The following is a 110997-nucleotide window of genomic DNA, read 5'->3' as shown; positions in this document are numbered from 1 at the left end:
AATCAGGCCTTCGTTGAGCAGGCGGTCGCGGCCGACGGTCAGCATGGAGGAGTTGATGTCGGTCAGCCAAACTTCGCCCTCTTTGCCCACACGCTTGGCCCAGCCGCGAGACAAATCGCCCGTACCGCCCGCGATGTCCAACACTTTGTCGCCTTTTTTCAGGCGCGCGGTGTTGATGGTGAAATGTTTCCAAACGCGGTGCAGGCCGCCGGACATCACGTCGTTCATGATATCGTAGTTTTTCGCTACCGAATGGAACACTTCGGCTACTTTGCCGGCTTTTTCGTTCTCATCCACGGTGCTGAAACCGAAATGGGTTTTATGGTCGCTCATGTTGTCTGCCTTGTAAAAATAATGCGGATTCAAATATCGAATACGTCGAAATCGCCAACCACTTTCGACGCGGGAAATATGTTTTGCGCCTGCCGCTCCAGCATCAGCCGTTGCTCCTCATTGGCATAACGCGCGCTGATGTGGGTCAGGTAGAGTTGTTTCACCCCGGCTTCGGCGGCCAGGTTTGCGGCATCGGACACGGTGGAATGGAAAACTTTTTCCGCCATTGCTTCGTCTCCGGCGGCAAAAGTCGCTTCGTGCACCAAGACATCCGCCCCTTCGGCCGCCGCCGGTGCGGACGAACAGGGTTTGGTGTCGCCGAAAACGGCGATTATCCGCCCTTTTCGCGGCGGCGAAAGGTATTCTTTGCCGTCAATCAGCCGCCCGTCGTCCAAGGTTACGGTTTCGCCGTTTTTCAGACGGCCTAACAACGGGCCGGACGGGATGCCGAGTTCGCGCAGACGGTCCATTTGCAAGCCGCCCGCGCGTTCTTTTTCTTCGATGCGGTAGGCGAAGGACGGCAGGCTGTGCGCCAGTGCGAAAGCACGGACGGTAAATTCCCCGTCGTCCAATATGAGGCCGTCTGAAACGAATTCATGGAAGTTTATTGGATAGCTCAACTGCGTTTGCGAAACTTCCAGCGCGCTTTCGACAAAACGGCGGATACCGGCGGGGCCGTACAGGGACAGCGGTTCGTCCGCCCCGCCCAAAAACGAGCGGCTGCTGAGCAGGCCGGGCAGGCCGAAGATGTGGTCGCCGTGCAGGTGCGTGATGAAAATCTGCCTGATTTTGCCCGGCCGGATGTTGGTACGCAGAATTTGGTGCTGCGTGGCCTCGCCGCAGTCAAACAGCCAGACTTCGTTACTTTTCCCGCCTGTTTTCAGGGCGGTGCAGGTAACGTTGCGCGCTTTCGACGGCGAACCCGCGCCGGTGCCTAAAAATTGCAGTTCCATGTTTTCAGACGGCCTCTTCCTCAATGCCGCCCGCCGCAACCGCCGCTGCCGCAGGCATGGCCGGATTTCTGTCCGGCTTGCGAATCGTCGGCAGACGGAAGGCGCGACGCGCCCGCCAATTCGATGCGGCGCAGGTAATCCGCCCACAGTGCGTCGTAATCGTGTGCCAGTGTATGCAAATAGTCCCAATCGTACAAGCCGCTGTCGTGGCCGTCTGAAAACACAATTTTCAAGGCATATTGCCCGACAGGTTCGATATCGTTGATCAGCACGTCTTTTTTACCGGTTTGCAACACTTCCTGTCCGGGGCCGTGGCCGCGCACTTGCGCACTGGGCGAATAGACGCGCAAAAACTCAGCCGGCAGGTCGAAGGTTTCGCCGCCGTATACCAACCCCAAAGCGGCTCGGCCTGAACGGACGCGGATTTCTTCGGGCAGCGGGTGTTTCATGTCGGTTTCCTTCTTTCTTTCGATGTGCGTTCAGCGGCCGAACAGCAAAACCAGCGAAATGCTGGCAAACGACAATACCGTGGTCAGCAGCATAATCGCCGCGCCGCGCTGTTCGTGGCCGTATTGGGCATGGATGATGGCCACCATGCTGGCCATGGGCACGCAAGCCAGCAATGCGCCCGCAAAAAGCATGTCGCGCGGTGCGCCGAACAACAACAGCAGGCCGACGACCAGTAGCGGGAACAACAGCAGCTTGCCCGCCGTCAGCAGGAAAACATCGGCCAACCTGCCGCCCAAACTCAGGCCGACCAAGCTGCCGCCAATCACGAACAAGGCCACCGGCCCCGAACCGGCAGACAGTACCCCGGCGGTTTTCAGCAGCGCGGCCGGCAGGGGCAGCCAGCCGAAGGCGAACGGCACGGCGGCAAACTGTGCGAGGATAATCGGGTTTTTCAGCAGGTTCTTCAATACTGCCGCGAGGTTTTTCAGACGGCCTCCATCGCCGTCCGCCGAATCCGCCAAGATGAAAAACAGCGGAATCAGCAGCATGTTTTCCACCAACACGTTCATGGCGAAATAGCCGCCCGCCGCATCGCCGATGACCATAGACAGCAGCGGATAGCCGATGAAGCCGGTATTGGAAAACGACATGGAAAAGCCGCTCAGTGCCGCCAGCCGAGCATCGCCGCCACGCAGTCTGCCGAACAGCCGGCCGATAAAGAAAGCCGCCAGTGTCGCCACCGCATAGCCTGCCAGGTAAACCGCATTGAATACTTCGTTTACCGGTTTGGCGGCAATGGCAAAAAATACCAATGCGGGCAGGCCGACCTTCATCACGAATTTCGCCGTGCCGCGCAGTTCTTCAAACCGGAATACGCCAAACCGGACCGCGCCGTAACCCAAGCCGATGATGAGGAAAATCGGCGCGGTAATGTTGAAGATTTGCAGCATGGCGGGTTGGCTCCAATCGGCGGACGGCAGGGGCGGATTTTAGCAGATGCGGTGGAGGCCGTCTGAAAAGGCGGTCGCTATTCCAAATCGGTTTTGTCTTCCGGCGTTGCCGTTACGATTCCTTCGATAAAGTCCGGTTGCGGAAGGAGGCTGTCGAGATAGAGGCCAGATTTGTCCAGCGTCGGATAGCCGCTGAAGGTGACGGTGTAGCCGCCGTTGCCGTTGCCGCGGACTTTGGCCTGCGCGCCCAACGGGAAGGTGGTTTTGTTGCTGATGTGGCCGAACGGGAAGCCGGTCAGCACCGGAATCCGCGCCGCGCGGCTGATGGCGGCGGAAACGGCCGACAAATCGTAGCTGCTGTCGTATACGTCGCGGATGTTACCCATGCGGAAATCGCCGAGGATGACGGCCTGCTGTTTTTGCAGGATGCCGGCCAGCAGCAGGGTTTGCAGCATGCGTTCGATGCGGTAGGGCTGTTCGCCCACGTCTTCCAAAAACAGAATGCCGCCGGAGATGTCGGGCATATAGGGGCTGCCGGCCAATGCCGCCAAAACGCTGAGGTTGCCTCCCCAAAGGATGCCCTCCAAGTTCACGTCGCGGCTTTGGAAGGCGGGCACGCTGACGCTGTAACTGCCGGAGGTGGTGCATTGGATGAACGAATCCATGGTGTAGACGCTCGGTACGGGTTTGCCGAACTCGCTGTACACCATGGGGCCGGCGAAACTGAGCCAGTTGCCCCGCGCCAGCAAGGCCAGTTGTAGGGCGCAAACATCGCTGAAGCCGAAAAACAGTGTGCCGTGTTCGCGCATCCGCGCGCCCAACGAGGCAAAATCGATGTGCTGCAACAGCCGGTGCGCGCCATAGCCGCCGCGCATCCCCATCAGCACTTTCGGCGTGGGCACGCGGCCGGAAGCTACGTCTTGAACGTCGGCAATCCGCTCGGCATCGCTGCCGGCAAAACGCTGGTAACGGCGGAACACCGCCTGTTCGTTGCTTACGGTGAATCCGGCCGCCTGAAGGCGGGAAATACCGGCCTGCGCCCGTGCGGTATCGGGGGCGAACCCTGAAGAAGCGATAATGCGTAACACGTTGTTTCCTGATGTTTGTTTGCGGTGCGGCTGCGACGGTGCGGCCTGTGTGGTCGGTTTGACGGGGACGGTCTGCGTTCCGCTACAAGCCTGGAGTATGCCTGCGCCCGCCACGGCGGCGGAGGTGCGGAACAGGTTGCGTCGGGATGTGAGCCAAGTCATCTTTGTATATCCTTTCAGACGGCATGGTATGAATACATGGCGGATAAGGGAAAGCTTCCCTGCCGCTTCAATGGGATTGGCCGTAAAACGGGAGGTGCCGTGTTTTCAGACGGCCTCTTTCTGCAATACCGCCCTTACCTGCTGCGGCCAATCGGCAGGCAGTACGGTTGCGGACGGCCTTTGCGCCGCCGCCCAAATCGGGGCGGGGAAATTGGCATCGTCGGCAAAGCGGGCGATAACGTGCCAGTGCAGGTGCGGTACGACGTTGCCCAAGCTGGCCAGATTGATTTTGGCGGGCTTGAACACCTGCCGCATCGCGCTTTCCACACGATAAACGGTTTCCATCAGTTCGGCGCGCTCGGCCACATCCAAATCGGTCATTTCCGCCACGTGGTTTTGCCAAATGACGCGGCAGAAGGCCGGCGCGTTGGCTTCGTTGTGCACGGCGATAACCCGCAGCTTGTCGTTCCGCCACAGGATTTCTTCGTTGTCGGCAGTGCAGATGGGGCAGTTCATGAAGCATCTCCAAACGGAAAGCCGCCATTGTACCGTAAAACAATCGGAAGACGCAGGAGGCAGGCCTTACGATAGGGCTGTTCAAACTTTTCAGACGGCCTGTTTGAAAACCGAGGCCGTCTGAAAAACCGTTTGTCGGCATAAAAAGGCCGTCTGAAAACCAACTGCGGCAATTTCAGACGGCCTTTCCCGTTTAACATATACCGTTTATTGGCGTTGCGCGTCCACAGCGGCCAGGGCAATCATGTTTACGATGCGGCGGACGGTGGAAATCGGCGTAACAATCTGCACCGGTTTGTTCAAGCCCATCAGGATGGGGCCGACGGTAATGCCGTTGGTGGCGTTCACGCGCAGCAGGTTGTAGCTGATGTTGGCCGCTTCCACATTCGGCATCACCAGCAGGTTGGCCGCGCCGCTCAATGTGGTTTCGGGGAAGATGCTCTTGCGCATGGTTTCGTCCAAAGCCACATCGGCCTGCATTTCACCGTCGATTTCCAAAGTCGGATCAAGTTCGCGGATGATTTCCAGTGCACGCTGCATTTTACGGGCATCGGGGCTGCAATGGCTGCCGTAGTTGGAATTGGACACCAGCGCAACTTTCGGCTTCAGGCCGATGCGTTTCATTTCGGCGGCGCACATTAACGTACCGTTGGCCAATTGTTCGGCGGTCGGGTTTTCGTTGATGTAGGTGTCGGCGATGAAGAAATTGCCCTTGTTGGAAATCAACGCGTTCATGGCGAAGGCTTCTTTTTCGGGATTGTTATAGCCTATTACTTCTTCCATCACGGCAAAGTGGTCGTGGAAACGCCCCATCGTGCCGCACACCAAGCCGTCCGCATGGCCGAGGCGAACCAGAAGCGCGCCCACCAGCGTGGTATTCGCTTTCAAGCGGCGGCGGGCCATTTCTTCGGTTACGCCGCACCGTTTGCGCAGGTTGTAATATTCCTTCCAGCTTGCTTCGTAATAGGGGCTGTTTTTGATGTCGATTAGTTCGAAATCTTTGCCCGGCTGGATGGTCAGGCCTTGGCTGTGCAGGCGTTCTTCGATGAGCTTGGCATCGCCCACCAAAATCGGGAAGGCCAGTTTCTGCGACACGACTTGTTGCGCGGCATGCAATACGCGTTCGTCTTCGCCTTCGGTCAGCACGATGCGCTTGATGTCTTTGCGCGCCTGGTTGAACACCGGACGCATGAACAGGCTGGTTTTGTAAACAAACTCGGTCAGTTTTTCCGCATAGGCTTCCAAGTCGGCAATCGGACGGGTGGCTACGCCGGAATCCATCGCGGCTTTGGCGACCGCCGGGGCGATGCGGGCAATCAGGCGCGGGTCGAACGGTTTGGGAATCAGGTATTCCGGACCGAAAGTCAATTCCGCATCGCCGTATGCGCCGGCCACCTCCGCGCTGGATTCGGCCATCGCCAAATCGGCAATCGCGCGTACGCAGGCCAGTTTCATTTCTTCGTTGATGGTGGTCGCACCCACATCCAGCGCGCCGCGGAAGATGAACGGGAAGCACAGGACGTTGTTTACCTGATTTGGGAAGTCTGAACGGCCGGTGCCGATAATTACGTCGGGGCGGGCTTCTTTGGCTTCAGGCGGCCAGATTTCGGGCTGCGGGTTGGCCAGTGCCAATACGATGGGGCTGGCGGCCATGGTTTTCAGCATTTCGGGACTTAATACGTTGGGGCCGGAGAGTCCCAAGAAGATGTCTTTGCCGTTTACCGCGTCGGCCAATACGCGCTGGCCGTTGTCGGCGATGGCGTAGCGCACTTTGCTCTCGTCCATGCGCCCGCGGTCTTCGCGGGTTTGGTAAATCACGCCTTTGGAGTCGCAAACGGTGATGTTTTCACGCTTCATGCCCAAAGCAACCAGCAAGTCCAGGCAGGCGATGGCGGCCGCACCCGCGCCGGAGCAGACGAGTTTGACTTGGCCGATATCCTTGCCCACCACGCGCAGGGCGTTCAATACGGCGGCGGCGGTGATGATGGCCGTACCGTGTTGGTCGTCGTGGAAAACGGGGATGTTGCAGCGTTCGCGCAATTTTTTCTCAATATAAAAACACTCGGGTGCTTTGATGTCTTCGAGATTGATGCCGCCGAAAGTGGGTTCCAACGATGCGATGATTTCAACCAGTTTGTCGGGGTCGGTTTCATTGACTTCGATGTCGAAAACGTCGATGTTGGCGAATTTTTTGAACAATACGCCCTTACCTTCCATCACGGGTTTGCCCGCCAGCGCGCCGATATTGCCCAACCCCAAAACCGCCGTGCCGTTTGAAATGACGGCCACCAGATTGCCTTTGGCGGTGTATTTGTAGGCGTTCAGCGGTTCGGCGTGGATTTCCATGCACGGCGCGGCCACGCCCGGCGAATAAGCCAGCGATAAGTCGTATTGCGTGCCCAGCGGCTTGGTGGGCGCGACTTGGATTTTGCCGGGATTGGGGTATTCGTGAAAGCGCAGTGCGGCTTCTTTGATTAAATCATCCATGCTGTTTTCTCCTGAAGGGTTTGGGATGCAGGCCGTCTGAAAACGCTACCGGTTCAGACGGCCTGCGAAGATTTGCAAATGCACGATTCTAACATGGCGTGCATACGGGAAAAAGGCCGTCTGAAATGCCTGCATCGGCGTTTTCAGACGGCCTCCGTGTAGTGTCAGACAACTTGGGTTTGGTGTTCGTCGCCGCTGCGTTCGCGGATAACGCCCAAACGGTAAACGGTTTCGCCTTGTTCGGTTAAGAATGCCTGCACCGCGTCGGCATCTTCTTCGGCAATCACGACCACCATGCCGATGCCGCAGTTGAAGGTGCGGTACATTTCTTGCGTTTCCACATTGCCTGCCTGTTGCAGCCATCGGAACAGCTTGGGCAATTCCCATGCTTTGGCGTCGATTTGGGCGACGGTGTTTTCCGGCAGGATGCGCGGTACGTTTTCGGTAATGCCGCCGCCGGTAATGTGCGCCATGCCTTTGACGGTGAATTTTTCCAAAGCGGCGAGGATGGGTTTTACATACAGGCGGGTCGGGGCAATGATGGTTTCGCGCAGGGTTTTGCCGTTGTCGAACTCGGCGTCCAAATCGGGATTGTCGCGGGCGATGATTTTGCGGACGAGGGAGTAGCCGTTGGAATGGGCGCCGTTGGAAGCCAAGCCCAACACGATGTCGCCCGCTTTGATGCTGCGGCCGTTGATGACGCGCTCTTTTTCGACCACGCCGACGGCGAAGCCCGCCAAGTCGTATTCGCCTTCGGGATACATACCGGGCATTTCGGCGGTTTCGCCGCCGATAAGGGCGCAGCCGGATTCTTCGCAGCCTTGGGCTATGCCTTTAATCACGTCGGTAGCGCGGGCGACGTCGAGTTTGCCGCAGGCGAAATAGTCGAGGAAGAACAAAGGCTCAGCACCTTGAACCAAAATATCGTTGACGCTCATGGCGACGAGGTCGATACCGACGGTGTCGTGTTTGTCCCAGTCGAAGGCGAGCTTGAGCTTGGTGCCCACGCCGTCGGTGCCGCTGACGAGGACGGGATTTTTGTATTTTTTGCTGATTTCGACCAATGCGCCGAAGCCGCCCAAATCACCCAACACTTCGGGACGCATGGTGCGTTTGGCAAAAGGTTTGATGTTTTCGACCAGTTGATCGCCTGCGTCAATGTCAACGCCTGCGTCGCGGTAGCTTAAGGATTCGCTCATTTTGTCGGCTTTCTCGGTTTTGTAAACAAGGTTGGGAAAAATCGGCGGCATTTTACCCTATTCCGCCCGTTTTGTCGGGCTTGGCAGCGGTTTTATACGACGTAAAAAGTTTTCAGACGGCCTGAAGGATGCAGCCCGTGCTTCTCCGTGTTATGCTTCGCCACTTTATTTCCCCTTTAGGGCAATCCATTATGTATACGAAGAAAAAACGCGGTCTGTCCCCCTGGCTGCCCTGCGCGGTATTTTTTATCGTTGCAAGCTGGCTGGTGCTGGCATTGCGCGATATTCTGACCCCGTTTATCGTCGCCGCCGTTTTGGCCTATATCCTCAATCCGCTGGTGGAAAAGCTGCGCGACAAAGGCGTATCGCGTGCTCCCGCATCGATGCTGGTGATGATGTTCGCCCTACTCATACTGTTGGCATTGCTGCTGATTCTGATACCGATGCTGCTGACACAATTTCAAAACCTGACCAACCGTCTGCCGCAGCTGATTGACTTCGTTCAAAACAAAGCATTGCCTTGGTTTAACCACCATTTCGGCACACATATCCCGCTGAATAAGGAAACCCTGCTGAACTGGCTGCAAAGCCACACCGGCACGCTGCAAAACACCGCGTCGAAAATCGCCCCAACTCTGATGGAACAAGGCGGCGCGCTGGCTTCCGGCTTGAGCAACCTCGCCCTCCTGCCGCTGCTTCTGTATTACTTCCTATACGACTGGCAGCGTTGGTCGCACGGCATCCGCGCCCTGATGCCGCGCCGCTTTATCGATGCCTACACCCGTATCGGCAGCGAAATCGACGAAGTATTGGGCGAATTTTTGCGCGGGCAGCTAATGGTGATGCTGATTATGGGCGTGGTATACGGCGTCGGCCTGATGCTGACCGGCCTCGATTCGGGCTTCGCCATCGGCATGATTGCCGGCCTTTTGGTCTTCATCCCCTATTTGGGCGCGTTTACCGGCCTGCTGCTGGCCACCATTGCCGCCCTGCTCCAATTCGGCTCATGGCATGGGTTGGTCTGGGTATGGCTGGTATTTGCCGCCGGACAACTTTTGGAGAGCTTCGTCGTTACGCCGAAAATCGTCGGCGACCGCATCGGCCTGTCGCCGTTTTGGGTGATTTTCTCTTTAATGGCGTTCGGCCAACTGATGGGCTTTGTCGGCATGCTGATCGGCCTGCCGCTGGCCGCCATCTGTCTGGTGCTGCTGCGCGAAGGTTCGCAGGTCTATTTCGCCAGCCATTTTTACCAACACAAATGACCTTCCGCATGAACCCTTCCGCCCCGCTTTGGCAAACCCGCCTGCCCTCCACCCTCAGGCCGTCTGAAAAACTGGCCGGCCTGTTGCAAAGCCCGTCGCTGACCGCCGCCTTGCGCGCCCTGCCCTGTGAATTCTCCGTCCGCCTGCTGCATCTGGGCCTGGCGGACGGCAGCCTCCTTCTCGACGGCGGCGGACCGGGCAAATCATACTTCTGCCGCGACGTCGAACTCTGCCTCAATGGCGAACCCGTCGTCTGGGCACGCAGCCAATGCCTGCCGTCGTCCGACTACTGGCGGCAGATGCTCGACTGCGGCAGCCGCCCGTTGGGCGAACGCCTGTTTGCCGAAAGTGCGGACTGGCAGCGTTCGCTGCTGGAATTTGCCGCCCTCGAAGGCATCCCGCTCCCATCGGTGCAAAATGCGCAATTGGCCCGCCGTTCGTTTTTCCAAAGGCAAAACGAAACACTGGGCTTGGTGGAATGTTTCCTGCCCGCCCTGGTCGGTTATTTGTAAAACCGATTATTAAGATAATGCGTCATACCGCCAACCGTCATTCCCGCGCAGGCGGGAATCCGGAAGTTTGGATTTACAGTAATCTTTAAATATTTCTGAAATATAGAGGTCTGGATTCCCGCCTGCGCGGGAATGACGGCGGTTGGTTCGGTCTTCATACGCAAAAGAACATATAAAGGTCGTCTGAAAACGAATATAGCAGAATCCGCTAAATCGTTTTCAGACGACCTTTTCTTTAAAGCCGAATCAAATCAGCCTGCCGGTTAACCCAAAGCCTTCCTTGCTCCGGCGAAGAGGCGGTACCAGCCGGACAGTTCTGTCCAGTCTTCCGGTTTCCAGCTCATTTGCGCGGCGCGGTACACGCGTTCGGGGTGGGGCATCATGATGGTAACGCGGCCGTCGGCGTTGGTGACGCCAGCGATGCCTTGCGGCGAGCCGTTCGGGTTGAGCGGGTAGGTTTGGGTAACTTGGTTTTGTCCGTCGACGTATTGCAGCGCGATGCCGAGGCCGTCTGAAATTTTGCCACCGTGAAGCGCGAAGTCGGCGCGGCCTTCGCCGTGGCTGACGACGACGGGCAGGCTGGAGCCTTGCATTTCGTTCAGGATCAGGGAGGCTGATTTGGGGACGTGAACCATGCTCAGGCGTGCTTCAAACTGTTCGCTCAGGTTGCGTTTGAACTTCGGCCAGCCTGCCGTGCCGGGGATGATTTCGGCGAGGTTGCTGACCATTTGGCAGCCGTTGCACACGCCCAATGTCAGCGTGTTCGGGTCGGCGAAGAAGGCGGCGAACTGATCGCGCAAGGCGGGGTGGAACAGGATGGATTTCGCCCAGCCTTCGCCCGCACCGAGTACGTCGCCGTAGCTGAAGCCGCCGCACGCCGCCAGCATTTTGAAGTCGGCAAGGTGGACGCGGCCTGTCATCAGGTCGGACATATGCACGTCGTAGGCATCGAATCCGGCGCGGGTGAACGCGGCGGCCATTTCGATTTGCCCGTTCACGCCCTGTTCGCGCAGGATGGCGATTTTGGGTTTCGCGCCGCTGTTGACGAAAGGCGCGGCGATGTCTTCGTTCACGTCAAATTTCACGTCGGCAAACAATGCGCTGCGGTCGTTGTCGCCAATCAGGGCGAACTCGCTGTCGGTGCAGGCAGGGTTGTCGCGCAGGCGTTGGATGGCGTGGCTCGTTTCCTGCCATGTGCGTTGCAGGTCGGCGCGGGTTTGTTCCAACACGATGCCTGCCTGATTGCGGATAACGATTTTTTCGTCAGAACCGATGGTGGCAACGGTATGCAAGGGCAGTGCCGCTGCTTTGAACAAGGCTTCTGCTGCCGCAATATCTTGTTTGGCAATTTGAATCACTGCGCCCAGTTCTTCATTGAACAATGCGCGGATGCTGGCTTCGTTGACGTCGGCTTGGTTGGCAACCAGTGAAGTCAAATCCACATTCAACCCACAACGCCCCGCAAACGCCATCTCCGCCAGCGTGGCAAACAAGCCGCCGTCGCTGCGGTCGTGATACGCCAAAAGTTTGTCTTCGGCGACAAGCTGCTGAATCACGCCGTAGAAGTCTTTCAGACGACCTGTATCGTCCAAATCGGGCGCTTCGCCGCTCATGTTGTTATAGACCTGACCGAACGCCGAGCCACCCATACGCGCTTTGCCGAAGCCCAAATCGACAAACAGCAATACGCTGTCTTCGACGTTTTTCAACTCGGGCGTAACGGTTTTGCGCACGTCTTTTACCGGCGCGAACGCGGAGATAATCAGGCTCAACGGTGAAACGACGGATTTTTTCTCTTCGCCGTCCTGCCACACGGTTTTCATCGACAGGCTGTCTTTGCCCACGGGAATGCTCAAGTCCAATGCCTGACAGGCTTTAGAAACCGCTTCGACGGTGCGGTAGAGTTTTTCGTCTTCGCCTTCGTTGCCGCACGCCGCCATCCAGTTGGCGGAAAGCTTGATGTTGCCGATGTCGCCGATGTTGACCGCCGCGATGTTGGTGATGGCTTCGCCGACACACATTCTGCCTGAAGCAGGTGCGTCAAACAGGGCGACGGTCGGTTTTTCGCCCATAGACATCGCTTCGCCGCGATAGGTGTTGAAGCCCATCATGGTAACGGCGCAGTCGGCTACGGGCGTTTGGTATTTGCCGACCATTTGGTCGCGGTGGGTCATGCCGCCGACACTGCGGTCGCCGATGGTAATCAGGAAGTTTTTGGCGGCTACGGTGGGCAGGCGCAGAACGCGGTAGGCGGCTTCGGTAATGTCGATATTGCCCGCGTTAAACGGTTTTTTAGACGACCTCACGGTTTGGTCGCTGCGCGTGGTTTTGGGCGGTTTGCCGAGCAAGACGTTCAGCGGCAAATCGACAGGGTTGTTGGAGAACAAGTCGTCGCGCACTTTCAAATGGCCGTCGTCGGTCGCCGTGCCGACTACGGCAAATGGGCAGCGTTCGCGTTCGCAGATGGCGCGGAAGGTGTCCAAATCTTTTTCCAAAATCGACAACACATAACGCTCTTGCGATTCGTTGCACCAGATTTGCAGCGGGTTGAGGCCGTGTTCTTCCAGCGGCACGTCGCGCAGTTTGAATACCGCGCCGCGTCCGGCATCGTTGACGAGTTCGGGGAAGGCGTTGGACAGGCCGCCCGCACCGACGTCGTGGATGGAGATAATCGGGTTTTGGTCGCCGAGCTGCCAGCAGCGGTCGATGACTTCCTGCGCGCGGCGTTCGATTTCGGGGTTGCCGCGTTGCACGGAGTTGAAGTCCAAAGATGCGTCATTTGTACCGGTATTCATCGAAGAAGCCGCGCCGCCGCCCAAGCCGATAAGCATGCCCGGGCCGCCCAGTTGGATCAGCAACGCGCCTTCGGGGATTTCGTCTTTATGCGTCTGCTGCGCCTGAATGCTGCCCAAGCCGCCGGCAATCATAATCGGTTTGTGGTAGCCGCGAACCTGACCGTCAAATTTCTCTTCAAAAGTGCGGAAGTAGCCCAAGAGGTTCGGGCGGCCGAATTCGTTGTTGAACGCCGCGCCGCCGATGGGGCCTTCAATCATGATGTCCAACGGCGAGGAAATGTGTTCCGGCTTGCCGTAATCTTGTTCCCATGGCTGTTTGAGGTCGGGAATGTTGAGGTTGGATACGGTAAAGCCGGTTAAGCCCGCTTTCGGACGCGAACCTTTGCCCGTCGCGCCTTCGTCGCGGATTTCGCCGCCCGCCCCCGTCGCCGCACCCGCAAACGGCGCGATGGCGGTCGGATGGTTGTGCGTTTCCACTTTCATGATGATATGCGTGTCTTCCTCGTGGAAACGGTAGCCTTGGTTTTCCGCCGCATTCGGATAGAAACGCTCGATTTTCGCGCCTTCGATCACGGACGAATTGTCTTTATAGGCAACGACCGTGCCTTCGGGATGCGCGTTGTGCGTGTCGCGTATCATACCGAAGAGCGATTTCGGCTGTTTTTCGCCGTTGAGGATGAAATCGGCGTTGAAGATTTTGTGGCGGCAGTGTTCGCTGTTTGCCTGCGCGAACATCATCAGCTCCACATCGGACGGATTGCGCTGCAAAGCCTGATAGTTTTCAACCAGATAATCGATTTCGTCGGCTGAAAGCGCCAAGCCCATTTCGGTATTGGCTTTGACCAAAGCCTCTTTACCGCCGCCCAAAACATCGACGCTGGAGAAGGTTTCGGATTCGAGATGGTGGAATAATTTGGAGGCCGTCTGAAAATCGGGTAGCACGGATTCGGTCATGCGGTCGTGTAGCAACGCCGCCCATTGCTGTTTCTGTTCATCATTCAGACGACCTTCCAGCCACACCGCCATGCCGCGTTCGATGCGCTCTATTCCTTCCAAACCGCAGTTTTCCGCGATATTGGTCGCTTTGGAAGCCCACGGCGAAATCGTACCCAAACGGGGCGTTACCAAAAATAAATGCAAGCCCTCGCGCGTTTCGGGCGTTTCTTTAACGCTTTGCGCCGCCAACAAGGCTTGCAGTTTTTCAACAGTCGCGGCATCCAGTGCTTTCTCGCTGCCGACAAAATACCAAAATTCGCTTTTCAGTTTCACTTCGGGCAGGCCGAGTGCGGCCGCTTTTTGCAAGAGTTTTTCAACACGGAAATCGGAAAGGGCGGTAACGCCGCGCAAGGGCAAAACAACAGACATGATTCAGCTCTCAAATGCGGTTGGGAAAGATGGCAGATTATACGCCGAAGCCGCGCATCCGTCCGCCTTTTTCAGACGGCCGCCCGCCCTGCCCGATTGAGTGTTGCGGCGGATTGTGATAATTTCCCGCCCTGCCAAATCAAGCACACAGGAGCCAAGCCGTGAAAAAAATCGAAGCCATCATCAAACCCTTCAAACTTGACGACGTGCGCGAAGCACTCACCGACATCGGCATCACCGGCATGACGGTTACCGAAGTCAAAGGTTTCGGCCGACAGAAAGGCCACACCGAAGTCTACCGCGGCGCGGAATACGCCGTCGATTTCCTGCCGAAAATCAAAATGGAGCTGGTTTTGCGCGACGACCAAGTCGATCAGGTGGTGGACGTCATCATCGAAACCGCCCGTTCCGGCAAAATCGGCGACGGCAAAATCTTTATCTTCCCGGTGGAAGAAGCCATCCGCATCCGTACCGGAGAGCGTTCCGATTCCGCCGTTTAAGCCTGATGGCACACAGGCCGTCTGAAACGCAGAATGCCCCTTTTCAGACGGCCGGCAAACACCGCCCCGCCAATAATTCAAGGAAAACCAATCATGCCTGTTTCACATCCTTATTTTGAAACCTTATCGGCAGGAAGCCCGGAAAACGGACCGGACGTTTGCTGGGAACGTGAGCTGCTCGTCAACGGCGATACCGTCGAAGTCTGTTTGTGGACTGGCGGCGACGACGAACTGAATGTCGAAAAATTAGACGCATTCGCCGCGTTTTTAGCGCGTTTGGACGAAGCGGACAAAATGGCCCGCGCCGCCATTGCCGAATATTTAACCGAAGACGGCGAATATTTGAATCTCCACATCACCGAAATAGAAGGTGCGGACTACCCCGACAACCCCGAAGAATTTGCCCGCGCCATGCGCTTGGAAAGCATCTCTTTATGGACGGTGGAGCTGCCAGACTACGACCCGATTGTGATGGACTACATGATAGACAGCGAAAAAAGCGACGAAATATTGGCCGTCAAACTGTTTGCCGACGGCGGCATATGCGGCATCGACTGGGAAAGTTAGCCCCTTTTCAGACGGCCTTCCGCACCACCCAAGCCGCCCCGTTTCCCACCCCATACCCAAAACAGCCGAGGATTCCCCATGCACACTTCCGCCCTGCCCTTTTTCGGCCTGATCCGCGTCAGCGGCGAAGACCGCGCTTCCTTCCTGCACGGCCAACTGTCCAACCACATCGAAGGACTGGCCGAAGGAGAAGCCTGCTATGCCACCTACAACACGCCCAAAGGCCGCGTCATCGCCAACATGCTGGTGTTCAACCGCGGCGAAGACCTGCTGCTGCTGACGGCGGCAGACCTCGTCGAAGCCCTGTGCAAACGCCTGCGGATGTTCGTCCTGCGCGCAAAAGTCGTCTTCGAACCCCTGCTCGGCTACGGCGCGGCAGGCCGTCTGAACGAAGGCGCAACCGCCCTGCCCGCCGCCGAACCGCACCTTTCCTTCCCGTTTGCCGTTTCAGACGGCCTCATCGAATGCACCCTGCCCCACGGTGGCATCCTGCTGGCAGGCGAAAAAGACAAACTGCCCGCCTACGATGCCGAAGCGGAAAACGCCTGGCAGCTGCATGAAATCCGCAGCGGCTACCCGTGGATTTCAGAGGCGACCAAAGAAAGCTGCGTCGCCCAAATGCTCAACCAGCACACCATAGGCGGCGTGCACTTCAAAAAAGGCTGCTACCCCGGCCAGGAAATCATCGCCCGCGCCCAGTATCGCGGACAAGTCAAACGCAGCTTGGCCGTATTGTCGGGCAGCAGCCTAGAAGCCGCAGGCATCGCCGTCCTGCAAGACGGCGCGGAAGCGGGCATCATCATCAACACCGCCTGCACCGCCGAAGGCAGCCTGAGCCTGGCCGTCATCAAACACAGCGCGGCCACCGCCCCGCTTACCGATGCCGACGGCAACCCGCTGCAACAGCAGCAACTCTTCTTCGATACGTCGGAAGCGGAATAAAGCACGCCGCCGCAGATGAGGCCGTCTGAAGATACCGCACCGCTTTTTTCAGACGGCCGCCGATTCATATAGCGCAGTGGATTAAATTTAAATCAGGACAAGGCGGCGAAGCCGCAGACAGTACAGACAGTACGGCAATGCGAGACCACGCCGTACCGGTTTAAATTTAATCCGCCATACAACCCACCGAGAAAAGAAAACACCTTATGTTTACAGGCATAGTACAAGGCATGGGGCGTGTCGTTTCCGTCGAACAGCCCGCCGCCGATTTCCGCACCCACACGGTCGAACTGCCCGAGGACATGGCCGGCGGCCTGCAAACCGGCGCGTCCGTCGCCCACAACGGCTGCTGCCTCACCGTAACGGAAACGGACGGCCGCATCGCCCGTTTCGACCTGATGGCCGAAACGCTGGACAAAACCAACTTAGGCCGTCTGAAAGCGGGCGACTTGGTCAATCTCGAACGCGCCGCCCGCTTCGGCGACGAAATCGGCGGCCACCTGATGAGCGGCCACATCACCGCCACCACCGAAATCCTCCGCATCGAACGCACCGAGCACAACACCACGATGCACTTCGCCCTGCCCGCCGCGCTCAAACCCTACATCCTGCCCAAAGGCTTCGTCGGCCTCGACGGATGCAGCCTGACTATCGGCAGCGTCGGCGAAGACTCGTTCTGCGTCCACCTGATTCCCGAAACCCTGCGCCGCACCCTGTTCGGCACACGGCAGGCGGGCAACACGGTCAATCTGGAAATCGACCCGCAAACACAGGCCGTCGTCGATACCGTCGGCCGGATATTGGCCGCCAAAGGCTGACGTCTTTCAGCCGAATCAAGTCTGAACAAAGCCTGCGCGGCGGACAAAACCGGCCTATCCATTCCTTTGCGGATGCGCAACAGCTTTGCCCGACATCCATTCGGAAAAACAAACAGGCCGTCTGAAAAACAAATTTTCAGACGGCCTTCATCATCCATTCGCAAACGGTTTGGCAGATTCAACGTTCCGTACAAGCCGTCAGCCGTCAGGCCGTCTGAAAACACCTGCTTTCAGACGGCCTGCACGATAACGAAACCGTTCCCTGTTATTCCGTTTCCCGCCACACCGGCAGCGCGCCGAAAGCCTGCGCCGTCGGCATAATTTCAATCGCGTTCACATTGACATGCTTCGGCCTCTGATACAGCCACAGCACCGTATCCGCAATATCCTGCGGCGTAACCGGCTGCACGTTCTCATACACCTTCGCCGCCCTGCCGTCGTCGCCCTTGAAGCGTACGTTGGAAAACTCAGTTCCGCCGCACAAGCCCGGCTCCACATTGCTCACCCGCACCCCCGTGCCCTGCAAATCCGCCCGCAGATTGAGCGAAAACTGGCGGACGAACGCCTTGGTCGCGCCGTAGACATTGCCGCCCGGATAAGGGTAAGTACCCGCGATCGAACCGATATTGATGATGTAGCCGTCGCGCCGCGCCGTCATCTGGGGCAGCACCAGACGGGTCAGGTACGCCAATCCGAGCACGTTGGTTTCAATCATCGTTTCCCAATCGGCGAAATCGGCACGGTCGGCCGCATCCAATCCCAAAGCCAGGCCACCGTTGTTAATCAGGCAGTCGATTTCGCCAAACGGCGGCGGCAGGCTTGCCAACGCCGCCGCAACGGACGGCCTGTCGGTCAAATCCAATTCGAGGGGATAAAACGACCCGCCCAGTTCGTCGCGTAGGCCCTGTAGTTTATCCATACGCCGTGCCGCGCCGACCACGCGGAAGCCGGCCCGTACAAAAGTCCTGCACATCGCTTCGCCGAAGCCCGCCGATGCGCCGGTAATCAAAACCGTCATTTTTTTCTCCTTAGCGATGGACGGCAAACCTTTTGCCGCCCTGTTTTCAGGTATGATGCGCGCTTCAAAAACCATACCGAAAGAGGAACACATGAATCTCCGTACCGTTTTTGCCGCAGCGGCCGCCACTGTAACACTGGCGGCCTGCGGCGGACAAGGCGGCCCTGCCGCAGACAAAGGCCCGATTTCCGCCGAACGCACCGCCGCCTTCAAGCGTATGATGCCCGAATTCGCCGTTATGGGGAAAATGGTCAAAGGCGACGAAGCATTCAGCCAAGGCAAATTCAAAGAACTGACGGCCGTTTTCACCCAAAATGCGAAAAAACCGTTCGACCACTTCCAAAACGACCCGCAGGGCAACGGCGACGCGCTGCCCGCCGTATGGGTGCAACCGGATGATTTTAAACGTAAACAAAGCGAATTTTTCGCAGCGGTGGACGAGCTGAACGCCCAATCGCAAAACGGTCGGCTCGAAGGCATCACCGCTGCCTACAACAACGTCAGCGCAAGCTGCAAATCCTGCCACGACGTATACCGCAGGCCGAAATAAAGGCCGTCTGAAAGCCGCAAAACCTCAAAGCGAAAAAAAGGCCGTCTGAAAACGAAGTTTCTGCGAAGCTAAAACGAAGTTTCTGCGAAGCTAAAACAAAGTTTCAGACGGCCTCAAACATCGGCACGTCAAGTATCGGCAAAATCCGCCCGGCGGACGAGCAAAAAGCACAACGGCAACGCCACCGCCGCCAAAGCCGCGCCAGCGAAGCCGACGTGTTCCAAACCGAACTGCTGCACGGCATAACGTCCGAACAACGCGCCGCCGCCTATCCCCACGTTGTACAACGAAGAATAAATCGACGTCGCCACATCCGTCGCATCGTCGGCAAACCGCAGCACGCGCGACACCATCGCCAAACTGAGCGCAGTGATGCCCACGCCCCAAAAGAAGCACAACACCGTCAAAACCCAAGGGGACGCTGCCGACGGCAGCAGCAAAACCATCACCGCCGTCATCAGTAGCGCGTAAGCGGCAAAAGACAAACGGCTTTTGCGGGCAAACCAACGTCCGAACAAGTACGACCCGGCAAAACCGGACGCGCCGTACACCAGCAGCAGCATCGTCGCCCGCTGCGGCGAAAAGGCAGCCGTCTGAAGCGCGAACGGCTCGATATAACTGTAAGCCGTGAAATGGGCGGTTATCATCAGCACGGTAAAGGCAAACAGCTGCAGCAGACTCTTGCGCCGCAACAAAAGCGGCAGGCTGGCCAGCGAACCGCTGTTGATACTCGGCAGCTTGGGCAGAGTTTTAACCAACACCGCCGCCGTCAAAGCCGCCGCAATCCCGATCAGCAGGAAACTCAGCCGCCAGCCGTACGCCTGACCCGCCATCCGCCCCAACGGAATACCCAACACCATCGCCAGCACCGTTCCCATACTCAGCAGGCTCAAAGCCTGATTCCCCTTGCCCTTGGGCGCAATCCGCACCGCCAAAGCCGCCGTAATCGACCAAAACAGCGCGTGTGTCAGCGCGACCACAGTACGGCTGACCAGCAAGACAGTAAAATTGCCGGCAAAAAACGACAACACATGGCCGCCTGCAAACACCGCCAGCAAAACCAACAGCAACACCTTGCGCTCCGTCGCCCGCGTCATCAGCATCAGCGGCAGCGACATCAAGGCCACCACCCACGCATACACCGTAATCATCACACCGGCCTCGGCGGGCAGCATGCCGAAACTGCGCCCGATATCGCTCAACAGCGCAATCGGGATAAATTCGGTGGTATTGAAGATAAAGGCCGCGCAGGCAAGCGCGAACACGCTCAGCCAGCGAGAAGATTCTGTCGCCATAGATTCACCATCCGTTCACAAAAAGGCCGTCTGAAAATTCAGACGGCCGGCGATTGTACTCCATTTGGCAAACAAATACCGCCCGACGGCTTTCAGACGGCCTTTCTTTTCATTCCCGCGGTTTAATCAAGCCAGCAGTTCGTCCAGATATTCTATCCAGTGCCGCACGGGAGTTCTGCCGCCGCCCAGGTGGGCGATGCAGCCGATGTTGGCCGAAAGGATGATGTCGGGTTGCAATTCGTTTAGGGCGGTAAGTTTTTCGGTTTTCAGACGGCCTGCGGTTTGGGGCTGGAGCAGTGCGTAAGTGCCCGCTGCGCCGCAGCATTGGCCGGAATTTGCGGGCAGGTAGAGCGGGATATCTAGTTGGGCAAACAGGTTTTCCACGCTGCCCGATAGTTTTTGGCCGTATTGCTGGGTGCAGGGCGGGTGGTAGGCGATTTTTTCAGACGGCCTTTTGTGCATCATGGCATTCAGGCGGTGGCTTTCGTTGCCCAGGATTTCGACGATGTCTTTGGATAATGCGCTGATGCGGGCGGCCCTTTCGGCGTATGCGGGATCGTTTCGCAGGTGGTAGGCGTAGTCTTTGACGGTTACGCCGCAGCCGGAGGCGGTGGTTACGACGGCTTCTATGCCGTCGGGCAGCCAGGGTATCCAGGCTTCGATGTTGCGGCGCATGTCGTCCAGGCCGTCTGCTTTTGCGCCGTTGTGCAGGTTTACGGCTCCGCAGCAGCCGGCAAAATGGGAATAGTGGGTTTGGATGCCGAGCCTGTCCAATATGCGGGCGGCGGCGCGGTTGATGTTGGGCGAGAGGGCGGGTTGGACGCAGCCTTCGAGCATGAGGATTTGGCGCGGGTGTTCGTTGTCGGGCATGAAGCCTGCTTCCCGCTGAGGCAGGATTTTGTTTTTGAGTGCGTCGGGCAGCAGGGGGCGGCTGTGTTGTCCGATGCGGTAAAGGGGGGTGAAGAGTTGCGGGGCGGTAATCAGCCGCCGCAGTATGCCGCGTTGGAGTTTCTGCCACAGCGGCCTTTTGATGCGGCGTTCGGCTTCGTCGCGGCCGATTTCGGCCAGTTTGCCGTATTCGACTTTGGCGGGGCAGACGCTTTCGCAGGCGCGGCAGGTGAGGCAGTGGTCGAGGTAGCGGTGCAGGTTGCCGGCGGCGGGTGCTTCGTTTTCCAATAGTTGTTTGATTTGGTAGATGCGGCCGCGGGGTCCGTCGGCTTCGTTGCCGCTGAGGCGGTAGGTGGGGCAGACGGCGTTGCAGATGCCGCAGTGGACGCAGCGGCGGATGATTTCGTCGGCCGTTTGGCCTTCTGGCGTGTGGCGGATGGGGTCGGCAAGGTTGGTTTGCATGGTCTGCTGAGTGGGAATCGCGTTTTGTGCGGCGGTGTGGAGACCGTCTGAAAGGATATGATCGGCAAGGGTGTTTTCAGACGGCCTGTTTCGGTGTTCAGATGCTTAGTCGGGCGCGGAACATGGCTTCTTTCATTTGGACGATGGCGGCGGGCAGGCCGAGGAAGAGTGCCTGGGCGATGAGGGCGTGTCCGATGTTGAGTTCGGCTATCGGCAGGATTTTGGCTATCGGGGCGACGTTGTGGATGTTGAGGCCGTGCCCGGCATTGACGATGAGGCCGCGTTCGGAGGCGAAATACGCGCCTTCTTCGATTTGTGCGAGGCGTTGGCGGCGTTCGGCGGCATCGGCGGCATCGGCATAGGCACCGGTATGCAGTTCGACGGCGGGTGCGCCGATGTCTGCGGCGGCTTGGATTTGCGCTTCGTCGGCGTCGATGAAGAGGGAGACGCGGATGCCGGCTTCGCTGAGGATGCGGGTGAAATCGGCTGTTTTTTGCTGTTGCCCCAGTACGTCCAAGCCGCCTTCGGTGGTAACTTCCTGCCGTTTTTCGGGCACGATGCAGACTTCTTTCGGCCGCACGCGCAGGGCGTGTTCGAGCATTTCTTCGGTCAGTGCCATTTCGAGGTTGATGTGGGTGCGGACGGCGCGGGCGATTTGTGCGACGTCGTCGTCTTTGATGTGGCGGCGGTCTTCGCGCAGGTGCAGGGTGATGTAGTCAGCGCCGTGGGTTTCGGCCAGCAGGGCGGCTTCGAGAGGGGACGGGTAGCTTGTGCCGCGCGCGTTGCGCAGGGTGGCGACGTGGTCGATATTGACTCCTAAGAGCATGGTTGTTTCCTTTCTCGGTTTTCAGACGGCCTTCCGATGGTTGGAGGCCGTCTGAAAGGTTGGACGATTCAGCGTACGGGTAGGACGGCGCAGTTGCACAAATCCGCACTTTCAAAAGTGGTCCGCTCTCCGGCCTGCAAACCCGGAACGGGAAATACGCGCACGGTGAGCGGCTTATTCAAGCGGAAGGCCATTGTACCCGTGTCGCGCATGATGGCGGCGATTTTCGCTGCAGGTGTGTCTCCGGGAATGGGGACGGTATCCAGGCCGATGCCGCATACGCTGCTGTAAGTCAGCAAATCGTGTAATCCGAAGCGGGCATGATGGGTTGCTTCGGCCAAACCCTGGTCTTCGGTTACCGCCAGCATGAGGCCTGAAAAACCGACTGCACGGACATTGTGCAGTGATTTGAACACCCGGGTCAGCAAAGCCGACGCTTCCACCGTACCTGCGGCACCGAAATGCGGCACGCGCAACAGGCGGTAGAGTTCGACCATCGAAGTGCAGTTTTTCGACGGGGCGGCGGAGGTATCCATGCCTGCATATTGCCAGCCTGCCGAGAGCGGGGTTTCGGTAATGTATTGCTGCACCGCATCGACATGATGTTGCAGTGCTTCGCGCATGGCATTTAAGGCCGTCTGAAAATAAGCGGTGTGTTCTTCGGGAAGGTTGTTTAGGCGGCGCAAGGCGGCAGCCAGCAGGTCGGGGGTTTCCAAACCGACCACCAGGCAGTTTCCCTGCTCCCCCCTATGATAGCTTGCCGGAAAATAAGGTATCAGCGGGGAGCAGTTGAAATTGACGGTAAAGTTGAAATTGCCTTCGCCGCGCGGTGTGATGCGGCCGATTGTTCCGACGGCATCCACGCAGCGGAGGATGGTTTCGTTGTCGGGCAGGCAGTTTGTATCGGCATGGACATTGACACAGGCGTTGCAGAGGTCGCCATAATCTTTGATCAGTTCGGGCAAAAGGGCGATTTCGGCCGCCGTGCATGCTTCGCCGATTGCAAACCGTATGCGCAAACTGCTGTTTTGATTGATGCGCGTCAGAATATTGCGAATCCGTTCCAAACCGGCTTTTGAGGCCGCTATGTCCGATGTGTCGAGGTATTCGCCGAACGGATTGGACACTATGCGGATGGATTGCACCTGATAGCCGCCTCGGGCCAATGAGGCGGCCAAACGGTCGCATTGGCTTTTGGCTTCGGAAAGGATGCCCTCCCAGCTTGCGGCATCAGCCGGCAATACTGTAAAGGCCGTAATGGCGCGGACGCGGCACAATTCGGGAGACTGAAGTTCGGTGTGCATATGATTCCTTTTGTTTCTGGTTATACCGGATAGAACAAACGGTATGTTTTCGGATTAAGTTGGAGGCCGTCTGAAAAATATGGTGCGATTAAAGAAGATCGGCCTCCCCTGCTTTCAGACGGCCTTCCCTTTGCGCTCGGCCTTGCGGCGTTCGCGTTCGGCTTTTTGTTCGGCTTCGCGTCGTTGGGCGGCTTTGAGCCATTGTTCCCATTGGTTCGGGGTTTCCAAGGTGATGCGGCCGATGTGGCCGTCGCGGAAGTCGGTCAGGGTGTTTTCGGCCGCTTTTTGGTAATTGATGCGTCCGCCGCCCAGTAATGCACCGCGCCTGCGCCCTATCCATTCCAACCATTGTTCGTCACGCCAATGGCTGCTTTCGTTTTTGTCGGCCTGATAGCGTTCCTGCAACTGCGGCAGGTAGTGGCGGCGCAGGTAATCGATGAGTTCGAGGGCTACGGTTTCTTCATCCAGTGCGTTGCGGCCGACCGCGCCGCCGGCAGCCAGGTTGTAACCGCCCTCTTCCACGATGATTTTCGGCCACAGCATGCCGGGGGTGTCGTAGAGCCAGAAATCGTCGGCAAGGAACAGGCGTTGTTCGGCTTTGGTAATGCCGGGTTCGTTGCCGGTTTTGGCCGATTTTTTGCCCAGCATACCGTTAATCAGGGTGGATTTGCCTACGTTGGGAATGCCGCAAATCATGACACGTAGGGGTTTGTCCACGCCTTTGCGGTTCGGCACGAGGGCGCGGCAGGCGGCAATCAGCTTTTGTGCCGCCTGACGGTCGGAAGCGTCCAACGCGATGGCGTTGGTGTTCGGGCGGGACTGGAATTCGGCCAGCCACAGCGCGGTGCGCTCGGGGTCGGCCAAATCCTGTTTGTTGAGGATTTTCAGTTTGGGTTTGTCCGACGAGAGTTTGCCCAGCAAGGGGTTTTCGCTGGATGCGGGCATGCGCGCGTCCAGCACTTCTATCACCATATCGACGCTTTTGAGCCGTTCGATAATCGCTTTTTTGGCCTTGTGCATGTGGCCGGGATACCATTGGATTGCCATGTTTTTCGGTTCTCTGTTCTGAATATGGGAAAGGCCGTCTGAAAATGCCGGACGGCCTGTTTCAGACGGCCTCTGCGGTCTAATTATCCGCTACGCCGGTTACGCACCTAGGTTGAGCTGGCGGTGCCGTACCAGCACCTGATAATCCGGCCTGAAATGTTCCGCCAGCCGTTCGCAAACATAAACGGAGCGGTGCTGGCCGCCAGTGCAGCCGATGCCGACGGTAACGTAGCTGCGGCTTTCTTCCTGCATCCGCGGCAGCCAGCGGCCGATAAAGCGTTTGATGTCGCCCACCATTTCCTGCACCAGAGGCTGGCCGTCGAGATACTGCCGAATAGGCTCTTCCGTACCGTTGAACGGCCGCAGGGCGGTGTCGTAATAAGGATTGGGCAGGCTGCGCATATCAAACAGGAAATCGATGTCGGTCGGCACGCCGTATTTAAAGCCGAAAGACTCAAACACCACCAACAGGCCTTCGCGCTCTACCTTCAGCCATTGCTGCACGGCATAACGAAGCTGCTGGGAATTCATCGACGAACTGTCGATGCAGTATGCCTTTTCGCGCAGCGGTACCAACATCTCCCGCTCTTGCCGCAGGCTCTCCTGCAGGGATTGCGTCAGTCCGGCCAGCGGATGGCTGCGGCGGGTTTCGGAAAACCGGCGCATCAATACGGCTTCGTCCGACTCCAAAAACAGCAGTTCCACACTGTGCCCCTGCCGGCGCAGATAGGCAAGCTGCTTGTCGATTTCGCTGATGCTCGGGCGGGAACGGATGTCCACGCTGACGGCCAAGTGCTCGACGTCTGCCCGCAAAATGTGATGCCGCACCAAATCGGGCATCATTTCCATAGGCATATTGTCGATGCAGTAGTAGCCGACATCTTCCAACAGGCGCAGTGCCACCGACTTGCCCGAACCGGACAGGCCGCTAATCAGGATGATTTTCATGCCTGACCTCTTGCTCTTTCATAATACTTTGATGCCGTTCTAAAAATTCCTTCATGCTGTCTTTTCCGCGCAGCTGGAGGATATAGTTCCGTACCGCCACTTCCACCAGAACCGCCAAGTTGCGGCCTGCAGCCACGGGGAGGGTAACGGAGCGGACATTGACGTTTAGGATGGATTCGGTTTCGCTGCGGATGCTCAAACGGTCGATTTGTTTCATGTAATCGTCGTCAGCCGCCACCAGATTGATGATGAGGTTGAGGGATTTCTTCGGACGGATGGACGTTTCACCGAAAATATGGCGGATATTGAGGATGCCCAAGCCGCGCACTTCGAGAAAGTCGCGCAGCATCGGCGGACAACGGCCTTCCAAAAGTTCCGGCGCGGTGCGGTGCAGTTCCACCGCATCATCGGCCACCAGGCTGTGCCCGCGCGAAATCAGCTCCAAAGCCAATTCGCTTTTACCCAAGCCCGACTGCCCAGTCAAAAGGACGCCGATTTCGAATACATCGAGGAATACGCCGTGCTTAACCGTAGAAACCGCCAAAGTGCGTTGCAGATAAATCCGCAGCACATCCATCAGATACGGGCTTTCCAGCTTGGAAGTCAGCAGCGGGACGCTGTGGGTATGGCAATAGTCGCGCAAACTCTTCGGCACGGGCAAGTCGTTTGCCACGATGGCCAGCGACATCGGCAACTCGAAAAGCTGGTCGAAACTGTAGGCCAAATCGCCGCTTTCCATACGGCTGAGATAATCGACTTCGGCCACACCCAAAACCTGAACCTGATTGGGGTGGATAAAATTCAAATGGCCGACCAAAGCCAAAACCGGCTTGTCGGCCTCTACTCCGATACGGTTGTCGGCACCCGCCGCGCCTGCCGCCCAAGCCAATTGGAGTTTGTGCTGATTGTCCTGATAGAGGCTGCGTACGGAGATGCTCGGCATTATTCCTCCGTCAGAATCCGTAGGATTCCGGCAGCATCGGCAGCCTGCATCAGCTGTTCGCGCACGCCTTTGTCTGAAAATTTTCCTGCGAGTTTGGATAAGACTTCCAAATGCGTGCCTGCGGCATTTTCGGGAACCAGCAATACCATAACCAGTGAAACGGGTTTGCCGTCGGGCGCATCAAAAGGAATCGGCTCTTTGCTGCGGATAAAGACACCGACCGCCTTTTTCAATGAAGCCAATCGGCCGTGCGGTACGGCCACACCGTGCCCCAAGCCGGTGGAACCGAGTTTTTCGCGGGCAAACAGGCAGTCGAAGACTTCGGAACGGGCAACACCCGCTTCGTTTTCCAACAACAGTCCGGCTTGCTCGAACAGGCGTTTTTTACTGCTGACTTCCAAATCCAGCAGGATGTGTGAAGACGGTAAAATTTCACCAATCAGACTCATAATATTTCTTTACAAAAATAAAACGCCGCCGATTGTACCGCCTGACGGCGGCAATCTCAATCGGAGGCGGGTGTTGTACACAACAGGCGGCAAAGCGATGCCCGGGCCGTCTGAAACATTTCCGAAACGCGCCTTAGCCAGGCACTATTTCCCCAACCATCGGCTAAACCAGCTTTTGCCTTTATTGTTTATATTTTCCGACACTTTATGCTCGAACGGCCCGGCGGCAAACACAGTTACGCCGTTGTAGTATTCGCGCAGCCACATATTGCTGAAATCTTCGCCGATACCGCGCACATAAAAGCGTATAAACGGAAATTGCCGCGCGATTTCGTCAAACAAGCCGATGACCGTTGCCGCATCCAAGCCGTTGAAAGCGAAAGAAAAAGGCTCATCTACTACAGTTTCGAGGTCCATCACGGCGTGACGGCTGGCATTTTTGTCCGCCAACCATACGGCGGCCACAGCCTGCACGGCAGTCATGTCGAGTTTTTTACGGCTTTGACTGTCGTCCCAATTGAATTCCAAGCGGGTCATGCTTACTGGCATTTGACTGTATTCCCTTAAAATATTTGTTAATGTGTCCGCAACTGCAGCATCTTTTTTGCCGCCGGCCGATACTTCGGGCAGGTAGCCGCAATGATGCAACAAAAAAATACTTGATTATTACGTTACTTTACAATGATTGCGCCAATTCGTCAAACGAACACACGGCCGTACCGAGTTTGCCCACCACCACGCCGGCGGCGGCGTTTGCCAGCTGCATGGCTTCGGGAAAATCCAATCCTGCCGCCATTGCCAACCCCATGCCGGCAATCACGGTATCGCCCGCGCCGGAAACATCGAACACTTCCCGCGCCTGTGTCGGCTGGTGGTGCGGTTCGCCGTCGCGGAACAAGGTCATGCCTTCTTCGCTGCGCGTCAGGAGCAGTGCCTGCAAATCCAAATTGCGCCGCAACGCGCGGGCTTTTTCCTGCAAATCGGCTTCGTTTTTCCAGCTGCCGGTAACTTGGCGCAGTTCGGCACGGTTGGGGGTAAGCAGGGTTGCGCCGGTATATTTGGCGTAGTCGTCCCCTTTCGGGTCGATTAAGACCGGTTTTCCCGCCTGCCGCGCCCATTCGATAAAGGAAACCACATGGGTCAGCCCGCCTTTGCCGTAATCCGACAGGATGACGACGTCGCATTCGGCCAACAGTTCGCGGAAGCGGTTTTTCACTCCGTTCAATACTTCGTGTGTCGGCGCGTCTTCAAAATCCAGCCTGATCAGCTGCTGGTTGCGTGCCACGACGCGCAGTTTGACGGTGGTAGCGATGTTTTGGTCGCGTATCAACACTGTTTCAACCCCATGCTCCGCCATCAGTTCATTCAGGCAGTCGCCCGCTTCGTCGTCTCCGATGACGGACAGCAATACGGCCTGCCCGCCCAGTGCGGCCACGTTGCGCGCCACATTGGCCGCTCCGCCCGCGCGGTGTTCGGTTTTTTCGATTTTGGCCACGGGGACGGGGGCTTCGGGCGAGATGCGCGATACGTCGCCGAACCAATAGCGGTCGAGCATCACGTCGCCGACAACCAGGACTTTGGCTTGCACGAAACGGGGCTTAAGGGTTTCTTGTTGGAACTTGGTGGGCATTTTGCGCACTCCAAAATTAAGTTATTTTTTGTGTGTGAAAACTTCAATGTATTCTCAAAGCACTCACCTAGCAGATTTACTGCTTAAAAATAAATCTGATTTTTTATTATTCTTCAAAATCTAAAGGAGACCAATCGGTAACAGGTGAAAAGCAATCCTCTCCTTCTTTTTTTTCAAAAACGCTACCTATATCCGCCCAAAACAGCTCCCCAACATCTGCTTGATAATGAGTGAGCCGTGTCAAACTATGAAAGGTAAAATTCTCAGGGTTATTCGAGTATTCATCATCTTCTGTTCCAGAAAATACTCGCCATCCGCTATCAAATGGTAAATCCCCTTGATGTTCCCGATACATAAATTTAATAGGAAGCCCCTCTTCGACAATTTTATGCGACACAATCGCATACCATCCAACAGGGGTATCCTTTACAAGCAAATCATCTTCCGGAAATGCATCATAATCAAAAATATTGCTCACATCTGAACCACGTTGAGACATCGAATAACTTCCTTTCTAAACTAAAATTTTTTGGCTATTTATCTATCGTATCAAAGTAAGGCAGTTTTCTTTGAACGGCATCAAAATTGTTAATGTTTAAGCATTCGCCACGCGGTTCACTTCGCGCAATACGGCTAGCGGATCGGCGGCTTGGGTTACAGGGCGGCCCATCACCAAATAAGTCGAACCTGCCGCCAAGGCTTCGGCGGGCGTCATGATGCGGCGTTGGTCGTCGCTGTTGCCTGCGGTATCCAAGCGGATGCCGGGCGTTACCAAGACAAAATCGGAGCCGAGCGCGCCGCGCAAGGGGGCGGCTTCGTGCGCGGAGCAGACCACGCCGTCCAAGCCCGAATCCTGTGCCAGCCGCGCCAGCCGCAACACTTGCTCCTCAATCGGCACATCCACGCCCGTTTCGGCCAAGTCGGCCTGCTCCATGCTGGTCAGCACGGTAACGCCGATTAAAAGCGGCTTGTCCGGACAGTTTGCCACCGCTTCCGCAGCAGCCTCCATCATGCGGCGGCCGCCCGACGCATGCATATCCACCATCCAAACGCCCATTTCCGCAGCGGCTTTGCAGGCCTTGGCCACAGTGTTGGGGATGTCGTGGTATTTCAGGTCGAGGAAAAGTTGGTAGCCCTGATGGATTAAATTTTCCACCAGCCTGCGGCCTGTGGCGGTAAACAGCTCTTTGCCGATTTTCAGACGGCACAGGGAGGGGTCAAGACGGCGGACGAATTGAATGGTCGATGCCTCATCGGCAAAATCCAGCGCGACAATCACCGGCTTGCGGCTGTCGGATAAGGCGGAATCGGTAATCAGGGGGTTCATGGGGTTTCCTTTGTCGGGCGGTTTTCAGACGGCCTCAATAAAAATCGTAATACAGCGACCATTCGCCGTTTTCGGGATTGCGGGAAAACATCAGGCTGCCGCTGTCGATAACGTTGAAACAAGCCTTGCTGTCGCTGGAAATCTGAAACATAAATTCAAAATGATCATGCATCAGCAGGCGGCCTTTGGCATTTTCGCAAATGCCCGACTGGCAGAAAGACGGATAACCGCCGAACTTATGGCGGTAGTCGTGTTCGGTGCCGATGTCGTCGTAATAGCTCAAGCAGTTTGCTTCGTCGTCATCGTCTTCAAAGTCGCAGATTTCATCTTCCAAATGTCCATCCAAGCCTCCGCCGTCCCAGATGGGGAAATCCCGTTCAAGGAAGACAGGTTTGAGCGGAAAGGGCTTTGGCGAACCGTTCGGATCGGCGGGATATTCATAACGGACGAGTTCGTCATCGGCGGTGTATTCCCGAATCAGCCAGCCCTTGCCGTGCCGTCCGATATGTTCCAAGAACACCATGTCCCCGCGTTTTAATTCGAATTCTTCCAATTTGGGGATTTCTTCGCCGATAAACACGGTCAGCCAGGTAATATGGCTCAGTTGTTCGGGCACATAGGGCAAATCGGGCAGGTAAAACTGCGCCAGCGGATAAAGCGGCCTGCCCTCACTATCAACAACCGGCCGCGCTTCTTCCGGTTTGCACAAAAACACACGGCCTATCCAGTTTTCTCGCTCATCTCCCGCCGGTCGGAAACCGCCTGTTTCAAACGCCGTGCAGGGGCGGGCGATTTTCTGCCGCAGCTCACTGATTTTCTCGGAAATAAAAGGGCTTTTTCCGCTCATTGTCCTATGCTCCCTGTCGGTATGGAAATACTTTTTCAGACGGCCTGTTTATCCTGCCCCTCCTGCTCGTGCCGTTCCTCCTTGGCGGCCTTTGCCGCCCAATAGGAAGCCAGCAGCGAACCGGAAATATTGTGCCACACGCTGAATATCGCGCCCGGCACGGCGGCAATCGGATCGAAATATTTCATCGCCAAACCGGCGGCCAGGCCGGAATTCTGCATCCCGACTTCGATGGCCAGCGTTTTTTGCGCGTCGTAAGGCAGTTTGATGAACTTGGCGGCGAAAAAGCCCAGCAGGTAGCCGATGCAGTTGTGCAGCATCACCACACCGAAAATCAGCCCGCCCGCCTCGGCGATTTTGGTGCGGTTCAAAGCCACCACCGCGCCGATAATCAGGGCAATCGACACGACGGACACCAGCGGCAATACGCCTTCCACCGCCTTGGTTTGCCGGTGCAGGAAAAGGTTGCACAGTACGCCCAGCACAATCGGCAGCATGACGATTTTCAAAATATCCATCAGCATGGCGGAAGCGGAAATGTCCAGCCACTGATGCGCCAGCAGATAAAAAATGGCGGGGGTCAGCACCGGCGCGAGCAGTGTGGAAACCGACGTTACCGCCACCGACAATGCGACGTTGCCCCGCGCGAGGAAGGTCATCACGTTCGAAGCCGTCCCGCCCGGGCATGCGCCGACCAAAATCACGCCGGCCGCAATCGCGGGCGGCAGTTGCAGCGTAACGGCCAAAACATAAGCCGTCAGCGGCATAATGACGAACTGCGCCACCACGCCCGCCAGCACGGATTTCGGATGCTGCCCCAAAATTTTGAAGTCCGACGGGCTGAGCGTCAGCCCCATGCCGAACATAATCACGCCCAGAAGCCAGGTGATATAAGGCTTGAGCCAAACAAAGGCTTCGGGCAGGGAATAGGCCGCCACGGCGGTCAGTGCCGCCCACAGGGCGAAGGTTTTACCGAAAAAATCGCTGATGGTTTTAAGTGCGTTCATATTTGTTGAGGAAGTGTCTGTGTGCGAAAGCACGCAAGGATACGTTAATTCATGTGTAAAGAAAAGGCCGGCTGAAAGTTGGCGGCGGGTGCTTTCGGCTATAATCGCGCTTTTGTTTTTTCAGACGGCCTATCCAGATGAATAAGGAACTGCTCGGACTGTTTTTCCTGCCTGCGGGCGTTTTTTCGATGTGCGGCGCGGCTTTGTGGCAGATGTATGTGGTGATGAACGAAAGCTATACCCTCAACCGCTTTAAAGACCGGCAATTGGTGTGGGCGGTTGCGGCGATGTTTTTCAGCTTCAGCCTCGCCGTTTACTGGCTGTGCCCGAACGCGCGTAAAAAAGGGATTGTGTTTGCCGTTTTGGGTTTCGGCGGACTGTTGATGTACGCGCTGGCCAAGATGTGGCTGCCCTGGAAACATTAAAGTCCCGATATTTTTTCAGACGGCCTCAAACCATGAAGAGGCCGTCTGAAAACGTTTCAGGCATCCGTCAAACCCAGCGCGGCCAGTTCGGCGCGCAGCCGGTCTGCCGTCCAGGCGTTGCCTGCCGCCAGCGTCAGCAGCACGCTTGCCGTTTCGAGGTTGCATTTGCCGCCGCCGACCACACCCGCCTGCCGCAGCGCGTCGCCTTGGGCGTAAACCGCCGCCGCGCACCCCTGCGGCACCTGGCTGATGTTGAGAAGCAGGCCGCCGCGCGAGGTGAAGCTGCGGACGGCATCGATAAAACCGTCGTCCGAAGGGGCGTTACCGTGGCCGTAGCTTTGCAGTATCGCGGCATCCTCCCCGCCCTGGCGCAAGGCGGCGGCGATGTGGCGGGCGGAACCGCCGGGAATCAGGGTGTGGCAGGACACGGACACGGCGGGGTTTATCCGCTCCGCGCGCAATCCGCCCGACGGCTTTTCAGACGGCCTCAAACCGTCCCGCAGGCTTATCCGCCCTTCCGCTTCCGACCATTGCGCCAACGCGCCGAAATGCGGGTTGGCAAAACCGTCGGCCGTTTCCGTGCTGACCTTGCTGCTGCCGACGGCGGGGAACAGTTTGCCGTCAAAGGCGATGACGCACTGCGGCAGGCCGAGGCGGAGGGCGGCGGCGGCCGTCGCCAGATTGCGCGGCGCGTCGCTGCCCGGCGCGCCGAACGGCCATTGCGAACCGGTCAGCACCAGCGGTTTGTCCAAACCGTGCAGCGCGAGGGCGAACAGATTGGCCGTGTAGGCCAGCGTATCCGTGCCGTGCAGCACCAGCACACCGTCGTATTGCGGGATTTTTTCCGCCAGCAGGGCCAGCCACTCGCGCCAGTTTTCCAGCGTTACGGCGGACGAATCAATCAGCGAAGCACAAATGTGCCAATCGAAAGAGAGGCCGTCTGAAAACGGCAGCAAGGCCTTTTCCGCCAATGCCGCATCCGGCCTCAAGCCCCGGCCGCTTTGAACCATGCCGATGGTGCCTCCCGTATAGAGGACGAAAATCCGCCGTTTTTCCTGACTCATCCCTGCCGCTCCTGTGCCGAAACCGTTATCAAAAACGGCGCGGATTGTAGCAGCAAAACAGGCCGTCTGAAATTCGGTTACAATGGCGGCCATGAAAAAAAACGCCCCGCTGCCGCTGATAGACGGCATCAAACCGAGCTACCTCCACCTGCCGTGCGACAAAAAACTGCACGGCACTTTGCTGCTCGACTTCCTCTGCCGCCGCTTCCCCTACATCGGCCGCGAAATCTGGGCGGGCAGGCTTTCAGACGGCCACATCTTCGACGAAGCCGGCACGCCGCTGGCCGCCGACGCCGCATTCCGCCCCGGCGGCACGGTTTACTACTACCGCGAAGCCATCGCCGCCGAAGAAGAACCCGTGCCGTTTCAAGAACACATCCTGCACATCGACGAACACCTGATTGTGGCCGACAAACCGCACTTCCTACCCGTCATCCCCGGCGGCCGCTTCCTGCGCGAAACCCTGCTCACCCGCCTGCGGCTGCGCCCCGAACTGCAACACCTGAATCCCGAAAACTTTACTCCGCTGCACAGGCTGGACAAAGACACGGCGGGCGTCATCCTGTTTGCCCACCGCCCCGAAAGCCGCCGCGCCTACCAAACCCTGTTCCAAAGCCGCGCGGTGGAAAAAACCTACGAAGCCCTCGCCCCCACCCGCACCGACCTTGCCTACCCGCTGCACGTCCGTTCGCGGCTCGAACGCGGCGAACCGTTCTACCTCACGCGGCAGGCCGAAGGCGAAGCGAACAGCCATACCATCATCGAACTGGCGGAAAACAGGGGCGGCCACAGCCTCTATCGCCTCCGGCCAGTCAGCGGCAAAAAACACCAGCTCCGCGTCCACATGGCCGCGCTCGACATGCCGCTGCTGAACGACCCGCTCTACTCCGACCCGCAGCCCGCAGACTGCACCGACTACGCCCGCCCGCTGAAACTCCTCGCCCGCGCGATAGAGTTTACCGACCCCTTCAGCGGCATCAAAAGGCGGTTTGAAAGCACAAGGGCGTTATGAGGCCGTCTGAAACCGCCGTTTGCCCCGTCCCTTTTTACTGCAAACCCTTTTTCAGACGGCCCGAACATCCATCCGAACCTCCGCCCGAGGCCGTCTGAAAACACACACCGACACATCATGCTCACCACCCCGCCCTTCGCCCCGTCCACCCTCCAAGCCCTGCACCGCCTCGGCATCCGCAGCCAGGAAGAACTGCGGCAAATGGGCGCGGTCAAAACCTTTCTGCTGTTGAAAGCATCGGGCCGCACACCGACCCGCAGCGTCCTGTGGCAGCTTGCCGCCGCCTGCCTCGGCTGCGACGTTATGCAACTGTCCGACACGGACAAAACCGCGCTGCTCGCCGCCGTCAAAAACCACCCGCCCGTCTCCCTGCCGCCGCCTGCCGGAGAGGCCGAACGCTTTATGCGGCTTGCCCTGCATCAGGCCGAAGCGGCGGCAGCGGCCGGCGAAGTGCCCGTCGGCGCGGTGGTGGTGCGCAACGGCGAAGTGTTATCGACGGCGCACAACCGCTGCGTCGCCGACTGCGACATCGGCGGCCATGCCGAACTGCGTGCCTTGGCCGAAGCGGGCCGGAAGACAGGCAGCTACCGCCTCGACAGCTGCGACGTTTACATCACCCTCGAACCCTGCGCCATGTGCGCCTCCGCCCTGATACAGGCACGGGTGGCGCGCGTGGTCTACGGTGCGGCCGAACCGAAAAGCGGTGCGGCGGGCAGCATCGTCGATCTGTTTTCAGACGGCCGTCTGAACAAACACACCGCCGTGTTCAGCGGCATTCTGGCCGAAGACTGCCAAGCGGTTTTACAGCATTTTTTCCGGCAACGCCGGAGCAGCAAACCCGAAAAGGAAAATCCATGAAACATCTCGCCCTTTTACTTTCAACCGCCGCCCTCGCCGCCTGTTCCGCCGACAAGGCCGGACAAGAAAGCCCGGCGGTCGGCACGGCCAACCCCGCCTCCGAATTCTGCATCAAACAGGGCGGAAAATCGAAAATCAAAACAGACAAAAACGGTGCCGAATACGGCGTCTGCCACCTGCCCGACGGCAGCGTGGTGGAAGAGTGGGCATATTTCCGCAGCCATCACGGACAGTAAAAACAAAAAAGCCGCCAAACCCAATCCGTTTGGCGGCTTTTTCAGACGGCCTCTAGGCCGTCTGAAGCCTTATTCGGCGGTTTCGGCGGCAGACCGCGCGTCCTTCGCCTCTTTCACCGCCAGAATCCGCACCTTGCCGTGTCTGTCGGATAAAGCCAGCTCCGCCCCGGCAGGCGTTTCGCGCAACCGATAACGGCGGACGGCGGACAGCGCGCCCGACAGTTTTTCTTCCGCCGTCATCACTTCCGGCTCGCAGGCTTTCAAGGTGGTAACGGCCTGGGAAATATTCAGACGGCCTTTCCTGACGCGGTATCCGGCCGACAACATATTGCATCCCGCATCGGCATGCAGGCGCGATGACGCGCGGTCGAAAACCAATGTGCCCGATGCAGATTTGCCGTCAACCCCCGTTATCCGCCAGCGGCCTTCCGGCACGCCGGACGGCGCGGCAAAAGACGGTGCGGACACGGCCAGCAAGGCGGCAGCCAATATTGCGCTATGCTTCATTTCAGAAACTCCTTTCACTCATTACACAGAAAAATTACGACACGGCGGCATCATCCCTTGCCCGAAGGGCAAAATGCGGCAGAAGCCAAAAAACCGACTCAAACAACGGCGATACATTGCCGCCGCGTTTGAACAAACCTACCGCCTTTTATCATGAATTTATTTTTCAATACAATTCCGTCCGATAGCCGAACTGTCCGATGACGTCGCAACTTTTCGCTTCGCTTCGGCATTTTTTTAACAGCGATTTAAATTCGGGCTGTTGTTGGGAAAACGGGGTGCTGTTGTCGCCGCGTGCGAGCCAATAAAGTGTGTACGTACTGTCTGTCAGCCTGCCGCGAATCACGGCAATCAGGTTTTCTTCCAGCCGTTCCCCTTCCTTCACGATTTTGCAATCGCTTTTTTTGCCGTATTTGCGGAGGGTTTTGTCCATTTCCTTGTGGGTAAAGCCGCCCAGTTTCAGATTGAGGGCTTTATCGATACAGGAAGCCAAAGCAAATTCTTTGGTGGAAGCCAGCATGGGGTTGGCATGTAGGTTTGGCTGCAACTGCGCCCACGATACCGCGGACACGCCTACAGCCCCTGTGGACGGACTGAAGGCCACGGCAATATCACTTTGACCGGCCAAATCCTGCCGCGCCCGGACAGTCGCTTTTTCAAACGCATACGGGTCATACTGCTGCTGCCGCTGCTGGCCGAGTGATTGCTCCTGCTGCATCCGGCCTTGAAATTGCTGCATTTCCATAGACTGCCGCTGTTGGTTGATACAGTTTTGGTAATTCGGCAGGTTGGGCGAACAGGCGAGTGTACTCATGCCTGACGACAACAGAATCAAACATAAGACGGTTTGGGTGGTTTTTTTCATATATCTCTCCGGTTATGCCGCTTTCAGACGGCCTGTATTCAGAAACAGCGGTTTGCGGGATCGAGGCTTTGCATGGCCAGCCTCATCCATTGCCAGGCCAATTCGTATTGTTCGCCGAAAGCGTTGTACAGCGCGTCTTCGCTCAAAACGCGGTATTCCCCCTCCGTGCGCTCGTCGAGTTCGAGGCCGTCTTCTACGGCCTGATTGAATGCCATGTATTCTTTGGCGTAAAAGGCATCCAGTTCGGCCATCAGCCCCGCCGCCTGCCGCCATTCCTCCTGTGCCGCTTCCAGCTTGGGCTGCAGCTCCAGCCAGCGTCGGTAGCAGCTTTGGATATGGTCGAGGCGGCTTTGCATTTGTTCTGCGGACAATTCCATCACAATCTCCCGAAATCAAAAAGAAGGATTTTACGCGTTTTTCACTTATTAGGCCGTCTGAAAGGCATTTCCCCCACAGCGGCTTCGTTTTGGCCCCGCAGAAACTCCGCCTCCCATCGTCGGCTCCGTTTTCAGGTATCATACGCCCTTTGCCCGACCGAACCTTTCCCATGCTGCACACCGACAACCTCACCGCCGCCAAACCGGAACGCATTATCAGCGCGCAATCCCTGTCATCCCAAGAAGAACAGCTCGAACGCGCGCTGCGCCCGAAGCTGCTTGCCGACTACATCGGCCAGCACAAGGCCAAAGAACAACTTGAAATCTTTATCCAAGCAGCCAAAAAACGCGGCGAAGCACTCGACCACACGCTGCTTTTCGGCCCGCCGGGCTTGGGCAAAACCACGTTGGCCAACATCATCGCCAAAGAATTGGGCGTAAACCTGCGCCAAACCAGCGGCCCGGTGCTGGAACGCGCGGGCGATTTGGCCGCGCTCCTGACCAACCTCGAACCGCACGACGTATTGTTCATCGACGAAATCCACCGCCTCAGCCCTGTGGTGGAAGAAATCCTGTATCCCGCTTTGGAAGACTACCAGCTCGACATCATGATAGGCGAAGGCCCGGCCGCCCGCTCGGTGAAAATCGACCTGCCACCGTTCACGCTGGTCGGCGCGACCACCCGCGCAGGTATGCTGACCAATCCGCTGCGCGACCGTTTCGGCATCGTCGCCCGTTTGGAGTTTTACAACCATGCCGATTTGGCCACCATCGTCCGCCGTTCGGCCCATCTTTTACAGCTGGACATGGACGAATCGGGCGCGATGGAAGTGGCCAAACGCAGCAGGGGCACGCCGCGCATCGCCAACCGCCTACTGCGCCGCGTGCGCGATTACGCCGAAGTGAAGGGCGACGGCAGCATCAGCGCGAAAACCGCCGATGCCGCGCTGTCGATGCTGGACGTGGACGCAGTCGGCCTGGACGTGATGGACAGGAAATTCCTCGAAGCGGTGCTGCACAAGTTCGGCGGCGGGCCGGTCGGCTTGGAAAACATCGCCGCCGCCATCGGCGAATCCACCGACACCATCGAAGACGTTATCGAACCCTACCTGATCCAGCAGGGTTTCCTGCAACGCACGCCGCGCGGCCGCATGGCCACCGAAATCAGCTACCTGCATTTCGGCCTGCCGGTAGAGAAGTAACCGCACGACCACGATAAGGAAATGCCATGAAATACCTATATTCCCTGATGGCCTGCGCCATACTGGCCGCCTGTTCTTTCGAAGCCGATGAAACCACCCGCACCGACAACAGCGCGGCCGTCAAATCAGCCGCCGACGCGCAGGCGAAACAGGCCGTCCATCCCGACAATCCGTCGCCCTACGGCCTGACCATGGGCAAAGCCACGGTGGCCGACGCGCTGAAAAAGCATCCGCAGCTTGCCAAGGCGGGTTCCAGCACCATAGGCTACGGCAACGGCACGCCCGTGCCGATGAACAATGCCTACTCGATGCCTGACGCGGACGGTTCGATTATCGTTTTCCAATTCGACGATACGCACGACACGTTGCAAAACATCATGCTGATACCGTCTAAAAAAACGTTCCCCCAAGCGAAAAAGGAATTCGACGCCCTCTATCCGCCCTACCCGCGCCTGAGCCGCGAAGAATTCGAAGCCCTCGCCCCGCAGGGCGCGGATTTCGAGCATCAGGAAAACTGGTTCGCGCAACACAAATCCGACATCGCCTTCTACAAACAGGGCGACACGCTGATTTTGGCCGCCGTCAGCGCGGCATCGCCGAAGGAAAGCGTCGTGATGTACCGCAACAGCAGCTACATCCCCGTATTGAAGGAAAAAGCGGCAGAAATCACCACCCGCAAACAGCCCTAATCGGCAACACGGAAAAACAATCGGTTATAATCCGCGCCAATCCGTAACAGGCCGTCTGAAAACCTTTCAGACGGCCTTCAAAGAAAGACCTACATGAAACCCACCATCATCGAAAAATTACAACAACTGTCCGACCGTTTGGAAGAAGTAACCGCCCTGCTCGGCTCGCCCGAAGCGACTTCCGACATGGACAACTACCGTAAGCTCACACGCGAACACGCCGAAATCACCCCCGTCGTCGAAACCTTCCACCAATACATGCAGGCACAAAACGACATGGCCGAAGCGCAGGAAATGCTGTCCGACCCCGAAATGAAAGACTTTGCCGCCGAAGAAATCGAAGCGGCAAAAGCCAAAATCGACACGCTCGATACCGAACTGCAAAAACTGCTGCTGCCCAAAGATGCCGACGACGACAAAAACATCTTCATCGAAGTGCGCGCCGGAACGGGCGGCGACGAAGCCGCACTGTTTGCAGGCGATTTACTGCGCATGTACAGCCGCTACGCCGAGCGCAACCGCTGGCAGGTCGAAATCGTTTCCGCCAACGAAAGCGAGTTGGGCGGCTATAAAGAAGTCATCGCTCGTATCGTCGGTTTGGGCGCGTACAGCCGTCTGAAATTCGAATCGGGCGGCCACCGCGTACAGCGCGTTCCCGCCACCGAAAGCCAAGGCCGTATCCATACTTCCGCCTGTACCGTTGCCGTCATGCCCGAAGCGGACGAACTCGAAGACATCGAGCTGAACCCCGCCGACCTTCGCATCGACACCTTCCGCGCATCCGGCGCGGGCGGTCAGCACATCAACAAAACCGACTCCGCCGTCCGCATCACCCACCTGCCCACCGGCATGGTGGTCGAATGCCAAGACGGCCGCAGCCAACACGCCAACAAGGCGCAGGCGATGAAAGTCCTCGCCGCCCGCCTGAACGACGCGCAAAAACGCGAAGCCCAAGCCAAAGAAGCCGCCGAACGCAAATCCCTCATCGGCAGCGGCGACCGCAGCGAGCGCATCCGCACCTACAACTACCCGCAAGGCCGCGTGACCGACCACCGCATCAACCTTACCCTGCACAAGCTGGATTTTGTGATGGACGGCGATTTGGAAGAAATCACCAACGCCCTGATTGCCGAACATCAGGCAGAGCTACTGGCGGCAATGGGCGATTGATGCCGAACGAATCGGTTTCCTTTCAGACGGCCTTGTATGGCGGACGGCCGAACGCCGAATGCCATCGTTGTGTCAGGAAGGCAGCCCAAGCCGGACGCTTTTGAAAAATGAAAAAAATCCTTCTGTTTTTCGCCCTTTTCAATGTCGCTGCGGGCTGGTATTTTCTGCGGCAGCCTGCCTCCCTGCCCCTGATGCGGGCAGCAGACGGCAGCCGGATATATCCGCAATCGGCGGGCAGCGGCGATTTGCACCTGCTCTCCTTTGCCTTCTTGGGGTTTTCGTTTGCCGCATTGATGCAGCTTTTCCCGCGCAATATTGCGGCGGCGGCATATGCCATCAATCTGGCGGTATTATGGGCGGCTTGCGCCCTGGTCTCGCTCGATACCGGCCTTTGGGCAGCCGCGGAATCCGGCTATCCGCAGCCCCTGCTGGCGGTCGTTGCGGCAAGCCTGCCCGCGCTGTTAGCCCTGTTTGCCATTTTGAAACGGACACCGGCTCAGCGTTGATGTCCGACACGCTCCTTTCCAATCGAAATCAGGCCGTCTGAAAGCACAGCGTGTGCTTTTCATTTTCAGACGGCCTCCATACGGAAAACCCGATGCCGATTTATCTGCCGTCCGCCTTTTGTGCGGGCGTTTTGCTATCGTTTGCCCTGCCTGGCGCACCGCCGTTTTGGCTGTTTGCGGTATGGGCGGCGTGTGCCGTGCCGATACTGCGCCGTTTTCCGCGCACGGCGGTTTTCGTGCTGCTGACGTGCGCGGGGACGGCATACGGCGTATGGCGGACGGAACAGGCTTTGGCCGCCCGCTGGCCGTTGGAACGGCAGGGCGAAACGGTGGAAATGACGGTGAGGGCGGCCGGTTTGGCGCAGGACGACGGGCGGCGGGTGCGCTTGGAAGCCGAAGCGGAAACGGCCGGCGGGCGGCGTTACCGCGTGCAGTTATCCGACTATCGACGGCGCGAATGGCCGGCCGGCAGCGTGTGGCGGCTGAAGCTGAAAATGCGCCCGCCTATCGGTGAGGAAAACATCGGTGGTTTCAGCCGCGAGGCGTGGGCTTTGGCCAACGGCATAGACGCATTAGCAACGGCCGGGGCGGAACGGCAGCTGCTGGCCGACAGGGAAAACGGTTTTTCAGACGGCCTCCTGCGCCTGCGCGGACACATCCGCTCAAGCTGGCAGCGGCTGCCGCCCGAAGTGGCCGACGGCGCGGCCTTGATGCGCGCGCTCTCCATCGGCGAGCAGGATGCGCTGTCGGGCGGCTGGTGGCAGGTGTTCCGCCCATTGGGGCTGAACCATTTGATCAGCGTGTCCGGCCTGCATGTCGGCATGGTGGCCCTGCTGGCCGCCTGGCTGATGAAACGCCTGCTGCTCGTTTTGCCCGCCGCGCCGGGGCGGCCGCGCGTTTGGATGCTGGCGGCGGGTGCGGCGGCGGCTTTGGTTTACAGCGGCTTGGCCGGATTTGCCGTCCCCACCCTGCGCTCGATGCTGATGATTGCCTCCGTTGCGGCAGCCTGGAGTCTGGGCGGCACGGCTTCGGCCTGGCGCGGCTGGTGGGCGGCGCTGGCCCTGATTTTGCTGCTCGACCCGTCGGCCGCATTGGCGGCAGGCAGCTGGCTGTCGTTCGGGCTGGTGGCCGCGCTCTTGTGGGCGGACTCCTGCCGCACGGGCGACGGCAAGGCATGGTGGGTTTCGGCCTTGCGCGGGCAATGGGCGGCCACATTGGCCTCCCTCCCGGCGGTGGGTTTTCTGTTTTCCGCCCTGCCGCCCGCCAGTCCGTTGGCCAATGCCGCGGCGATTCCGTGGTTTTCCTGGCTGCTGGTGCCGCTGGCACTGACGGCCTCCCTCTTTCCGTTCTACCCCCTTCAATACGCGGCGGCCTGGCTAGGACAGCATACTTTGCACGTTTTGGCCGCGATGGCGGAATTCGCGCCGGAATGGGGGTTGGCCGCCGCACCGTGGCCGCTGCTGCTGTCGGCACTGGCGGCGGTGGCCGTTTGGCTGCTGCCGCGCGGTGCGGCATTGCGCCCGTGGGCGGCCGTCGTTTTGGCCGGTTTCCTGTTATACCGCCCCGCCCCGCCAACGGAAGGCCGTCTGAAAATGGTTGTGCTGGATGTCGGGCAAGGCTTGGCGGTGTATTTTCAGACGGCCTCCCATCACCTGTTGTTCGATACCGGCACGGCGGGCGCGGCACAGATGCAAACCCTTCCCGCCCTGCGCGCGCACGGCGTGCGCCACCTCGATGCCCTGCTGCTGTCCCACCACGATACCGACCACGACGGCGGCGCACCGCTGATTGCCCGCGCGCTCAAGCCCCGCGAAATTCTGGTCGGACAACCCGAATTTTACGGCGGCTTAGGCATGATTCAGGTGCAAAACTGCCACACCGGCCGGCAATGGGAATGGGACGGCGTGCATTTTGAACTCCTCGCCGTCGAAGGCGAAGCCACAGACGACAACGCTCGAAGCTGCGTCCTGCGCGCCGTGGCGGGCGGCACGGCGTTTATCGTAACCGGCGACCTCGACATCAAAGGAGAACGCAAACTGCTGGAACGTTACGGCCAAAGCCTGTACAGTCAAGCCTTGGTGTTGGGGCACCACGGCAGCAGCGGCTCGTCGTCGGGCGCATTCCTCAACGCCGTCTCCCCCGACTTCGCCATCGCCTCCAGCGGCTTCGGCAACAGCTACCGCCACCCGACCGCCGAAGTGCAAAACCGCGTCCGCGCACACGGCATCCGCCTGCTCCGCACCGACCGCCAAGGCGCATGGCTGCTCGAATCCGACGGCCAAACCGTTACCGCGCGCCAGTGGCGGCCGAAACGGTTTTACTGGCAATGGAAACCGCTGGACGATTGAATGACACGGCAAAAGGCCGTCTGAAAAGCTGTTTCCGGCTTTTCAGACGGCCTTTTTACCGCCAACCTCCGATACCGGGCGGCACGGCTACGACTGTACAATCTTCCACGCCATCCGCAGCGCAATCAGCAACAGCAGGATGCCGAAACCCTTTTTCAGCTTATCGGCAGGCAGCTTGTGGGAAAGGCGCACGCCCAAAGGCGCGGACAGCAAAGTGGCTGCGGCCAGAATGCCCACCGCAGGCAGATAGACGAAACCCGCCGAACCTTCAGGCAGACCGCCCTGATTCCAGCCCGCCCAGGCATAACCCAACGTACCCGCCGCCGCAATCGGCCAGCCCAAAGCGGCCGAAGTGCCGACGGCGCGGTGAACCGGCACATTGCAGAAAGTCAAATAAGGCACGGTCAGCGAACCGCCGCCGATACCGATCCAGCTCGATAACAGGCCGAACAGCCCACCCATACCGAACAAGCCGCCCCTGCCGGGCAACTGCCGCTCAGGCGTAGGCTTGATGCCCAACAACGCACGCACGGCGAGAATGGCGATAAACAGCGTGAAAAAAACCTGCAGGCCCTTGTTCGGCAAATATTGCGCCACCAACGCCCCTGCCGCCACACCGCACAGCACCCCGGGCACCATCGCGCGCAGCACGTCCATATCCACCGCCTGCCGCTTATACTGCGCCCTCGCGCTGGCAAACGACGTGAACACCATCACGGCGAACGACGTGCCGATGGCGATATGCTGGGCGTATTGAAAGTTTTCCGCACCCTGCATCTGCAAAATCCACAGCACCAGCGGTACCAAAATCGTGCCGCCGCCGACGCCGAACATCCCCGCAATCACACCCGCCGCCGCCCCGACCGCCAGCATGGCGGCCACCATCTCAAACGACCACATATTCTTCCTTTACGCTTAGCCTTATTCTCAAAACAAAAAAGCAATTCGCCACGGTTGAAGCCGGGCAAGGGCACAAACCATCATGCCAAAATAGAAAACAGGCCGTCTGAAACTTTTCAGACGGCCTCCGTTTGCCGGATTACTTGGCGGCAACCAACTCCTGCAATTCACCGGCGTCATACATTTCCTGCAAAATGTCCGCGCCGCCGATAAATTCGCCGTTCACATAAAGCTGCGGGATGGTCGGCCAATCGCTGTATTCCTTAATGCCCTGGCGCACTTCGGCGTTTTCCAACACATTGACCGTAACATACTGCGCGCCCGCCGCGTTCAGCAGCTGCACCGCACGGGAAGAAAAACCGCACTGCGGAAACTGCTTCGTACCCTTCATAAACAACACGATGGGATGGGTGGTAACGACTTCTTTGATTTGCTCTTGGATGCTCATGGTGTTCCTAACGATTTGTCGGTTAAAAAACCGCGCCATTATACGCATCCTTTTGACGAATTTGAAATGCTTGTTTTAGAAACGGCGGCGAAACGGTAAAATGCCGCCTTTTTCCGCCTCCATCCGCCCAAGCTTCAAACATGATAGAAATCAAAAACCTCACCCTGCAACGCGGCCTAAAAGTGCTGCTCGACCAAGCCGCCCTCTCCCTCGCCCCCGGCCGCCGCGTCGGCCTGATCGGCAAAAACGGCAGCGGCAAATCCAGCCTCTTCGCCCTGCTCAAAGGCGAAATCACAGCAGACAAAGGCGATGTTTCCATTCCGAAACACTGGAAAACCGCCGCCGTTGCCCAGGAAACGCCCGCGCTGGACATATCCGCGCTGGATTATGTTTTGCAGGGCGACGGGGAATTGCAGCTTTTTCAGACGGCCTTACACGAAGCCGAAGCAAAAAACGACGGTATGAAACAGGCCAAATATCATGCCAAATTGGAAGAAATCGATGCTTACAGCGCGCCCGCCCGCGCTGCCAAACTGTTAAGCGGCTTGGGTTTTTCCCAAGAAGAACATGGCCGGCCGGTCAAATCCTTTTCCGGCGGCTGGCGGATGCGCCTCAATCTGGCGCAGGCGCTGATGTGCCGCGCCGATTTGCTGCTGCTGGACGAACCGACCAACCATCTCGATTTGGAAACTGTGTTATGGCTGGAAAACCATCTGTCCGGCTTGCCCTGCACCCAAATCATCATTTCGCACGACCGCGATTTTCTCAACGCCACCACGACGCAGACCGTCGAACTTTCCGATCAAAAGCTCACGCTTTACGGCGGCAATTACGATTTTTACCAGGCCGAACGCGCCCGCCGCTTGGCACAACAGCAGGCGGCCTACCTCAAACAGCAGGCGCAAATCAAACACCTGCAATCCTTTATCGACCGATTCAAAGCCAAGGCCACCAAAGCCGTGCAGGCGCAGAGCCGCATGAAGGCCTTGGACAAGCTCGAACGCATCGCGCCGGCACACTTCGACAGCGGGTTTTCGTTTGAATTCGACAGCCCCGCCCACCTGCCCAATCCGTTGCTGCAACTGGACAAAGCCGATTTGGGCTACGGCGGCGAACCCGTTTTGCACGGCATCGACCTGTCGCTGGAAAGCGGTGCGCGTTACGGCCTTTTGGGGGTAAACGGCAGCGGCAAATCGACCTTTATCAAAACGCTGGCGGGCGAACTGAATGTCTTGTCCGGCCGGATTGTCCGCTCGGACAAGCTCAATATCGGTTATTTCGCCCAACACCAGCTCGATACACTGCGTCCCGACCAAAGCCCGCTGTGGCACATCCAAAAACTCAGCCCCGATGTGCGCGAACAGGAAATCCGCAACTTCCTCGGCAGCTTCAACTTTGTCGGCGATGCCGCCCTGCAGAAAACCGAACCGTTTTCCGGCGGCGAAAAGGCGCGGCTGGCATTGGCGATGATTGTGTGGCAGAAGCCTAATTTGCTGCTGTTGGACGAACCGACCAACCATCTCGATTTGGACATGCGCCACGCACTCACGCTCGCATTGCAAAGTTTTCAAGGCGCGCTGATTGTCGTCTCGCACGACCGCAGCCTGCTCGAAGCCACCACCGACAGCTTCCTGCTGATAGAACAAGGCCGTCTGAAAACGTTTGACGGCGATTTGGAAGACTACCGCCGTTACCGTTTGGCACAAGAAAACGCCGCCGCCGCGCCCGCCGCTTCGGCGCAAAGCCGCAATCGCAAAGATGCCAAGCGCATCGAAGCGCAAATCCGCCAAGAAAAAGCCCGCCTCGGCAAACCCTTGCAGCAGAAAATCGACCAAGCCGAAAAAGAAATCGCCGCCCTTAGCGAAATTCAGACGGCCTGTGAAGCATTTTTGGCACAGGAAGACGCCTATTCCGATGCCAACAAAGCCAAATTGCAGCAGACCCTCGCACAATTGGCGGAAACTAAAGTAAAATTAGAAAAACAAGAGGAAAACTGGCTGGCATGGCAGGAAGAATTGGAACAGATAAACCATGCCGTTGAAACAGAATTCCGGGGATAAACTTATGAACAGCATCATCAAATACAGCATCATCGCCGCCATATCCGCCGCCTCGCTGCCGGCCGGAGCCAAAGTGTACGAATGCAACGTCGGCGGCGTAACCGTCTATACCTCGCGCCCTTCGGCCAACTGCCATACGCCCGACCTGCCGAGGATAGGCAGCTATACCAGCATCGCCCCGCGCGTTGCACCGCCGCCGCGCGAACCGGCCGCCCAGGCCTCTGCTGCTCCGGCATCGCCGAGGCGCGCCTCCATGAGTACGAACCGCGCCGCCAATGCGCCGATACGTACCGCGCCCCCGCTGCAAACCGCCGATGCGGGCCTGCCCAAGCCTTCGGGCAGCAGCGGCCGCCGCACCATTTTGGAACAAGAACTGGCCAACGAACAGCAGGCTTTGGCATCCGCGCAAAACGAACTGAGTGCCGCCCGCGCGCAGAAAAACCAAAACCGCGCCAGCCAGCTCACGGCCAATATCCAAGACCGCCGTCAAAATATCCAAGCCCTGCAGCGCGAATTGAGCCGGATGTAGGCTGCCCGAATACAGAAAATCCTGAAACCCGTTGCCGGTTTCAGGATTTTTCTTTTCATACTGTTTTTTCAGACGGCCTCCTGCGTGGATCAGGCCGTCTGAAAGACGCCATACCTCAAATTCCCGTTTCATGCGTTCTTGCTCTTGTTCGTTGAACAGGCAGATGCACAAAGCCAAACAATCATACGGTTCCCAGCCGTTTGGGGCGGCAAAATTAAAAAGGGCCTGCGACAAGCCGGCATTATCGTCAAACCGGGCTTGCAGCCTTTCGGCGGCAACCGGCTCGGGCGTGCCGACCGGCATCACGCCGCAACCGTCGGCCAAATCCAAAGGAAACGGCAAAGGAAGGGAGAAATAAATTTTGCCGTCCCAATCCTGCAAGGTCGGCTGCCCGCCGCGCACAATAAAAAAGCATCCGTGCCAAACAAGGCAAATATATTTTCATGTTCGCTTTCGACTTCGCTCCCGAAAACACCTGATGAAAATCCGCTAAAAAATTGTCTTTGCCGTTATCGAACAAAATCAGCGAATCGGGCGATGTTTGCAACAGATAAGGCTGCTTCATGGTTCAATCTTTCACGCTTCAGCCAAAATTCACATCACTTTAACGGTTTTTCCCTTCATCCTTCATTTTCAGACGGCCTTATATGCAGAGGCCGTCTGAAAGCCTTATCTTCCGGCATCGGGATGAAACGGAATGGGGTCGGGAATCTTGTTTAAATCATAAACATCAAAATCAATCACCTGTTCCTTTTCGTTCCATCTCAATTTGCGCGACGGCGAGGAATGTTCGGCCAAAACTTTATCCAGGGCGGCGCGGCGGCTTTCGGCGGGCAGGCGGTATAAGGCTAAGGCCGCGTTAAAGGCGCGCTGTTGCATGGCGGTGTCTTGCAGGCGGTAGACGTATCCGTCAAAAGAAGGCAGGGCGGCGTCGGTGGTCAGGCAGCCTATACTGTTGCCCAGGCATGCCCATTTTTGGGCAAACGTTTTTTCAGACGGCTGCGGCTGTCTCTGTATTTTTTGATCAGCCTTCAAAACGGCGGCGGCCTCAGGTTTGCAGTAAGAGGCATAATGCGGCGCGGTTTGCGCCATATTGTGCGTTGCATCAAAGCGCGGCAGGAACAATAATGCGAAGTCGGCTGCCCGGATTTGCGAGTCGTCGCCCAAAGCCATAAGTTCCCGCCATTCCGATACCTGCATCATCTGCACACCTTTGCCGTCCAATTTGCGGTACATATTACCCGTTTGGTGGAATTCGTCCTGCATGGCCAAACAAATGCTTTGTTCCTGTTCGTCCAATACATCGAACACGCCGCCGCATTCGGCAGGCAGGCGGTTTGCCCATTCGGGTTTTTCATGCAGCATTTGCGCCGCCAGTCCGGTGTTGCGGCGGATGACGGCGTTTCCGATCATGGGAAAAATCAGGCCCGGACGGCCGTGAAGCAGGCTACGGCCGGTTTTAATGTTGCGGCAGACACGCTGCCAGGCTTGGTCTTCCCCGCCCTGCGCCCAGTCCAGTGCGGCAAGGCCATGACTGCGGAGAAGCCATTCAAAGCGCGGAAAACCCACTTCTGTAAAATCTTCTTGATCGTTCGGCCAGTTGCGCGGGGCGAAAGTGTCGTAATCGGCCAGTTTGTCCACGTTGGCAAACAGTTCGGCATGTTTTTCCGCTTCGGCGCGGTATTTGGGCAGGTTGACACGGATTTGGGACAGATATTCCGCCGCCGTACCGATAAAGGTCAAAATATCGTCATCGGGCGGCGGCAGGTATCTGTCCGCCAATTCGTTATGGCGCGCAAAGGTATCAGGGTTGTATTTGATCACTTCGCCGAAACGGCGCATCAAATCGGCGCGTTCGGCATCGTCTTTTGTGCGGTATTGCAGCAGCCACAATGCGTCTATGCCGTTTTTCGCAGACGGCGGCGGCGCGGGCGGCGCGGCCAGCAAAGCCAAATCAGCTTCGGCGGCACGGATTTCGCGCTGTTTCAGCCATTCGGGAACGGCATACAGGACGGCGACGGCGGCCAATATCAGGACGGCGGTTGCACCAAGCAGGTATTTGAGCAGGCGTTTCATAACATTTCCCTAATCGTTAAGTGCTTTTTAAAACGGTGGTAATGGTATTTCAAACGGTGTTTTGGTTTTTCAGGCCGTCTGAAACGGCGTGTTCGGCCAATATTTCGCGCAATGCGTCCAAACCTTCGCCCGTTTTAACCGAAATATTGGCCGCCACCGCCCTACCTTGTATGTCGCGCAGGACGCCGAAACGGCGTTCTTCGGGCGGCAGCAGGTCGGTTTTGTTGTACAGCACGATTTGCGGTACGTCGCCCGCGCCGATTTCGCGCAATACTTCGTTCACATCGTCTATCTGCCGTTCGTGTTCCGGATGGGCGGCATCGACGACGTGCAGCAGTACATCGGCCAATGCGGTTTCTTCCAGCGTGGCGGAGAAGGCGGCCACCAGGCCGTGCGGCAGGTCGCGTACGAAGCCCACCGTATCGGTGAGTATGATGCTGGCCGACGGGTTGAGATACAGGCGGCGGGCGGTAGTGTCCAGTGTGGCGAAGAGTTGGTTTTTGGCCAAGATGTCGGCTTTGGTCAGGCGGTTGAACAGGCTGGATTTGCCGGTATTGGTGTAGCCGACCAGAGCGAAGGTGGGCAGGCTGCCGTGTTCGCGCGCCTTGCGGCGGGTGGCGCGTTGGCGGCGGACGGCTTCGAGCCGTTTTTTCAGGGCGGTGATTTTTTGGGCGATCAGGCGGCGGTCGGTTTCGAGTTGGGTTTCGCCCGGCCCTTTCAGGCCGATGCCGCCTTTTTGGCTTTGCAGGTGGCCGTAGCCGCGCACCAGGCGGCCGGATAGGTGGGTCAGTTGCGCCAGTTCGACCTGCAATCGGCCTTCCTGGCTTTGCGCCCTTTGGGCAAAAATGGCCAATATCAGGCCGACGCGGTCGAGTACGCGGCATTGCAGGGCTTTTTCGAGATTGCGCTCCTGGGTGGGGGTGAGTTCGTGGTTGAACACGGCCAGTTCGATTTGCCGTTCGCGAACGGTTTGCGCCAATTCTTCGGCCTTGCCGGTGCCGACAAACAGGGCGGGGTGGGCGCGGTCGCGTTTGGCGGTTTGACGGCAGACGAGTTCGCCCCCGGTGGCGCGGACGAGTTCTTCCGCTTCAGCCATTGCGGCGGCAAAGGCGCGTTCGCGGGTTTCGTGCGCGCCGGTGTAGTCGGCATCGAGCATCATGCCGACCAGCATGATGCGTTCGGGTTTGCTCAAGAATTTATCGGGCTGTTTGGACACTGGCTTTCCTCGGATTTCGGGTTTGCCCGCGATGATACGGCAAAGGCCGTCTGAACGGTGGAAAAGGTTTTTCAGACGGCCTTTTACTCTATCCCCGCCCATTTGTGCGTCTGCACGCTCAGCTGCCAATGCACGGGTGCGTCGGGGCGGCTGTTTAAAATACCGATTTGGCGGATGGTGTCGTAGATGTTCATCGCGCCGTTTTGTTCGCAGGGCGAAAGGTAGTAATGGCGCGCGCGTATTTTGCGTTCCATGTTTTGGCAGAACGCAACGACATCGCCGTCCGCAACAATCCGCACTTCGTCGGCTTTGGCGATGCAGTTTGTTTCATATTTTTCGGCGTAGCAGGCTTTGGGGCTGGTGGCGACATAGTCGATTTGCGACGGCGCGGGCTTGAGGCCGTTGGTTTCGATGCAGAGGAAATAGCCTTCGGCTTTGAGCGCGTCGAGCAGCGTATCGAGATGCGGCTGTATGGTCGGCTCGCCGCCGGTAATGATGACGTTACGCGCGGTGTAGGTTTTCAGACGGCCTAAGATGTCGGACAGGCTCATCATGCCGAATTTCAAATAATCGGTATCACACCAACCGCACGCCAGATTGCATTTGCCCAAACGGACGAAAACAGCAGGCATACCCGTGTTCCAGCCCTCGCCTTGCAGGCTCTCGAAAATTTCGACGATGCGGAATTGCGGATTTTCGGGGGCGACGCTGATTTTTTTCATACCGCCGACACCGCTGCCTTTTTGCTGGGAATCTGCGTCATTTCAAGCCAGGCGATGTAGAAATGTTCGATTGCGACGAGGAGGACTAGGAGGGTGGAAAGGAGTTTCATGGTGTTCCTTTTAATGGGTGCGTTGGTATAAAAGGCCGTCTGAAAAGCAGGGAATCCGTGCAGGAAAAAACCGCTTTACAGTAAATTCAAAGAAGAATGCCCACACCATCATTCCCGCGTAGGCGGGAATCCAGGGATTTGGAATTGCTGCAATTTTTAAATTCCTGAAAAACAAGGCCTGGATTCCCGCCTACGCGGGAATGACGGGGGTGGGCAGGCCTTATTTAAATTGACTATATCGATACGTCCGAGATATTCCCTACCCCTCCTCATACTCCGCACACGAGGTCGGCGTTTCCCACAGTTTGACATTAGACACATTCAAACCCGCATTTTTCAGACGGCCGTACATTTCAACCGCCATGTTTTCGGCGGTGGTGCGGAAGGGAAGGCGCAGGGTTTTCATGTTCCAACCCTCCAAAAGCACGGCGATTTGGCTTTCACGTTCATTGCCGCCGTGATAGATGAAGGAGTGGTCGAAAGGTTCGATGATGTGTTGCTTGACTGTGCGTTTCAGGTCGGAAAAATCCATCACCATGCCGTCTTTCGCGCCGCCTTCGATGGGGCTGCCCGAAACGGTGATTTCCAGTTTGTAAGTATGGCCGTGCAGATTTTGGCACTTGCCATCGTGGCCATCGAGCATATGCGAGGAATCGAAAGTAAAGATTTTGGTGATTTTCATTATTTTGTTTTTGAGCTGTTTTGACGATATGGAGGCCGTCTGAAAGCCGTTGCTGCGGTTTTCAGACGGCCTTTTGCCGTTGCCGGACGCGCTTAGGGATTCAAAACCCGGGCAATCAGGGCTTTTTCTTTGCCCTGCATATTCGGGATTTTGACTTGGATGCCGTTGCCCGGGGCGACTTCGACGGCTGTGCCTTTGCGGGTCATTTGTTCCAGCGTAATGGTTTGGTTGCCTTCGGGATGGATGATTTCCAAGATGTCGCCGACGGCAAAGCGGTTTTTGACTTCCACCGTTGCCCAGCCTTCGGCATCGATTTCGGTAACGTGTCCGACGTATTGGCTTTGTTTGGCGGTGGAATGGCCGCTGAGGTAGTTTTGGTAGTCTTGGGTTTGGTGGCGTTCGAGGAAGCCGCTGGTGTAGCCGCGGTTGGCGAGGCCTTCGAGTTCGCTCAGCAAACCGTAGTCGAACGGACGGCCTGCGACAGCATCGTCAATCGCTTTGCGGTAGGACTGGGCGACGCGGGCGACGTAGTAGAGCGACTTGGTGCGGCCTTCGACTTTGAGGCTGTCCACGCCGATTTTGGCGAGTTTCTCGACAACTTCGATACCGCGCAGGTCTTTGGAATTCATGATGTAGGTGCCGTGTTCGTCTTCCATAATCGGCATCATTTCGCCTGGGCGGTTGGACTCCTCAATCAGGAAGACTTTGTCGGCGTAGGGATGGCGTTTCTGACCGTTGATGCCTTCGAAGTTTTGGTTGGCTTCTTCTTGGGCTTTTTCAAAGTTGAAGCCTTGCAGAAGCTGGGCATCGCCCGCATCGCTTTCAGTGGCGTTGTGGACTTTGTAGTCCCAGCGGCAGGAATTGGTGCAGGTGCCTTGGTTGGGGTCGCGGTGGTTGAAATAGCCCGACAATAGGCAACGGCCTGAGTAGGCGATGCACAATGCGCCGTGGATGAAGACTTCGAGTTCGATGTCGGGGCATTCTTGGCGGATTTCGGCGATTTCTTCCATGCTCAATTCGCGCGACAGGATGATGCGTTCGACGCCGATGTTCTGCCAGAATTTCACGCCCCAGTAGTTGGTGGTGTTCGCCTGTACGGACAGGTGGATCGGCATCTCCGGCCATTTTTCGCGCACGGTCATAATCAAACCCGGATCCGCCATAATCAGCGCGTCGGGTTTCATGGCAATCAGCGGCTCCATGTCGGCAACGAAGGTTTTGAGTTTGGAATTGTGCGGCAGGGTGTTGACGGTCAAAAAGAATTTTTTGTTGCGCTCGTGCGCTTCTTTAATGCCTTGCTCGAGGACGTCGAGTTTGGCAAATTCGTTGTTTCGGGCGCGCAGGGAGTAACGCGGGCTGCCGGCATAAACGGCGTCTGCGCCGTAATCGTAGGCGGCGCGCATACGTTCGAGACCGCCGGCGGGAAGGAGGAGTTCGGGTGCTTTCATGTTTGAGCTTTATAAAAGGTTTCAGACGGCCTGAGTTTGGGCCGTCTGAAAAAGATGGGTAAACGGGCGGATTATCCGTGCTTTCGCCCGCCGGGTCAATTTACCACCACCAAGGCCCCCACGGACGCGGGCCGTACCACCAGTCGTCGTAATAGCGGTAGCGGCGCATGTCTTCCAATTCGACTTGGGCCGCATAGCTCTGCCAGGCCATTTTGTAGCAGGCTTGGAACATTTTGTCGTTTACCCTGTCGAGGTAGGCCAGCCGGAAAGCCTGCCTTTCCTTTTCGCCCGAACCGGTATCGCCGTCGAATTGGCGGCGCATCAGGCGGGCGGTTTCGGGGTCGCATTGGGCGGCCAGCCCAACTTGCAGGTTTTGGCGCGCCCGAATGCGGGCTGCCTCGCGTTCGGCCTGCTGTTCGGGTGTCAGGGCGCAGGCGGACAGCAAAACGACGGCGGCAAGTACGGCATATTTCACAGCATATTTCATCGCAACACTCCTTGATTGCAAAACGGTATCGGACGGCGGCGGCATGTGTTCGTTTTTTTTGGGGGCGGCATATAGATTTTCTGTTTTCAGACGGCCTGCCTTCATTATCGCGCTTTGCAGCGGCTAGTCCAAGCCTCCCTTGCCTTTTTTACCTTCCGCCTTACCTGACGCGATGTGTTCCAAAGCGGCTTGGGCGCAATACAGGCCGAAAGGTGCGGTTACCAACATGCTCGCGCCGTAACCCGCGCACGACAGTCCTTGCGGCGAGGAACCGGCGGCACAGGCTTCGGCCGTTTGCGGCGGCGTGATGTTTTCCAGCGAATACACGCAGGGTACGCGCATTTTTTCCTTGGCATCGCGCGGGAAGCCGTAGCGTTTCCGCAAGGTGTAGCGCAGGTTGGCCAGCAGCGGGTCGTGGGTAACGCGGCTCAGGTCGGCGGTTTGAATCAGGGCGGGATTTTTCTGCCCGCCCGCACCGCCGCTCAATATGAAAGGCTGCCCGTGACGGACGAAATAGGCGGCCATCGCCGCTTTGACGCGCATTTGGTCGATGGCGTCGATAACGAAGTCGAAAGGCCGTCTGAAAAGCACGGGCAGGTTGTCTTCGGTAACGAAATCCTCGATTTCGGTAACACGGCAGGCGGGGTTGATCTGCAGGATGCGTTCGTGCAGGGCGGTTACTTTGGCCTTGCCGAAATCGCAGGTCAGCGCATGCAGCTGGCGGTTTACATTAGACTCTGCCACATTGTCCAAATCAATCAGGGTCAACGCGCCGATGCCGGAACGCGCCAAAGCCTCGACCGCCCACGAACCCACGCCGCCCACGCCGACCACGCAGACATGCGCGGCAGCAAAGCGGTTTAAGGCGTCCGCACCGTAAAGGCGGGCGATTCCGCCGAAACGGCGTTCGGAAACGGCGGCAGAAAAATCGTTGTCGTTCATTGTTGCATATCAAAACAAAATAGAAAAATTGCACACTCGGGCGCGGGCTGCATTATACTTCAGCCCATACGGCGCGTCCGTAAACGAAATCTTAATAATTTCATAAAGGAGGGTTGTATGTATAAACATCTGGTGGTAGCGGTAGACGGCAGCGAAACTTCCGTCAATGCCTTGAGACATGCCTGCAGCGTGGCCGCCGCGGGCAAAGCGAAACTGACTTTGGTCCACGTGGCCAACCCCGCCGAATATATGGCTCTGGCTCCCGAATTCCTGCAACAGGCCAGTTATGAAGAAGCCGCCATTGCCAACGGCAACGAGGTGCTTTCCGAAGCCGTGGAAATTACCAACGACGCGGAACCGGGCATCTCCGGCGTCAATACCCACCTGCTGCTAGCCAACAAAGGCGCACGCGAAATGGCGCAGGAATTGGTGGATTATGCCAGCCAACAGGGCGCGGACCTGCTGGTGCTGGGCACCCACGGCCGCACCGGCCTGATGCACCTCTTGATGGGCAGCTTCGCCGAAACCGTGATGCGCCAAAGCCATCTGCCGCTGCTGATTATCCGCAGCGAACAGCCTGACGAAGCCTAAGCGTCATCATCTGCCCGTAGCAATCAAAATAGCAAAAGGCCGTCTGAAACATGATTTTCAGACGGCCTTATCTATCACCGGGCTACCTGCTTATTGCGCCTTTACCGCCGGCACTTTCGCGCCTTCGACAATCTTCATCCCTGCGGAAACCAGGCTGCCGATGTCGGCCACGTTTGCCGGCATAATCAGCGTATTGCTTTCTTTGGCCAGTTTGGCGAAGGCTTCGACGTATTGCTCGGCGACTTTCAGTTTCACCGCCTCATCGCCGCCCTCAGTGCGTATCGCTTCGGCCACGGTGCGGATGGCGTCGGCACTGGCCTGCGCAACCAGGCGGATGGCTTCCGCCTCACCCTGCGCCTGATTGATTTTCGCCACTTTTTCACCGTTAGACGCATTGATGGCCGCCTGCGCCTCACCCTCGGATTTTTGAATTTCCGCTTCGCGCTGACCGGAAGCTAGGTTGATTTGTTCGATTTTCAAACCTTCGGACTGGGCGATACGGGCGCGTTTTTCGCGTTCCGCCGTGGTCTGTGCCTGCATGGCGCGCAAAATTTCCTGCGGCGGCACCAGGTCTTTGATTTCGTAACGCAGCACTTTAACGCCCCAAGAGACGGCAGCCTCATCCAATGCCGCCACCACGGCGCGGTTGGTATCCTCGCGCTCTTCAAAGGTCTTATCCATTTCCATCCGCCCGATAACCGAGCGCAGCGTGGTTTGCGCCAGTTGCGTAATCGCCAGCACATAATTGCTGGAACCGTATGACGCAAGCTTCGGATCGGTTACTTGGAAATAAATGATGCCGTCCACGGTGAGCTGGATGTTGTCGCGCGTGATGCACACCTGGCTGGGCACATCCAGCGGGATTTCCTTCTGCGTGTGCTTGTAGGCCACACGGTCGAGGAAGGGAATCAGAAAGTTCAAACCCGGCTCCAATACGCTGTGGAACTTGCCCAAGCGTTCGACAACGTGCGCCTCCTGCTGCGGCACAATGCAGACGGCCTTAAAGCCGAATATGACAACCGCGGCCAGAATAATCAGCGGCAAACCCAAAAATTCCATAATATCTCCTTAGTTTAAGTGGACAAGCAATATATTGCCTTCTTTGCCGCCAATCACGGCGAAGGAAGGCTCGGCAGCGGCTCGGGCGTTCAGGGCGCGCGCCTGCCAGGTGGTGCCCCGGTAAGAAACTTCGTATTGCCCTTCGCTCACGCGGCGCAGGATTTTCACGGTTTGACCGATGTCCAAATCATTGCTGACTTCATCGGCCGGCGTGCGGCGGCGTTTGATAAAGCCGTGCAGCCAAAAAAGGCCGACGGCGGAAATGGCGGCCGCCGTCAATATCGGCACGGCCGAGCCGTCAAACAGAAGCGAGGCCGCACCCGCGCCGGCCAGGGCGGCACTGATGATGAGCAGGTACAGGGTGCCGACAAACATTTCAACCACTAAAACGGCAACGGCTGCGATAAACCAATACATAACTCCCTCCCGCGTGGCAACATTAACAAATAATGTTGAGAATATAATCTATTTCAGGCTGTCTGAAAACCGTATCCGACCTGCCGCGCCTGTTTTTCCGCCGTACAAACTGCGGTAGAATGCGCACCTGCCGCATCCCGCACACAAAGGCCGTCTGAAAACCGGTTTTCAGACGGCCTGTTACAGGAAATCCCCATGAACACCAAACTCTTCCCGCTTGCCGCCGCCATGTTGCTGACTGCCTGCGGCTTCCACCTGAAAGGCAGCCTGCCCTACGACCACCTGCCCTATAAAAACTGGCACATTCAGGGCGGAGAACTGCAAGTGCCGCTGGAAAACGCCCTGCGCCGTTCAGACGGCCTCCCCGTTTCCGCCACCCAAGCCCAGGCTTCCGTTACCGTGAACAGCGTCGAACAGCAAAAAGACGTACTTACCATCACGCGCGCCGCCATGATTAACGAATACCAGCTGGCCCTGCGCGTCCGCGCACAAGTTTCCCGCAACGGCGAACCCGTCGGCGAACCGATGCAGATCGAAGTACGCCGCACCCTGGAATATGCCGATTCCGAAATCTTGGGCAAACAGGAAGAAGAAGCCATGATATGGCAGGAAATGCGCCGCGATGCCGCACAGCAAATCGTCCGCCGCCTGCCGTTCGCCGTACACTGACCGCCTTTTCAGACGGCCTCCGTGCCATTACCCCAACCACAACACAGCAAATACAACCATGTTCCATCCCGCAGACCACCCGCACCGCCGCTACAACCCCCTTGCCGACCAATGGATACTCGTCTCCCCCCACCGCGCCAAACGCCCGTGGCAGGGACAACAGGAAGCGGCCGACACCGCCGCCAAACCCGCGCACGACCCGTCGTGCTACCTTTGCCCGAGCAACAAACGCATCACCGGCGAGCAAAACCCCGATTACACCGAACCCTTCGTCTTCACCAACGACTTTTCCGCCCTGCTGCCCGACACCCCCGCCTATTCCGACAGCAGCCATCCGCTGTTCCAAAGCCAAAGCGTGCGCGGGGTCAGCCGCGTCATCTGCTTCTCGCCCGACCACGGCAAAACCCTGCCCGAACTGCCGCCCGAACAAATCGAAGCCGTCATCCGCGTTTGGCAGCAACAGGCAGAAGAACTGGGGCAGGCCTACCGCTGGGTGCAGATATTTGAAAACAAAGGCGCAGTCATGGGCTGCTCCAACCCCCACCCCCACGGCCAAATCTGGGCGGGCGACTTCCTGCCCGACCTGCCCGCCAAAGCCGATGCCGCCCAAAGCCGCTATTTCGCCGAAAACGGCCGCGCCCTGCTGCAAGACTACGCCGAAGAAGAAGCCGCCCGCCGCGAGCGCATCGTGGCCGAAAACGACGACTGGCTGGCCGTCGTCCCCTACTGGGCCGCATGGCCGTTTGAAACCCTGCTGCTGCCCAAAGGCGACATCCGCCGCATCACCGACCTGAACGACGGCCAACGCCGCACGCTGGCGCAGATACTCAAACAGCTCACCACCCGCTACGACAACCTGTTCCAAACCAGCTTCCCCTATTCAATGGGCTGGCACGGCGCACCCTTCGACGGCGGCGAACACCCCGAATGGCGGCTGCACGCCCACTTCTACCCGCCGCTCCTGCGTTCCGCCACGGTTCGTAAATTCATGGTCGGCTACGAAATGCTGGCCGAAGCCCAACGCGACCTGACCCCCGAACAAGCCGCCGAACGGCTTGCCGCCCTGTCAGACGTCCATTACAAACAGGCCGTCTGAAAAACATGCAGCTTCCCCGCCCGATAAGCATCGACATGCTCGATTTCCTGCGCGACGGCCGTTTCGACTGCATCGAACCCGGCCAAACGAAAGAATGGATACTCAACAATTTTCCCGATCCCGATGGAAAATGCCGCATCGCCGACGATATCTGGCTCTACGGCAACATCGAATTCCACTTCGGCGACGGGGAACTCGTCCGCATCTATTCCGACCATTTCCCACATGAGAAACTGCATGGCGGGCGGCACATCGCGCTCAAACGCCGCCTGCTGTCGCGCGTAAAAAAACTCAGCCTGCCACGCGTCATCCGCTGGCTGAACCGACGCGGCATCGACTTCGTCAAACAAAGCGACAAGTTAGGCATCCGCCTATATCTGCAAAGCGGCGTGGAACTCTACTTTGAAAACGACAGCGGCCGTCCCGACCGGCCGCGCCGTTTCAAAATGACCGCATTCTGCCGCACAAACGGCGGCGCAAACCGCTATCCCGTCATCCGGCGGCTGACAGGCGGCGAATGACACAGCCTCCGACTATGCCCGACATCCGCATCCTGACCCGCAGCATTTCCGAAGAATGGGAAGACCTATTGCTTGGCGCGTACACCGACCCCGAACGGGTAGAAACCGACCGCCTGCGCTATCTGGCCACCGTCGGCGTACAAGACCCTTGGCAGGAATGACGCGATGACGGCGACTTGGAAAACGCAGTCAAAATCACCGCCGTCCCCTATCACGGCGATGCCCCCGCCGAAACGCTGCACATCGTCATGCTTTACGAAGAATGCTTCGGCCAGACGGTAAAAACCATACTCGCCGCCTTTCCTTCCGAACAACAGGCGGAGCAATACGGCAATCGGATTGAAGCGGACAACGAAAAATCATTGTGGCCGGCCTATTGCGCCATTGCCGCCGTTACTCCAAACCGCTTGAGCGGGCTGCCCGAAGGCTGGCGCGACAACGGACGGCAGCCCGATTACCCCTATTTCGAACACAGCGGACAAGCCGTCTGAACGTATGTTTTTTACCTTTCTGTTTTTTCAGACGGCCTCTGAGGCCGTCTGAAAGATTCAGGCTATTTCCGACGGTTTCATCACCGACCTCCATAACCGGACGATGTACACCGCCCCGTCAGTACCCGCCGTCTGGTTTCAAACTGCCTGAAATACCGAAGCAAACAAGCAAATGCCTGATTCCGTTTGTACTGCGGTGGCGGTTTGCGTATGGTATGCGCCGTTACCGTCCCGCCGCCATGCCCCGCACCGTCGCCACAGAAAGGAAAACCATGCCGAACACCCGCTCGCCGACCGGTTGGTATTACTGCTCCTACCTCTTGCGACTGACCCTTGCCGGCAGCCCGTCCGCGCAAGACCCGGAAGCGCGTTTCTTATCGTATGAAAACACCGTGCTTATCCGCGCCGACAGCAGTTTGGAAGCCTACGACAAGACCCTGCGCATCGCACGGGAAAACGAAACGTCCTACACCAACGAACATCAGCAGGATGTGCAATGGAAACTGGTCGGCATCACCGACATCCTGCCGATTTACGAAGTACTCGGAGACGGGGCGGAAATCGCGTTTACCTCGCGGCCGCCGCGCAAACTCAAAAACCTGCAAAAATGGGTATTGCCGCGCGAACGGTTTGCCGAAAACTGAAGCCCTCCGCCCTTATTTTTTCAGACGGCCCCAATCCATGCAGGCCGTCTGAAAAAATTGATACAATACGCGCCCCGTAAAAAGCCTGTCCATTGGGCTTTTTCCTTATTCGGGCATCGTCCGCCCGGTGATGGAAGTGTATCCGCACGCATGGCTGTTTTTCGTCCCGTTCATCCTGGTTTCCGCCTTTGTGATGCTCAACCTGTTCGTCGCCGTGATTGTGGACACCATGGCAAACTTGGGCGCGGACGGCGAAGAAACGGACAAACAGGCCGGGCCGGAAACCAAAGACGGCGAACTGCCCGTCAGCAAAGACGAAATCGAACGCCTTCATCGGGAACTCGCCGAAATCAAAGCCATGCTGCGCGAACAATCACCGCGATAGTTTTCAGACGGCCTGACCCGCAAACCGAACAACATCCCGACAAACACCAACCGAAAGAACCTTATGAACCTCTCACAAATCTTTGAAAGCCAATTCGGCCGCCGGCCGGAATTTACCGTCCGCGCACCCGGCCGCGTCAATCTGATCGGCGAACATACCGACTACAACGACGGCTTCGTCCTGCCCTGCGCCATCGATTTCGCCACCTGCGCCGCCGCCGCCAAAAACGGCACGGATACCGTGCGCGTATATGCCGCCGATTACGGCGAAAGCGACGAATTTTCCCTCACCCAAGCTATCGAATCCTCCGGCAAACAATGGGCGGACTACATACGCGGCGTGATTTGGGCATTGCGCGAACACGGTTTCTCCTTTTCAGACGGCCTCGACATCGCCGTCAGCGGCAACGTACCGCAGGGCGCGGGTTTGAGTTCGTCCGCCGCATTGGAAGTCGCCGTCGCCCAAGTGTTTCAGACGGCCTTCGACCTGCCCGCCGACAAACCCATGCTGTCCAAAATCGGCCAATACGCCGAAAACCGCTTCGTCGGCTGCCAGTGCGGCATCATGGACCAACTCGCCAGCGCGTGCGGCCAACGCGGCCACGCCCTGCTCATCGACTGCCGCAGCCTGCACACCGCGCCCATCCCCGTCCCCGACACGCTCAGCGTCATGATTATCCATTCCCATGTCCGCCGTGGCTTGGTCGGCAGCGAATACAACACCCGCCGCCGCCAGTGCGAAACCACCGCCGCCCACTTCGGCGTCAAAGCCCTGCGCGACTTGACCTTGGAACAATTCGAGGCCGGCAAAACAGGTTTGGATGAAACCGCCGCCCGCCGCGCCCGCTACGTCATCGAAGAAAACCGCCGCACGCTGGATGCCGCCGAAGCACTCCGCCGCAACGACGTCCCCGCCCTCTCCCGCCTGATGGCCGAAAGCCACGCGGGTATGCGCGATGGCTTCGAAATCACCCACCCCGCCGTCGATACGCTGGTGGAACTGGTACACGAAATCATCGGCGAACAAGGCGGTGTGCGCATGACCGGCGGCGGCTTCGGCGGCTGCATCGTCGCCCTGCTGCCGCACCACCTGGTCGAACCCGTCAAACAGCATCTGGCGGCAAACTATCAGGCACGCACGGGGCTGAAAGAAGAAGTCTTCGTCTGCACCGCGCATGAAGGTGTCAGCGTAGCGAAAGAGGCCGTCTGAAAACGGATCGGGGATTCAGACGGCCTTGCGCAGCAACGGCCGTTCCATCCGTCTCCTCATCCGTTGAAAAGGTGTTGAGGGCAAGGCGGCCGGATGTGCGGCGCATGACCGGCCTGTCCGCCACACTACGCATCTAAATCGAAAGCAAAAAGGGAATTCTAAACGGCAGCTCGCCTGCACATGGAGTAAGGGAATACAAACCCGACGGCAGTTCCTCCATTCATAGCGGAGGAGCAAAAGCGTCATTTAAGACACAAATGGGCGGCCGCATAATGTTTGAATGGGACTTTTGGAACGGGGGGCAAAAAACATGAATGCAAACTTAAATGACAAAGACAAAGCTATGGATACCGCAATCAGGTTTCAGAAAAGGATGAGGATTCCGAAATTTTTCTTTTTAATTTTCGGAACCACAATCATTTTGGCATTTATCCAAGACGTGATAACGGGTTCTAACTTTCTGCAAACAACAATTATGCAAATAATATTTGCGATATATTTAGGCTTTGGAGGCATCATAATTTTATTCTACATAATCATCGCAGGAATTTGTCCTTATTGCCACGAGTTCCAAAAGATGAATTATGGCACCTCCGTCGGCATCGGGTCGGATAGCTTTACTTTTTTTAAAGGCATTTCCCCTGTTCCGAAAATCGATTACTGCAGCAAATGCGGCAAGCCCCTGTCTCCCGAAGCCGTAAATAAGGTAATGAATGATGAAACCAATGAAGAAAAAACTGATATTTGATGTAAATTGATGCGCGACAAGCAGCCGCAAGCCGGATTCTTAAATTTGACACACAAACAAAGGCCGTCTGAAAACCGGTTTTCCCGTTTTCAGACGGCCTTTGTTATGCACGACGCAGCCGTTATCCTTGATGCAGGCTGTTCACATAATCCACTTCTTCGCGGCTGCCCAAAACCACGGCGACGCGCTGATGCAGGCCTTCCGGGCGGATGCTCAAAATATCTTGAACGGCATTGCTGGCCGCCCCGCCCGCCTGCCGCATAATCAGAGCCATCGGATTGGCTTCGTACATCAGGCGCAGCTTGCCCGGTTTGGACGGATCGCGCTTATCCTGCGGATACATAAACACCCCGCCGCGCATCAGGATGCGGTGCACTTCGGCCACCATGCTGGCCACCCAGCGCATATTGTAATTCTTGCCGCGCACGCCGGTTTCGCCTGCCAACAACTCGGCGATATACTGCTGGACGGGCGGCAGCCAATGGCGTTGGTTGGATGCGTTGATGGCGAATTCTTTGGTTTGCACCGGAACCTGCGGCTCTTGTTGCGTTAAGACGAAATCGCCGCCTTCGTTCAAAGTGAAAACATACACGCCGTGCTTGAAGGTAATCACCAACTGGGTTTGCGGGCCGTACAGCACATAACCCGCCGCCGCCTGGTTTTCGCCGCTTTGCAGGAAGGATGCGGTATCCAGCCTGCCTTCAGGCTTGGACAGGATGGAAAAAATCGTGCCGACGGAAATATTGACATCGATATTGGACGAACCGTCCAAAGGATCGAACAGCACCAGATAGCGGCCGTCTTCATGGCAGGCGACGAAGCTGTCTTCTTCCTCGCTGGCCAACCCTGCTACCTGCGGGTTCTGGCGCAACGCGCCTATCAGCAAATCATTGGCCAGCACGTCAAGCTTTTTCTGCTCTTCGCCCTGCACGTTGCCGCTGCCCGCCGTACCGAGCACGCCCGCAAGCGCGCCCAACCGCACCAGCCGGCCGATCTGCACGCAGGCGGAAACGACGGTTACCGCCGTTTCGCCCAGTTCGGGCGGCAGATTATGCCGGCGCAGGTGTTCGGGTAAAAATTGTGAGAAGGTGGTATTCATGGCTGCTCCCTATAGGTTCGGCATTCAGGCCGTCTGAAACAATCGAAGCCGCCGTTTATACCCTTTTCAGACGGCCTGAACAAGCCACAGCCGCCCTCATCCGCGCCTTTTTTCCGATTTTGCCGCGGCAAAAGGCGAAATTTCTTGGAAAAAATCCCGTCGGCCTTTAAAATACCCCGTTTCCTGCGGCATACAGCATGCCGCCGCCATTTCTCAAACCAAGGATAGAAACCATGATTGGACTAACTTATGCCGCAGATGCCGCACAACCCGGCGGATTGATGTCGTTTGCCCCGTTGGCACTGATTTTAGTGGCATTTTATTTTCTGATCCTGCGTCCGCAGCAGAAAAAATTTAAAGCCCACCAAGCCATGCTGGCCGAACTGAAAACCGGCGACAAAGTGATTCTGGCTTCCGGCTTTACCGGCAAAATCACCAAAGTCGGCGAAAAATTCTTCACTGTCGAAATCGCGCGCAACGTCGAAGTCGAAGTGGAACGCCATGCCGTGGCGGCTAAAAGGACCGATGCATAAGCCGTCAGAAGATTGATTCCGAACAGGCCGTCTGAAACCGGATTTTCAGACGGCCTCATCCCGAAGGTTTGATTATGAACCGTTATCCCTTGTGGAAATACCTGCTGGTTCTCGCCATACTCGGCCTGGGCCTGCTCTACACCCTGCCGAACTTCTTCGGCGACACCCTGGCGGTGCAGATTTCGACCAACCGCCAATCCCTCGCCATCAACAGCCAAACCGAAGCGCGCGTCAGCGAAGCCCTGCGTATGGCCAATATTCCCGATGACGGCATGTTCATCGCCAACGGCTCGTTGAAAGTGCGTTTCAAAGATTCGCAAACCCAAATGAAGGCGCGTTCGGTGATTGAAAGCACCTTGGGCGAAGGCTACATCACCGCCCTCAACCAAATCGCCAACACGCCCGAGTGGATGGCGAAAATCCGTGCCAACCCGATGTTCCTCGGCCTCGACCTGCGCGGCGGCGTGCATTTCACCATGCAGGTGGACATGAAGGCCGCGATGCAGAAAACCTTCGACCGCTACGCCGGCGACATCCGCCGCGAGTTGCGCCGCGAAAAAATCCGCGTCGGCACCATCGTGCAGAACGACAACAGCCTGGCCGTCCCCTTCCAAGACGAAGCCGACCTGAACAAAATCCTGCCGACGCTCAAAAATATGTTCCCCGAAGCCACGCTCACCAGCGACGGCAGCCGCCTGATTCTCACCCTTTCGGAACAGGCCGTGGACAATATCCGCAAACAGGCCGTGGCGCAGAACATCAATACCCTGCACAACCGTGTGAACGAATTAGGCGTAGCCGAACCGATTATCCAGCAGGCGGGTGTGGACCGCATCGTCGTGCAACTGCCCGGCGTGCAAGACACGGCCAAAGCCAAAGACATTATCGGCCGTACCGCCACGCTGGAAGTCCGCATGGTGAGCGACGACACCAACGCCCTTCAGGCGGCCTTGGACGGCAACGTACCCGAGGGCTACGAATTGCTGAACACTTCCGGCGATATGCCCCACCCCCTGCTGATTAGCAAACAAGTCGAGCTGACCGGGGAAGACATCGACGACGCACAGCCCGACCGCAACGAAACAGGCAAACCCGGCGTGAGCGTCAGCTTTAACAACTCCGGTGCCGCCATCTTCGCCGACCTGACGCGCAACAACGTCGGCAAACACATGGCGATGGTCCTAATCGACCAAGGTAAATCCGAAGTCATCACCGCACCGCAAATTAACGAACCGATTCCGGGCGGCAAAACGATTATCTCCGGCAGCATGTCGTTCGCCGAAGCGGAAGATATTTCCCTGCTGCTGCGTGCCGGTTCGCTGGCCGCGCCGATGGAAATCGTTGAAGAGCGCACCATCGGTGCCTCCCTCGGTGCGGAAAACATCAAAAAAGGCGTGGATTCCACGCTGTGGGGTTTTGCTGCAGTCGCCCTGTTCATGGTGGTTTACTACCGCCTGATGGGTGTCTTTTCCGTGATTGCGCTGGTCGCCAACATCCTGCTGCTGGTTGCCGCACTGTCTTTCCTCGGCGCCACCCTGACCCTGCCGGGCATCGCCGCCATGGCATTGACGCTGGGTATGGCAATCGACTCCAACGTGTTGATTAACGAACGTATCCGCGAAGAACTGCGCGACGGTGCCAAACCGCAGGCCGCAATCTTTGAGGGCTACAAACACGCTTGGGACACCATTGTCGATTCCAACATCACCTCGCTGATTGCCGGCATCGCCCTGCTGCTGTTCGGCTCCGGCCCAGTGCGCGGCTTTGCCGTGGTGCACTGTCTGGGCATTCTGACCTCGATGTTCTCGTCGGTCGTCGTATCCCGTATGTTCGTCAATCTGTGGTACGGACGCAAACGCAAACTGCAAAGCATCTCCATCGGCGGCGATATCAAACCGGCCGTGGCTGCGGATAAGGAGTAACCATGGAACTGTTCCGTTTCAAACGCGATATCCCGTTTATGAAATACGGCAAGCTGACGACATTCATCTCGTTGGCCACCTTCATACTTGCCGTGTTTTTCCTTGCAACAAAAGGCCTGAACTATTCGGTGGAATTCACCGGCGGCACGGTTATGGAAGTCGAATACGCGCAAGCCGCGGAAGTCGATAAAGTGCGCGATAGCCTAAACAGCCTGCAACTGGGCGAAATTCAGGTTCAGGCCTTGGGAACCAACAAACACTTGATGATCCGCCTGCCGAACAAAGCAGGCACCACATCGGCCCAGCTTTCCAACCAAACCATGGACATCCTGAAGAAACAGGATGCCTCGGCCAAACTGCGCCAAGTGGAATTCATCGGCCCGCAAGTCGGCGACGAGTTGGTGCATAACGGCCTGATTGCATTGGGCATGGTGGTGGTCGGCATCATCATCTACCTGTCGATGCGTTTCGAATGGCGTTTCGCCGTCTCGGCCATCATCGCCAACATGCACGACGTCATCATCATCCTCGGCTGTTTCGCTCTCTTCCAATGGGAATTTTCCCTGACCGTATTGGCGGGCGTGCTGGCGGTGTTGGGTTATTCTGTAAACGAATCGGTGGTCGTGTTTGACCGTATCCGCGAAAACTTCCGCAAAGGTGCGATGCGTAACCACACCGTGCCAGAAGTCATCGACAACGCCATTACCGCCACCATGAGCCGTACCGTCATCACCCACGGCTCTACCGAAGCGATGGTTATCTCCATGCTTTTGTTCGGCGGTGCGGCACTACACGGTTTCTCCATGGCACTGACCATCGGCATCGTCTTCGGCGTTTATTCTTCCGTACTCGTCGCCAGCCCGCTGCTGCTGTTATTCGGCCTCAGCCGTGAGAACATCGGCCGCGTCAGAGAGAAAAAAGAAGAAGCCGTCGTCTAAAACGACCGGCCGTATACGAAGGCCGTCTGAAAAGGAACCATCCGTTTTTCAGACGGCTTTTTCCTTTCAGACGGCCTTATTCACCACCAAGCGATAAACTGTTATACTCTTCACATTTTTTAACATCCATGGCACGTCGAGCGGATAACTGCGCTTGACGATACCCGGCTGCCAATCAAAGCCGGTTCGAATAGCGTAGCGAAGTACCACCGCGCTGAAGCCATAATCGGGTTCGTCCGCACTATATTGCCAGGCCGTCTGAAACATCCGCTTCAACGGAGTGAAACATGATCAGCAAACAAGAATACCAAGCCCAAGCCGTCCAAGGCTACAACCGCATCCCGCTCGTTCAAGAACTCCTTGCCGACTTGGATACGCCGCTTTCCCTCTATCTCAAACTCGCCAACCGCCCCTATACCTACCTGCTCGAATCCGTTGTCGGCGGCGAACGTTTTGGCCGCTATTCCTTTATCGGACTGCCTTGCAGCCACTATCTCAAAGCCAGTGGAAAACACGTCGATGTTTATCAAAACGGCGAAATCGTCGAGCAACACGACGGCAATCCGCTGCCCTTTATCGAAGCCTTCCACAACCGCTTTAAAACACCCGAAATCCCAAGTCTGCCGCGCTTTACCGGCGGATTGGTCGGCTACTTCGGTTACGAAACCATCTACAATTTCGAACATTTCGCCCACCGCCTGAAAAACACCGCCAAAGCCGACCCGCTCGGCACGCCCGACATTTTGCTGATGCTGTCGCAAGAGTTGGCGGTTATCGACAATTTGAGCGGCAAAATCCACCTCATCGTTTACGCCGATCCCTCGCAGCCCGACGGCTACGAACGCGCCCGCGAACGCCTCGAAGACATCCGCACCCAATTGCGCCAAAGCTGCGCCATCCCGCTCTCGCTCGGCAGCAAACACACCGAAGCCGTCAGCGAGTTCGGCGAAGAACCGTTCAAAGCCTGCGTCGATAAAATCAGAGACTACATCTTCGCAGGCGATTGTATGCAGGTCGTCCCCAGCCAGCGCATGAGCATGGAATTTACCGACAGCCCGCTCGCCCTCTATCGCGCCCTGCGCACGCTCAACCCTTCGCCTTATCTCTTTTACTACGATTTTGGCGATTTCCACATTGTCGGTTCCTCGCCCGAAATCCTCGTCCGCCGCGAACGCAACGACGTCATCGTCCGTCCCATCGCCGGCACGCGCCTGCGCGGCAAAACCCCCGCCGAAGACCTTGCCAACGAGCAGGATTTATTAAGCGACGCCAAAGAAATCGCCGAACACGTCATGCTTATTGATTTAGGGCGCAACGACGTCGGCCGCATCAGCAAAACGGGCGAAGTCAAAGTAACCGACAAAATGGTGATTGAAAAATACTCCCATGTGATGCACATCGTTTCCAACGTCGAAGGCCGTCTGAAAGAGGGTATCACCAACATGGACATCCTCGCCGCCACGTTCCCCGCCGGCACACTCTCCGGCGCACCCAAAGTCCGCGCCATGGAAATCATCGAAGAAGTCGAACCGAGCAAACGTGGCATCTACGGTGGCGCTGTCGGCGTCTGGGGTTTCAACAACGACATGGACTTGGCAATCGCCATCCGTACCGCCGTCGTGAAAAACAACTCGCTATACGTCCAAAGCGGAGCAGGTATCGTCGCCGACTCCGACCCGACCTCCGAATGGCAGGAAACGCAGAACAAAGCCCGAGCAGTGGTTCGGGCGGCGCAGATGGTGCAGGAGGGGTTGGATAGGTAGACTTGGAGTTTTCAGACGGCCTTTAAGGAATCAACAAGCCGTCTGAAAATCCAAACAATAAGCAACAATCGTTTGATTAGAACAGCTACCTTTACTGTGTCATTCCCGTGCAGGCGGGAATCCAGAAATTTAAAATTATGGGAATCTCTAAATATTTCTGAAAGATTGAGGCCTGGATTCCCGCCTACGCGGGAATGACGGATTAAAGTTTTTTGCAGAAACATGATGCAACCTGCCGTTTACATACTCGCCAGCCAAAGAAACGGAACGCTGTATATCGGTGTAACATCCAATCTTATCCAACGTGTTTACCAACATAGAGAACATTTGGCGCAAGGATTTACAAATCAGCATCATGTAACCATGTTGGTTTGGTATGAACTGCATTCCACGATGGAACACGCCATTACCAGGGAAAAGCAACTGAAAAAATGGAATCGGCAATGGAAGCTGCGCCTTATTGAAGAGAAAAATCCAGGTTGGCAGGATTTATGGTTTGAGATTATTAAATAACCATCATTTCCATAAAACATGTAATTTAACCTTGGTACCCCTTGAATTTCGTCATTCCCGCGCAGGCGGGAATCCAGACTCTTAGGTTTCAGGAATCTTTAAACATTGCAGGGTATTTACCCTCTGGATTCCCGCCTGCGCGGGAATGACGGATTAACGGTTTCAGACGACCAGAAATAAACAGCAGAACACAGACAGATTAAAACACCATGAACAAATCCCCCATCCTCCCTCCTTCCATGCTCGGCATCCTCGGCGGCGGCCAATTAGGCAGAATGTTTGCCGTTGCCGCCAAAACCATGGGCTACAAAGTGACCATTCTCGACCCCGATCCGAACGCGCCGGCGGCGGAATTTGCCGACCGCCATTTGTGCGCGCCGTTTGACGACCCTGCCGCGTTGGACGAATTGGCAAAATGCGCGGCTGTTACCACCGAATTTGAAAACGTCAATGCCGACGCGATGCGCTTTCTGGCAAAACATACCAACGTTTCCCCCAGCGGCGACTGCGTTGCCATCGCGCAAAACCGTATTCAGGAAAAAGCGTGGATACGCAAAGCGGGATTGCAAACCGCGCCGTATCAAGTGGTTTGCCGTTCAGACGACATCAGCGAAGAAAGCGCGCAATTTTTGCCCGGCATCCTGAAAACGGCTACTTTGGGCTACGACGGCAAAGGTCAAATCCGCGTCAAAACGGTGGACGAACTCAAAGCCGCGTTTGCCGAACACGGCGGCGTGGATTGCGTTTTGGAAAAAATGGTGGATTTGCGCGGCGAGATTTCCGTTATCGTATGTCGTCTGAACAATGAAAACGTGCAAACCTTCGACCCCGCCGAAAATATCCACGAAAACGGTATCTTGGCTTATTCCATCGTCCCCGCGCGGCTGAGTGCCGACGTGCAGCAACAGGCGCGGCAGATGGCGCAACGCTTGGCGGACGAATTGGACTATGTCGGCGTGTTGGCGGTGGAAATGTTTGTCGTCGGCGACACGCATGAATTGGTCGTCAACGAAATCGCCCCGCGCCCGCACAATTCCGGCCACCATACGCTGGATGCCTGCGCCGCAGACCAGTTTGAGCAGCAGGTGCGCATTATGTGCAATCTGCCGCCCGCCGACACCAAGTTGCTTTCTTCATGCTGCATGGCGAATATTTTGGGCGACGTCTGGCAGGAAGACGGCGGCGAACCGAATTGGCTGCCGTTGCAAAGCAATCCGAATGCACACCTGCACTTATACGGCAAAAAAGCCGCGCGGAAAGGGCGCAAAATGGGGCATTTCACCGTTTTGTCCGCCGATGCCGACGACGCATTTGCCGCCGCTCAAAAACTGCACAGTGCTTTGTAAATCTTTTCAGACGGCATGAAACATAACCGGGCCGTCTGAAAAATCAGTACCGCTGATGCGTAAACGCTTGCACACGGCCTTTTTTCAGACAGTTCAAACACATTTCCCATATTCTAAGGCCGTCTGAAAACTGAAATACACAGGAAACATCATGGCCATCCTTACCCTTCTGCGTTCGGCACAACCTGCCGACTGCCACGACATTTATCATGTTCACGAATATGCCGTGCAATACACCTGCCGCCACGGCTACGATCCCGTGGTACTGGAAGCATGGCGCGAACTGCTGGCTCCCGAGAGTTATTTGGAAACCCTGTCCGATCCGAAGCGGGAACTGTGGGTGGCTGAATACAAAGGCAATATCCAAGGCTTTTTCCAGCTTGATTTGAAAGAGGCACAACTGGACGCGCTGTATGTCCATCCCTTCGTCCACAACCAAGGGCTGGGCACTGCCCTCCTGCATAAAGCGGAGGCACTCGCCGTCAATGCCGGCCTGAGCTTTATCAAACTCTATGCCTCCAATAACTCGATCAGCTTCTACCGCCTCAACGGATACGATTCGCTGGGCAAGGCCGAACTGCGCCTCAACCCCTCGGTAACCGTAGGCTGCGAACTGATGCGGAAAAACCTGGAAGACTGATAAGCCCCGCCCGTTCCGTTCACATTCCAGCCAGGCAATAATATGAATCTCGATACTTAAGAAAAATCACAAAAGGCCGTCTGAAAATCCGAAATCCGGTTTTCAGACGGCCTTTTCAAAACCAGGGCGGCAGGCTACGAACGGCGGCCCAACATACGCGGCAACACATTATTGCCCTGCATACGGTGCACAATAACCATCGCAATATGCCCCGCTACCAAAACAAACAGTAGCCAAGCCATCTTACCGTGCAACATATTGCCCAGATTCGCCATCCATTCAACCTTTTCCGGCGTACCCTGCATCACCTGCAAGCCAAACACCTTCAACGGCCCGCGACCGCTGCCGTATTGTCTAATCATGCCGACCAGCGGCACAAACAACATCAGCGCATACAATGCCAAATGCCCCAGCTTGGCCGCCGCACTGTCGGCGGGCGGGCGTTTGCCCATATTGGCAGCCGCCCATAGGATACGGACGACGATCAACACCATCAAAATAAAGCCGAACGATTTATGCAGGCCGTAAAGACTGCCGACCCAGTCGGCCTCGGTCAGATTCCAAATAATTGCCGTTACCAGCATTACAACAAAACAAGCAGCCATCAACCAATGCAGCAGGCGGCTGACGGTACCGTAATAGCGGAAAGAATCAGGTGTCATGGAGGTTCCTTTAAAATTTTGTTTTTCATCAAATATGCAGATAGGGGGGCAGTGTAAAGGAAATCTCGGCGACAACAAACCTGCCGTACGGTAAAGCTGCATTTCCCATTAGTAAACCAAACCAAAAATCAAATACCTAAAATGATGTTTAATCACTTTACAGCCAACCCAAATAGCATCCCTATCCCGACAGGCCGTCTGAAAACATACCGCCCGAACCGAATGCCGCCACGGCATTTCAACGCTTTTGAGACACCGTTATTTTTCAGACGGCCTTCTTGACAGCCCGCCCCACACTACATAAAATGCAGCCCGCTAATCCGCCGCTTCCGTCGGCGGTTCCCATTTTTCAAAATTCAATTTCCATATTTCCAAATACAAAACCATCACTATCCACCCTCCGACCACTTTTTTCAGACGGCCTCACGCGCCGTATTTCCGCTTATACTGACTACAAAAACAATCTTATGCACGTCTCCGAACTACAAACCCAACATATTTCCAAACTTCTGGAACAAGCCGAACAACTCGGCATCGAAAACGCCAACCGACTGAGAAAACAAGATTTGGTTTTCGCCATCGTCCGCCAATTGATGCGCCAAGGCGAAGATTTTAACTGCTCCGGCACCTTGGAAATCCTGCCCGATGGCTTCGGCTTCCTGCGCAGCGCCGACACCTCATATCTCGCCGGCCCGGACGACATCTACGTCTCGCCCAACCAAATCCGCCGTTTCAACCTCCATACCGGCGACACCATCGAAGGCACCGTTCGCGTACCGAAAAACGACGAACGCTACTTTGCCCTCGTCCGCCTCGATTCCATCAATGGCGACCACCCCGAAGTCTGCAAACACAAAATCCTCTTTGAAAACCTTACCCCGCTCTTCCCAACCAAACAATTCAAGTTGGAACGCGACATCAAGGCGGAAGAAAACCTCACCAGCCGCGCCATAGACCTCGTCTCCCCAATCGGACGCGGACAGCGCGCACTTTTGGTTGCCCCTCCGAAATCAGGCAAAACCGTGATGCTGCAGAACATCGCCCATGCCATCACCGCCAACTACCCGGATGCCGAACTCATCGTCCTGCTGATTGACGAACGCCCGGAAGAAGTAACCGAAATGAGCCGTTCCGTACGCGGCGAAGTCGTCTCCTCCACTTTCGACGAACCCGCCACCCGCCACGTCCAAGTGGCCGAAATGGTGATTGAAAAAGCCAAGCGCATGGTAGAACACAAAAAAGACGTGGTTATCCTGCTTGATTCGATTACCCGCCTTGCCCGCGCCTATAACACCGTCGTCCCCGCATCGGGCAAAATCCTGACCGGCGGCGTGGATGCCAACGCCCTGCACCGCCCCAAACGCTTCTTCGGTGCCGCCCGTAATGTTGAAGAAGGCGGCTCACTGACCATCATCGCCACCGCCTTAGTGGAAACCGGCAGCCGTATGGACGATGTGATTTACGAAGAATTTAAAGGTACGGGCAATATGGAGCTGCATCTCGACCGCCGCATGGCCGAAAAACGCCTGTTCCCCGCCATTAACATCAACAAATCCGGCACCCGCCGCGAAGAACTACTGGTACCGAACGACCAATTGCAACGCATGTGGCTGTTACGGAAATTCCTGCACCCAATGGACGATTTGGAAGCCACCGAATTTTTAGTGGACAAACTCAAAGCCTCGAAGGACAACAACGATTTCTTCGAACTGATGCGGGGCAAATAAAGCAAAGGCAGTCTGAAATATTTTCAGACGGCCTTTCGATTCAATGTGTGGTTCGAAATAAAAACAATATAAGCGGATTGGCGACTGCCGCTTTGGACTTTTCGGCCTGCCCGCCGCAATGCTTCCTAACTCCCCCCGTTAATGCACAAAGACTCTATTTTTCCCGCTCGCGGAAAGTGAATGGTGTAACGTCCTTTATCCATGATTTCCGCAAAGCTAAATCCGCCTTCGTCATTACCACCTATCCTTCCCACTTCCAATGCAACCTTTTTGCCCTTCGGATTTTTCACCACCACATCAGGACTGATTGGTTCAAATGAAAGCAACAAACCCGTATCTGTCGGGCTGTCAAAATAATATACCGCACCGCCGCGCTTGATTTGTAAAGGCTTAGACAAACAACCTGTCTCATCCAAGGGTAATTTTTGAGTTGCTGAAGCGTACGCCGAGCTGCACCATCCTAAAGCCAACAGCAAAATAATTTTTGAAGATTTCACAAAATATCCTTCATTATTTTCAAATAAAAAATATGGCATCCACAGCAGAGGAATTTGACACTGAAACGGGGCAATCTGATTGCCGCAACCGTACATCATAAGTATCAAATCAATCCGCCATGAATTGCCATACTTTTGATTGAACAGCCTATTTTATTCGCATAGGCCGTCTGAAACAAAGTTTTCGTCAGTCGGACAGTCGATTGGCGAAATTAAAACGAAATCCAACCTGCTTATTTACTGCGTTTGACAATCAGCTTGTCGGTCGTAACTTCGCCATCCAGTGCGGTAGCCAATTCTTTCACGGTTGCCTCTACATCGGTTGAACCATCGCCTATTCCGTAAACAGCCATCAGCTTCAATATTCCTTCGATAAATTTCTTATCGACTTCGACAGCCGCGTTGTATTTCAATTTTTCTATCACGGCCTGCTCCAACTGCTGGTCGTTTTCATAGGCAATAGGCGGCAATGAGGCATCTGCATCGGCCTTCGCCATGCTGCCGTCCAAGTAAATCTGGTTGCCTTTACTGTCTACCTTGAGGCCGGATTTCAACAGCAGTTTGACAATTTCCTTCATTTCGGTCTGTGATTGTTCCGGACTCAAGCACTCTTGTCCTTCTCGCTCCAAGAAGGCGTTAGCACGTTCAACAGCCTCTCCGTTCAAATCTTGCAGGCTGAAGTTTTGCTGTATGCGGTCGAACTTGGCCTGATTAACCTCAATATCGCCAATGGTGTTACGGCTGGCAAATGTGAACTTGCCGTCTTTAATCGTTTGCTCGCTTTCACTCTTAACATTATTTACCTTCAAATTGAAGTCTGGGCTCTCTACTTTGAATGAACCTAGAGAAAAAATCGCGGTTCCGTTCTGCGGTTTTACAACCTGGCCCATAATGGTATCCGTGCTGTATTTCAAATTATTCATTTGAATAAGGAATTTCCCTTCCTCGGCAGCTTTGATGTTTTCCATAGAAACAGAGGGGGAGTCAAAATCGAATTTGCTCAAATAATAGCGTTGATCTGCTTTTCCGCCGGAAATATTGGAAGTTACAGTATCCCAGCTAACTTTCATCCCCGCCTCATCGTCTTGATACGAGCTTGCGGGAGCAGTCAGCTTACTATTAAATTCACCTACCCAAGAAATATCGGTATCGCCGTTGAACAGGAGAAATTCTTTGCCATTTTCCACAACCAGATAAAGCTTGCTTTTCATGTTGTAACCGCTCAGGCCGCGCGTGATCACGTCCTCACCGCGCAAGGACAATTTGTCCTCCGTATTGCACAGATCAGGAGTAAATTCGCCCGTCCACGAAGCTTTGCCCGATGTCACGCCCATATCGAATTCTTTAAGCGTGATTTTCAGACGTTTGTCCGCTTTGGGATTGTTTTGGAAATAAAAATCCTGCTTCAGTTTTTTATCGGCATAAACACTGCCGCCGACAGCTCCGCCGCCCAAGATGGCGATTCCGACCAATGTTGCAATAACGGTTTTTTTCATGCTTTATTCCTTAGTTAAGTATTTCGGCTGTGCCGCTTGATTGTTATACCATCCAGACTGTTTCAGCATACAAGGCCGTCTGAAAATATTTCTTTCAGACGGCCTCAATCAGGCATCGTGGTAATTAGCCCTTTTATTTGGCAAAATATTTATCGGCAATTTTATCGTATTCGCCAGATTCGCGTACTTTTTTCAGTGCGTCGTTCAGCATTGCAACTGTCGCTGTATCGCCTTTACGCACGGCAAATCCATAGTTTTCCTCGGTAAAATCGGGAATTTCAACCATAGAAAAGCCTTTGCTGCCGTTATTTTTAATGTAGTTGGCAATTACCGCGCTGTCGCTGATTACCGCATCCAAGCCGCCGTTTTCCAGCTCTTTGGTTACCAAAATAATGTTTTCAAAACGGGCGATTTTAGTGCTGTCCGAACCGAGGGTTTTGCTGGCAGCCAAGTCGCCGGTCGTACCGGTTACCACGCCTACTTTATTGACCTGTTTCAAATCCTCAGCCGATTTGATGGTTTTACCCTGCGGCACCAAAATCACTTGGGTAATTTTGTAATATGGATCGGAAAAATCCATGGTTTGTTTGCGGTCGTCGGTAATGGTTACCGCAGAAGCCAGGATATCGACATCGCCGTTGCCCAATGCGGGGAACAGACTGTCCCACGGCTGATGTTTAAACTCAACTTTAAAATTACCCGCCTTAGCCATGGCATTGACCAAATCGACATCAAAGCCTTGGATATTGTTTGCACTGTCCATAAATTCAAACGGCGCAAATTCGGCATTCATAGCAACACGGTAAACCTTCTCGCCGCCTTGCGCACCCGCCGGAGCCGATGCCTGACCCTGGCTTTGGTTTTGACCCTGACCGCCGCAGGCAGCCAGTAATGCGGAACAAGCCAATGCTGTTGCCAACCATTTTTTCATGCTCATGTTTGTTTCCTTTACTCGATTTTTATTCAGTTTTAAAGTACCGCTTGTTTTATTTTAGCACGAATTTACTCTTTTTCACGGAAAAACGCATAAGTAACGTCATGAAACAAATCGACATGCGGGCTGTCTTCGTAAACCAATTCATTTACCGCATCTTCAAATGCCAGCTGCACGGACTCCACCACATCTTGCGCAAGCTCTGTCGGCAACCCGCGGAGCATGCCTTTGAATGCCGCAACCAGCACCTTGTTCTGCATTTTCAACGCCTCATTGGCCTCTTCCAAATACTCCAAACGACGTTCGATATCTTCCATCACCGAACACTCCTTATATTCTGTTAAAATGGGCGGCATTATAAGCCGTACTGACGAAGATAACCATGTCGAACAAACAACCCGAATGGGAAAAAAAACTACAACAAATGCGCGCCAAACGCGACAGCCGCCCGTCTGAGCAGCCTGAAACACACACTGTCCCTGCTCCCGCACCGACACAAGCAACAGAAAAAAAACACCACCTGCACGCCGAATTCAAACGGCAGGTCATGAAAAATTATCTGAAAAGCTGGCAGGCCCGGCACAATGCCGCACTGGCCGGCGAGCTGACAGAAACCGACACCACCGTTCTGCTGGAAGAAGACTGGCTGAACGCGCAAAACGCCCTGCAAGGCAACATCAAACCGGAAGACATCCAGGAAAAGCAGACCGTCTGGCTTAACCCCAAACGTCAATCCGCGCAAACGCCTATCGCCGAAGAGCCGGAGGAAAATGCCGACAGCACCGAAGCCGTGCCCGCCCTGGCCGACATCCCCGTCAACGTAAACGTCTTAAATCCGCAGGGTGTACCGGGCAACCGCCCTGTGTTCTGCCTGTCGGAACAAGAACTTATCGACCGTCTGATGCAGCGTCTGATGCCTCACCTGACCGATGCTGTAAACGGAGTCGTCCGCACCGCCATCACCCGCCAGGCCGCCAACCTGAACCAACAGCTTTATCAGGCTGTTACCTCGGAAACACCCGAATTGGTGAAAGACATCCTCGACTACAACCTGAAAAACGTCCTTACCGAACTGAAATACGACGTAAAATACAACAGCAAATAACCGCAAGGCCGTCTGAAAAACACCTGCAAACCGCTTTTCAGACGGCCTCGTCCGCACCATGTCCGACCGCAACCACCGCATCAACCACGAACCCGTTTTCCTGCTGAATGCCGTACCCTGGCGTGAAAGCAGCCTGAGGCTCGAAGTATTCAGCCGACGTTACGGCCGCGTCGCCCTGCTGGCACGCAGCGCGCGTAAAAGGCAGAGCGAACTGCGCGGTATCTTGGTCCCGTTCGTCCCCATCGACGCATCATGGTACGGCAACACCGAACTCAAAACCCTGCACCGCGCCGAATGGTTGGGCGGCTGGCCCCAACCGCAAGGCAGGGCCCTCTTCAGCGGCCTGTACCTGAACGAACTGGTTTGGAAACTGACCGCGCGCGAAGACCCGCATCCGAAGCTATACGACGCGCTGGCCGAAGCACACCGGGAAATCTGCACCCGAAACAACCATGTTGCCGCCCTGCGCTGCTTCGAATGGCGGCTGCTGACCGAACTGGGCTACGCCCCCGACCTGCTGCACGACGCCGACGGAGCAGCAGTAGAAGCGGAAAAACAATATCTGCTGCAAGCCGAACAAGCCCCGCTGTTGCTGGCATCGGCACCGAATACTGCAAACAGCATCACCGCAAACGGCAGCACTCTGCTGCAACTGCACGCAGGCCGTTTCGACAACGGCGAAAGCCTGCAACAGGCATTGCAAATCACCAGGATGCTGCTGGATTTCCGCCTGCCGGAAGGCATCAAATCACGCCGCATCCTGCAACAAATACAGGCTTTTCAGACGGCCTGAACCACTGGAAACCCTTTTTCAGACGGCCTCCCCGACTATATATGGAAGGCCGTCTGAAAACCGAAAACATCATGAATAACACGCTTCCCCCGGATACACTTATCGAAGCCGCCCTGCTGACCCAAACCGAACCGCTGAGCGAAAAAGCCATGCGCGAACTGTGCGTGCCGCCGCTGTCGGCCGACAAGCTCATAGACGTGCTGGCCACCTTGAAAACCCGCTGGCAAAACCGCGCCCTGCAACTGGTGCATACCCACGAAGGCTGGCGGTTCCAAATCGCGCAAGCCGCATTCGAACGGCTCGGCAGCCTGCAGGAACAGCGTGCGCCGCGATATTCCCGCGCCGTAATGGAAACACTGGCCATCATCGCCTACCAGCAGCCTGTAACGCGCGGCGACATCGAAAACATACGCGGTGTGGCCGTTTCGCAAAACATCATGCAAACCTTGCAAGACCGCGGCTGGATAGAAGTCATCGGCCACCGCGACAGCATAGGCCGCCCCGCCCTGTGGGCAACCACACCCGCCTTTTTGATCGACCTTCAGTTGGAAACGCTGGAACAACTGCCGCCGCTGACCGAATTGGGCGAACTCGTCCTGCCCGAAGCGTTTCCCCAAGACGGCGCAACGGAACAGGAAGACAATGAATCCGAATCGGATTGGGATACGCAGTCGGAGAAAGAACCATAACCGGCAAAATCCGCATCCGTCCCAAGATACCCGCCAAAACTATTATTAACCCATCCTGCCGCGCAAGCCGCAGAAGAACCCGCCATCCGGCGGGTTGGAGAACATTATGACCAAAAAAACAATCAGCAAACGACAATGGCGCGACGGCGTATCCGCCAAACCGAAAAACAGCCGCAGGCCGTCTGAAAACACGGCAGCGAAGGCAAAAAGGCCGTCTGAAAAGCCTGCGTCAGGCCGTGCCGCCGTGCAGAGGCCGTCTGAAAACAAAACGTCAAACCGTTTTGAAAACCGCACCGAAGCACCGAAGCAGCATGCCGCCAAAGCAAAAAAACTGGTCGTCCGCAACCCGAACCGCAAAATCATGGAACGCGCGCGCGATTTGAAAGAACGCCGCAGCGATTTGTCGCGCATGGAACCCGAACGCCTGCAAAAAGTGCTGGCCGCCTCAGGCGTCGGTTCGCGCCGCGAAATGGAAGATTGGATTAACAACGGCTGGGTAACGGTCAACGGCAAAACCGCGCAGTTGGGCGATAAAATCACGCCCGACGACCAAGTGCTGGTCAAAGGCAACATCATCAAACTCAAATGGGCAGACCGCCTGCCGCGCATCATCTTGTATTACAAACAAGAAGGCGAAATCGTCTCCCGCGACGACCCGCAAGGCCGCGTCAGCATCTTCGACCGCCTGCCTCAGGCCGCCAGCAGCCGCTGGGTCGCCATCGGCCGCTTGGACATCAACACCAGCGGCCTGCTGATTCTGACCACCTCGGGCGAACTGGTGCAGCGTTTCGCCCATCCGCGCTTCGAGGTGGAACGCGAATATGCGGTGCGCACGCTGGGCGGCCTGACGACCGAACAAATGCGGATGCTGACCGATGAAGGCATCATGCTCGAAGACGGCTTGGCCAAAGTGGAGCACATCCGCGAACAAGGCGGCGAAGGCGTAAACAAATGGTACAACGTCGTGATTAAAGAAGGCCGCAACCGCGAAGTACGGCGCATATTCGAATACTTCGATTTGACGGTCAGCCGCCTGGTCCGCATCGGCTTCGGCCCCATCGGCCTGCCCAACCGCTTGAAGCGCGGCCAGTTTTACGAACTGAATCCGGCCGAAGTGGCCAACATTGTGAAATGGGCCGATATGGGGCTGCCCGGAGAGCGGCGGCGCAGATAAGGCCGTCTGAAACACCCGGCCATCTGCTTTATTTTCAGACGGCCTTCAACCCATCTCCCACCAAGTATCGAACATGACCAAAATATCATTAAGCCTCTGCATCCTGTTGCCGTCTGCCGCCGTTTCCGCCTTCTCCATCCGCCCGCTGACGGCGCCGGCAGGCTACACTTTAAAGGAAACCGTCTGCCGCACGCACACAATGCAGCAAGACGGCTTCCGCTTCGACAAACAACCGCCGCACTCCTATCTGGTCCGACGCGGCGGCTCGTTCCGCATCGTGTTCCCCGACGGCCGCGCCGCTTCCGACACCGCTTACCGCAACGCAAAATGCGCCGAACCCTACGGCTACATCCTGCAAAATTCAAACGGCAAATGGGGGATGACGGATACCGACGATCAAACCATGCTGCCGTTCGAATACGAAGACATCGACTCCGTCAACCGCCAATATGCCGCTGCCAAACGAAACGGCGGCTACGGCCTGATAGAAATCAGACCGAACGGCACACCCGCCGTATCCGCCCCATTCGTGTGGCAGCAAATCCGCCCGGGTTACGAACATTACCGCCTCACCCACCTCCAAGTGCGGCAAAACGGCAAATGGGGCATTGCCGATTTGAAAGGGCGCGTCCTGATTGCCCCGCGTTATCAAGATGTCGGCCCGCTTGCCGAAAACCGCCTGCCGTTCAAACAAAACGGCAAATGGGGGCTGGCCGACGGCAAAGGCCGCCAAATCCTGCCGCCCTCGCTCGGCCATATTTCCGATTTCCGGCACGGCTTGGCGATTTTGTCCAACCGTTCCGACGGGCAACGCGATAAAAACACCCGCTACGGCTATATCGACCGCCAAGGCAAAATCGTCCAGCCCGCGCGCTTCACCGCCGCCTCGCCGCTGGCGGAAGAGATAGACAAACGCATATACGGCCGTGCAACAGACGCGCAGGGGCAACACTGGAAAATAAGCCCTTCCGGACAGGCTGAAAAAGACTGATTAACCAACCCGCCCCAACCGGCCGTCTGAAAACAAAATCCTACTTTCAGACGGCCTTTCCCTTAAAAGCAAAGCAATATGGACTGTTGGCAAATACTGGGCATAGAACCCACCAATGACGAACGCGCCATCAAACGCGCCTACGCCAAACAACTGAAAACCACCCGCCCCGACGACGACGCGGCAGCCTACCAACGACTGCGCGAAGCCTTCGACTACGCCCTCGCCGTCGCCCCCCATATCTATATCGATGCAGACGGGGATGAAGACGAAGATACCAACGGCGATATATGGCCGTCTGAAAACCACGGACAACCCGAAACAGGGCAAACCGGCTGTTCAGACGGCATATCCGCCATTCCCCCTGCTTGGGAAAACGGCAACAACGGCAACGGCGATGAAGAAACCGTCGAGAGGCCGTCTGAAAGCCCGTTTGACGGCACATCCGCTGCTTCCGATACAGATAAAGCCTTTTCAGACGGCCGCAACATACACAGCCCCGAATACCTATCATCCAAACTGGAGCAATGGTTCAACGAAGCGGGCAGCGAAGGGCTGCTTCACAGGCTCGGCGAATTCCGCGCCTCACTGGACAGAATGTCTTGGGACGAGGAGGAGCAAATGTCGCGCTACTGCCTCGACTTCCTGCACAAACACGACATTACCCACCCCCTCTTGTGGTCGGAATGGTCGGACACTTTCGGCTGGCCCCAAGAAAGCGCGGCCGATACGGACGAAGGTTTTTCAGACGGCCCCTATGCCGCAATATTGCCCGAAGAGCTTGAAACCCGGCTGGAAGAATGGTTTGAACAGGGCGGCTGCGACAGCCTGCTGAAGCACCGCGAACAAATTTTCGCCATGCTCGACCAAATGCCTTTGGGCGGCAGCGAAGAAGCATCGTATATGTGCGCCGCCTTCCTGCGCCGGCACGACATTTACGACCGGCCACTGTGGCTAGAATGGTCGGATTATTTCGGCTGGCACGAAGACAAGCACGGCCGGATTCTCACACCCGTCGAAATGATGCGGCTGCAGAACTTTCGCGAAAACGCAGTCCTCTCCCGCCTGCTTGCCCGCTCCGACGACGAAACCCGTTTTAGTGCCGAACCCGACCCCATCCCCTACACCCGCGCTTTCGACCGCTTCCTCGGCAGACGGCCCGGCTTTTTCAGGCAACAGCTTGCCGGCTTGGCCGCCGTTTTATCCTGGCCGAACTTATCGTCCGAAACCACACAAGAGCAGCGCGAAGCCCTTGTCTTCTCCCATTTTTCACTCTACGACCTCTTGCAAGGAGGGAAAACCGGCTACGGGGCGTGGGTAGTCATTCTCGGACTGCTGCTGTTCACCACCCTGTTGTTTACCGTCCAAAACCGAGCATTTCCCGATTTGCTGGCTACAGTCATTCAAACTTCTGTAGTTGCCGGCATAATCGCCCTCCTGCATAGTTGGTTATGGAATATCGCCGCACCCCGTTGGCAAACATTCAAATACCACCCTATTACTGCGCTAATCTACCTGTTTGCCATGCCCGCCGTCACGATTGCCATTCAATTTTTCCCCTTACGCAACACCCCGGAGCCGACATTCCTTATCCTCACTTTGATACCACTTGTTTCATGGACTTATTACCTTTCCCGTTACAAAATGGCGTGGGTTGTCGTCTCCTTGTCTATGACCGGCTTCATCGCCTTCGCTTGGTCGTTATTAAACGATCTGGAGTCGGTGTCCGAAGAATTCCGCATCGCCTCTTATTGCGCCATCCTGCTGTGGTTCAACTCCGCCCTCTACCTGCTTGAGCACAAACGAAACTGGCTCGCCGCCGTCGAACGCCCGATCAACCTCCTATTGAACGGGCAGGCCTCCCGCCTGCAACAGCCGTTCTGCGCCCTGTATGCCGCTGCCGTCTGGCCGCTGCTGTTGCCGGCCCACGTTGCCCGCACAGTGCAAAACGGCCATTTGGGCACGGTGCTGGAAATTGCCGCTATCGGCCTGTTTTTGATGCTGCTCATTCCCGACAGTCTCTATCCTTACGGCTTCCTGCTGTTCTATCCTGCCATGATGCTGGCAGCCTGGCTGCGCCGCTACTCCATGCGCGGGCTGCTGAAACTGATGCGGCGTTACCCTGCCGCCGACGGCCAAACTTAGTCCGCCGTATCTGCCCGGACATTTGTCTGCCGCCCAAGCAGGCCAACCCTTCAGCAGACATCGGCAGAAATCAAAAGGCCGTCTGAAAGCCCGACTTCAAGGAAGTCCGAAGCTTTTCAGACGGCCTTTTGATGCCCTATCGAAACCTACGCCGAGTTTTCCGCATCGCGGCAGATTTCGATGGCTTCCTGAAGGCTGGAAACGCCGAAGATTTTTAGATTCGGAAACTCTTTTTCGTTGCGCGGCATATTGGCTTTGGGGACGATGGCGCGTTTGAAGCCGAGTTTTTCCGCTTCTTTGAGCCGCTCTTGTCCGCGTGCGACGGGGCGGACTTCGCCGCTTAGGCCGATTTCGCCGAAGGCGACCATTTTTTCGGGCAGCGGGCGGTTGCGGAAGCTGGAGAGCATGGCGAGGATGACGGCGAGGTCTGCGGCGGGTTCGCCGATTTTGACGCCGCCGACGGCGTTGAGGAACACGTCTTGGTCGAAGCAGGCGATGCCGCCGTGGCGGTTGAGAACGGCGAGCAGCATGGCGAGGCGGTTTTGTTCGAGGCCGACGGTGAGGCGTTTGGGGGTGAAGCCGTGTGCGTCATCGACCAATGCCTGAATTTCGACCAGAAGCGGGCGGCTGCCTTCCTGCGTGACCAAAACGCACGAGCCGGGCGTGTCGTCGCGGTAGCTGGCGAGGAAAATGGCGGACGGGTTGGACACACCTTTCAAACCGTTTTCGGTCATGGCGAACACGCCCAATTCGTTTGCCGCGCCAAAACGGTTTTTGATGGCGCGTATCATGCGGTAGTTGGAATGTTGGTCGCCCTCGAAATACAGCACGGTATCGACCATGTGTTCCAGCACGCGCGGGCCGGCAATCGCGCCGTCTTTGGTAACGTGTCCGACCAGTATCATGGCGATGCCCATCTGTTTCGCCATACGCGTCAGTTGGGCGGCACATTCGCGCACTTGCGACACGGAACCTGGGGCGGAAGTGATTTGGTCGGAATACATGGTTTGGATGGAGTCGATGACGACGACTTCGGGCTGATGCTGTTTCAAGGCCGTCTGAATCGCTTCCATGCGGATTTCGGCAAGCAGGTTCACGCCTTCGGTGGGCAGTTCTAAACGCTGCGCGCGCAGGGCGACTTGTTGGGCGGATTCTTCACCGGAAACGTACAGTACTTTGCGGCTTTGCGCCATTTTGGCGATGGTTTGCAACAGCAGCGTGGATTTGCCGATGCCGGGGTCGCCGCCGAGCAGGATAACCGCGCCGTCTACTAAACCGCCGCCCAATACGCGGTCGAGTTCACCCATACCGGTCGGATTGCGCGGCACTTCGGTGGCGGTAACGGCGGAGAGGGATTGGACGGTCGAGGTATCCGCCGCCCAAGATTGGAAGCGGGCGTTTTTCGGTTCGGGCGCGGCTAGGCTTTCCTGAAGTGTGTTCCACTCGCCGCAATGCGGGCATTTGCCTTGCCATTTCGGGGAAGTGCCGCCGCATTCGGTGCATTGGTAGATGGTTTTGGGGGCTTTTGCCATGTGTCGGTTTCCGCTATCGTGATGATGTTGGGAGGCCGTCTGAAAAACCGGTTCGGCGTTTTCAGACGGCCTGTTTGCGCTTATTGTTTTTGTGCCGTATTTTCCAGTGTATTAAGGAGTTTTTCTACATCTTGCCTAAAATAACTCATCCGATTGCCGCTTGCCTCATCGGTCAGTTCCAGCATACTCGGCTTGTTATCGACCACAAGCATCCTGACTTTGATCGTACTTTTCTTGCCGATTTCTTGTCTGTCCCGCTGTTCTTTGCCGTTTTTCACAACCCGATAATCGGTAACGGTCTGCCGCAACGCCTGCCGCTCTTCGTCGAATGTCCAAGTGAATTGCTGTTTGATGATAACGGGCTTGCCCTCGGCATTGACCGTCAGAATCATTGTGTCCACACCCGTCCCATCAGGATGCATGGTCGTCGTGTTAATCAGCGAACCTTCTTCATTTTCTGCCGCATTGCCCCAAAATCCGTACAAATCATTTTGTCCGACTTTGTCGGCAATGCGCATCCTGTCGGCCTGCCCGGCAGCGGGTTTCTGCTTGGGCGCGGCGGAAACGGGCGGGCTGAGGAATATCAGGCTTGACGAAACCATTAAGGCGGGCAAAATGCTTTTTAAAATCTTCATGCTGTTTTCTTCCGGCTAAATTAAATCAAAACGGCAAAGCCGTATGAGGGTGCTTATTTCAATGTGAGGCCGTCTGAAAAACGGTTAAGCGTTTTCAGACGGCCTTTTTCCGCTAACAGCCTACAAATAAACCGTTTCGCCGTTTCTGCCTTTGCTTTCGCTGCCCAACCAATAAATAAAGGCGGGCATGATGTCGGCCGGTTCGCGCCGTTCGCTTTTCGATTCGCCGGGGTGGGTTTTTTCCCGCTGCGGCGAGTTTACCGCGCCGGGAATCAAAATGTTGGCGCGCAGGTTGTCGAAGCGTTCCCATTCGTCGGCAATGCTGAGGGCGAGGTAGTTCACTGCCGCTTTCGATGCGCCGAACCCGCCCCAGTAGGCCTGCGCTTTTTCGCTGTGGCTTTCGCTGACGAAGAGGACGGATGCGTCGTCGGACTGTTTCAGCAGCGGGGTGAAGGCGCGGGTCAGCCCCATCGGGCCGACGGTGTTGATGCGGTATTGTTTCACCCAGTCGCCGACGGTTTGGAATTCGAGCGGGGACAAGGCGGTGAAGCAGCTCGCGCAGTGTACGATGCCGTCCAGCCGTCCGCCGGTGGCTTCGCCTATGGTGGCGGCCAGTTGGGCGAATTCGTTTTCTTCTGCCGTGAGGAGGTCGAAGCAGACGGCAAAAGGTTCGGGCGAACCGGCGGCAACGATTTCGTCGTACACTTTTTCCATGCGTTTTTGGCGGCGAGCCACCAGGATGACGGTCGCGCCTTCGGCCGCGCAGTGTTTCGCCACTTCCGCGCCTATGCCTTGCGAGGCTCCGGTTACCAAGATGGTTCTGCCGCTTAATTTTCCTGCCATGGCTGTTACTCCCGTTTTATTGAAGGTTGATAGGCTGTCGAGGCCGTCTGAAAAAGGTTTTTCAGACGGCCTCTTTGGTCTGTTGCCTTTGCTACTGCCCTGCTTTCAATTCCTGCCACAGTTTGGTTTGCAATTTGACGGTTTCCCGTGATTTGGGCAGGACGACGAAGCTGTTGGCCCGGACTTCGTCGTCGGGGAAGACCGACGGGTCGGCGGCATATTTCGGCTGCATCAGTTCGCGTGCCGGTTTGCTCGCCGGTGCGTAGGTGACGAAGTTGCCGTTTTTCGCCGCCACGTCGGCCTGAAGGGTGTAGTTGATGTATTTGTGGGCGTTGAGGACGTTGGCAGAATCACGCGGAATCATGAAGGAATCCACCCAAAGTCCGACGCCGGTTTTCGGGGTGAGCACGCGAAGTTTCACGCCGTTGCCCGCTTCTTCGGCACGGGTTTTGGCAATGTTCAAATCGCCGCCGTAGCCGATGGCGACGCACAGGTTGCCCGATGCCATGTCGTCGATGTAACCCGAAGAGGTAAAGCGTTTGATGTCGCCGCGCACTTTCCTCATCAAATCGGTGGCGGCTTCAATGTCGGCCGCTTCTTCGCTGTTGGGGTTTTTGCCCAGATATTTCAAGGCCAGCGGATATTGTTCGGTTGGGCTGTCGAAGAAGCTGATGCCGCAGTGTTTCAATTTGGCGGTGTATTCGGGGTTGAAAACCAGATCCCATTCGTTTTCCGGCCATTTATCGCCCAAAGCGGCTTTCACTTTGGCTTCGTTAATTGCCAGGGTGTTGATGCCCCAGAAATACGGTACGGCATATTTGTTGCCGGGATCGACCTGTTCCATCTGTTTGAGCAGTTCGGGATCGATGTTGCTGTAATTAGGGATTTTGCTTTTATCGATTTCCCGATAGGCACCGGCCTTGATTTGGCGGCCGATGTTGGAGATAGAGGGGGCAACCAGGTCGTAGCCGGAATTGCCAGTCAGCAGTTTGGCTTCCAAGGCTTCGTTGCTGTCGTAGAAATCGTAGCGTATCTTAACGCCTTCGGTCGCTTCGAATGCGGAAACAGTGTCAGGATCGACGTAATCCGACCAGTTGAAAATATTGAGTTTTTTTGTGGCGGCAGGCTGTTTGTCTGCGGCAGTATCCGCGCCGCCGGATGCTTGGTCGGAACCGCCGCAGGCTGCAAGCAGCAGGGCGCTCAGCACGAATGCCGGTAGTGTTTTTTTCATGGGTGTGTCCTTGGAGTGTGCGCAACCGCATCTTCCGGCCCAATTGCAGCCGGCTGAGGTTCCGCTGGGAAAAATGATTCCGCCTGCCGTATTTTCAACGGTTTCCGGCGCACCCCGCCGCGATCCTGAATGTCCTTCTCTCTCTTAACGGTGTTGTCGCGCATTAAACGGCAAAAGCCCGTACGATGCAAGCGGCTTTCGGGGTTTGGCCGACATTTTTTAACGGCCTGTTACGTTATCGATACGCTGCCGCTTGCTTTTCAGACGGCCTGTAATATGGGAAAATCGCCCGATTTGAAATTTGTACGAGGGCGGAATCATGTTGGACAGGGAAGGCTATCGCCCTAATGTCGGTATCATCCTCATCAACGGACAAAACCGTGTCTTCTGGGGCAAGCGGGTGCGCGAGCATTCGTGGCAGTTCCCGCAGGGCGGCATCAAGCCGGGCGAAAGCCCGGAAACGGCCATGTACCGCGAATTGATGGAAGAAGTCGGCCTGCTGCCGCACCATGTGAAAATCATCGGGCGCACGCGCGACTGGCTGCGTTATGACGTGCCGAACAACTGGGTACGGCGCGAATGGCGCGGCTCTTACCGCGGGCAGAAACAGATTTGGTATTTGTTGAAACTGGTCGGCCGCGAAAGCGATGTACACCTGCGCGCCACCAGCCACCCCGAATTCGACGGTTGGCGTTGGCACGATTACTGGGCACCGATAGACGAGGTTATCGAATTCAAACGCGGCGTTTACGAGGGCGCGTTGTCCGAACTGGCGCGTTTCTTAAAGAATTTGGAACCACGCGAAGTGTTTGAACGTAAAAAATTGGAAAATGCACGATAATCGGTTTTCCAATACATCAGGCCGTCTGAAAACACTGCGGGAAAAAATCCCCTGCCGTATTTTCAGACGGCCTTCCCTTTGCCCGCCGCTTTCTTCACTAACGGCCGGGCGATAAAACAGAAAACCCTGCATACCGTTCCGGTATGCAGGGTTTTTCACGCCAATCCGTTTATTTCTTCACTTCTTTGGCCAGATACAACCAAGTTTCAATCACGGTATCGGGGTTCAACGAAACGGTATCGATGCCCTCTTCCACCAGCCATTTGGCAAAATCGGGATGGTCTGACGGGCCTTGCCCGCAGATGCCGACATATTTGTTGTGCTTGCGGCAGGCGGAAATGGCCAGATGCAGCATAACTTTAACCGCAGGATTACGCTCGTCGAAAGAGGAAGCAATCGAACCACCGCTGTCGCGGTCCACACCCAAAGTCAGCTGGGTCATATCGTTTGAGCCGATAGAGAAACCGTCGAAATACTGCAGGAATTGCTCGGCCAAAAGCGCGTTGCTCGGCACTTCGCACATCATAATCAGGCGCAGGCCGTTTTTGCCGCGCTCCAAGCCGTTGGCTTTCAATGCCTTAACCACAGCTTCCGCTTCAGACAAGGTGCGGACGAACGGAATCATGATTTCGACGTTGGTCAGCCCCATGTCGTCGCGGACGCGTTTCAAGGCACGGCATTCCAAGGCGAAACATTCGGCAAAGTCTTCGGAAACATAACGCGCCGCACCGCGGAAGCCCAACATTGGGTTTTCTTCGTGCGGTTCGTAACGGCTGCCGCCAATCAAGCCCATGTACTCGTTGGATTTGAAATCGGACATCCGCACGATGACCTTGCGCGGAAATACGGAAGCGGCCAGCGTGGACACGCCCTCGGCAATTTTATCCACATAGAAATCGACCGGAGAGGCATAGCCGGCGATACGGTCTTCGATTTCCTCGCGGACGTCTTCGTCTTGACGTTCGAGCTCGAGCAATGCTTTCGGATGGATGCCGATTTGGCGGTTGATGATAAATTCCATGCGCGCCAAGCCGATGCCTTCGCTGGGCAGGCTGGAGAACGAGAAGGCCAATTCGGGATTGCCCACGTTCATCATGATTTTTACCGGCGATGCGGGCATGTTGTCCAAAGCGATGTCGCTGACTTCCACATTCAGCAAACCGTCGTAAATAAAGCCGGTGTCGCCTTCGGCACAAGAAACCGTTACTTCCTGACCTTCCTGCAGGACGGAAGAGGCGTTGCCGCAGCCGACGACGGCCGGAATACCCAATTCGCGCGCGATAATCGCCGCATGGCAGGTACGTCCGCCACGGTTGGTAACGATGGCTGCCGCGCGTTTCATCACCGGCTCCCAATCGGGGTCGGTCATGTCGGTAACCAATACGTCGCCTTCTTTCACGCTGTCCATCTCGGAAGCGTCTTTCACCAGACGCACTTTGCCTTGGCCGACCTTCTGACCGATGGCCCGGCCTTCGGCCAATACTTTCTTCTCGCCGGAAATCGTGTAACGGCGCAGGCTGCGGCCGCTTTCCTCTTGGGATTTAACGGTTTCGGGACGTGCCTGCAAGATATAGATTTTACCGTCCACGCCGTCGCGGCCCCATTCGATGTCCATCGGGCGGCCGTAGTGTTCTTCGATAATCAGCGCATATTGTGCCAACTCGGTAATTTCTTCGTTACTGATGGAAAACTGTTTGCGCTGCTCGGCCGGAACGTCCACCACCTGCACGGACTTGCCCGCCTGAGCCTGTTCGGTAAACACCATTTTAATCAGTTTCGAACCCATGGTTTTACGCAACACGGCGGGACGGCCGGCACGCAAAGTCGGTTTATGGACATAGAATTCGTCGGGGTTTACCGCGCCTTGAACCACCATTTCACCCAAACCGTAGGACGAGGTCACGAAGACGACTTGATCGAAGCCGCTTTCGGTATCCAGCGTAAACATTACGCCCGAAGCGCCGCTGTCGGAGCGCACCATGCGCTGCACGCCTGCCGACAAGGCCACGATATCGTGCGCGAAACCTTTGTGGACGCGGTAGGAAATGGCGCGGTCGTTGTAAAGCGAAGCAAAAACGTGCTTCATGGCTTCTTTGACGTTGTCCAGCCCGTTGATATTCAGGAAAGTTTCCTGCTGTCCGGCAAAAGAGGCATCCGGCAGGTCTTCGGCGGTGGCGGATGAGCGCACGGCAACGGAAATCGCGTCGGTGCCCGCATCGGCCGTCATTTTGTTCCAGGCTTCTTCAACCGCGCGGTCCAGCTCTTCCGGAAACGGCGTTTCCAAAATCCACTGGCGGATTTCTTTGCCGACGCGCGCCAATTCGTTCACGTCGTCCACATCCAGCGCGGCCAGTGCGGCGGAAATACGTTCGCTCAGGCCGTTATGCGCCAAGAATGCGCGGTAGGCTTCCGCCGTTGTGGCGAAACCGCCCGGCACGCGCACGCCTTTTTCTGTCAGTTGGCTAATCATCTCGCCGAGGGAAGCGTTTTTTCCGCCAACGCGCTCCACATCGGTCATACGCAGATTTTCAAACCAGATAACATAATTTTCAGCCATTTGTGTCGTCCAAAATAAAGGTTGGGAAAGGTAAAGGATTCAGCGCGGCATTGTAACCAGCCTGTGCCTTCGTGTCATGCTTTTTTCAGACGGCCCGTGTGTTTCGGCCGTCTGAAAATTGCGCTCCGCCTCATTGTAGTCGAGTGAAACAAAATCCGACCGACAAATGTAAAACCGATGTAAACACCACCAAATCTTATAGTTAAATGATATTGCAAACCCCTAATCAAGCAAATTTTACGCACAACAAAGAAATTTTATGCTGATAAAAAAATTAAAAAGAAATTTAATAGCTAAATTATATTTGACCAAAATTTCATGTAGCACCATGTAGCATCCATCCCGCACTTCAATTTCAGACGGCATCTTGCTATCATCCGCACCTGTTTTCCAAACCAGACAGCGAAAGAGAGCCACATCATTATGTCGCGCAGACACGCCTTTTTTATTTCCGACCGCACCGGCCTGACTTCCGAAAGCATGGGCGAAGCCTTGCTCGACCAATTTCAGGAAGTGAAATTCAAACGCTCCACCTACCCTTTCGTCGATACGCCGGACAAAGCCCGTGCGATGGTAAAAATCATTGAAACCGCCGCCAATCAGACCGCCATGCGGCCTTTGGTTTTCTCCAGCATCATCAACGAAGAAATCCGCGACATCATCCGCAACAGCCCGGGCCTGCACCTGAGTTTTTTCGATGCCTTCCTCGGCATATTGGAAAAAGAACTGGGCACCAAGGCCCGCAACGAAGTCGGACGCAATCACGGCATCGCCGACACCGCCCGCTACGATGCCCGCATGGAAGCGGTAAACTTCACCCTCAACCACGACGACGGCGTCAGCGACAAAGACCTGAAAGATGCCGACGTAATCCTGATGGGCGTATCGCGCAGCGGAAAAACCCCGACCTGCCTGTATCTCGCCCTGCAATACGGCATCCGCGCCGCCAACTACCCGCTCACGCCCGACGACCTCGACAAACCCGACCTGCCACCGATGGTGAAACAATACCGCAATAAAATCTACGGCCTCACCATCAAGCCCGAACGACTGGCCGACATCCGTGAAGAACGCCGCCCGAATTCGAACTACGCCAGCATCTCCACCTGCAAACAGGAAGTGGCCGACGCGCAGGCCATGTTCCGCCGCTTCGACATCCCGTTCACCAACACCACGCACAAATCGGTGGAAGAACTCGCCGCCAGCATCATGCAGGCCTGCGGGCTGAAACGGCGTTTCTAAACGCGCACACGGTTCAGGCCGTCTGAAACACCGTTGTCCCGGTTTTCAGACGGCCTGAACCTTTATCCGCCGCAGCCTATTGCAGCCTATTTATGCCGGATAACCAGCCTGAACACACCTTCCCGCTCCTCCGAAGCCAGCAGCACATGGCCGGTTTGGCGGCAGAACGCGGCAAAATCGTCCGGCGCGCCCGCATCCGTGACATCGACCGTCAAAACGTCGCCGCAGACCAAAGCGGCCAAAGCCTTTTTCGCCCTCAAAATCGGCAGCGGGCATTTCAGCCCGGTTACATCCAGATAATGTTCGCTCATTTTCATCGCCTCAAATCAAAAGCGGCGGATTATACGCCTTTCGTCGGCATACCGCCCCACGGTACGGCAAAACTTGTCTGCCGACCCGCCGTTGGTGCTAGAATCCGCCGCACAACCTCCCACACAAGGAAATGACATGCCAAGAAAATACGCCGCCCTATTCGCCCTCCTGCTTACCGCCCCCTTTGCCCAAGCGGAAAGGTTCAGCCTGAAAGAAAACGAAAACAGCTCACGCTATGTGGAAACCGAGGCCGACATCAAACGCCGCACCTTCACCGAAGCGGAAGAAGCCCTGCCCCCCTTCCCTGCCGAAGGCACAAAATGGTTCGAACTCTACGTTTCCCCCACCTTCGACAAACACCTCCTGATTTCCCCCGACAGCATCCATGCGGCCGAAGACGGCACCGTACGCTACGTCCTCAACCTCCGTTCGGGAAAAGGCATTGACAACATCAGCAGCGAGGCACTGTATTGCGCGCCCGGCTCGTTCTCCAGCCAACAAGGCAAAAAACACTCTTATAAAATTTATGCCTACGGCGACCCCGTAAACAAACGCTGGATCAAGGCACGCAATCCGCAATGGCAGGAATTGGGCGGCGCAGCCACCAGCAATGCCGCCGTACGCGCCGTACTCCACGATGTCTGGTGCATGGACGGCATACCGTCCGGAGACGGCGCACTGCTGGAGCGGCTGAACATACGCGGCGGCAAATATGAAGCCGACGGCCGCCGAAGCGACCGTGAAACCAAAAAATAAAAACCGTCCGGTTTTTAAGCAAACAAAACCGACAAACATCGAGGCCGTCTGAAAACTGTTTTTCAGACGGCCTCAAAGCATGTATAGCGGATAACGGCACCGTCTTTCGGGTCAATCCGTTTCACTGCCGCCATGCCCTATGCCAACCACTCCTTCGGCACGTTGCAGACCGGAATCGGTTGGATTTTGTGCTGCGCGGCACGGTTCAGACGGCGGTAAATCGCCAGCACTTCGCGCTGCCGCCCTTCGAAATCTTCGGGCTGCTTGTCGGCTGGGATGTCCATCGCCCATTCCAATTCGGGATAACTCGCGCCCATTTGCTGTTCGTCGGTGCGCTCGGTGTCCCACAGGCCGTCGGTAGGAACGGCTTTCCGTATCGCCTCGATAATATTCAGACTTTCGGCCAAACGGTAAACCTGAGTTTTGGTGAGGTCGGCAATCGGGCTGATGTCCACGCCGCCGTCACCGTATTTGGTGAAGAAACCCACGCCGAAATCTTCGATTTTGTTGCCCGTCCCCGTAACCAGAAGGCCGTTGATTTGGCCGTAGTAATACAGGGTCAGCATACGCAGGCGGGCGCGGCTGTTGGCCAGCGCGAGCTGCTTGGCCGGATACTCGGCCTCGCTGACCTCCACCGTGTCGGCAAAGCAGTTGAAGGCGGGGGTAAGGTCGACGCGCAGGCTGCGGACGTTGGCAAAACGGCTTTGCAAATCGGCAATGTGCTGCTGCGCGCGGTCGATTTGTTCGGCCTGCTGGCGGATGGGCATTTCCAACAGCAGCACGTCGAGGCCTGTTCGGGCGGCCAATGCGGAAACGACGGCGGAATCGATGCCGCCGGAAATGCCGACGATAAAGCCTTTAACGCGCGCCTGGCCGGCATAGTCGTGCAGCCAGCGGACGATGTGTTCGATAACGGCTTGTGTTTGCATGATTTTCTCTTTCGGATGTTTGTTTCAGACGGCCTTTTCGATGCAGAGGCCGTCTGAAAACAGATAAACGGGATTTAGGAATATTTGTCGGACAGCCATTTTTTCAGGTTTTCGCGCAGAAAGGCAAGCTGTTTGCGGTAGCGGCGGCAGAGCGGGCAGACGGCCAGGTGGAAGTTAAGCAGGACGCGTTCGCGCAGGGTCAGTTTCCTGTCTTGCGCTTCGGACAGCAGTTTGCAGGCTTCGCGGCATTTGAACATGTTTTCCTCCTTACGCGCCGATGTCGAACCAGCGCAGTTGCAGACAGCGGCGCAGGCTGTTGCGTGCCCGGTGCAGGATGACGTAGCAGTTGTCCCGCCCGATGCCGAAGCGGCCGCAGATTTCTTCTACTTCCATGCCCATGATTTCTCGCAGGTAGAAGATGCGGGCGGTGTCTTCCGGCAGGCCGCCGAGGCAGTTTTCCAGCGTGCGGAAAAAATCCTGCTGTTCGGCATAGTCTTCCGGCGGCCGCCAGGCGGCGGGGGCGGCGGTTTCGAGCCAGTGGCCGCCGGCATCGAAGCAGGAGTGCCAGGCTTGGTCGGCGGCTTCGTTTTCTTCGCACAGGCTGTCGAGGCTGACGGCGGTGCGCCTGCCGCTGCGGAAATGGTCGGCGATTTTGTTTTTGAGAATGGCCGTTACCCAGGTTTTCAAATCGGCTTCTTCGCGGAATTGGCCGAGCTTGCTCCAAGCGGCGGCAAGGGTTTCCTGCACGATGTCTTCCGCCTGCGCCCGGTCGCGCAGTTGGATGAGTGCGAACCGCAGGAGGCCGGGGCGCAGGGCGGCAAGCAGGCGGCCGTAGGTGTCTTGTCCGGGCGTGGTCATAAATCCCGATTCCGCCCGGCAGGCGCGGGCAGCAGCACGCCTGCTTCCACCCAGCTTCGGACGGTCTCTTCCAGCCAATCTGAAGCGTCGAGGCCGTCTGAAAGCGCGGCCAGTTGCGCCGAGATGCCCGACAGCGTGTCCGCGCCCGCTTCTTGGAAGTGGTTCAGCAGTAACAGGTCGGCTCCGTCGAGGGCGGCGTAATATACTTTGCCCGCGTTGCCGCGCCAGGTGAGCACGTCGGCGGCCGCATCGTCTATGCGTTCGAGGCCGGAAGAGACGAAGTCGCAGGGATAGTGTTTCAGCCGCGCGCCTTCGGCCCAGCGCAATTCAGTGTTTTCGTCCCATTGCGGGGCGGCTTCGGGCTGGATGACGGTTTCGGCGTGCAGGAGGTCGGTTTCGAAAGCCATCATGTGCAGGATGTTTTCAGACGGCCTTTCGTTTTCCGGCCTGCTGCGGACGTAGTCGAGAAACTGTTTGGGGATGTCGTTGAAAAACGGCGACTGCGGGCGGGCTTCGAGCAGGAAACGCCGTTGCAGGTCCTGCCACAGGCCGGCTTCGGCGAAACCGCCGGAAGCACTGAAGCATAAGTCGATGAAACTTTTCAGGTTGTTCAGCAGCAGGCGGCGGTAGACGCCGAGCCGTCCGATGTCCACGCCTTCGGGGGCTTGCGCCGCGCCGCGCGCATAGTCGGCCAAGGCCGTCTGAAAGGCCGCGCTGCGGCCGCTTCCGTTGTCAGGCTGCATGGTTTTCATGACGCTCCTGCTCCGTTTGTTGTTGGATTCGTGCGATGCGTGCCACTTCCGCTTCGAGTTCGGCAAACGGCGGCAGGTTGTTGTCGCGTTCGAGCAGGGTCGGCACGCTGTGCGGCAGGCGGCGGCAGGTGTAGGCGAAGAGTTCCCATACGTCGCCGCAAACGGCCTGCCCGTGAGTATCAATCAGCAGGTCGTTCCCTTCCCGGTCGTGTCCGGCCATGTGCATATAGGTAACGCGCCCCGCGTCCACTTGGTCGATGAAGTCGTGCGCGGCCAACAGCTTGTGGTTGAAGGCATTGACGTAGATGTTGTTCACGTCGAGGTGGATGTCGCAGTCGGCTTCCCGTGCGACGGCGTTGAGGAATTCCACTTCGCTCATTTCAGCCAGCGGGCTGTGGGCGTAATAGGAGGTGTTTTCCACCGCAATCCGCATTTCCAATATTTCCTGCACCTGACGGATGCGCGCGGCGGTGTGGCGCACGGATTCCCAGGTAAACGGCAGCGGCAAAAGGTCGTATACAAAACCGTTGTCGCCGCAATAGCTCAGGTGCTCGGAAAAAAAGCCGATGCGGTAGCGGGCGATAAAATCTTTAATTTGTTTCAGGAAATCCACCCGCAACGGGTCTTGTCCGCCCAAGGAAAGCGACAAGCCGTGGCAGGCGATGGGGAAGCGTTCCGCCACTTGGTCGAACTGCCTGCGCGCCGCGCCACCCATCCGCATCCAGTTTTCCGGTGCGACTTCGATAAAGCGGATGGGGCTGCCTGCGGGGTCGAGGTGCAGGAAATCCTCCGCCATCGCGCGCTTGTAGCCCAAGCCCGCGCCTTGAAGTGTGGTTGCCATATCGTTCCTTTCGAAATCGGATGTTCCTGTAAGGAGGGCCGTCTGAAAGCGCGTTTTAACGTTGTCAAAACGGATTGTGCCTTTTCAGACGGCCTCGTTTTATTTATGCGGCCGAATTAGTGGCTGCCGCATTTGCCTTCGCCGCATGCGCCTTCGGCCGCTTTAGGGGCGGCTTTTTTGGCGGCTGCGCATTTGCCTTCGGCCGCTTTGCTTTTGGCGGCACCGCATTTGGCTTCGGCTGCTTTGCCTTTTGCAGCGGGTTTGGCCGCGCCGCATTTGCCTTCGCCGCATGCGCCTTCAGCTGCTTTTTTCGCTGCCGCTTTGGCCGGAACGGTTTGTGCGGGTTTTGCGTTTTGGTCGGCAGCGGCGGCAGCCTGGGTGCCCATCAAAGCCAATGCACCGGCCAGAGCGGCCAAAGAAGAAGTGGTTTTCATATGTTTACTCCTGAGTGTTAAAAACGAATGAATATGCCGGAAACAGTCCGGCAGGCTGTAAAAGGCCGTCTGAAAGCAAGATTTCCGTCTTTCAGACGGCCTGAAAGCTATTTTTTGCGGAAAAGCAGGTAATCCAGCGAATACTTTCCCGCGCCCTGCAACAGCAGGGGCAACAGTAGCAGCAGGTAAATGAAGGCCATTTTATAGCCGTTGTCGCACACATTGTAACCGTTGCCCGCGTGCACCGCATACCAGGCCACAGCGGTCAGTATCATCAATGCCAGCGCACCCAGGCGCGTCAGCAGGCCCAACACCAGCAAAACGGGTACGACCAATTCCGCCCCCATCGCCAGATTCCAGCTCCAACCCGCCGGCAGCAGGTCGAAGGGAAACGGAAACGCGTCCCGTATATCGGCAAACCAGTTTTCGCCGCGCCATTTGGCCAAGCCTGCCTCGCCGAATTCGTAGGCGGCAAACAGCCGCAACGCCAACATTGAAATGCCTTTGCCGAAATCTTCCGTCGAGCGGCAAAGGCCGAGCGTTTTATCCATAAGAAACTTCCTCCGATGTCTTGATGCACGCTTAGACGGCGAAGGCGGCCGTTTCTTACAAATAAAGGGAAATAATTTTAGTTTTTTCTATAAGCCGATGAATGGAAATGAAATAAATTTAAATCAAATCGGCAAGTCATTTCCTTCGCTGCCGTTTCAAGGTGCGGACAGGCGGTTCCTGCCTGCAGGCCCACTCAATCGGCTTCATGCCCGTGCGCGCAGCTGCAACCGCAGGTATGCCCTGCCTCATGCCATTCTTCCTCTTCGCCGTCGAAGGTTTCCATATCGTCAAATTCGCCGTTTTCCAACATGGCTGCCAGTTCGTCGATGTCGTGCGCGCCCTCCACCCAAAAACAGGGTTCCTCGGGGGCGGCATCCGGCGGCAGGACTGCCGCCGTACCTTCGTACCAGGCCGCCCAATAGCCGTTGGCCGTCTGAAAAAAGCGGGCGTCGGGATGTATGGTTTCGCCTTCGGTATTGACCAGCATCCGGGCGGCAATTTCGTTTTGAAACGGCAGTGTATCCATTTTCGGGTTTCCTTGTCGGTTTATTCCGCCTGTGCCGCTGCGGCATCGGGCGCGGTTTTTTCGTTCGGCGCGTCGTTCAGGCTGATTTCGATTTCGGCGTAATTCTCCGGCTGAACGATTCTGACCAGCCCTTCTTTCGCCAGTTCCAAAAGCGCGATAAAGGTAACGACCACATAGGCCGGGCCTTGCGACGGGCGGAACAGTTCGGAAAAACGGCAGGGCGCGGTTTGCAGGCGGCGCAGGATGCCGCTCATTTGCGCGCGGACGGACACGGCCTCCTGTATGATCTCATGGCTTTTGTTGTGTTTGGCCCTGGAGAGGATGGCCAGCCAGGCCTGCGTCAGGTCGGATAGGACGACTTCGGGCAGGCGGACTTCGGCGGCGATTTCCAGCGGCAGGTATGCCCAGGCGAAATCCCGTCCGGCACGCGGCAGCGCGTCCAAGCCCTGCGCCGCCAGTTTCATTTGTTCGTAGGCCAGAAGGCGGCGCACCAGTTCCGCACGCGGGTCGGCCTCTTCGCCGTCTTCCGTTTCGGCGGTACGCGGCAGCAGCAGCCGCGATTTGATTTCAATCAGCACCGCCGCCATCAGCAGGTATTCCGCCGCCAAATCAAATTGCTGCGCCTCGATTTGGGCGATGTAGTGCAGGTATTGCTCGGTGATTTTAATCATCGGGATATCCAGCACGTCGATATTCTGCTTGCGGATGAGGTAGAGCAGCAAGTCCAGCGGCCCTTGAAAACTGCCCAAGACGACTTTCAGCGCGTCCGGCGGGATAAACAAATCTTGCGGCAGGTCGATTACGGGCCGGCCGAACACCCAGGCGATGGCCTGTGCATTCTGTGCGGGCGGAGTGGAAAAAGATGTGGCGTGATTCATGGTTTAATAGCTTGAAACGATGTATTCCGCCCCGCTGAAACGGCCTTTGCGGACGACAAAGGGTATCCTTCCATTTCCGGCTCCCGTTTACCAATCCGCCAGAAGGCGGCGGATTTGTTCGATGGCATCATAGGATTTCCGGCTGCGTTCGTCCGCCGCCGCACCGTCGTCGGCATGGGCGACGATGCCGCACAGGTGGGCATAGGGCAGGCCGACTTCGCGCGCCAATACCGCTTCGGGCATGCCGGTCATGCCGAATATGTCTACGCCGTCCCGCCGCAAACGCCGCATTTCGGCACGGGTCGGCGTGCGCGGCCCCTGCAGGCAGCCGTATACCGCCTGCGGCAACAGCACGGTCTCGCGCGCGGCGGCGTGTTCGAGTAGGGTTTGGCGCAAAGCCGCATCGTAAGGTTCGGTAAAGTCGGTATGGACTACGCCGCAGTTGTCGTTTTCAAAGAAGGTGGCGGAACGGGCACTGGTGTAATCAATCAAATCGTCGGGCAAAACCAGCGAGCCCGACCGCCAATCGCTATTTAACGACGTAACCGCCGATACCGCGATAATTCCGACAACGTCCAACGACTTCAACGCCCAAATATTGGCGCGGTAATTGATTTCGTGCGGCGCGAGCGTGTGGTTCAGGCCGTGCCGCGCCAAAAACACCAGCTCGCGGCCGCCGCTCCTGCCGGTGAGCAGCGGCGCGCTGGGCAGGCCGTATGGCGTGCGGACGATTCTGCGTCCGGTGATTTCGAGTTCGGGAATGCGGGTCAGGCCGCTGCCTCCGATAACGGCAAACATGTCTTTATTGCTCCGGCAGGTAAAAGGGCGGCATTATAGCAGGCTGTCCGAACTGTTTGTTTTCATCTGCCGTAGGTTTCCTTTTCAGACGGCCTGCTATAATTCAGGCCGTCTGAAAACTATACCAACACCACCCACTCCATGACCACGGACTTCGACATCCCCCTCTTCCTCAAAAACCTGCCCAACCTGCCCGGCGTATACCGTTTTTTCGACGAAGGCGGCAGCGTCTTATACGTCGGCAAAGCGGTCAACCTCAAGCGGCGCGTGTCCGGCTATTTCCAGAAAAACGACCATTCCCCGCGCATCGCCTTGATGGTGAAACAGGTTCACCACATCGAAACCACCATCACGCGTTCCGAAGCCGAAGCCCTGATTCTCGAAAACAACTTCATCAAAGCCCTGTCGCCCAAATACAATATCCTTTTCCGCGACGACAAAAGCTATCCCTACCTCATGCTCAGCGGGCATCAATATCCGCAGATGGCGTATTACCGCGGCACGCTGAAAAAGCCCAACCAATACTTCGGCCCCTATCCCAACAGCAACGCCGTGCGCGACAGCATGCAAGTCCTGCAAAAAGTCTTTATGCTGCGTACCTGCGAAGACAGCGTGTTCGAACACCGAGACCGCCCTTGCCTGCTGTATCAAATCAAACGCTGCACCGCGCCCTGCGTCGGACACATCAGCGAAGAAGACTACCGCGACAGCGTGCGCCAAGCCGCCACCTTCCTCAACGGCAAAACCGACGAACTGACCCGCACCCTGCAACACAAAATGCAGACCGCCGCCGCCAACCTGCAATTTGAAGAAGCCGCCCGCTACCGCGACCAAATCCAAGCACTCGGCATCATGCAGAGCAACCAGTTCATCGACAGCAAAAACCCGAACAACCCCAACGACATCGACCTGCTCGCGCTCGCCGTTTCAGACGGCCTCGTCTGCGTACACTGGGTCAGCATACGCGGCGGGCGGCACGTCGGCGACAAAAGCTTCTTCCCCGACACCAAAAACGACCCCGAACCAAACGGGCAAGACTACGCCGAAGCCTTCGTTGCCCAACACTATCTGGGCAAAAGCAAACCCGACATCATCATCAGCAACTTCCCCGTCCCCGACGCATTGAAAGAAGCCTTAGAGGGCGAACACGGCAAACAAATGCAGTTCGTGACCAAAACCATAGGCGAACGCAAAGTTTGGCTGAAAATGGCGGAACAAAACGCACAAATGGCAATAGCCCAACGCCGCCTGCAACAAAGCAGCCAGCAACACCGCATCGACGAGTTGGCAAAAATCTTGAACATGAATTCAGACGACCTCAACCGCCTCGAATGCTTCGACATCAGCCACACCCAAGGCGAAGCCACCATCGCCTCCTGTGTCGTGTACGACGAACAAAATATCCAACCCTCGCAATACCGACGCTACAACATCACCACCGCCAAACCCGGCGACGACTACGCCGCCATGCGCGAAGTCCTCACCCGCCGCTACGGCAAAATGCAGGAAGCCGAAGCCAACGGCGAGACCGTTAAATGGCCTGATGTCGTATTGATTGACGGCGGCAAAGGACAAATCGGCATCGCCGTATCCGTATGGGAAGAACTCGGGCTGCACATTCCCTTGGTCGGCATCGCCAAAGGCCCCGAACGCAAAGCCGGCATGGAAGAACTCATCCTCCCGTTCACCGGCGAAACCTTCCGCCTGCCCCCGCACAGCCCCGCCCTGCACCTCCTGCAAACCGTACGCGACGAATCGCACCGCTTCGCCATCACGGGACACCGCAAAAAACGCGACAAAGCCCGCGTTACCTCGTCCCTCAGCGACATCCCCGGCGTAGGCAGCAAACGCCGCCAAGCCCTGCTCACCCGCTTCGGCGGCCTGCGCGGCGTCGTTGCCGCCAGCAAAGAAGATTTGGAACAAGTCGAAGGCATCAGCAAGGCATTGGCGGAAACCATTTACGAGCATCTGCATTAAACGGCTGCCGTACAAAAAAGGCTGTCTGAAAACCTGAAACCTCGGTTTTCAGACAGCCTTTGCACAACATCATCAATGGTCGGAAGCCTTTTCCGCCCCTATACCGGTCATCGAACGGACATACTGCTCTTCATAACCGGCCTTGTCTTCTTCGGCACGGGCAGATTTGTCGGTTATTGAAGCCAGCCAAGCCGCAATAAAGGCAGCGGGGATGCTGAAAATGGCGGGTGAACCGTAGGGGAAGACGGGCGATTCGAAATGAAACACGCTAACCCACACACTCGGCCCCAAAATAATCATCACCAGCGACAGCAGCAGGCCGGTATAACCGCCGACAACCGCACCGCGTGTGGTCAATCCTTTCCAAAACATCGACAGTGCCAAAATCGGAAAATTGGCCGAAGCCGCCACGGCAAAAGCCAAGCCGACCATGAAGGCAACGTTTTGATTTTCAAAAATCAAGCCGAAAATAATCGACAAAACACCCAAAATCAGCACGGTAGCGCGTGAAACCCGCATTTCCTCATGGGAAGTGGCCTTTCCTTTGCGGATTACCGACGCATAGATGTCATGGCTTACCGCTGAAGCACCCGACAGGGTCAAACCCGCCACCACGGCCAAAATAGTTGCGAATGCCACCGCCGAAATAAAGCCTAAGAACATATTGCCGCCCAAGGCTTCGGACAAATGCACCGCCGCCATATTGCTGCCGCCTATCATCTCATAAACGGTTTTGCCGTCTTTCACCATTTCTGCGAAAAAATTCGGATTGTCCTTGGTTACAAAAATAATGGCGCCGAAACCGATAATAAAAGTCAGGATATAGAAGTAGCCGATAAAGCCCGTGGCGACAAACACCGATTTGCGCGCTTCCTTCGCGTCCGGCACGGTGAAAAACCTCATCAGGATGTGCGGCAGGCCAGCCGTACCGAACATTAAAGCCAATCCGAGCGACAACGCATCAATCGGGTCTTTTACCAAACCGCCCGGCTCCAAAATTTTGCTGCCTTTTTCATGAATGGACACCGCTTTGGCAAACATCTGCTCCATACTGAAGCCCGATGCCTTCAAAATCACGAAAGCCATGAAACTCGCACCCGACAACAGCAGCACAGCTTTAATCATCTGCACCCAAGTAGTTGCCAACATTCCGCCGAACAACACATACGCCACCATCAAAACACCGACAATAACCACGGCCGACAGATAATTCATGCCGAACAACAACTGAATCAGCTTGCCTGCGCCGACAATCTGCGCAATCAGGTACAGCATCACCACCAGAATCGAACCGGAAGCAGCCAAGAGGCGGACCGGCGTTTGCTGCAAACGGTAGGCCACCACGTCGGAAAAGGTAAACTTGCCCAAATTCCGCAGCCGTTCGGCCACCAAGAACAACACCAGCGGCCAACCGACCAAAAAGCCGGTGGAATAAATCAAACCGTCATACCCGCGCGTGAACACCATGGCGGAAATGCCGAGGAAAGACGCTGCTGACATAAAGTCGCCCGCAATCGCCAAACCGTTTTGAAACCCCGAAATTCCGCCGCCCGCCGTGTAAAAATCCTTGGACGATTTGTTTTTCTTTGCCGCCCACTTGGTGATAAACAGCGTGGCGCCGACGAAAATAAAAAACATCACCACCGCAGGAACATTCAGCGGGCGTTGCTGCACCTCGCCGGAAATAGCGTCTGCCGCCCATGCGGTGTTAGCGGCCAAGCAGGCTGCAAAGGCAAAATAAAATTTATTCATTTTTTCCCCTCCGTTACTTCGCGCACCACTTCGCGGGTAGTTTCTTCAAAACGGCCGTTGGCAACATAAACATAAATGCCGGTAATCGCCACCGCAAACAAAATCACGGCCAAGCCGATATAAATCCCCCAAGTCGTTATCCCGCCCTCGGACACGGGCGTGGCAAACGCCTGCGGATCGATGCCGAGATAGGCGACAAACAGCGTATAGACCGCAAACATCACGGCGGAAAACGTCCAGCCCAAAATCGATTTCTGTTTGGCCATGGTTTGGAACTTGGGATGCGACAGCACTTTGGAAGTTGTCTGCTTATCCATTTTTCAATCTCCTCTTACTTTGTGTTCAGCCGAAAAACCGGTATGGCGCGATTTAAAATCCCTGCAGACATTTTGGCTAATTTTATTTTCAGATGGGCATCATCAGTCTGCCTGATGGCCGGCGTGTCCGGCGTGTGCCCGCCGCTTCGTGCTGCCTTATCAAAACGGGTGTTCCGGCACGGCAAAGAATAGAGGCCGTCTGAAAAGTTTTCAGACGGCCTCTGTTGTCATGAAGTTTGCTATTACTGCAAACGGTGTTGCTCTTCGCGCACAGCATTCACCACGTCCGCACCAAACAGTGCGTTCACGTCCGTTTCGTCGAATACGTATTTTTCGTTGCAGAAATCGCAATCCACCGAAATGCTGCCCTCTTCCGCCACAATCGAACCGACTTCCTCACCGCCCAGCATCAGCAGCATGTCGCTGACTTTGCCGCGCGAGCAGGTGCAGGCGAATTCCAGCGTTTCCGGTTCGAAAACGCGCGGCGGGGTTTCGTGGAACAGGCGGTACAGCAGATGTTGCGCGTCTAATTTCAGCAGCTCCTCCGCCGTTACGGTATCGGCCAGCGCGGTAACGTGCGCCCATGCGTCTTCGTCCAAGGTTTCTTCCGGCAGACGCTGCAACAGCAGGCCGGACGCGGTATCGCCGCCGGCGGCCAGCGTGATGTGGGTTTCCAGCTGTTCGGAACGCAGCATGTAGTGGGTCAGCATTTCGGCGATGCTGCCGCCTTCCAGCGGTACCACGCCCTGCCACGGTTCGCCGTCCTGCGGCTGGACGGTAATGACGAATACACCGTTTTCGCCCAAGAGGTCGCGCAGGGTTTCGTTGCCGCCTATTTGCGCGGTTTCGTCCCAACGCGCGGTGGCGCGGCAGGTCTGGTTGGAAGTGGCTTCCACCACCAGCATTTTCAGACGGCCTTGCCCCTGAACCTGCACAATCAACGTGCCTTCGAGTTTCAGGTTGCTCGACAGCAGTGCGCCTGCGGCCAGCAATTCGCCCAACGCGCGGCGGATGGCGGCGGGATATTGTTTGCGGCCGACAATGTGCCGCCACACTTCCTCCAGCCGGACATGCAGGCCGCGGACGGGCATGTCGTCGAAAATAAAGCGGGTGCGTAAGTCTTGGTTGTTCGGGTTCATTTTTGTCCTTTTCAATCTCGGCAGTTCGTGCAGAATGTTGTGACGGCAAAGCGGAAACTTTGAAACACAGCCGCCGCCATTCTCCCACAAGCAGGAATCCGGAGGTTGGGCATAACGGCAATTCCCTTCCACTTCTGAAAAATCGAAGTCCGGATTCCCGACTGCGCGGGAATGGCGGCGGTTGTATATTTCCATCCGAGCCGTCGTCTTTTCAGACGGCCTGTATCTTTATTCCTCCTGCCCTTTCTGCTCTTTCGGCAGACGCAGGATGGAAACGACGAATCCGCCCCAAATCACTACCAGGGAAATCATCATCATAATAATGGCATTTGTGCTCATTCCAAGTCTCCTTCATTGTTGTCAATCGGGGCAATAGTGGCCGCGCTGCGGTGCCACGGCAGGAAGGTCAGGATGACGGACAATACGATGAGGCCGCCGGCCATACCCCAGCCCAGAATATTCAGGAACCAATCGGGATAACCGCTGTAGTTTTCCGCCAATAGGTCGCGGGTATCGAGGAACAGCATGTAACCCAACACATTAAGCGTGGTGAGGATGAAGAAGTTCCAGACAATGCCGATTTTGAAAGAGGAAACGGAATTGACGTGTTTGCGCAGCAGCGGCAGTTTTTCCCACACCACCAAAGCCAGCACATACATGAAACCGGCGGCCACGATGCCGTAAACGTTGATGAATTTGTCCAACACATCCAACACGGGCAGGCCCGTGGTCGTACCGAACAGCAGGGTGGAAATCACCGCCATCGGAATGCACACGGCCAATGTAGCCGGCACGCGCGCCACTTTCCATTTGTCCTGCACGGCGGCCACAATCACTTCCACCACGGAAATCAGGGAAGTAATGCCGGCGAACACCAGCGAACCGAAAAACAGTACGCCGATAATCGAGCCCAAGGGAGCCTGCACCTGATTGATGATGGTTGGGAAGGCGATAAAGGCCAAGCCGATGCCGGAAGAAGCAACATTGCTGACTTCCTTACCCTGCGAGGCGGCCATAAAGCCCAATGCGGCAAACACGCCGATACCGGCCAATACTTCGAAACTGCTGTTGGCAAAGCCGACCACCAAACCGGTGCTGCCCAAATCGGATTTGGGTTTCAGATACGACGAATAGGTAATCATGATGCCGAAACAGATGGAAAGCGAGAAGAAAATCTGCCCGTAAGCCGCCACCCACACGCCCGGTTCGGCCAACTTAGACCACTTGGGCGTAAACAGCGCGTCCAAGCCTTTGGCTGCGCCCGGCAGCGTGAGCGAAATGCCGACCATCAAAACGAACATCACCACCAAAAGCGGCATAAAGAAAGTAGACGCGCGCGCCACGCCTTTCTGCACGCCTGCGGCCAGGATGAAGATGGTAAACAGCCACACGCCGATCAGCGGCCACAATACGCTGCCGACAAAATCCAAACCCAAACCGGGGTCTTTCGCCATTTTCAGGTATTCGCCGAAAAAGAAACTTTCGGGCTGCGCGCCCCATGTTCCGGTAACCGAATAGAAGGTATAGCTGACCGCCCAGCCAAGAATCACGGCGTAATAGGTACAAATTACGACGTTGGTCAGCACGTTCCACCAGCCGAACGGCTCGAAATATTTGGAAACGTGGCGAAAAGCCAACGGGGGCGAACCGCGATAACGGTGGCCAATGGCGTAATCGAGCAGCAGCAGCGGGATACCCGCCGTAATCAGCGCGATCAGATAGGGAATAATGAACGCGCCGCCGCCGTTGTCATAAGCGACATAGGGAAAACGCCAAATATTGCCCAAGCCCACCGCCGAACCGATGGCGGCAAACATAAAGGCTTTCCGGCTGGAAAAAGTTTCGCGCTGCGATTGTTGTTGTTCAGACACGAATGCACCTCCTTGATGTGATGGCCGCAGCCCGGACGGACCGCGGCGATGAATACAAAAAAGCGTCGGAAACGGGTTTCCGACCGATATAAAACGCCATCATACTGGTTTGTGTAAAGTTTTGCGAGTAGAAATTAATTTTTGCATTATTCCGTTACAAAAGGCCGTCTGAAAAACATTTTAAGAAAACCCTGCTTTCAGACGGCCTCACCAATCCAGCCTGCCGTGCGCGGCTTCCTGCACGATGCTGTGGTCGGCCAGATTGACGGCGGTCAGGCAGCCGCCCCACAGTGCGCCTGTATCGAGTGCCAGCACTTTTTTTTCCGCACTGTCGAGCAGGCCGAGTGCCGACCAATGGCCGAACACTATGGTGTGGTCGAGGTGGCGGCGGTTCGGCGCATCAAACCAGGCATGGAGGTGCGGCGGCATTTCAGACGGCGTGCTTTTGAAGTCGTAATCCAAACTGCCGTCGGCGTTTAAGGCGCGCATGCGGGTAAAGACGTTTACCAGCAGGCGCAATCTGTCCGCACCCCGCAAATCTTCCGACCAGGCGGCGGGTTTGTTGCCGTACATTTCGGCAAAATATTCGCCGTGTTTGCTGCGGCGCATGCTGTGTTCGACTTCGCGGGCAAACTCCGCCGCCTGCGCCGCCGTCCATTGCGGCAAAAGTCCGGCATGAACCATCAGATAGCTGTCTTTCTGCACCAGCAGCGGCTGATGGCGCAACCAGTCGCGCATTTTGTCGGCGTGTTTGTGCTTGACGATGGGCTCGATGGTATCGCGTTTTTTCATCGTGCCGTGGCCGTAGAGGACGGCCAGCAGGTGCAGGTCGTGGTTGCCGAGGATAATCTGCACGCTGTCTTCGTGCTTCATGCAGAATTTGAGGCTCTCCAGCGATTTGGGCCCGCGGTTGACGATGTCGCCCGTGAGCCAGAGCGTGTCGCAGCCGTGGTTGAATCCGATTTTGGTCAGCAGGGCTTCCAGTTCGTCGAAGCAGCCCTGTACGTCGCCGATTGCGTAATGTGCCATGATGTGTACATCCTTGATTTGCGGTGTGTTTGGTATGCGGGCGGTCAAACCTCCTCAAAGCGGCGGAAACGGCGAGCCGTTTTTTCATGCCCGGCCTGTTTTTCAGACGGCCTGCATACCTTGGTTTTATTGTGTTTCCGGCCGCCTGCCTATTCTCCTTCCGTCCAGGCCTGCCTTAAGGCCGTCTGAATAGTGTCGCCGTCGAAGCCGCGATAAGCCAAAAAGCGCATCTGTTTGAGTTTTTCGGCATAGTCGGCGGGCGGGCGTTTGAATTTTTTGCGCACCACTTCTACGGCGGAAGCCAATTCGTTGTCGCGGTCGGGTAGGAAGGCGCGCACGGTTTCTTCGTCCACGCCCTTTTGCGCCAAAGCCTGTTTCAGCCGCAATGAGCCGTGTTTGCGGCTTTTGCTGTGGATATAGGCTTCGGCATAACGTTCGTCGGACTGCCAGCGGCGGTCGGCGAATTCGTCCAGTACGCGCTCGATTTCCTCTTCATTCTCTGCATGCGGGGCAAGTTTGCGCTTGAGTTCGGCACGGCTGATTTCCTGACGTGAAAGGATGTCGAGTGCGCGGGCGCGGAGGGTTTTCTGCGGGTTCATAGGCCGTCTGAAAGGGTTTGATTGGGTGGGATGGGCGGAACGGGCCTTGAGGCCGTCTGAAAAACCGCTTCCGTCTGTTTTCAGACGGCCTTCTCTTTTTCTTCCCGCTGCGGGCGCAGGTTTTCGTAGATTTCCGGCAGCGAGCCGATTGTCCAATCCGGCCGCGTGGCTTCGTGTTTCGAGAGTTCGGCCATGTCGCCGTAGCCGAAGGTTACGCCTATGCTCGGGCAGCCCGCCGCTTTGGCAGCCAGGATGTCGTTGCGCGAATCGCCGACCATAATCATGTTTTCCACCGGAACGCCCAGCACTTCGGCGGCATGCAGCAGCGGCGCGGGCGAAGGTTTCTTCTCCGGCAGGCTGTCGCCGCCGAGTACGAGGCTGAAGTAGTCGGACAGGCCCAATGCTTCCAGCAGTTTGACCGCCAACACTTCGTTTTTGTTGGTAATCACCGCCAACGGGATACCGAGCGATTTCAATAATCCCAGCCCCGCTTCGGTTTCGGGATAGGCACGGGTGCGGTCGGCAATATGTTCTGCGTAATATTGAACAAACAGGGTAAAGCCCTGCGCCCACAGTTTTTCTTCTGCCCTACCGTCCACATTGCCAGTCAGCGCGCGGTGCACCAACACGGCAATGCCGTCGCCGACATAGCTTTCAACGGTCGGCTGCGGCAGCGGGGGCAGGTCGAGCGACGCACGCATGGCATTGGCGGCAGCCGCCAAATCGGGCAGCGAATCGCAAAGTGTGCCGTCCAAATCAAAGGCGGCGGCTTGAACGTGTTCTATCGTGCCGTTCACAAAATTCTCCTTCAAGGAAGAGGCCGTCTGAAAACGCAGGTTATATCAACCGAAAGCGGTCTTCAGACGGCCTTTTCAATACATTCACAACTCCCGAATCATCCCGTCCACCATTTCCGCCGAATGGACGGCGGCGGTTTGCAGGAACTCGTCAAAGCTGACATCCGCCTTCTCGTCGGCCGCATCGGATACGGCGCGGATAACGACAAACGGCAGGCCGAATTGGGCGCAGGTTTGCGCGATGGCCGCAGCCTCCATTTCCACCGCCTGCACATCGGGAAAGTTTTTGCGGATGGCGGCAACGGCCTCACTGCTGTGAACGAACTGATCACCACTAACAATCAGCCCGCGCCGTACTGCGGCATTCGGAAACGCTGCAGCCGCCCGCTCGGCAGCGGTTACCAAAGCATGGTCGGAAGCAAACGCCGGCGGCAGTTGCGGCACTTGGCCGATTGCATATCCGAAGGCGGTAACGTCCACATCGTGATGTGCGGTTTCACTGCCGATGACCACATCCCCCACTTTCAAGCCCTGCCCCAAACCGCCCGCGCTGCCGGTATTGATGACGCAGTCGGGAGAAAATTTGAGGATGGCCGTGGCAGTGGCCGCGGCGGCATTGACTTTGCCTATCCCGCTTAACGTCAGCACAATGCGTTTGCCGTGCAATTCGCCGCAATGGATTTCAAACGCGCCGAAACAGTGGCTTTCACGGTTATTCAGACGGCCTTTCAATAATTCAATTTCGGGCTGCATCGCGCCGATGACGGCAATGGTGCGGATAGCGTTCATCCCGTTTCCTTTCCCGAAATCAGGCAAACACTTGCGGCCACTCGCCGCGTTTGTCGAGCAGGCCGCGCGCGATTTGCTGCGCCCCTTCCAAACTGTGGCTGGCCGCCCAGCCGCACTGGACGACGTTGCAGGCCGGGACTTCCGTTGCGGATAAAACATCTTTCAATGTATTTTCAATCAGTTGCAAAACCTCGTCATAATCACCCATGTTCAGCAGGGCGATATAGAAACCGGTCTGACAACCCATGGGGCTGATGTCCACGATTTTATCAGAATGATTGCGCGACAATTCGGCCATCAGGTGTTCCAGCGAATGCAGGGACGGCATTTCCATATGGTCTTGATTGGGCTGGCAGACGCGCAGGTCGTATTTGTAGATTTTGTCGCCGAAATCGCCGTCGGTCACACAGGCCAGCCGCACATAAGGGGCTTTTACTTTGGTGTGGTCGAGATTGAAGCTCTCGACATTCATTTTTTTCTCAATTTGGATTTCGCTCATGACGAATCCCCTCGTTCGGTAGTGATAAAAACGGGGATTATACGCACCGCTTCAAATATTGACAAAACAGCAGATCATTTTAGCAAGGATATTTTTTGGCTATGGCTGTTTGAACGCCGTAGATCAAGATACCTCTTCAAAAGGAGATGGCGACCGTTTTAATATACAGCTGCCTGAAGGCGGCTGCCACCAATTCTAGCGGTAAGGAAACCGCCGTAGTGTTTCAACACGCAGCCGCCTGAAGGCGGCTGGGGATGGCTTCAAAAGTACCGTAGGCATAAAAATTCGTTTCAACACGCAGCCGCCCGAAGGCGGCTGGGATCGACATCGAAATCATCAGGATCAACGGATGGTTTCAACACACAGCCGCCTGAAGGCGGCTGGGCCGCGAAGTACCGATGAGTACGCTCGAGCTAATGTTTCAACACACAGCCGCCTGAAGGCGGCTGAAGGCGGCTGACTTCGGCCTGCCGTGGTTTGGCCGCATTTACGAGTTTCAACACACAGCCGCCTGAAGGCGGCTGCCTGTACCAAGGCTACATCATCGCCCAGAAACATGTTTCAACACACAGCCGCCTAAAGGCGGCTGGCGCGG

At 56.6% G+C, this 110997-nt stretch carries 118 protein-coding genes, 2 pseudogenes and 1 CRISPR repeat array (1 of these 121 running past the window's edge); of the genes and pseudogenes, 47 read left to right on the top strand and 73 right to left on the bottom strand.

Annotation, left to right across the window (positions count from 1 at the left end; all coding sequences use genetic code 11):
* The 8 genes from ubiE to purM all read right to left on the bottom strand — a co-directional run.
* Positions 1-333, bottom strand: the 5' portion of a protein-coding gene (gene ubiE / locus BM261_RS05890; protein ID WP_074896195.1) for a bifunctional demethylmenaquinone methyltransferase/2-methoxy-6-polyprenyl-1,4-benzoquinol methylase UbiE. 405 nt of this gene lie to the left of the window's left edge; 333 of the gene's 738 nt are visible here — the first part of the coding sequence; its start codon is at positions 331-333; the stop codon falls past the left edge of the window.
* Between the two features lie 29 nt (positions 334-362).
* The gene (rnz, locus tag BM261_RS05885; RefSeq protein ID WP_074896191.1) at positions 363-1286 is read right to left on the bottom strand and encodes a ribonuclease Z; all 924 of its coding nucleotides are present in this window, start codon (positions 1284-1286) and stop codon (positions 363-365) included.
* 20 nt (positions 1287-1306) lie between these two features.
* Complete coding sequence (locus tag BM261_RS05880) at positions 1307-1735, bottom strand: gamma-butyrobetaine hydroxylase-like domain-containing protein (RefSeq protein ID WP_074896188.1); 429 nt, start codon at positions 1733-1735, stop codon at positions 1307-1309.
* 30 nt (positions 1736-1765) lie between these two features.
* Complete coding sequence (locus BM261_RS05875; RefSeq protein WP_074896187.1) at positions 1766-2686, bottom strand: AEC family transporter; 921 nt, start codon at positions 2684-2686, stop codon at positions 1766-1768.
* 77 nt (positions 2687-2763) lie between these two features.
* Positions 2764-3936 (bottom strand): LD-carboxypeptidase, encoded by a 1173-nt coding sequence (locus BM261_RS05870; RefSeq protein ID WP_074896186.1) that lies wholly within the window; start codon positions 3934-3936, stop codon positions 2764-2766.
* Between the two features lie 105 nt (positions 3937-4041).
* On the bottom strand, positions 4042-4452 hold the full coding sequence (locus tag BM261_RS05865) for an HIT family protein (RefSeq protein ID WP_074896184.1): 411 nt from the start codon (positions 4450-4452) through the stop codon (positions 4042-4044).
* 207 nt (positions 4453-4659) lie between these two features.
* Positions 4660-6939, bottom strand: coding sequence for an NADP-dependent malic enzyme (locus BM261_RS05860; protein ID WP_074896183.1), 2280 nt, complete (start codon positions 6937-6939; stop codon positions 4660-4662).
* 164 nt (positions 6940-7103) lie between these two features.
* Entirely contained in the window at positions 7104-8138 is a 1035-nt protein-coding gene (gene purM, locus BM261_RS05855; RefSeq protein ID WP_074896270.1) for a phosphoribosylformylglycinamidine cyclo-ligase, read from the bottom strand.
* A gap of 191 nt (positions 8139-8329) precedes the next feature.
* On the opposite strand from purM, the gene BM261_RS05850 reads away from it, so the two are divergent.
* Both BM261_RS05850 and BM261_RS05845 read left to right on the top strand, forming a co-directional pair.
* Positions 8330-9400 (top strand): AI-2E family transporter, encoded by a 1071-nt coding sequence (locus BM261_RS05850; RefSeq protein ID WP_074896267.1) that lies wholly within the window; start codon positions 8330-8332, stop codon positions 9398-9400.
* Positions 9401-9408: 8 nt separating this feature from the next.
* Positions 9409-9912, top strand: a complete 504-nt coding sequence (locus BM261_RS05845; RefSeq protein WP_074896181.1) for a chorismate--pyruvate lyase family protein — start codon at positions 9409-9411, stop codon at positions 9910-9912.
* A 263-nt stretch (positions 9913-10175) separates the two neighbouring features.
* Here the strand turns inward: BM261_RS05845 and purL are convergent, their stop codons facing one another.
* Positions 10176-14072, bottom strand: coding sequence for a phosphoribosylformylglycinamidine synthase (purL, locus tag BM261_RS05840; protein WP_074896178.1), 3897 nt, complete (start codon positions 14070-14072; stop codon positions 10176-10178).
* Positions 14073-14233: 161 nt separating this feature from the next.
* Between purL and BM261_RS05835 the strand changes: the two genes are divergently transcribed.
* From BM261_RS05835 to BM261_RS05820, 5 genes and pseudogenes are all read left to right on the top strand, one after another.
* A complete protein-coding gene (locus tag BM261_RS05835) occupies positions 14234-14572 on the top strand; it encodes a P-II family nitrogen regulator (RefSeq protein ID WP_074896175.1) in 339 nt (112 codons plus the stop codon).
* Between the two features lie 93 nt (positions 14573-14665).
* Entirely contained in the window at positions 14666-15139 is a 474-nt protein-coding gene (locus BM261_RS05830) for a DUF2004 domain-containing protein (RefSeq protein ID WP_074896172.1), read from the top strand.
* 78 nt (positions 15140-15217) lie between these two features.
* A complete protein-coding gene (gene ygfZ, locus BM261_RS05825; RefSeq protein WP_074896170.1) occupies positions 15218-16081 on the top strand; it encodes a CAF17-like 4Fe-4S cluster assembly/insertion protein YgfZ in 864 nt (287 codons plus the stop codon).
* Between the two features lie 75 nt (positions 16082-16156).
* Positions 16157-16288 (top strand): annotated as a pseudogene (locus BM261_RS13050) (IS5/IS1182 family transposase); the annotation flags it as partial.
* Entirely contained in the window at positions 16288-16899 is a 612-nt protein-coding gene (locus tag BM261_RS05820; RefSeq protein WP_074896167.1) for a riboflavin synthase subunit alpha, read from the top strand. The pseudogene BM261_RS13050 and the gene BM261_RS05820, both read left to right, overlap by 1 nt.
* 265 nt (positions 16900-17164) lie before the next feature.
* Here BM261_RS05820 and BM261_RS05815 read toward each other — a convergent pair whose 3' ends face one another.
* Positions 17165-17917: an SDR family oxidoreductase gene (locus BM261_RS05815; RefSeq protein WP_074896165.1), complete on the bottom strand. Its 753-nt coding sequence runs from the start codon at positions 17915-17917 to the stop codon at positions 17165-17167.
* Positions 17918-18008: 91 nt separating this feature from the next.
* Between BM261_RS05815 and BM261_RS05810 the strand changes: the two genes are divergently transcribed.
* Entirely contained in the window at positions 18009-18467 is a 459-nt protein-coding gene (locus BM261_RS05810; protein ID WP_074896264.1) for a c-type cytochrome, read from the top strand.
* 128 nt (positions 18468-18595) lie between these two features.
* Here the strand turns inward: BM261_RS05810 and BM261_RS05805 are convergent, their stop codons facing one another.
* The 14 genes from BM261_RS05805 to BM261_RS05740 all read right to left on the bottom strand — a co-directional run bounded on the left by BM261_RS05805 (position 18596) and on the right by BM261_RS05740 (position 31440).
* The gene (locus tag BM261_RS05805) at positions 18596-19762 is read right to left on the bottom strand and encodes a sugar transporter (RefSeq protein ID WP_074896162.1); all 1167 of its coding nucleotides are present in this window, start codon (positions 19760-19762) and stop codon (positions 18596-18598) included.
* Between the two features lie 126 nt (positions 19763-19888).
* Positions 19889-21112 carry a glycolate oxidase subunit GlcF gene (glcF, locus tag BM261_RS05800; RefSeq protein WP_074896158.1) on the bottom strand — a complete coding sequence of 408 codons (1224 nt, stop codon included), beginning with the start codon at positions 21110-21112 and terminating at the stop codon, positions 19889-19891.
* Positions 21113-21209: 97 nt separating this feature from the next.
* A complete protein-coding gene (gene pdxJ / locus BM261_RS05795; protein WP_074896156.1) occupies positions 21210-21938 on the bottom strand; it encodes a pyridoxine 5'-phosphate synthase in 729 nt (242 codons plus the stop codon).
* 68 nt (positions 21939-22006) lie between these two features.
* Positions 22007-23242, bottom strand: a complete 1236-nt coding sequence (locus tag BM261_RS05790) for a DUF711 family protein (RefSeq protein WP_074896153.1) — start codon at positions 23240-23242, stop codon at positions 22007-22009.
* Between the two features lie 114 nt (positions 23243-23356).
* Positions 23357-24289, bottom strand: coding sequence for a ribosome biogenesis GTPase YlqF (ylqF, locus tag BM261_RS05785; protein ID WP_070454391.1), 933 nt, complete (start codon positions 24287-24289; stop codon positions 23357-23359).
* A gap of 99 nt (positions 24290-24388) precedes the next feature.
* Positions 24389-25237: an RNase adapter RapZ gene (gene rapZ, locus BM261_RS05780; RefSeq protein ID WP_074896150.1), complete on the bottom strand. Its 849-nt coding sequence runs from the start codon at positions 25235-25237 to the stop codon at positions 24389-24391.
* Positions 25218-26180, bottom strand: a complete 963-nt coding sequence (gene hprK, locus BM261_RS05775; RefSeq protein WP_074896147.1) for an HPr(Ser) kinase/phosphatase — start codon at positions 26178-26180, stop codon at positions 25218-25220. Before hprK ends, rapZ begins: the two co-directional genes overlap by 20 nt.
* A complete protein-coding gene (gene ptsN / locus BM261_RS05770; RefSeq protein ID WP_003771396.1) occupies positions 26180-26629 on the bottom strand; it encodes a PTS IIA-like nitrogen regulatory protein PtsN in 450 nt (149 codons plus the stop codon). The genes hprK and ptsN overlap by 1 nt, the downstream gene beginning before the upstream one ends.
* A 144-nt stretch (positions 26630-26773) precedes the next feature.
* Positions 26774-27178: a hypothetical protein gene (locus tag BM261_RS05765; protein WP_049250146.1), complete on the bottom strand. Its 405-nt coding sequence runs from the start codon at positions 27176-27178 to the stop codon at positions 26774-26776.
* 127 nt (positions 27179-27305) lie between these two features.
* Complete coding sequence (gene rfaE1 / locus BM261_RS05760) at positions 27306-28259, bottom strand: D-glycero-beta-D-manno-heptose-7-phosphate kinase (protein ID WP_074896144.1); 954 nt, start codon at positions 28257-28259, stop codon at positions 27306-27308.
* A 106-nt stretch (positions 28260-28365) separates the two neighbouring features.
* The gene (locus tag BM261_RS05755; protein ID WP_049250149.1) at positions 28366-28758 is read right to left on the bottom strand and encodes a DUF2185 domain-containing protein; all 393 of its coding nucleotides are present in this window, start codon (positions 28756-28758) and stop codon (positions 28366-28368) included.
* A gap of 96 nt (positions 28759-28854) precedes the next feature.
* Positions 28855-29586: an orotidine-5'-phosphate decarboxylase gene (pyrF, locus tag BM261_RS05750; protein ID WP_074896141.1), complete on the bottom strand. Its 732-nt coding sequence runs from the start codon at positions 29584-29586 to the stop codon at positions 28855-28857.
* A 34-nt stretch (positions 29587-29620) separates the two neighbouring features.
* Entirely contained in the window at positions 29621-30433 is an 813-nt protein-coding gene (locus BM261_RS05745) for a DUF1963 domain-containing protein (RefSeq protein WP_074896138.1), read from the bottom strand.
* A 35-nt stretch (positions 30434-30468) separates the two neighbouring features.
* Positions 30469-31440 carry a bile acid:sodium symporter family protein gene (locus tag BM261_RS05740; RefSeq protein WP_074896136.1) on the bottom strand — a complete coding sequence of 324 codons (972 nt, stop codon included), beginning with the start codon at positions 31438-31440 and terminating at the stop codon, positions 30469-30471.
* A gap of 137 nt (positions 31441-31577) precedes the next feature.
* Between BM261_RS05740 and BM261_RS05735 the strand changes: the two genes are divergently transcribed.
* Entirely contained in the window at positions 31578-31865 is a 288-nt protein-coding gene (locus BM261_RS05735) for a hypothetical protein (protein ID WP_074896133.1), read from the top strand.
* Between the two features lie 56 nt (positions 31866-31921).
* Here BM261_RS05735 and BM261_RS05730 read toward each other — a convergent pair whose 3' ends face one another.
* Positions 31922-32929 (bottom strand): asparaginase, encoded by a 1008-nt coding sequence (locus BM261_RS05730; protein WP_074896261.1) that lies wholly within the window; start codon positions 32927-32929, stop codon positions 31922-31924.
* A 91-nt stretch (positions 32930-33020) separates the two neighbouring features.
* Here BM261_RS05730 and BM261_RS05725 point away from each other — a divergent pair, with 91 nt between their 5' ends.
* From BM261_RS05725 to BM261_RS05715, 3 genes are all read left to right on the top strand, one after another.
* Positions 33021-33941 (top strand): pseudouridine synthase, encoded by a 921-nt coding sequence (locus BM261_RS05725; RefSeq protein ID WP_074896130.1) that lies wholly within the window; start codon positions 33021-33023, stop codon positions 33939-33941.
* Between the two features lie 117 nt (positions 33942-34058).
* Positions 34059-34799 (top strand): tRNA adenosine(34) deaminase TadA, encoded by a 741-nt coding sequence (gene tadA / locus BM261_RS05720; RefSeq protein WP_074896128.1) that lies wholly within the window; start codon positions 34059-34061, stop codon positions 34797-34799.
* Entirely contained in the window at positions 34796-35035 is a 240-nt protein-coding gene (locus BM261_RS05715; RefSeq protein WP_074896125.1) for a putative hemolysin, read from the top strand. The genes tadA and BM261_RS05715 overlap by 4 nt, the downstream gene beginning before the upstream one ends.
* 69 nt (positions 35036-35104) lie before the next feature.
* Here BM261_RS05715 and BM261_RS05710 read toward each other — a convergent pair whose 3' ends face one another.
* The 3 genes from BM261_RS05710 to BM261_RS05700 form a co-directional block, all read right to left on the bottom strand.
* Positions 35105-35542 carry an META domain-containing protein gene (locus BM261_RS05710; protein WP_074896122.1) on the bottom strand — a complete coding sequence of 146 codons (438 nt, stop codon included), beginning with the start codon at positions 35540-35542 and terminating at the stop codon, positions 35105-35107.
* A 166-nt stretch (positions 35543-35708) separates the two neighbouring features.
* Entirely contained in the window at positions 35709-36407 is a 699-nt protein-coding gene (locus BM261_RS05705; RefSeq protein WP_074896120.1) for a hypothetical protein, read from the bottom strand.
* A 38-nt stretch (positions 36408-36445) separates the two neighbouring features.
* Entirely contained in the window at positions 36446-36784 is a 339-nt protein-coding gene (locus BM261_RS05700; RefSeq protein WP_083426654.1) for a DUF4298 domain-containing protein, read from the bottom strand.
* A 170-nt stretch (positions 36785-36954) separates the two neighbouring features.
* Between BM261_RS05700 and ruvB the strand changes: the two genes are divergently transcribed.
* The 5 genes from ruvB to BM261_RS05675 all read left to right on the top strand — a co-directional run bounded on the left by ruvB (position 36955) and on the right by BM261_RS05675 (position 42699).
* Positions 36955-37986 (top strand): Holliday junction branch migration DNA helicase RuvB, encoded by a 1032-nt coding sequence (gene ruvB / locus BM261_RS05695; RefSeq protein ID WP_074896118.1) that lies wholly within the window; start codon positions 36955-36957, stop codon positions 37984-37986.
* Between the two features lie 26 nt (positions 37987-38012).
* Positions 38013-38675 carry a hypothetical protein gene (locus BM261_RS05690; RefSeq protein WP_074896115.1) on the top strand — a complete coding sequence of 221 codons (663 nt, stop codon included), beginning with the start codon at positions 38013-38015 and terminating at the stop codon, positions 38673-38675.
* Between the two features lie 93 nt (positions 38676-38768).
* Positions 38769-39845 (top strand): peptide chain release factor 1, encoded by a 1077-nt coding sequence (prfA, locus tag BM261_RS05685; protein ID WP_049250170.1) that lies wholly within the window; start codon positions 38769-38771, stop codon positions 39843-39845.
* Positions 39846-39952: 107 nt separating this feature from the next.
* Positions 39953-40351: a hypothetical protein gene (locus BM261_RS05680; protein WP_074896112.1), complete on the top strand. Its 399-nt coding sequence runs from the start codon at positions 39953-39955 to the stop codon at positions 40349-40351.
* A 92-nt stretch (positions 40352-40443) separates the two neighbouring features.
* Positions 40444-42699 (top strand): DNA internalization-related competence protein ComEC/Rec2, encoded by a 2256-nt coding sequence (locus BM261_RS05675; RefSeq protein WP_074896109.1) that lies wholly within the window; start codon positions 40444-40446, stop codon positions 42697-42699.
* Between the two features lie 87 nt (positions 42700-42786).
* Here the strand turns inward: BM261_RS05675 and BM261_RS05670 are convergent, their stop codons facing one another.
* Together BM261_RS05670 and grxD are read right to left on the bottom strand one after the other, a co-directional pair.
* On the bottom strand, positions 42787-43599 hold the full coding sequence (locus BM261_RS05670) for a sulfite exporter TauE/SafE family protein (RefSeq protein WP_074896106.1): 813 nt from the start codon (positions 43597-43599) through the stop codon (positions 42787-42789).
* 139 nt (positions 43600-43738) lie between these two features.
* Positions 43739-44047: a Grx4 family monothiol glutaredoxin gene (gene grxD, locus BM261_RS05665; RefSeq protein WP_040665786.1), complete on the bottom strand. Its 309-nt coding sequence runs from the start codon at positions 44045-44047 to the stop codon at positions 43739-43741.
* Positions 44048-44187: 140 nt separating this feature from the next.
* Here grxD and BM261_RS05660 point away from each other — a divergent pair, with 140 nt between their 5' ends.
* Both BM261_RS05660 and BM261_RS05655 read left to right on the top strand, forming a co-directional pair.
* On the top strand, positions 44188-46107 hold the full coding sequence (locus BM261_RS05660; RefSeq protein WP_074896104.1) for an ABC-F family ATP-binding cassette domain-containing protein: 1920 nt from the start codon (positions 44188-44190) through the stop codon (positions 46105-46107).
* Positions 46108-46111: 4 nt separating this feature from the next.
* Positions 46112-46636, top strand: a complete 525-nt coding sequence (locus tag BM261_RS05655) for an OmpH family outer membrane protein (protein WP_074896258.1) — start codon at positions 46112-46114, stop codon at positions 46634-46636.
* Between the two features lie 247 nt (positions 46637-46883).
* On the opposite strand, the gene BM261_RS12060 is transcribed toward BM261_RS05655, so the two are convergent.
* The 9 genes and pseudogenes from BM261_RS12060 to BM261_RS05615 form a co-directional block, all read right to left on the bottom strand.
* A complete protein-coding gene (locus BM261_RS12060; RefSeq protein ID WP_174888219.1) occupies positions 46884-47201 on the bottom strand; it encodes a hypothetical protein in 318 nt (105 codons plus the stop codon).
* Positions 47202-47305: 104 nt separating this feature from the next.
* Complete coding sequence (locus tag BM261_RS05645) at positions 47306-48712, bottom strand: hypothetical protein (protein ID WP_074896098.1); 1407 nt, start codon at positions 48710-48712, stop codon at positions 47306-47308.
* 49 nt (positions 48713-48761) lie between these two features.
* The gene (gene hflX, locus BM261_RS05640; protein ID WP_074896255.1) at positions 48762-49883 is read right to left on the bottom strand and encodes a GTPase HflX; all 1122 of its coding nucleotides are present in this window, start codon (positions 49881-49883) and stop codon (positions 48762-48764) included.
* Positions 49884-50011: 128 nt separating this feature from the next.
* Positions 50012-50650: a 7-carboxy-7-deazaguanine synthase QueE gene (locus tag BM261_RS05635; RefSeq protein ID WP_074896095.1), complete on the bottom strand. Its 639-nt coding sequence runs from the start codon at positions 50648-50650 to the stop codon at positions 50012-50014.
* A gap of 11 nt (positions 50651-50661) precedes the next feature.
* A pseudogene (locus BM261_RS12395) lies at positions 50662-50760 on the bottom strand (DUF1304 domain-containing protein); the annotation flags it as partial.
* Positions 50761-51019: 259 nt separating this feature from the next.
* Positions 51020-51442, bottom strand: a complete 423-nt coding sequence (gene queD / locus BM261_RS05630; protein ID WP_074896092.1) for a 6-carboxytetrahydropterin synthase QueD — start codon at positions 51440-51442, stop codon at positions 51020-51022.
* Between the two features lie 92 nt (positions 51443-51534).
* Complete coding sequence (gene trhP / locus BM261_RS05625; protein WP_074896090.1) at positions 51535-52890, bottom strand: prephenate-dependent tRNA uridine(34) hydroxylase TrhP; 1356 nt, start codon at positions 52888-52890, stop codon at positions 51535-51537.
* A 100-nt stretch (positions 52891-52990) separates the two neighbouring features.
* Complete coding sequence (locus BM261_RS05620) at positions 52991-53377, bottom strand: hypothetical protein (protein WP_074896252.1); 387 nt, start codon at positions 53375-53377, stop codon at positions 52991-52993.
* A 123-nt stretch (positions 53378-53500) separates the two neighbouring features.
* Entirely contained in the window at positions 53501-54319 is an 819-nt protein-coding gene (locus BM261_RS05615; RefSeq protein ID WP_074896087.1) for a tRNA threonylcarbamoyladenosine dehydratase, read from the bottom strand.
* A 117-nt stretch (positions 54320-54436) separates the two neighbouring features.
* On the opposite strand from BM261_RS05615, the gene BM261_RS05610 reads away from it, so the two are divergent.
* Positions 54437-54910, top strand: coding sequence for a universal stress protein (locus tag BM261_RS05610; protein ID WP_074896084.1), 474 nt, complete (start codon positions 54437-54439; stop codon positions 54908-54910).
* A gap of 90 nt (positions 54911-55000) precedes the next feature.
* Here the strand turns inward: BM261_RS05610 and BM261_RS05605 are convergent, their stop codons facing one another.
* Positions 55001-55969, bottom strand: a complete 969-nt coding sequence (locus tag BM261_RS05605) for an SPFH domain-containing protein (RefSeq protein WP_003771580.1) — start codon at positions 55967-55969, stop codon at positions 55001-55003.
* Between the two features lie 9 nt (positions 55970-55978).
* Positions 55979-56386, bottom strand: a complete 408-nt coding sequence (locus BM261_RS05600; protein WP_074896081.1) for an NfeD family protein — start codon at positions 56384-56386, stop codon at positions 55979-55981.
* A 195-nt stretch (positions 56387-56581) separates the two neighbouring features.
* Between BM261_RS05600 and BM261_RS05595 the strand changes: the two genes are divergently transcribed.
* The 9 genes from BM261_RS05595 to BM261_RS12645 all read left to right on the top strand — a co-directional run bounded on the left by BM261_RS05595 (position 56582) and on the right by BM261_RS12645 (position 62149).
* Complete coding sequence (locus BM261_RS05595; protein ID WP_074896078.1) at positions 56582-57055, top strand: LPS-assembly lipoprotein LptE; 474 nt, start codon at positions 56582-56584, stop codon at positions 57053-57055.
* 58 nt (positions 57056-57113) lie between these two features.
* Entirely contained in the window at positions 57114-58151 is a 1038-nt protein-coding gene (locus tag BM261_RS05590; RefSeq protein WP_074896074.1) for a UDP-glucose--hexose-1-phosphate uridylyltransferase, read from the top strand.
* A 5-nt stretch (positions 58152-58156) separates the two neighbouring features.
* Positions 58157-58672 carry a hypothetical protein gene (locus BM261_RS05585; protein ID WP_074896071.1) on the top strand — a complete coding sequence of 172 codons (516 nt, stop codon included), beginning with the start codon at positions 58157-58159 and terminating at the stop codon, positions 58670-58672.
* On the top strand, positions 58669-58833 hold the full coding sequence (locus BM261_RS12650; protein WP_162817028.1) for a hypothetical protein: 165 nt from the start codon (positions 58669-58671) through the stop codon (positions 58831-58833). Before BM261_RS05585 ends, BM261_RS12650 begins: the two co-directional genes overlap by 4 nt.
* 15 nt (positions 58834-58848) lie before the next feature.
* Positions 58849-59163, top strand: a complete 315-nt coding sequence (locus tag BM261_RS05580) for a hypothetical protein (protein WP_074896068.1) — start codon at positions 58849-58851, stop codon at positions 59161-59163.
* 272 nt (positions 59164-59435) lie between these two features.
* Positions 59436-59807: a DUF4288 domain-containing protein gene (locus BM261_RS05575; protein ID WP_074896249.1), complete on the top strand. Its 372-nt coding sequence runs from the start codon at positions 59436-59438 to the stop codon at positions 59805-59807.
* Between the two features lie 85 nt (positions 59808-59892).
* Positions 59893-60192, top strand: a complete 300-nt coding sequence (locus BM261_RS05570) for an ion transporter (RefSeq protein WP_338040364.1) — start codon at positions 59893-59895, stop codon at positions 60190-60192.
* Between the two features lie 63 nt (positions 60193-60255).
* The gene (galK, locus tag BM261_RS05565; RefSeq protein WP_074896065.1) at positions 60256-61401 is read left to right on the top strand and encodes a galactokinase; all 1146 of its coding nucleotides are present in this window, start codon (positions 60256-60258) and stop codon (positions 61399-61401) included.
* Between the two features lie 310 nt (positions 61402-61711).
* Positions 61712-62149: a hypothetical protein gene (locus tag BM261_RS12645; protein ID WP_074896246.1), complete on the top strand. Its 438-nt coding sequence runs from the start codon at positions 61712-61714 to the stop codon at positions 62147-62149.
* Between the two features lie 121 nt (positions 62150-62270).
* On the opposite strand, the gene BM261_RS05555 is transcribed toward BM261_RS12645, so the two are convergent.
* Positions 62271-63248 carry a class 1 fructose-bisphosphatase gene (locus tag BM261_RS05555; RefSeq protein ID WP_074896062.1) on the bottom strand — a complete coding sequence of 326 codons (978 nt, stop codon included), beginning with the start codon at positions 63246-63248 and terminating at the stop codon, positions 62271-62273.
* Positions 63249-63481: 233 nt separating this feature from the next.
* Between BM261_RS05555 and yajC the strand changes: the two genes are divergently transcribed.
* The 7 genes from yajC (at position 63482) to BM261_RS05515 (ending at position 70903) form a co-directional block, all read left to right on the top strand.
* Positions 63482-63781: a preprotein translocase subunit YajC gene (yajC, locus tag BM261_RS05550; protein ID WP_074896059.1), complete on the top strand. Its 300-nt coding sequence runs from the start codon at positions 63482-63484 to the stop codon at positions 63779-63781.
* Positions 63782-63855: 74 nt separating this feature from the next.
* Positions 63856-65703 (top strand): protein translocase subunit SecD, encoded by a 1848-nt coding sequence (gene secD, locus BM261_RS05545; protein ID WP_074896056.1) that lies wholly within the window; start codon positions 63856-63858, stop codon positions 65701-65703.
* 2 nt (positions 65704-65705) lie between these two features.
* Complete coding sequence (gene secF, locus BM261_RS05540) at positions 65706-66641, top strand: protein translocase subunit SecF (RefSeq protein WP_074896053.1); 936 nt, start codon at positions 65706-65708, stop codon at positions 66639-66641.
* A 287-nt stretch (positions 66642-66928) separates the two neighbouring features.
* Positions 66929-68404 (top strand): anthranilate synthase component I, encoded by a 1476-nt coding sequence (gene trpE, locus BM261_RS05535; protein ID WP_074896050.1) that lies wholly within the window; start codon positions 66929-66931, stop codon positions 68402-68404.
* 225 nt (positions 68405-68629) lie between these two features.
* Complete coding sequence (locus BM261_RS05525) at positions 68630-68917, top strand: GIY-YIG nuclease family protein (RefSeq protein ID WP_107145223.1); 288 nt, start codon at positions 68630-68632, stop codon at positions 68915-68917.
* Positions 68918-69126: 209 nt separating this feature from the next.
* Positions 69127-70263: a 5-(carboxyamino)imidazole ribonucleotide synthase gene (locus BM261_RS05520; protein WP_074896040.1), complete on the top strand. Its 1137-nt coding sequence runs from the start codon at positions 69127-69129 to the stop codon at positions 70261-70263.
* Between the two features lie 151 nt (positions 70264-70414).
* Positions 70415-70903, top strand: coding sequence for a GNAT family N-acetyltransferase (locus BM261_RS05515; RefSeq protein ID WP_074896037.1), 489 nt, complete (start codon positions 70415-70417; stop codon positions 70901-70903).
* A 134-nt stretch (positions 70904-71037) separates the two neighbouring features.
* On the opposite strand, the gene BM261_RS05510 is transcribed toward BM261_RS05515, so the two are convergent.
* Positions 71038-71565 (bottom strand): cytochrome b, encoded by a 528-nt coding sequence (locus tag BM261_RS05510; RefSeq protein WP_074896034.1) that lies wholly within the window; start codon positions 71563-71565, stop codon positions 71038-71040.
* 467 nt (positions 71566-72032) lie between these two features.
* On the opposite strand from BM261_RS05510, the gene rho reads away from it, so the two are divergent.
* Complete coding sequence (gene rho, locus BM261_RS05505; RefSeq protein ID WP_003771621.1) at positions 72033-73292, top strand: transcription termination factor Rho; 1260 nt, start codon at positions 72033-72035, stop codon at positions 73290-73292.
* 125 nt (positions 73293-73417) lie between these two features.
* Here the strand turns inward: rho and BM261_RS05500 are convergent, their stop codons facing one another.
* From BM261_RS05500 to BM261_RS05485, 4 genes are all read right to left on the bottom strand, one after another.
* A complete protein-coding gene (locus tag BM261_RS05500) occupies positions 73418-73888 on the bottom strand; it encodes a hypothetical protein (RefSeq protein ID WP_234404426.1) in 471 nt (156 codons plus the stop codon).
* 134 nt (positions 73889-74022) lie between these two features.
* Entirely contained in the window at positions 74023-75285 is a 1263-nt protein-coding gene (locus BM261_RS05495; RefSeq protein WP_074896031.1) for a DUF945 family protein, read from the bottom strand.
* Between the two features lie 133 nt (positions 75286-75418).
* Entirely contained in the window at positions 75419-76222 is an 804-nt protein-coding gene (locus tag BM261_RS05490; protein WP_074896028.1) for a basic amino acid ABC transporter substrate-binding protein, read from the bottom strand.
* A 65-nt stretch (positions 76223-76287) separates the two neighbouring features.
* A complete protein-coding gene (locus tag BM261_RS05485; RefSeq protein ID WP_074896024.1) occupies positions 76288-76536 on the bottom strand; it encodes an NGO1151 family protein in 249 nt (82 codons plus the stop codon).
* 65 nt (positions 76537-76601) lie between these two features.
* Here BM261_RS05485 and BM261_RS05480 point away from each other — a divergent pair, with 65 nt between their 5' ends.
* From BM261_RS05480 to BM261_RS12385, 6 genes are all read left to right on the top strand, one after another.
* Positions 76602-77324 carry a hypothetical protein gene (locus BM261_RS05480; RefSeq protein WP_074896020.1) on the top strand — a complete coding sequence of 241 codons (723 nt, stop codon included), beginning with the start codon at positions 76602-76604 and terminating at the stop codon, positions 77322-77324.
* Positions 77325-77382: 58 nt separating this feature from the next.
* Positions 77383-78117, top strand: a complete 735-nt coding sequence (gene recO / locus BM261_RS05475) for a DNA repair protein RecO (protein ID WP_074896017.1) — start codon at positions 77383-77385, stop codon at positions 78115-78117.
* 71 nt (positions 78118-78188) lie between these two features.
* Positions 78189-78806 (top strand): SMC-Scp complex subunit ScpB, encoded by a 618-nt coding sequence (gene scpB, locus BM261_RS05470; protein WP_074896240.1) that lies wholly within the window; start codon positions 78189-78191, stop codon positions 78804-78806.
* Between the two features lie 106 nt (positions 78807-78912).
* Positions 78913-79980 carry a pseudouridine synthase gene (locus BM261_RS05465; RefSeq protein ID WP_074896014.1) on the top strand — a complete coding sequence of 356 codons (1068 nt, stop codon included), beginning with the start codon at positions 78913-78915 and terminating at the stop codon, positions 79978-79980.
* A gap of 73 nt (positions 79981-80053) precedes the next feature.
* Complete coding sequence (locus BM261_RS05460) at positions 80054-80971, top strand: WG repeat-containing protein (protein ID WP_074896011.1); 918 nt, start codon at positions 80054-80056, stop codon at positions 80969-80971.
* Between the two features lie 78 nt (positions 80972-81049).
* A complete protein-coding gene (locus BM261_RS12385) occupies positions 81050-83116 on the top strand; it encodes a J domain-containing protein (RefSeq protein ID WP_114910504.1) in 2067 nt (688 codons plus the stop codon).
* A gap of 146 nt (positions 83117-83262) precedes the next feature.
* Here the strand turns inward: BM261_RS12385 and radA are convergent, their stop codons facing one another.
* From radA to BM261_RS05435, 4 genes are all read right to left on the bottom strand, one after another.
* Positions 83263-84648 carry a DNA repair protein RadA gene (gene radA, locus BM261_RS05450; protein ID WP_074896009.1) on the bottom strand — a complete coding sequence of 462 codons (1386 nt, stop codon included), beginning with the start codon at positions 84646-84648 and terminating at the stop codon, positions 83263-83265.
* 80 nt (positions 84649-84728) lie between these two features.
* Entirely contained in the window at positions 84729-85283 is a 555-nt protein-coding gene (locus BM261_RS05445) for a hypothetical protein (RefSeq protein ID WP_074895994.1), read from the bottom strand.
* A 120-nt stretch (positions 85284-85403) separates the two neighbouring features.
* Entirely contained in the window at positions 85404-86126 is a 723-nt protein-coding gene (locus BM261_RS05440) for an SDR family oxidoreductase (RefSeq protein ID WP_003771648.1), read from the bottom strand.
* Positions 86127-86217: 91 nt separating this feature from the next.
* Positions 86218-87357 carry a polyamine ABC transporter substrate-binding protein gene (locus BM261_RS05435; protein WP_074895991.1) on the bottom strand — a complete coding sequence of 380 codons (1140 nt, stop codon included), beginning with the start codon at positions 87355-87357 and terminating at the stop codon, positions 86218-86220.
* A 319-nt stretch (positions 87358-87676) separates the two neighbouring features.
* Here BM261_RS05435 and BM261_RS05430 point away from each other — a divergent pair, with 319 nt between their 5' ends.
* Positions 87677-88198, top strand: coding sequence for an RNA pyrophosphohydrolase (locus BM261_RS05430; protein WP_003771657.1), 522 nt, complete (start codon positions 87677-87679; stop codon positions 88196-88198).
* Positions 88199-88367: 169 nt separating this feature from the next.
* Here the strand turns inward: BM261_RS05430 and ppsA are convergent, their stop codons facing one another.
* Positions 88368-90755 carry a phosphoenolpyruvate synthase gene (gene ppsA, locus BM261_RS05425; RefSeq protein ID WP_074895989.1) on the bottom strand — a complete coding sequence of 796 codons (2388 nt, stop codon included), beginning with the start codon at positions 90753-90755 and terminating at the stop codon, positions 88368-88370.
* Positions 90756-91178: 423 nt separating this feature from the next.
* On the opposite strand from ppsA, the gene ppsR reads away from it, so the two are divergent.
* A complete protein-coding gene (ppsR, locus tag BM261_RS05420) occupies positions 91179-91997 on the top strand; it encodes a posphoenolpyruvate synthetase regulatory kinase/phosphorylase PpsR (RefSeq protein ID WP_074895986.1) in 819 nt (272 codons plus the stop codon).
* Positions 91998-92083: 86 nt separating this feature from the next.
* Here the strand turns inward: ppsR and BM261_RS05415 are convergent, their stop codons facing one another.
* A complete protein-coding gene (locus BM261_RS05415; protein WP_074896237.1) occupies positions 92084-92308 on the bottom strand; it encodes a sulfurtransferase TusA family protein in 225 nt (74 codons plus the stop codon).
* 136 nt (positions 92309-92444) lie between these two features.
* Here BM261_RS05415 and BM261_RS05410 point away from each other — a divergent pair, with 136 nt between their 5' ends.
* Entirely contained in the window at positions 92445-93065 is a 621-nt protein-coding gene (locus BM261_RS05410) for a CNP1-like family protein (protein ID WP_074895984.1), read from the top strand.
* Between the two features lie 137 nt (positions 93066-93202).
* Here BM261_RS05410 and nadE read toward each other — a convergent pair whose 3' ends face one another.
* From nadE to BM261_RS05360, 10 genes are all read right to left on the bottom strand, one after another.
* Positions 93203-93994: an NAD(+) synthase gene (nadE, locus tag BM261_RS05405; RefSeq protein WP_074895981.1), complete on the bottom strand. Its 792-nt coding sequence runs from the start codon at positions 93992-93994 to the stop codon at positions 93203-93205.
* 74 nt (positions 93995-94068) lie between these two features.
* On the bottom strand, positions 94069-94251 hold the full coding sequence (locus BM261_RS05400; RefSeq protein WP_074895978.1) for a zf-HC2 domain-containing protein: 183 nt from the start codon (positions 94249-94251) through the stop codon (positions 94069-94071).
* Positions 94252-94261: 10 nt separating this feature from the next.
* A complete protein-coding gene (locus BM261_RS05395; protein WP_074895975.1) occupies positions 94262-94852 on the bottom strand; it encodes a sigma-70 family RNA polymerase sigma factor in 591 nt (196 codons plus the stop codon).
* Positions 94849-95604, bottom strand: coding sequence for an HvfC/BufC family peptide modification chaperone (locus BM261_RS05390; RefSeq protein WP_083426652.1), 756 nt, complete (start codon positions 95602-95604; stop codon positions 94849-94851). The genes BM261_RS05395 and BM261_RS05390 overlap by 4 nt, the downstream gene beginning before the upstream one ends.
* On the bottom strand, positions 95585-96445 hold the full coding sequence (locus BM261_RS05385; RefSeq protein ID WP_074895972.1) for an HvfB family MNIO-type RiPP peptide maturase: 861 nt from the start codon (positions 96443-96445) through the stop codon (positions 95585-95587). The genes BM261_RS05390 and BM261_RS05385 overlap by 20 nt, the downstream gene beginning before the upstream one ends.
* A 116-nt stretch (positions 96446-96561) precedes the next feature.
* Positions 96562-96879 carry an HvfA family oxazolone/thioamide-modified RiPP metallophore gene (locus BM261_RS05380; RefSeq protein WP_049250249.1) on the bottom strand — a complete coding sequence of 106 codons (318 nt, stop codon included), beginning with the start codon at positions 96877-96879 and terminating at the stop codon, positions 96562-96564.
* A 107-nt stretch (positions 96880-96986) separates the two neighbouring features.
* On the bottom strand, positions 96987-97430 hold the full coding sequence (locus BM261_RS05375; protein WP_074895970.1) for an HvfX family Cu-binding RiPP maturation protein: 444 nt from the start codon (positions 97428-97430) through the stop codon (positions 96987-96989).
* A 194-nt stretch (positions 97431-97624) separates the two neighbouring features.
* A complete protein-coding gene (locus BM261_RS05370) occupies positions 97625-97957 on the bottom strand; it encodes a general secretion pathway protein GspG (protein WP_074895967.1) in 333 nt (110 codons plus the stop codon).
* Between the two features lie 20 nt (positions 97958-97977).
* Entirely contained in the window at positions 97978-98835 is an 858-nt protein-coding gene (locus tag BM261_RS05365) for a segregation and condensation protein A (RefSeq protein WP_074895964.1), read from the bottom strand.
* Positions 98836-98922: 87 nt separating this feature from the next.
* A complete protein-coding gene (locus BM261_RS05360; RefSeq protein ID WP_074895961.1) occupies positions 98923-99633 on the bottom strand; it encodes an S-methyl-5'-thioinosine phosphorylase in 711 nt (236 codons plus the stop codon).
* A 141-nt stretch (positions 99634-99774) separates the two neighbouring features.
* Between BM261_RS05360 and uvrC the strand changes: the two genes are divergently transcribed.
* Positions 99775-101610 (top strand): excinuclease ABC subunit UvrC, encoded by a 1836-nt coding sequence (uvrC, locus tag BM261_RS05355; protein WP_074895957.1) that lies wholly within the window; start codon positions 99775-99777, stop codon positions 101608-101610.
* A 72-nt stretch (positions 101611-101682) separates the two neighbouring features.
* Here the strand turns inward: uvrC and BM261_RS05350 are convergent, their stop codons facing one another.
* From BM261_RS05350 to BM261_RS05305, 10 genes are all read right to left on the bottom strand, one after another.
* Positions 101683-103362, bottom strand: a complete 1680-nt coding sequence (locus tag BM261_RS05350; protein WP_074895954.1) for a cation acetate symporter — start codon at positions 103360-103362, stop codon at positions 101683-101685.
* The gene (locus tag BM261_RS05345; protein ID WP_074895951.1) at positions 103359-103679 is read right to left on the bottom strand and encodes a DUF485 domain-containing protein; all 321 of its coding nucleotides are present in this window, start codon (positions 103677-103679) and stop codon (positions 103359-103361) included. Before BM261_RS05345 ends, BM261_RS05350 begins: the two co-directional genes overlap by 4 nt.
* A gap of 242 nt (positions 103680-103921) precedes the next feature.
* Entirely contained in the window at positions 103922-104818 is an 897-nt protein-coding gene (gene hslO, locus BM261_RS05340; RefSeq protein WP_074895948.1) for an Hsp33 family molecular chaperone HslO, read from the bottom strand.
* A 228-nt stretch (positions 104819-105046) separates the two neighbouring features.
* On the bottom strand, positions 105047-105157 hold the full coding sequence (locus BM261_RS05335; RefSeq protein WP_040665779.1) for a methionine/alanine import family NSS transporter small subunit: 111 nt from the start codon (positions 105155-105157) through the stop codon (positions 105047-105049).
* Positions 105154-106689, bottom strand: coding sequence for a sodium-dependent transporter (locus tag BM261_RS05330; protein ID WP_074895945.1), 1536 nt, complete (start codon positions 106687-106689; stop codon positions 105154-105156). The genes BM261_RS05335 and BM261_RS05330 overlap by 4 nt, the downstream gene beginning before the upstream one ends.
* 207 nt (positions 106690-106896) lie before the next feature.
* Positions 106897-107718: a symmetrical bis(5'-nucleosyl)-tetraphosphatase gene (locus BM261_RS05325; RefSeq protein ID WP_074895942.1), complete on the bottom strand. Its 822-nt coding sequence runs from the start codon at positions 107716-107718 to the stop codon at positions 106897-106899.
* A gap of 149 nt (positions 107719-107867) precedes the next feature.
* Positions 107868-108317: a recombination regulator RecX gene (gene recX / locus BM261_RS05320; protein ID WP_074895939.1), complete on the bottom strand. Its 450-nt coding sequence runs from the start codon at positions 108315-108317 to the stop codon at positions 107868-107870.
* A gap of 80 nt (positions 108318-108397) precedes the next feature.
* Positions 108398-109114 (bottom strand): phosphoglycolate phosphatase, encoded by a 717-nt coding sequence (locus tag BM261_RS05315; RefSeq protein WP_074895936.1) that lies wholly within the window; start codon positions 109112-109114, stop codon positions 108398-108400.
* Positions 109115-109198: 84 nt separating this feature from the next.
* The gene (locus tag BM261_RS05310) at positions 109199-109903 is read right to left on the bottom strand and encodes a 5'-methylthioadenosine/adenosylhomocysteine nucleosidase (protein ID WP_074895934.1); all 705 of its coding nucleotides are present in this window, start codon (positions 109901-109903) and stop codon (positions 109199-109201) included.
* Between the two features lie 19 nt (positions 109904-109922).
* Positions 109923-110402 (bottom strand): S-ribosylhomocysteine lyase, encoded by a 480-nt coding sequence (locus tag BM261_RS05305; protein ID WP_070452740.1) that lies wholly within the window; start codon positions 110400-110402, stop codon positions 109923-109925.
* Between the two features lie 155 nt (positions 110403-110557).
* A CRISPR array of direct repeats spans positions 110558-110991; the repeat unit is 31 nt; unit sequence GTTTCAACACACAGCCGCCTGAAGGCGGCTG.
* Positions 110992-110997 lie beyond the last annotated feature (6 nt).

It is taken from the genome of Neisseria elongata subsp. elongata (assembly GCF_900113545.1).
GTDB lineage: Bacteria > Pseudomonadota > Gammaproteobacteria > Burkholderiales > Neisseriaceae > Neisseria > Neisseria elongata.
Note: the sequence above shows the minus strand (reverse complement) of the source record. Positions and strands in the feature narration are given on the sequence as shown.

What these genes read in the sequence shown, in the direction of transcription:
- scpB (WP_074896240.1), top strand. Translation starts at nt 78,189, where the DNA reads ATGAATAACACGCTTCCCCCGGATACACTTATCGAAGCCGCCCTGCTG.
- BM261_RS05875 (WP_074896187.1), bottom strand. Translation starts at nt 2,686, where the DNA reads ATGCTGCAAATCTTCAACATTACCGCGCCGATTTTCCTCATCATCGGC.
- BM261_RS05595 (WP_074896078.1), top strand. Translation starts at nt 56,582, where the DNA reads ATGAACACCAAACTCTTCCCGCTTGCCGCCGCCATGTTGCTGACTGCC.
- rnz (WP_074896191.1), bottom strand. Translation starts at nt 1,286, where the DNA reads ATGGAACTGCAATTTTTAGGCACCGGCGCGGGTTCGCCGTCGAAAGCG.
- pdxJ (WP_074896156.1), bottom strand. Translation starts at nt 21,938, where the DNA reads ATGCTCTTAGGAGTCAATATCGACCACGTCGCCACCCTGCGCAACGCG.
- BM261_RS05350 (WP_074895954.1), bottom strand. Translation starts at nt 103,362, where the DNA reads ATGAATAAATTTTATTTTGCCTTTGCAGCCTGCTTGGCCGCTAACACC.
- BM261_RS05385 (WP_074895972.1), bottom strand. Translation starts at nt 96,445, where the DNA reads ATGGCAACCACACTTCAAGGCGCGGGCTTGGGCTACAAGCGCGCGATG.
- BM261_RS05615 (WP_074896087.1), bottom strand. Translation starts at nt 54,319, where the DNA reads ATGAACGACAACGATTTTTCTGCCGCCGTTTCCGAACGCCGTTTCGGC.
- secF (WP_074896053.1), top strand. Translation starts at nt 65,706, where the DNA reads ATGGAACTGTTCCGTTTCAAACGCGATATCCCGTTTATGAAATACGGC.
- purL (WP_074896178.1), bottom strand. Translation starts at nt 14,072, where the DNA reads ATGTCTGTTGTTTTGCCCTTGCGCGGCGTTACCGCCCTTTCCGATTTC.
- BM261_RS05845 (WP_074896181.1), top strand. Translation starts at nt 9,409, where the DNA reads ATGAACCCTTCCGCCCCGCTTTGGCAAACCCGCCTGCCCTCCACCCTC.
- BM261_RS12060 (WP_174888219.1), bottom strand. Translation starts at nt 47,201, where the DNA reads ATGAAGCAGCCTTATCTGTTGCAAACATCGCCCGATTCGCTGATTTTG.
- BM261_RS05645 (WP_074896098.1), bottom strand. Translation starts at nt 48,712, where the DNA reads ATGAAACGCCTGCTCAAATACCTGCTTGGTGCAACCGCCGTCCTGATA.
- BM261_RS05635 (WP_074896095.1), bottom strand. Translation starts at nt 50,650, where the DNA reads ATGAAAAAAATCAGCGTCGCCCCCGAAAATCCGCAATTCCGCATCGTC.
- BM261_RS05430 (WP_003771657.1), top strand. Translation starts at nt 87,677, where the DNA reads ATGTTGGACAGGGAAGGCTATCGCCCTAATGTCGGTATCATCCTCATC.
- BM261_RS05600 (WP_074896081.1), bottom strand. Translation starts at nt 56,386, where the DNA reads ATGTATTGGTTTATCGCAGCCGTTGCCGTTTTAGTGGTTGAAATGTTT.
- BM261_RS05735 (WP_074896133.1), top strand. Translation starts at nt 31,578, where the DNA reads ATGAATAAGGAACTGCTCGGACTGTTTTTCCTGCCTGCGGGCGTTTTT.
- BM261_RS12385 (WP_114910504.1), top strand. Translation starts at nt 81,050, where the DNA reads ATGGACTGTTGGCAAATACTGGGCATAGAACCCACCAATGACGAACGC.
- galK (WP_074896065.1), top strand. Translation starts at nt 60,256, where the DNA reads ATGAACCTCTCACAAATCTTTGAAAGCCAATTCGGCCGCCGGCCGGAA.
- BM261_RS05435 (WP_074895991.1), bottom strand. Translation starts at nt 87,357, where the DNA reads ATGAAAAAAACACTACCGGCATTCGTGCTGAGCGCCCTGCTGCTTGCA.
- BM261_RS12645 (WP_074896246.1), top strand. Translation starts at nt 61,712, where the DNA reads ATGAATGCAAACTTAAATGACAAAGACAAAGCTATGGATACCGCAATC.
- BM261_RS05830 (WP_074896172.1), top strand. Translation starts at nt 14,666, where the DNA reads ATGCCTGTTTCACATCCTTATTTTGAAACCTTATCGGCAGGAAGCCCG.
- glcF (WP_074896158.1), bottom strand. Translation starts at nt 21,112, where the DNA reads ATGCAAACCAACCTTGCCGACCCCATCCGCCACACGCCAGAAGGCCAA.
- BM261_RS05850 (WP_074896267.1), top strand. Translation starts at nt 8,330, where the DNA reads ATGTATACGAAGAAAAAACGCGGTCTGTCCCCCTGGCTGCCCTGCGCG.
- BM261_RS05865 (WP_074896184.1), bottom strand. Translation starts at nt 4,452, where the DNA reads ATGAACTGCCCCATCTGCACTGCCGACAACGAAGAAATCCTGTGGCGG.
- BM261_RS05495 (WP_074896031.1), bottom strand. Translation starts at nt 75,285, where the DNA reads ATGAAAAAAACCGTTATTGCAACATTGGTCGGAATCGCCATCTTGGGC.
- ppsA (WP_074895989.1), bottom strand. Translation starts at nt 90,755, where the DNA reads ATGGCTGAAAATTATGTTATCTGGTTTGAAAATCTGCGTATGACCGAT.
- BM261_RS05515 (WP_074896037.1), top strand. Translation starts at nt 70,415, where the DNA reads ATGGCCATCCTTACCCTTCTGCGTTCGGCACAACCTGCCGACTGCCAC.
- BM261_RS05725 (WP_074896130.1), top strand. Translation starts at nt 33,021, where the DNA reads ATGAAAAAAAACGCCCCGCTGCCGCTGATAGACGGCATCAAACCGAGC.
- BM261_RS05820 (WP_074896167.1), top strand. Translation starts at nt 16,288, where the DNA reads ATGTTTACAGGCATAGTACAAGGCATGGGGCGTGTCGTTTCCGTCGAA.
- tadA (WP_074896128.1), top strand. Translation starts at nt 34,059, where the DNA reads ATGCTCACCACCCCGCCCTTCGCCCCGTCCACCCTCCAAGCCCTGCAC.
- nadE (WP_074895981.1), bottom strand. Translation starts at nt 93,994, where the DNA reads ATGCAAACACAAGCCGTTATCGAACACATCGTCCGCTGGCTGCACGAC.
- ylqF (WP_070454391.1), bottom strand. Translation starts at nt 24,289, where the DNA reads ATGGCAATCCAATGGTATCCCGGCCACATGCACAAGGCCAAAAAAGCG.
- BM261_RS05655 (WP_074896258.1), top strand. Translation starts at nt 46,112, where the DNA reads ATGAACAGCATCATCAAATACAGCATCATCGCCGCCATATCCGCCGCC.
- queD (WP_074896092.1), bottom strand. Translation starts at nt 51,442, where the DNA reads ATGAAAATCACCAAAATCTTTACTTTCGATTCCTCGCATATGCTCGAT.
- BM261_RS05790 (WP_074896153.1), bottom strand. Translation starts at nt 23,242, where the DNA reads ATGCACACCGAACTTCAGTCTCCCGAATTGTGCCGCGTCCGCGCCATT.
- BM261_RS05590 (WP_074896074.1), top strand. Translation starts at nt 57,114, where the DNA reads ATGTTCCATCCCGCAGACCACCCGCACCGCCGCTACAACCCCCTTGCC.
- rfaE1 (WP_074896144.1), bottom strand. Translation starts at nt 28,259, where the DNA reads ATGCCCACCAAGTTCCAACAAGAAACCCTTAAGCCCCGTTTCGTGCAA.
- BM261_RS05585 (WP_074896071.1), top strand. Translation starts at nt 58,157, where the DNA reads ATGCAGCTTCCCCGCCCGATAAGCATCGACATGCTCGATTTCCTGCGC.
- BM261_RS05660 (WP_074896104.1), top strand. Translation starts at nt 44,188, where the DNA reads ATGATAGAAATCAAAAACCTCACCCTGCAACGCGGCCTAAAAGTGCTG.
- BM261_RS05500 (WP_234404426.1), bottom strand. Translation starts at nt 73,888, where the DNA reads ATGATGTACGGTTGCGGCAATCAGATTGCCCCGTTTCAGTGTCAAATT.
- prfA (WP_049250170.1), top strand. Translation starts at nt 38,769, where the DNA reads ATGAAACCCACCATCATCGAAAAATTACAACAACTGTCCGACCGTTTG.
- BM261_RS05485 (WP_074896024.1), bottom strand. Translation starts at nt 76,536, where the DNA reads ATGGAAGATATCGAACGTCGTTTGGAGTATTTGGAAGAGGCCAATGAG.
- BM261_RS05705 (WP_074896120.1), bottom strand. Translation starts at nt 36,407, where the DNA reads ATGAAAAAAACCACCCAAACCGTCTTATGTTTGATTCTGTTGTCGTCA.
- BM261_RS05360 (WP_074895961.1), bottom strand. Translation starts at nt 99,633, where the DNA reads ATGTTTGCCGTTATCGGAGGCAGCGGCCTGACCCGCATTCCCGAACTC.
- trhP (WP_074896090.1), bottom strand. Translation starts at nt 52,890, where the DNA reads ATGAAAGCACCCGAACTCCTCCTTCCCGCCGGCGGTCTCGAACGTATG.
- BM261_RS05370 (WP_074895967.1), bottom strand. Translation starts at nt 97,957, where the DNA reads ATGGATACACTGCCGTTTCAAAACGAAATTGCCGCCCGGATGCTGGTC.
- grxD (WP_040665786.1), bottom strand. Translation starts at nt 44,047, where the DNA reads ATGAGCATCCAAGAGCAAATCAAAGAAGTCGTTACCACCCATCCCATC.
- BM261_RS05765 (WP_049250146.1), bottom strand. Translation starts at nt 27,178, where the DNA reads ATGCCAGTAAGCATGACCCGCTTGGAATTCAATTGGGACGACAGTCAA.
- BM261_RS05880 (WP_074896188.1), bottom strand. Translation starts at nt 1,735, where the DNA reads ATGAAACACCCGCTGCCCGAAGAAATCCGCGTCCGTTCAGGCCGAGCC.
- BM261_RS05335 (WP_040665779.1), bottom strand. Translation starts at nt 105,157, where the DNA reads ATGAGCACAAATGCCATTATTATGATGATGATTTCCCTGGTAGTGATT.
- rapZ (WP_074896150.1), bottom strand. Translation starts at nt 25,237, where the DNA reads ATGAAAATCATCCTGATTAGCGGCCTGTCCGGTTCGGGCAAGTCGGTG.
- pyrF (WP_074896141.1), bottom strand. Translation starts at nt 29,586, where the DNA reads ATGAACCCCCTGATTACCGATTCCGCCTTATCCGACAGCCGCAAGCCG.
- BM261_RS05710 (WP_074896122.1), bottom strand. Translation starts at nt 35,542, where the DNA reads ATGAAGCATAGCGCAATATTGGCTGCCGCCTTGCTGGCCGTGTCCGCA.
- BM261_RS05690 (WP_074896115.1), top strand. Translation starts at nt 38,013, where the DNA reads ATGAAATACCTATATTCCCTGATGGCCTGCGCCATACTGGCCGCCTGT.
- BM261_RS05555 (WP_074896062.1), bottom strand. Translation starts at nt 63,248, where the DNA reads ATGAATACCACCTTCTCACAATTTTTACCCGAACACCTGCGCCGGCAT.
- purM (WP_074896270.1), bottom strand. Translation starts at nt 8,138, where the DNA reads ATGAGCGAATCCTTAAGCTACCGCGACGCAGGCGTTGACATTGACGCA.
- BM261_RS05375 (WP_074895970.1), bottom strand. Translation starts at nt 97,430, where the DNA reads ATGGATAAAACGCTCGGCCTTTGCCGCTCGACGGAAGATTTCGGCAAA.
- BM261_RS05815 (WP_074896165.1), bottom strand. Translation starts at nt 17,917, where the DNA reads ATGACGGTTTTGATTACCGGCGCATCGGCGGGCTTCGGCGAAGCGATG.
- BM261_RS05415 (WP_074896237.1), bottom strand. Translation starts at nt 92,308, where the DNA reads ATGAGCGAACATTATCTGGATGTAACCGGGCTGAAATGCCCGCTGCCG.
- ptsN (WP_003771396.1), bottom strand. Translation starts at nt 26,629, where the DNA reads ATGAGTCTGATTGGTGAAATTTTACCGTCTTCACACATCCTGCTGGAT.
- BM261_RS05870 (WP_074896186.1), bottom strand. Translation starts at nt 3,936, where the DNA reads ATGACTTGGCTCACATCCCGACGCAACCTGTTCCGCACCTCCGCCGCC.
- BM261_RS05680 (WP_074896112.1), top strand. Translation starts at nt 39,953, where the DNA reads ATGAAAAAAATCCTTCTGTTTTTCGCCCTTTTCAATGTCGCTGCGGGC.
- BM261_RS05490 (WP_074896028.1), bottom strand. Translation starts at nt 76,222, where the DNA reads ATGAGCATGAAAAAATGGTTGGCAACAGCATTGGCTTGTTCCGCATTA.
- BM261_RS05610 (WP_074896084.1), top strand. Translation starts at nt 54,437, where the DNA reads ATGTATAAACATCTGGTGGTAGCGGTAGACGGCAGCGAAACTTCCGTC.
- ygfZ (WP_074896170.1), top strand. Translation starts at nt 15,218, where the DNA reads ATGCACACTTCCGCCCTGCCCTTTTTCGGCCTGATCCGCGTCAGCGGC.
- uvrC (WP_074895957.1), top strand. Translation starts at nt 99,775, where the DNA reads ATGACCACGGACTTCGACATCCCCCTCTTCCTCAAAAACCTGCCCAAC.
- BM261_RS05395 (WP_074895975.1), bottom strand. Translation starts at nt 94,852, where the DNA reads ATGACCACGCCCGGACAAGACACCTACGGCCGCCTGCTTGCCGCCCTG.
- rho (WP_003771621.1), top strand. Translation starts at nt 72,033, where the DNA reads ATGCACGTCTCCGAACTACAAACCCAACATATTTCCAAACTTCTGGAA.
- BM261_RS05380 (WP_049250249.1), bottom strand. Translation starts at nt 96,879, where the DNA reads ATGAAAACCACTTCTTCTTTGGCCGCTCTGGCCGGTGCATTGGCTTTG.
- BM261_RS05440 (WP_003771648.1), bottom strand. Translation starts at nt 86,126, where the DNA reads ATGGCAGGAAAATTAAGCGGCAGAACCATCTTGGTAACCGGAGCCTCG.
- BM261_RS05675 (WP_074896109.1), top strand. Translation starts at nt 40,444, where the DNA reads ATGCCGATTTATCTGCCGTCCGCCTTTTGTGCGGGCGTTTTGCTATCG.
- recX (WP_074895939.1), bottom strand. Translation starts at nt 108,317, where the DNA reads ATGAACCCGCAGAAAACCCTCCGCGCCCGCGCACTCGACATCCTTTCA.
- BM261_RS05670 (WP_074896106.1), bottom strand. Translation starts at nt 43,599, where the DNA reads ATGTGGTCGTTTGAGATGGTGGCCGCCATGCTGGCGGTCGGGGCGGCG.
- secD (WP_074896056.1), top strand. Translation starts at nt 63,856, where the DNA reads ATGAACCGTTATCCCTTGTGGAAATACCTGCTGGTTCTCGCCATACTC.
- BM261_RS05740 (WP_074896136.1), bottom strand. Translation starts at nt 31,440, where the DNA reads ATGAACGCACTTAAAACCATCAGCGATTTTTTCGGTAAAACCTTCGCC.
- BM261_RS05860 (WP_074896183.1), bottom strand. Translation starts at nt 6,939, where the DNA reads ATGGATGATTTAATCAAAGAAGCCGCACTGCGCTTTCACGAATACCCC.
- BM261_RS05310 (WP_074895934.1), bottom strand. Translation starts at nt 109,903, where the DNA reads ATGAACGCTATCCGCACCATTGCCGTCATCGGCGCGATGCAGCCCGAA.
- BM261_RS05525 (WP_107145223.1), top strand. Translation starts at nt 68,630, where the DNA reads ATGCAACCTGCCGTTTACATACTCGCCAGCCAAAGAAACGGAACGCTG.
- BM261_RS05605 (WP_003771580.1), bottom strand. Translation starts at nt 55,969, where the DNA reads ATGGAATTTTTGGGTTTGCCGCTGATTATTCTGGCCGCGGTTGTCATA.
- BM261_RS05755 (WP_049250149.1), bottom strand. Translation starts at nt 28,758, where the DNA reads ATGTCTCAACGTGGTTCAGATGTGAGCAATATTTTTGATTATGATGCA.
- BM261_RS05745 (WP_074896138.1), bottom strand. Translation starts at nt 30,433, where the DNA reads ATGAGCGGAAAAAGCCCTTTTATTTCCGAGAAAATCAGTGAGCTGCGG.
- BM261_RS05400 (WP_074895978.1), bottom strand. Translation starts at nt 94,251, where the DNA reads ATGTTCAAATGCCGCGAAGCCTGCAAACTGCTGTCCGAAGCGCAAGAC.
- BM261_RS05730 (WP_074896261.1), bottom strand. Translation starts at nt 32,929, where the DNA reads ATGAGTCAGGAAAAACGGCGGATTTTCGTCCTCTATACGGGAGGCACC.
- BM261_RS05715 (WP_074896125.1), top strand. Translation starts at nt 34,796, where the DNA reads ATGAAACATCTCGCCCTTTTACTTTCAACCGCCGCCCTCGCCGCCTGT.
- BM261_RS05510 (WP_074896034.1), bottom strand. Translation starts at nt 71,565, where the DNA reads ATGACACCTGATTCTTTCCGCTATTACGGTACCGTCAGCCGCCTGCTG.
- BM261_RS05390 (WP_083426652.1), bottom strand. Translation starts at nt 95,604, where the DNA reads ATGAAAACCATGCAGCCTGACAACGGAAGCGGCCGCAGCGCGGCCTTT.
- ruvB (WP_074896118.1), top strand. Translation starts at nt 36,955, where the DNA reads ATGCTGCACACCGACAACCTCACCGCCGCCAAACCGGAACGCATTATC.
- hslO (WP_074895948.1), bottom strand. Translation starts at nt 104,818, where the DNA reads ATGAACCCGAACAACCAAGACTTACGCACCCGCTTTATTTTCGACGAC.
- BM261_RS05810 (WP_074896264.1), top strand. Translation starts at nt 18,009, where the DNA reads ATGAATCTCCGTACCGTTTTTGCCGCAGCGGCCGCCACTGTAACACTG.
- BM261_RS05700 (WP_083426654.1), bottom strand. Translation starts at nt 36,784, where the DNA reads ATGGAATTGTCCGCAGAACAAATGCAAAGCCGCCTCGACCATATCCAA.
- BM261_RS05480 (WP_074896020.1), top strand. Translation starts at nt 76,602, where the DNA reads ATGTCGAACAAACAACCCGAATGGGAAAAAAAACTACAACAAATGCGC.
- hprK (WP_074896147.1), bottom strand. Translation starts at nt 26,180, where the DNA reads ATGCCGAGCATCTCCGTACGCAGCCTCTATCAGGACAATCAGCACAAA.
- ppsR (WP_074895986.1), top strand. Translation starts at nt 91,179, where the DNA reads ATGTCGCGCAGACACGCCTTTTTTATTTCCGACCGCACCGGCCTGACT.
- BM261_RS05305 (WP_070452740.1), bottom strand. Translation starts at nt 110,402, where the DNA reads ATGAGCGAAATCCAAATTGAGAAAAAAATGAATGTCGAGAGCTTCAAT.
- BM261_RS05805 (WP_074896162.1), bottom strand. Translation starts at nt 19,762, where the DNA reads ATGGCGACAGAATCTTCTCGCTGGCTGAGCGTGTTCGCGCTTGCCTGC.
- BM261_RS05345 (WP_074895951.1), bottom strand. Translation starts at nt 103,679, where the DNA reads ATGGATAAGCAGACAACTTCCAAAGTGCTGTCGCATCCCAAGTTCCAA.
- BM261_RS05325 (WP_074895942.1), bottom strand. Translation starts at nt 107,718, where the DNA reads ATGGCACATTACGCAATCGGCGACGTACAGGGCTGCTTCGACGAACTG.
- BM261_RS05460 (WP_074896011.1), top strand. Translation starts at nt 80,054, where the DNA reads ATGACCAAAATATCATTAAGCCTCTGCATCCTGTTGCCGTCTGCCGCC.
- yajC (WP_074896059.1), top strand. Translation starts at nt 63,482, where the DNA reads ATGATTGGACTAACTTATGCCGCAGATGCCGCACAACCCGGCGGATTG.
- recO (WP_074896017.1), top strand. Translation starts at nt 77,383, where the DNA reads ATGTCCGACCGCAACCACCGCATCAACCACGAACCCGTTTTCCTGCTG.
- BM261_RS05445 (WP_074895994.1), bottom strand. Translation starts at nt 85,283, where the DNA reads ATGAAGATTTTAAAAAGCATTTTGCCCGCCTTAATGGTTTCGTCAAGC.
- trpE (WP_074896050.1), top strand. Translation starts at nt 66,929, where the DNA reads ATGATCAGCAAACAAGAATACCAAGCCCAAGCCGTCCAAGGCTACAAC.
- BM261_RS05465 (WP_074896014.1), top strand. Translation starts at nt 78,913, where the DNA reads ATGACCAAAAAAACAATCAGCAAACGACAATGGCGCGACGGCGTATCC.
- BM261_RS05365 (WP_074895964.1), bottom strand. Translation starts at nt 98,835, where the DNA reads ATGAATCACGCCACATCTTTTTCCACTCCGCCCGCACAGAATGCACAG.
- hflX (WP_074896255.1), bottom strand. Translation starts at nt 49,883, where the DNA reads ATGCTGGTCGGCATGATGCTCGATGCCGACTACACCGGCGCGCACGAA.
- BM261_RS05410 (WP_074895984.1), top strand. Translation starts at nt 92,445, where the DNA reads ATGCCAAGAAAATACGCCGCCCTATTCGCCCTCCTGCTTACCGCCCCC.
- BM261_RS05575 (WP_074896249.1), top strand. Translation starts at nt 59,436, where the DNA reads ATGCCGAACACCCGCTCGCCGACCGGTTGGTATTACTGCTCCTACCTC.
- radA (WP_074896009.1), bottom strand. Translation starts at nt 84,648, where the DNA reads ATGGCAAAAGCCCCCAAAACCATCTACCAATGCACCGAATGCGGCGGC.
- BM261_RS05520 (WP_074896040.1), top strand. Translation starts at nt 69,127, where the DNA reads ATGAACAAATCCCCCATCCTCCCTCCTTCCATGCTCGGCATCCTCGGC.
- BM261_RS05620 (WP_074896252.1), bottom strand. Translation starts at nt 53,377, where the DNA reads ATGAAATATGCTGTGAAATATGCCGTACTTGCCGCCGTCGTTTTGCTG.
- BM261_RS12650 (WP_162817028.1), top strand. Translation starts at nt 58,669, where the DNA reads ATGACACAGCCTCCGACTATGCCCGACATCCGCATCCTGACCCGCAGC.